The organism is Cellvibrio sp. pealriver, assembly GCF_001183545.1.
Classification (GTDB): Bacteria; Pseudomonadota; Gammaproteobacteria; order Pseudomonadales; family Cellvibrionaceae; genus Cellvibrio.
The window spans coordinates 1,381,564-1,496,906 of record NZ_KQ236688.1; the positions used below are offsets into that span (position 1 = coordinate 1,381,564).

General features: G+C 45.0%; 108 protein-coding genes, 3 tRNA genes and 1 riboswitch (1 of these 112 running past the window's edge). Of the genes, 24 read left to right on the plus strand and 87 right to left on the minus strand.

What is annotated here, in order from left to right; genetic code table 11:
• Together guaA and guaB are read right to left on the minus strand one after the other, a co-directional pair.
• Nucleotides 1-583, minus strand: partial view of a glutamine-hydrolyzing GMP synthase gene (guaA, locus tag VC28_RS05755; RefSeq protein ID WP_049629810.1) — the 5' portion only. Its footprint begins 995 nt before the window's first position; only the first 583 of its 1,578 coding nucleotides appear in the window; the start codon lies at nucleotides 581-583; the stop codon falls past the left edge of the window.
• Between the two features lie 133 nt (nucleotides 584-716).
• On the minus strand, nucleotides 717-2,192 hold the full coding sequence (guaB, locus tag VC28_RS05760) for an IMP dehydrogenase (protein WP_049629811.1): 1,476 nt from the start codon (nucleotides 2,190-2,192) through the stop codon (nucleotides 717-719).
• 171 nt (nucleotides 2,193-2,363) lie between these two features.
• On the opposite strand from guaB, the gene xseA reads away from it, so the two are divergent.
• The 4 genes from xseA to VC28_RS05780 all read left to right on the plus strand — a co-directional run bounded on the left by xseA (nucleotide 2,364) and on the right by VC28_RS05780 (nucleotide 6,091).
• Nucleotides 2,364-3,719: an exodeoxyribonuclease VII large subunit gene (xseA, locus tag VC28_RS05765; RefSeq protein WP_049632196.1), complete on the plus strand. Its 1,356-nt coding sequence runs from the start codon at nucleotides 2,364-2,366 to the stop codon at nucleotides 3,717-3,719.
• A gap of 51 nt (nucleotides 3,720-3,770) precedes the next feature.
• A riboswitch (TPP riboswitch) is annotated at nucleotides 3,771-3,906 on the plus strand.
• 41 nt (nucleotides 3,907-3,947) lie between these two features.
• The gene (locus tag VC28_RS05770; protein WP_053094160.1) at nucleotides 3,948-5,063 is read left to right on the plus strand and encodes an FAD-dependent oxidoreductase; all 1,116 of its coding nucleotides are present in this window, start codon (nucleotides 3,948-3,950) and stop codon (nucleotides 5,061-5,063) included.
• 7 nt (nucleotides 5,064-5,070) lie between these two features.
• Entirely contained in the window at nucleotides 5,071-5,274 is a 204-nt protein-coding gene (thiS, locus tag VC28_RS05775; RefSeq protein ID WP_049629813.1) for a sulfur carrier protein ThiS, read from the plus strand.
• Between the two features lie 4 nt (nucleotides 5,275-5,278).
• The gene (locus VC28_RS05780; RefSeq protein WP_049629814.1) at nucleotides 5,279-6,091 is read left to right on the plus strand and encodes a thiazole synthase; all 813 of its coding nucleotides are present in this window, start codon (nucleotides 5,279-5,281) and stop codon (nucleotides 6,089-6,091) included.
• A gap of 43 nt (nucleotides 6,092-6,134) precedes the next feature.
• Here VC28_RS05780 and VC28_RS05785 read toward each other — a convergent pair whose 3' ends face one another.
• The 23 genes from VC28_RS05785 to VC28_RS05895 form a co-directional block, all read right to left on the minus strand.
• A complete protein-coding gene (locus tag VC28_RS05785; protein ID WP_049629815.1) occupies nucleotides 6,135-7,502 on the minus strand; it encodes an HD-GYP domain-containing protein in 1,368 nt (455 codons plus the stop codon).
• 71 nt (nucleotides 7,503-7,573) lie between these two features.
• A complete protein-coding gene (locus tag VC28_RS05790; RefSeq protein ID WP_049629816.1) occupies nucleotides 7,574-8,476 on the minus strand; it encodes an AEC family transporter in 903 nt (300 codons plus the stop codon).
• A gap of 92 nt (nucleotides 8,477-8,568) precedes the next feature.
• On the minus strand, nucleotides 8,569-9,324 hold the full coding sequence (locus tag VC28_RS05795; RefSeq protein ID WP_049629817.1) for an SDR family NAD(P)-dependent oxidoreductase: 756 nt from the start codon (nucleotides 9,322-9,324) through the stop codon (nucleotides 8,569-8,571).
• A complete protein-coding gene (locus VC28_RS05800; RefSeq protein ID WP_197085485.1) occupies nucleotides 9,324-9,857 on the minus strand; it encodes a DUF3833 domain-containing protein in 534 nt (177 codons plus the stop codon). Before VC28_RS05800 ends, VC28_RS05795 begins: the two co-directional genes overlap by 1 nt.
• A complete protein-coding gene (locus VC28_RS05805) occupies nucleotides 9,805-11,148 on the minus strand; it encodes an MFS transporter (RefSeq protein WP_049629818.1) in 1,344 nt (447 codons plus the stop codon). Before VC28_RS05805 ends, VC28_RS05800 begins: the two co-directional genes overlap by 53 nt.
• Complete coding sequence (locus tag VC28_RS05810; protein WP_053094161.1) at nucleotides 11,145-11,663, minus strand: chalcone isomerase family protein; 519 nt, start codon at nucleotides 11,661-11,663, stop codon at nucleotides 11,145-11,147. Before VC28_RS05810 ends, VC28_RS05805 begins: the two co-directional genes overlap by 4 nt.
• On the minus strand, nucleotides 11,653-12,813 hold the full coding sequence (locus tag VC28_RS05815; protein ID WP_082191426.1) for an SAM-dependent methyltransferase: 1,161 nt from the start codon (nucleotides 12,811-12,813) through the stop codon (nucleotides 11,653-11,655). Before VC28_RS05815 ends, VC28_RS05810 begins: the two co-directional genes overlap by 11 nt.
• A gap of 62 nt (nucleotides 12,814-12,875) precedes the next feature.
• A complete protein-coding gene (locus tag VC28_RS05820) occupies nucleotides 12,876-13,637 on the minus strand; it encodes a DUF1365 domain-containing protein (protein ID WP_049629819.1) in 762 nt (253 codons plus the stop codon).
• On the minus strand, nucleotides 13,631-14,902 hold the full coding sequence (locus tag VC28_RS05825; RefSeq protein WP_082191427.1) for an NAD(P)/FAD-dependent oxidoreductase: 1,272 nt from the start codon (nucleotides 14,900-14,902) through the stop codon (nucleotides 13,631-13,633). Before VC28_RS05825 ends, VC28_RS05820 begins: the two co-directional genes overlap by 7 nt.
• Before the next feature lie 70 nt (nucleotides 14,903-14,972).
• Nucleotides 14,973-16,319 (minus strand): sensor histidine kinase, encoded by a 1,347-nt coding sequence (locus VC28_RS05830; RefSeq protein WP_049629821.1) that lies wholly within the window; start codon nucleotides 16,317-16,319, stop codon nucleotides 14,973-14,975.
• Nucleotides 16,306-16,986: a response regulator transcription factor gene (locus VC28_RS05835; protein WP_049629822.1), complete on the minus strand. Its 681-nt coding sequence runs from the start codon at nucleotides 16,984-16,986 to the stop codon at nucleotides 16,306-16,308. The genes VC28_RS05830 and VC28_RS05835 overlap by 14 nt, the downstream gene beginning before the upstream one ends.
• 188 nt (nucleotides 16,987-17,174) lie before the next feature.
• A tRNA-Leu gene (locus VC28_RS05840) sits at nucleotides 17,175-17,261 on the minus strand.
• Nucleotides 17,262-17,294: 33 nt separating this feature from the next.
• Nucleotides 17,295-17,368 (minus strand) — tRNA-Cys (locus VC28_RS05845).
• Between the two features lie 127 nt (nucleotides 17,369-17,495).
• Entirely contained in the window at nucleotides 17,496-18,050 is a 555-nt protein-coding gene (gene pgsA / locus VC28_RS05850; protein WP_049629823.1) for a CDP-diacylglycerol--glycerol-3-phosphate 3-phosphatidyltransferase, read from the minus strand.
• A gap of 99 nt (nucleotides 18,051-18,149) precedes the next feature.
• Nucleotides 18,150-19,985, minus strand: coding sequence for an excinuclease ABC subunit UvrC (uvrC, locus tag VC28_RS05855; RefSeq protein ID WP_049629824.1), 1,836 nt, complete (start codon nucleotides 19,983-19,985; stop codon nucleotides 18,150-18,152).
• A 38-nt stretch (nucleotides 19,986-20,023) separates the two neighbouring features.
• Nucleotides 20,024-20,677: a response regulator gene (locus tag VC28_RS05860; RefSeq protein WP_082191671.1), complete on the minus strand. Its 654-nt coding sequence runs from the start codon at nucleotides 20,675-20,677 to the stop codon at nucleotides 20,024-20,026.
• Between the two features lie 211 nt (nucleotides 20,678-20,888).
• Entirely contained in the window at nucleotides 20,889-21,911 is a 1,023-nt protein-coding gene (gene murB / locus VC28_RS05865; protein WP_049629826.1) for a UDP-N-acetylmuramate dehydrogenase, read from the minus strand.
• Between the two features lie 37 nt (nucleotides 21,912-21,948).
• Entirely contained in the window at nucleotides 21,949-22,428 is a 480-nt protein-coding gene (locus tag VC28_RS05870; protein ID WP_049629827.1) for a low molecular weight protein-tyrosine-phosphatase, read from the minus strand.
• 5 nt (nucleotides 22,429-22,433) lie between these two features.
• Nucleotides 22,434-23,201 carry a 3-deoxy-manno-octulosonate cytidylyltransferase gene (kdsB, locus tag VC28_RS05875; RefSeq protein ID WP_049629828.1) on the minus strand — a complete coding sequence of 256 codons (768 nt, stop codon included), beginning with the start codon at nucleotides 23,199-23,201 and terminating at the stop codon, nucleotides 22,434-22,436.
• Nucleotides 23,202-23,227: 26 nt separating this feature from the next.
• Nucleotides 23,228-24,292 (minus strand): tetraacyldisaccharide 4'-kinase, encoded by a 1,065-nt coding sequence (gene lpxK / locus VC28_RS05880; RefSeq protein ID WP_049629829.1) that lies wholly within the window; start codon nucleotides 24,290-24,292, stop codon nucleotides 23,228-23,230.
• 131 nt (nucleotides 24,293-24,423) lie between these two features.
• On the minus strand, nucleotides 24,424-24,849 hold the full coding sequence (locus VC28_RS05885; RefSeq protein ID WP_049629830.1) for an ExbD/TolR family protein: 426 nt from the start codon (nucleotides 24,847-24,849) through the stop codon (nucleotides 24,424-24,426).
• 17 nt (nucleotides 24,850-24,866) lie between these two features.
• Complete coding sequence (locus VC28_RS05890; RefSeq protein WP_369799055.1) at nucleotides 24,867-25,460, minus strand: MotA/TolQ/ExbB proton channel family protein; 594 nt, start codon at nucleotides 25,458-25,460, stop codon at nucleotides 24,867-24,869.
• Between the two features lie 170 nt (nucleotides 25,461-25,630).
• Nucleotides 25,631-28,021 (minus strand): DNA internalization-related competence protein ComEC/Rec2, encoded by a 2,391-nt coding sequence (locus tag VC28_RS05895; RefSeq protein WP_231591662.1) that lies wholly within the window; start codon nucleotides 28,019-28,021, stop codon nucleotides 25,631-25,633.
• A 188-nt stretch (nucleotides 28,022-28,209) separates the two neighbouring features.
• On the opposite strand from VC28_RS05895, the gene VC28_RS05900 reads away from it, so the two are divergent.
• A complete protein-coding gene (locus VC28_RS05900) occupies nucleotides 28,210-28,740 on the plus strand; it encodes a DUF2062 domain-containing protein (RefSeq protein ID WP_049629833.1) in 531 nt (176 codons plus the stop codon).
• Nucleotides 28,741-28,836: 96 nt separating this feature from the next.
• Here VC28_RS05900 and VC28_RS05905 read toward each other — a convergent pair whose 3' ends face one another.
• Genes VC28_RS05905 through VC28_RS05915 form a run of 3 tightly spaced genes read right to left on the minus strand, consistent with a single transcriptional unit; the run spans nucleotide 28,837 to nucleotide 32,046 of the window.
• Complete coding sequence (locus tag VC28_RS05905; protein WP_049629834.1) at nucleotides 28,837-30,066, minus strand: lipoprotein-releasing ABC transporter permease subunit; 1,230 nt, start codon at nucleotides 30,064-30,066, stop codon at nucleotides 28,837-28,839.
• Nucleotides 30,059-30,760, minus strand: coding sequence for a lipoprotein-releasing ABC transporter ATP-binding protein LolD (gene lolD, locus VC28_RS05910; RefSeq protein ID WP_049629835.1), 702 nt, complete (start codon nucleotides 30,758-30,760; stop codon nucleotides 30,059-30,061). Before lolD ends, VC28_RS05905 begins: the two co-directional genes overlap by 8 nt.
• A gap of 47 nt (nucleotides 30,761-30,807) precedes the next feature.
• Nucleotides 30,808-32,046, minus strand: a complete 1,239-nt coding sequence (locus VC28_RS05915; protein WP_049632200.1) for a lipoprotein-releasing ABC transporter permease subunit — start codon at nucleotides 32,044-32,046, stop codon at nucleotides 30,808-30,810.
• Nucleotides 32,047-32,198: 152 nt separating this feature from the next.
• Here VC28_RS05915 and VC28_RS05920 point away from each other — a divergent pair, with 152 nt between their 5' ends.
• Entirely contained in the window at nucleotides 32,199-32,771 is a 573-nt protein-coding gene (locus VC28_RS05920) for a PilZ domain-containing protein (protein WP_049629836.1), read from the plus strand.
• A 24-nt stretch (nucleotides 32,772-32,795) separates the two neighbouring features.
• On the plus strand, nucleotides 32,796-33,140 hold the full coding sequence (locus VC28_RS05925) for a hypothetical protein (protein WP_197085488.1): 345 nt from the start codon (nucleotides 32,796-32,798) through the stop codon (nucleotides 33,138-33,140).
• A 56-nt stretch (nucleotides 33,141-33,196) separates the two neighbouring features.
• Here the strand turns inward: VC28_RS05925 and sthA are convergent, their stop codons facing one another.
• The 8 genes from sthA to VC28_RS05965 all read right to left on the minus strand — a co-directional run bounded on the left by sthA (nucleotide 33,197) and on the right by VC28_RS05965 (nucleotide 40,862).
• Nucleotides 33,197-34,612, minus strand: coding sequence for a Si-specific NAD(P)(+) transhydrogenase (sthA, locus tag VC28_RS05930; protein WP_049629837.1), 1,416 nt, complete (start codon nucleotides 34,610-34,612; stop codon nucleotides 33,197-33,199).
• A gap of 64 nt (nucleotides 34,613-34,676) precedes the next feature.
• Entirely contained in the window at nucleotides 34,677-34,931 is a 255-nt protein-coding gene (gene nqrM, locus VC28_RS05935; RefSeq protein ID WP_049629838.1) for a (Na+)-NQR maturation NqrM, read from the minus strand.
• Nucleotides 34,932-35,018: 87 nt separating this feature from the next.
• Complete coding sequence (gene nqrF / locus VC28_RS05940) at nucleotides 35,019-36,242, minus strand: NADH:ubiquinone reductase (Na(+)-transporting) subunit F (RefSeq protein ID WP_049629839.1); 1,224 nt, start codon at nucleotides 36,240-36,242, stop codon at nucleotides 35,019-35,021.
• 22 nt (nucleotides 36,243-36,264) lie between these two features.
• Entirely contained in the window at nucleotides 36,265-36,873 is a 609-nt protein-coding gene (gene nqrE, locus VC28_RS05945) for an NADH:ubiquinone reductase (Na(+)-transporting) subunit E (RefSeq protein WP_049629840.1), read from the minus strand.
• Entirely contained in the window at nucleotides 36,873-37,541 is a 669-nt protein-coding gene (locus VC28_RS05950) for an NADH:ubiquinone reductase (Na(+)-transporting) subunit D (protein ID WP_049629841.1), read from the minus strand. Before VC28_RS05950 ends, nqrE begins: the two co-directional genes overlap by 1 nt.
• 2 nt (nucleotides 37,542-37,543) lie before the next feature.
• A complete protein-coding gene (locus tag VC28_RS05955; RefSeq protein ID WP_255356004.1) occupies nucleotides 37,544-38,320 on the minus strand; it encodes a Na(+)-translocating NADH-quinone reductase subunit C in 777 nt (258 codons plus the stop codon).
• The gene (locus VC28_RS05960) at nucleotides 38,313-39,515 is read right to left on the minus strand and encodes an NADH:ubiquinone reductase (Na(+)-transporting) subunit B (protein WP_049629842.1); all 1,203 of its coding nucleotides are present in this window, start codon (nucleotides 39,513-39,515) and stop codon (nucleotides 38,313-38,315) included. The genes VC28_RS05955 and VC28_RS05960 overlap by 8 nt, the downstream gene beginning before the upstream one ends.
• Before the next feature lie 3 nt (nucleotides 39,516-39,518).
• Entirely contained in the window at nucleotides 39,519-40,862 is a 1,344-nt protein-coding gene (locus VC28_RS05965; protein ID WP_049629843.1) for a Na(+)-translocating NADH-quinone reductase subunit A, read from the minus strand.
• 572 nt (nucleotides 40,863-41,434) lie between these two features.
• Between VC28_RS05965 and mfd the strand changes: the two genes are divergently transcribed.
• Together mfd and VC28_RS05975 are read left to right on the plus strand one after the other, a co-directional pair.
• A complete protein-coding gene (gene mfd, locus VC28_RS05970) occupies nucleotides 41,435-44,893 on the plus strand; it encodes a transcription-repair coupling factor (protein WP_049629844.1) in 3,459 nt (1,152 codons plus the stop codon).
• Nucleotides 44,894-44,926: 33 nt separating this feature from the next.
• A complete protein-coding gene (locus VC28_RS05975) occupies nucleotides 44,927-45,838 on the plus strand; it encodes a CsiV family protein (protein ID WP_049629845.1) in 912 nt (303 codons plus the stop codon).
• Between the two features lie 61 nt (nucleotides 45,839-45,899).
• On the opposite strand, the gene VC28_RS05980 is transcribed toward VC28_RS05975, so the two are convergent.
• The 19 genes from VC28_RS05980 to leuC all read right to left on the minus strand — a co-directional run bounded on the left by VC28_RS05980 (nucleotide 45,900) and on the right by leuC (nucleotide 67,283).
• Nucleotides 45,900-46,115 carry a cold-shock protein gene (locus tag VC28_RS05980; protein ID WP_049629846.1) on the minus strand — a complete coding sequence of 72 codons (216 nt, stop codon included), beginning with the start codon at nucleotides 46,113-46,115 and terminating at the stop codon, nucleotides 45,900-45,902.
• Between the two features lie 223 nt (nucleotides 46,116-46,338).
• Nucleotides 46,339-46,797 carry a methylglyoxal synthase gene (locus tag VC28_RS05985; RefSeq protein WP_049629847.1) on the minus strand — a complete coding sequence of 153 codons (459 nt, stop codon included), beginning with the start codon at nucleotides 46,795-46,797 and terminating at the stop codon, nucleotides 46,339-46,341.
• Nucleotides 46,798-46,919: 122 nt separating this feature from the next.
• Nucleotides 46,920-48,821 carry a molecular chaperone HtpG gene (htpG, locus tag VC28_RS05990; RefSeq protein ID WP_049629848.1) on the minus strand — a complete coding sequence of 634 codons (1,902 nt, stop codon included), beginning with the start codon at nucleotides 48,819-48,821 and terminating at the stop codon, nucleotides 46,920-46,922.
• Between the two features lie 178 nt (nucleotides 48,822-48,999).
• Nucleotides 49,000-49,076, minus strand: a tRNA-Val gene (locus VC28_RS05995).
• Between the two features lie 100 nt (nucleotides 49,077-49,176).
• Nucleotides 49,177-50,388 (minus strand): O-succinylhomoserine sulfhydrylase, encoded by a 1,212-nt coding sequence (locus VC28_RS06000; RefSeq protein WP_049629849.1) that lies wholly within the window; start codon nucleotides 50,386-50,388, stop codon nucleotides 49,177-49,179.
• Between the two features lie 38 nt (nucleotides 50,389-50,426).
• Nucleotides 50,427-51,956 (minus strand): amidophosphoribosyltransferase, encoded by a 1,530-nt coding sequence (gene purF / locus VC28_RS06005; protein WP_049629850.1) that lies wholly within the window; start codon nucleotides 51,954-51,956, stop codon nucleotides 50,427-50,429.
• Between the two features lie 51 nt (nucleotides 51,957-52,007).
• The gene (locus tag VC28_RS06010; RefSeq protein ID WP_049629851.1) at nucleotides 52,008-52,529 is read right to left on the minus strand and encodes a CvpA family protein; all 522 of its coding nucleotides are present in this window, start codon (nucleotides 52,527-52,529) and stop codon (nucleotides 52,008-52,010) included.
• Between the two features lie 75 nt (nucleotides 52,530-52,604).
• Complete coding sequence (locus VC28_RS06015; protein WP_049629852.1) at nucleotides 52,605-53,198, minus strand: SPOR domain-containing protein; 594 nt, start codon at nucleotides 53,196-53,198, stop codon at nucleotides 52,605-52,607.
• Between the two features lie 46 nt (nucleotides 53,199-53,244).
• Nucleotides 53,245-54,528 carry a bifunctional tetrahydrofolate synthase/dihydrofolate synthase gene (gene folC / locus VC28_RS06020; RefSeq protein WP_049629853.1) on the minus strand — a complete coding sequence of 428 codons (1,284 nt, stop codon included), beginning with the start codon at nucleotides 54,526-54,528 and terminating at the stop codon, nucleotides 53,245-53,247.
• 10 nt (nucleotides 54,529-54,538) lie between these two features.
• Nucleotides 54,539-55,399 carry an acetyl-CoA carboxylase, carboxyltransferase subunit beta gene (gene accD, locus VC28_RS06025; RefSeq protein ID WP_049629854.1) on the minus strand — a complete coding sequence of 287 codons (861 nt, stop codon included), beginning with the start codon at nucleotides 55,397-55,399 and terminating at the stop codon, nucleotides 54,539-54,541.
• 76 nt (nucleotides 55,400-55,475) lie between these two features.
• Nucleotides 55,476-56,285, minus strand: a complete 810-nt coding sequence (gene trpA, locus VC28_RS06030) for a tryptophan synthase subunit alpha (RefSeq protein WP_049629855.1) — start codon at nucleotides 56,283-56,285, stop codon at nucleotides 55,476-55,478.
• A 64-nt stretch (nucleotides 56,286-56,349) separates the two neighbouring features.
• The gene (gene trpB / locus VC28_RS06035; protein WP_049629856.1) at nucleotides 56,350-57,576 is read right to left on the minus strand and encodes a tryptophan synthase subunit beta; all 1,227 of its coding nucleotides are present in this window, start codon (nucleotides 57,574-57,576) and stop codon (nucleotides 56,350-56,352) included.
• A gap of 38 nt (nucleotides 57,577-57,614) precedes the next feature.
• Entirely contained in the window at nucleotides 57,615-58,241 is a 627-nt protein-coding gene (locus tag VC28_RS06040; RefSeq protein ID WP_049632203.1) for a phosphoribosylanthranilate isomerase, read from the minus strand.
• A gap of 133 nt (nucleotides 58,242-58,374) precedes the next feature.
• Nucleotides 58,375-59,268: a tRNA pseudouridine(38-40) synthase TruA gene (gene truA / locus VC28_RS06045; protein ID WP_082191430.1), complete on the minus strand. Its 894-nt coding sequence runs from the start codon at nucleotides 59,266-59,268 to the stop codon at nucleotides 58,375-58,377.
• A gap of 84 nt (nucleotides 59,269-59,352) precedes the next feature.
• Nucleotides 59,353-62,565, minus strand: coding sequence for a motility hub landmark protein FimV (locus VC28_RS06050; RefSeq protein ID WP_049629857.1), 3,213 nt, complete (start codon nucleotides 62,563-62,565; stop codon nucleotides 59,353-59,355).
• Nucleotides 62,566-62,938: 373 nt separating this feature from the next.
• Nucleotides 62,939-64,045 carry an aspartate-semialdehyde dehydrogenase gene (asd, locus tag VC28_RS06055; RefSeq protein ID WP_049629858.1) on the minus strand — a complete coding sequence of 369 codons (1,107 nt, stop codon included), beginning with the start codon at nucleotides 64,043-64,045 and terminating at the stop codon, nucleotides 62,939-62,941.
• Nucleotides 64,046-64,076: 31 nt separating this feature from the next.
• Nucleotides 64,077-65,153, minus strand: coding sequence for a 3-isopropylmalate dehydrogenase (leuB, locus tag VC28_RS06060; protein ID WP_049629859.1), 1,077 nt, complete (start codon nucleotides 65,151-65,153; stop codon nucleotides 64,077-64,079).
• Between the two features lie 48 nt (nucleotides 65,154-65,201).
• Nucleotides 65,202-65,849: a 3-isopropylmalate dehydratase small subunit gene (leuD, locus tag VC28_RS06065; protein ID WP_049629860.1), complete on the minus strand. Its 648-nt coding sequence runs from the start codon at nucleotides 65,847-65,849 to the stop codon at nucleotides 65,202-65,204.
• A 15-nt stretch (nucleotides 65,850-65,864) separates the two neighbouring features.
• The gene (gene leuC / locus VC28_RS06070; RefSeq protein ID WP_049629861.1) at nucleotides 65,865-67,283 is read right to left on the minus strand and encodes a 3-isopropylmalate dehydratase large subunit; all 1,419 of its coding nucleotides are present in this window, start codon (nucleotides 67,281-67,283) and stop codon (nucleotides 65,865-65,867) included.
• Nucleotides 67,284-67,437: 154 nt separating this feature from the next.
• On the opposite strand from leuC, the gene VC28_RS06075 reads away from it, so the two are divergent.
• Nucleotides 67,438-68,313, plus strand: coding sequence for a LysR family transcriptional regulator (locus VC28_RS06075; protein WP_049629862.1), 876 nt, complete (start codon nucleotides 67,438-67,440; stop codon nucleotides 68,311-68,313).
• A 112-nt stretch (nucleotides 68,314-68,425) separates the two neighbouring features.
• Entirely contained in the window at nucleotides 68,426-69,184 is a 759-nt protein-coding gene (locus VC28_RS06080; RefSeq protein WP_049629863.1) for a TIGR04219 family outer membrane beta-barrel protein, read from the plus strand.
• A gap of 87 nt (nucleotides 69,185-69,271) precedes the next feature.
• Here the strand turns inward: VC28_RS06080 and VC28_RS06085 are convergent, their stop codons facing one another.
• A complete protein-coding gene (locus VC28_RS06085; protein WP_049629864.1) occupies nucleotides 69,272-70,255 on the minus strand; it encodes a malate dehydrogenase in 984 nt (327 codons plus the stop codon).
• Nucleotides 70,256-70,529: 274 nt separating this feature from the next.
• On the opposite strand from VC28_RS06085, the gene VC28_RS19520 reads away from it, so the two are divergent.
• Nucleotides 70,530-70,919 (plus strand): YkgJ family cysteine cluster protein, encoded by a 390-nt coding sequence (locus tag VC28_RS19520; RefSeq protein ID WP_082191431.1) that lies wholly within the window; start codon nucleotides 70,530-70,532, stop codon nucleotides 70,917-70,919.
• On the opposite strand, the gene VC28_RS06090 is transcribed toward VC28_RS19520, so the two are convergent.
• The 5 genes from VC28_RS06090 to VC28_RS06110 all read right to left on the minus strand — a co-directional run bounded on the left by VC28_RS06090 (nucleotide 70,885) and on the right by VC28_RS06110 (nucleotide 75,028).
• The gene (locus tag VC28_RS06090; RefSeq protein ID WP_049629865.1) at nucleotides 70,885-71,985 is read right to left on the minus strand and encodes a hypothetical protein; all 1,101 of its coding nucleotides are present in this window, start codon (nucleotides 71,983-71,985) and stop codon (nucleotides 70,885-70,887) included. The two genes, VC28_RS19520 and VC28_RS06090, sit on opposite strands and share 35 nt — an antisense overlap.
• A 37-nt stretch (nucleotides 71,986-72,022) precedes the next feature.
• Nucleotides 72,023-72,640, minus strand: a complete 618-nt coding sequence (locus VC28_RS06095; protein WP_049629866.1) for a dUTP diphosphatase — start codon at nucleotides 72,638-72,640, stop codon at nucleotides 72,023-72,025.
• A 55-nt stretch (nucleotides 72,641-72,695) separates the two neighbouring features.
• Nucleotides 72,696-73,487, minus strand: a complete 792-nt coding sequence (locus VC28_RS06100) for a TatD family hydrolase (protein WP_049629867.1) — start codon at nucleotides 73,485-73,487, stop codon at nucleotides 72,696-72,698.
• A 93-nt stretch (nucleotides 73,488-73,580) separates the two neighbouring features.
• Entirely contained in the window at nucleotides 73,581-73,934 is a 354-nt protein-coding gene (locus VC28_RS06105) for a PilZ domain-containing protein (protein ID WP_049629868.1), read from the minus strand.
• Nucleotides 73,935-74,002: 68 nt separating this feature from the next.
• Nucleotides 74,003-75,028, minus strand: coding sequence for a DNA polymerase III subunit delta' (locus VC28_RS06110; RefSeq protein ID WP_049629869.1), 1,026 nt, complete (start codon nucleotides 75,026-75,028; stop codon nucleotides 74,003-74,005).
• A gap of 95 nt (nucleotides 75,029-75,123) precedes the next feature.
• Here VC28_RS06110 and VC28_RS06115 point away from each other — a divergent pair, with 95 nt between their 5' ends.
• Complete coding sequence (locus tag VC28_RS06115) at nucleotides 75,124-75,762, plus strand: pseudouridine synthase (protein ID WP_049629870.1); 639 nt, start codon at nucleotides 75,124-75,126, stop codon at nucleotides 75,760-75,762.
• A 10-nt stretch (nucleotides 75,763-75,772) separates the two neighbouring features.
• Here the strand turns inward: VC28_RS06115 and tmk are convergent, their stop codons facing one another.
• Nucleotides 75,773-76,396: a dTMP kinase gene (gene tmk, locus VC28_RS06120; RefSeq protein WP_049629871.1), complete on the minus strand. Its 624-nt coding sequence runs from the start codon at nucleotides 76,394-76,396 to the stop codon at nucleotides 75,773-75,775.
• 121 nt (nucleotides 76,397-76,517) lie between these two features.
• Here tmk and VC28_RS06125 point away from each other — a divergent pair, with 121 nt between their 5' ends.
• Genes VC28_RS06125 through VC28_RS06135 form a run of 3 tightly spaced genes read left to right on the plus strand, consistent with a single transcriptional unit; the run spans nucleotide 76,518 to nucleotide 79,611 of the window.
• Entirely contained in the window at nucleotides 76,518-77,009 is a 492-nt protein-coding gene (locus VC28_RS06125) for a peptidylprolyl isomerase (protein ID WP_049629872.1), read from the plus strand.
• A gap of 40 nt (nucleotides 77,010-77,049) precedes the next feature.
• On the plus strand, nucleotides 77,050-77,772 hold the full coding sequence (locus tag VC28_RS06130) for a UDP-2,3-diacylglucosamine diphosphatase (RefSeq protein WP_049629873.1): 723 nt from the start codon (nucleotides 77,050-77,052) through the stop codon (nucleotides 77,770-77,772).
• 39 nt (nucleotides 77,773-77,811) lie between these two features.
• Nucleotides 77,812-79,611, plus strand: coding sequence for a class I SAM-dependent methyltransferase (locus tag VC28_RS06135; protein ID WP_049629874.1), 1,800 nt, complete (start codon nucleotides 77,812-77,814; stop codon nucleotides 79,609-79,611).
• A 77-nt stretch (nucleotides 79,612-79,688) separates the two neighbouring features.
• On the opposite strand, the gene VC28_RS06140 is transcribed toward VC28_RS06135, so the two are convergent.
• The 9 genes from VC28_RS06140 to VC28_RS06175 form a co-directional block, all read right to left on the minus strand.
• Nucleotides 79,689-80,078 carry a LiaF transmembrane domain-containing protein gene (locus VC28_RS06140; RefSeq protein WP_049629875.1) on the minus strand — a complete coding sequence of 130 codons (390 nt, stop codon included), beginning with the start codon at nucleotides 80,076-80,078 and terminating at the stop codon, nucleotides 79,689-79,691.
• 120 nt (nucleotides 80,079-80,198) lie between these two features.
• A complete protein-coding gene (locus tag VC28_RS06145) occupies nucleotides 80,199-82,685 on the minus strand; it encodes a glycoside hydrolase family 9 protein (RefSeq protein ID WP_053094162.1) in 2,487 nt (828 codons plus the stop codon).
• Nucleotides 82,686-82,875: 190 nt separating this feature from the next.
• Entirely contained in the window at nucleotides 82,876-84,783 is a 1,908-nt protein-coding gene (locus VC28_RS06150; RefSeq protein ID WP_049629876.1) for a beta strand repeat-containing protein, read from the minus strand.
• A 202-nt stretch (nucleotides 84,784-84,985) separates the two neighbouring features.
• The gene (locus VC28_RS19825; RefSeq protein ID WP_197085489.1) at nucleotides 84,986-85,279 is read right to left on the minus strand and encodes a hypothetical protein; all 294 of its coding nucleotides are present in this window, start codon (nucleotides 85,277-85,279) and stop codon (nucleotides 84,986-84,988) included.
• Nucleotides 85,233-85,403, minus strand: a complete 171-nt coding sequence (locus VC28_RS19710) for a hypothetical protein (RefSeq protein ID WP_156184290.1) — start codon at nucleotides 85,401-85,403, stop codon at nucleotides 85,233-85,235. Before VC28_RS19710 ends, VC28_RS19825 begins: the two co-directional genes overlap by 47 nt.
• 21 nt (nucleotides 85,404-85,424) lie before the next feature.
• Entirely contained in the window at nucleotides 85,425-86,606 is a 1,182-nt protein-coding gene (locus tag VC28_RS06160; RefSeq protein ID WP_156184291.1) for a lysozyme inhibitor LprI family protein, read from the minus strand.
• Nucleotides 86,607-86,869: 263 nt separating this feature from the next.
• Complete coding sequence (locus VC28_RS06165; RefSeq protein WP_049629879.1) at nucleotides 86,870-87,478, minus strand: MiaE family protein; 609 nt, start codon at nucleotides 87,476-87,478, stop codon at nucleotides 86,870-86,872.
• Nucleotides 87,479-87,488: 10 nt separating this feature from the next.
• Complete coding sequence (locus VC28_RS06170; protein ID WP_049629880.1) at nucleotides 87,489-87,971, minus strand: DUF1289 domain-containing protein; 483 nt, start codon at nucleotides 87,969-87,971, stop codon at nucleotides 87,489-87,491.
• A gap of 57 nt (nucleotides 87,972-88,028) precedes the next feature.
• Nucleotides 88,029-89,081: an SMP-30/gluconolactonase/LRE family protein gene (locus VC28_RS06175; RefSeq protein WP_082191673.1), complete on the minus strand. Its 1,053-nt coding sequence runs from the start codon at nucleotides 89,079-89,081 to the stop codon at nucleotides 88,029-88,031.
• A 393-nt stretch (nucleotides 89,082-89,474) separates the two neighbouring features.
• Between VC28_RS06175 and acnB the strand changes: the two genes are divergently transcribed.
• Nucleotides 89,475-92,093, plus strand: coding sequence for a bifunctional aconitate hydratase 2/2-methylisocitrate dehydratase (acnB, locus tag VC28_RS06180; protein WP_049629882.1), 2,619 nt, complete (start codon nucleotides 89,475-89,477; stop codon nucleotides 92,091-92,093).
• A gap of 110 nt (nucleotides 92,094-92,203) precedes the next feature.
• Here acnB and VC28_RS06185 read toward each other — a convergent pair whose 3' ends face one another.
• From VC28_RS06185 to VC28_RS06205, 5 genes are all read right to left on the minus strand, one after another.
• Nucleotides 92,204-93,067, minus strand: a complete 864-nt coding sequence (locus tag VC28_RS06185) for a pseudouridine synthase (RefSeq protein ID WP_049632206.1) — start codon at nucleotides 93,065-93,067, stop codon at nucleotides 92,204-92,206.
• A 322-nt stretch (nucleotides 93,068-93,389) separates the two neighbouring features.
• Nucleotides 93,390-94,334, minus strand: a complete 945-nt coding sequence (scpB, locus tag VC28_RS06190; RefSeq protein ID WP_231591663.1) for an SMC-Scp complex subunit ScpB — start codon at nucleotides 94,332-94,334, stop codon at nucleotides 93,390-93,392.
• A complete protein-coding gene (locus tag VC28_RS06195; protein ID WP_049632208.1) occupies nucleotides 94,331-95,164 on the minus strand; it encodes a segregation and condensation protein A in 834 nt (277 codons plus the stop codon). The genes scpB and VC28_RS06195 overlap by 4 nt, the downstream gene beginning before the upstream one ends.
• 212 nt (nucleotides 95,165-95,376) lie before the next feature.
• Entirely contained in the window at nucleotides 95,377-96,003 is a 627-nt protein-coding gene (locus VC28_RS06200) for an L-threonylcarbamoyladenylate synthase (protein WP_049629883.1), read from the minus strand.
• A 69-nt stretch (nucleotides 96,004-96,072) separates the two neighbouring features.
• Nucleotides 96,073-96,909 carry a PHP domain-containing protein gene (locus VC28_RS06205; RefSeq protein WP_049629884.1) on the minus strand — a complete coding sequence of 279 codons (837 nt, stop codon included), beginning with the start codon at nucleotides 96,907-96,909 and terminating at the stop codon, nucleotides 96,073-96,075.
• A gap of 33 nt (nucleotides 96,910-96,942) precedes the next feature.
• Between VC28_RS06205 and VC28_RS06210 the strand changes: the two genes are divergently transcribed.
• Genes VC28_RS06210 through rlmB form a run of 6 tightly spaced genes read left to right on the plus strand, consistent with a single transcriptional unit; the run spans nucleotide 96,943 to nucleotide 101,005 of the window.
• A complete protein-coding gene (locus VC28_RS06210) occupies nucleotides 96,943-97,713 on the plus strand; it encodes a VC0807 family protein (protein WP_231591664.1) in 771 nt (256 codons plus the stop codon).
• 44 nt (nucleotides 97,714-97,757) lie between these two features.
• Nucleotides 97,758-98,057 carry a YciI family protein gene (locus VC28_RS06215; protein ID WP_049629885.1) on the plus strand — a complete coding sequence of 100 codons (300 nt, stop codon included), beginning with the start codon at nucleotides 97,758-97,760 and terminating at the stop codon, nucleotides 98,055-98,057.
• Between the two features lie 52 nt (nucleotides 98,058-98,109).
• Nucleotides 98,110-98,769, plus strand: coding sequence for a TIGR04211 family SH3 domain-containing protein (locus tag VC28_RS06220; RefSeq protein WP_231591665.1), 660 nt, complete (start codon nucleotides 98,110-98,112; stop codon nucleotides 98,767-98,769).
• Nucleotides 98,770-98,781: 12 nt separating this feature from the next.
• The gene (locus VC28_RS06225; protein WP_049632211.1) at nucleotides 98,782-99,432 is read left to right on the plus strand and encodes a peptidylprolyl isomerase; all 651 of its coding nucleotides are present in this window, start codon (nucleotides 98,782-98,784) and stop codon (nucleotides 99,430-99,432) included.
• The gene (locus tag VC28_RS06230; protein WP_049629886.1) at nucleotides 99,429-100,199 is read left to right on the plus strand and encodes a pyridoxine 5'-phosphate synthase; all 771 of its coding nucleotides are present in this window, start codon (nucleotides 99,429-99,431) and stop codon (nucleotides 100,197-100,199) included. The genes VC28_RS06225 and VC28_RS06230 overlap by 4 nt, the downstream gene beginning before the upstream one ends.
• 29 nt (nucleotides 100,200-100,228) lie before the next feature.
• On the plus strand, nucleotides 100,229-101,005 hold the full coding sequence (gene rlmB, locus VC28_RS06235) for a 23S rRNA (guanosine(2251)-2'-O)-methyltransferase RlmB (RefSeq protein ID WP_049629887.1): 777 nt from the start codon (nucleotides 100,229-100,231) through the stop codon (nucleotides 101,003-101,005).
• Nucleotides 101,006-101,074: 69 nt separating this feature from the next.
• Here the strand turns inward: rlmB and VC28_RS06240 are convergent, their stop codons facing one another.
• The gene (locus VC28_RS06240; protein ID WP_369799023.1) at nucleotides 101,075-102,388 is read right to left on the minus strand and encodes an ammonium transporter; all 1,314 of its coding nucleotides are present in this window, start codon (nucleotides 102,386-102,388) and stop codon (nucleotides 101,075-101,077) included.
• 379 nt (nucleotides 102,389-102,767) lie between these two features.
• On the opposite strand from VC28_RS06240, the gene VC28_RS06245 reads away from it, so the two are divergent.
• A complete protein-coding gene (locus tag VC28_RS06245; protein WP_049629888.1) occupies nucleotides 102,768-103,775 on the plus strand; it encodes an MraY family glycosyltransferase in 1,008 nt (335 codons plus the stop codon).
• On the opposite strand, the gene VC28_RS06250 is transcribed toward VC28_RS06245, so the two are convergent.
• The 10 genes from VC28_RS06250 to VC28_RS19270 form a co-directional block, all read right to left on the minus strand.
• Nucleotides 103,772-105,658, minus strand: coding sequence for a polysaccharide biosynthesis protein (locus VC28_RS06250; protein WP_049629889.1), 1,887 nt, complete (start codon nucleotides 105,656-105,658; stop codon nucleotides 103,772-103,774). The two genes, VC28_RS06245 and VC28_RS06250, sit on opposite strands and share 4 nt — an antisense overlap.
• A 120-nt stretch (nucleotides 105,659-105,778) precedes the next feature.
• The gene (gene ihfB / locus VC28_RS06255; protein ID WP_049629890.1) at nucleotides 105,779-106,072 is read right to left on the minus strand and encodes an integration host factor subunit beta; all 294 of its coding nucleotides are present in this window, start codon (nucleotides 106,070-106,072) and stop codon (nucleotides 105,779-105,781) included.
• Nucleotides 106,073-106,217: 145 nt separating this feature from the next.
• Entirely contained in the window at nucleotides 106,218-107,897 is a 1,680-nt protein-coding gene (gene rpsA / locus VC28_RS06260) for a 30S ribosomal protein S1 (protein WP_049632213.1), read from the minus strand.
• Between the two features lie 291 nt (nucleotides 107,898-108,188).
• Nucleotides 108,189-109,529, minus strand: coding sequence for a UDP-glucose dehydrogenase family protein (locus VC28_RS06265; protein ID WP_049629891.1), 1,341 nt, complete (start codon nucleotides 109,527-109,529; stop codon nucleotides 108,189-108,191).
• 27 nt (nucleotides 109,530-109,556) lie between these two features.
• On the minus strand, nucleotides 109,557-110,969 hold the full coding sequence (locus VC28_RS06270; RefSeq protein WP_049629892.1) for a mannose-1-phosphate guanylyltransferase/mannose-6-phosphate isomerase: 1,413 nt from the start codon (nucleotides 110,967-110,969) through the stop codon (nucleotides 109,557-109,559).
• A gap of 98 nt (nucleotides 110,970-111,067) precedes the next feature.
• Entirely contained in the window at nucleotides 111,068-111,952 is an 885-nt protein-coding gene (gene galU, locus VC28_RS06275; RefSeq protein ID WP_082191434.1) for a UTP--glucose-1-phosphate uridylyltransferase GalU, read from the minus strand.
• 24 nt (nucleotides 111,953-111,976) lie between these two features.
• Nucleotides 111,977-113,329, minus strand: coding sequence for a phosphohexomutase domain-containing protein (locus tag VC28_RS06280; protein WP_049629894.1), 1,353 nt, complete (start codon nucleotides 113,327-113,329; stop codon nucleotides 111,977-111,979).
• A 125-nt stretch (nucleotides 113,330-113,454) separates the two neighbouring features.
• Complete coding sequence (cmk, locus tag VC28_RS06285) at nucleotides 113,455-114,126, minus strand: (d)CMP kinase (protein ID WP_049629895.1); 672 nt, start codon at nucleotides 114,124-114,126, stop codon at nucleotides 113,455-113,457.
• Between the two features lie 33 nt (nucleotides 114,127-114,159).
• Nucleotides 114,160-114,861 (minus strand): orotidine-5'-phosphate decarboxylase, encoded by a 702-nt coding sequence (gene pyrF / locus VC28_RS06290; protein ID WP_049629896.1) that lies wholly within the window; start codon nucleotides 114,859-114,861, stop codon nucleotides 114,160-114,162.
• A 111-nt stretch (nucleotides 114,862-114,972) separates the two neighbouring features.
• Nucleotides 114,973-115,290: a ComEA family DNA-binding protein gene (locus VC28_RS19270; protein ID WP_053094163.1), complete on the minus strand. Its 318-nt coding sequence runs from the start codon at nucleotides 115,288-115,290 to the stop codon at nucleotides 114,973-114,975.
• Between the last annotated feature and the right edge of the window lie 53 nt (nucleotides 115,291-115,343).

Here is a 115,343-nt window from a genome sequence, read left to right on the forward strand (position 1 = left end):
CAAACATGCGTTTGCCTTGTAGTGTATGAGTTACCTCTGGATGAAACTGCACACCGTAGAATTTTTTGGCTTCGTTATACATGCCAGCAATCGCACACGACGGCGTTGATGCCATCAGGCTAAAGCCCTCTGGCATTCTTGTCACTTTATCGCCGTGACTCATCCAGACATCTAACAATGCACTGCCATCGTGATCTACATGATCTTTAATATCTTTAAAGAGTGAAGACTCACCATGTGCTTTAATTTGAGCATAACCAAATTCACGTATGTTTGAGCCTTCTACCGCGCCGCCCATTTGCTCGGCCATAGTTTGCATGCCGTAACAAATGCCCAGCACCGGGACACCAAGGGTGAAAACAACTTCTGGCGCACGAGGTGAATTCGCCTCATGAACAGACTCTGGCCCCCCCGCCAAAATAATCCCTTTAGGATTGTATGCACGAATTTCGTCGTCGCTCATATCCCAAGCACGTATTTCTGAAAATACGCCAATTTCGCGTACGCGGCGTGCAATTAATTGGGTGTACTGTGAACCGAAATCCAAAATAAGAATTCGCTGTGCATGAATATCGTGAGACATGTTGTGCCCTGCTCGAAATAAAAAATCAGAAAATAAAAAACAAAATGAATTCTACTGAAAAGAAAAACTCGGGCTTAACCCGAGTTTTTTCTCTACTACGCCTTTTGGCGCACGTCTGAGTAACAACCACTAATTAACGGCCACCAATTGGATAATTCGGCGCTTCTTTGGTGATCTGAACATCGTGCACATGACTTTCACCCATGCCCGCTGCAGTTACACGCACAAACTCAGGCTTGGTGCGCATGGATTCCAAATCGGAACAGCCGGTATAACCCATCGCCGAACGCAAACCGCCCATCATTTGATGAACGATGGCAGCCAAAGGACCTTTATAGGGAACGCGACCTTCAATACCTTCAGGAACTAACTTCTCGGCACCAGCGCTGGCATCCTGAAAGTAGCGATCACTGGAACCTTGCGATTGCGACATTGCACCCAGTGAACCCATGCCGCGATAGGCTTTGTAAGTACGGCCTTGATACAACTCCACCTCACCCGGTGCCTCTTCCGTACCGGCAAACATGGAGCCCATCATCACCGCATGAGCGCCAGCAACGACCGCTTTAGCGATGTCGCCGGAATAACGAATACCGCCATCTGCAATAGCAGGAACACCGGTACCTTTAAGGGCGGCAACAACATTTGCAATCGCAGAGATTTGCGGAACACCTACACCGCTGACGATACGGGTTGTACAAATCGAACCAGGGCCGATTCCTACTTTTACCGCGTCTGCACCCGCCTCCACCAATGCCAGTGCAGCAGCGCCAGTCGCGATATTGCCGCCAATCACTTGCACATCAGGGTATTTGGCTTTGATCGCACGCACACGATCCAATACGTTTTTACTGTGACCATGAGCGGTATCTACTACCAATACATCTACGCCAGCTTCAACCAAAGCATCCACTCGCGCATCAGTATCGCGGCTGGTGCCTACACTCGCACCCACACGTAAACGACCTTCAGGGTCTTTACATGCGCTGGGATACTTCTCTGCCTTGTTGATATCTTTAACAGTAATTAAACCACGCAATTCAAAGTTGTCATTCACCACCAAGACTTTTTCGATGCGGTGTTTATGCAACAAATTGCGGACTTCTTCGGGTGTAAAACCTTCTTTAACAGTCACTAACTGCGCTTTTGGAGTCATGATGCTGGAAACACTTGCATCCAGATTGGTCTCAAAACGCACATCGCGACCGGTTACTATGCCGACCAAATCGCCATTGTGCAGAACCGGTACACCGGAAATATTATTTTTGCGGGTCAAGGCGATCAAATCGCGAATCGTTGCGCTGGAGTCAATGGTAATAGGATCTTTCACCACACCTGCTTCGAATTTTTTCACCGCGCGCACTTCGGCAGCTTGTTGCTCGATAGTCATGTTCTTGTGAATGATGCCAATACCACCTTCTTGCGCCATAGAAATAGCAAGACGAGCCTCGGTGACTGTATCCATCGCAGCAGAAATCAGAGGAATATTTAGCTGGATCTTGCGAGTCAACTGGGTCTTCAGGGATACATCTTTCGGCGTGACATCCGAAAAACCTGGCACAAGGAGCACATCATCAAATGTGAGGGCTTCTTCAGCAATTCGCAACATAGCTACCAACCTCAAAATAGAGCGGGAAAATAAACGCGGAATTATAGCGATTCGATCCTCACTGGTAAACCAATAACCACTATATCTTGTGGCTATTACCCGCTTTCAGGCTATCCGCACACCGATGCTTGGCCTAGAATGCGTATCAAACTGCTTTTGGCTGTATCCGTTATGAATGATCTTTTCAGTAAAACCCCTGAGCGGGAAATCCTTAGTGTCAGCCAGCTTAATCGTCAGGCACGCCAACTATTGGAGACGCACTTGCCTCTGCTCTGGGTAGAAGGTGAACTGTCCAATGTGTCTATTCCCTCATCAGGCCATTGGTATTTCACCTTAAAAGATGAGCAAGCCCAAGTTCGCTGCTGCATGTTCCGCAACCGCAATATGCTGGTTCGATTCAAACCACAACAGGGCCAGCATGTCCTGATTCGCGCCCGTGTAAGCCTGTATGAAGGGCGCGGCGACTACCAAATTATTGCTGAACATATGGAAGAAGCGGGTAGCGGTGCCCTTCAGCGCGCATTCGATGAGTTAAAACATCGCCTCTCATCCGAAGGATTGTTTAACGAGGCACACAAAAAGCCGCTCCCCAAAATCCCCAAACGTATCGCTGTGATTACATCGCCAACGGGTGCCGCCATCCACGATGTGCTGAGCGTGTTGGAGCGGCGCTTCGCAGGTATTCCGGTAACCGTAATTCCAGTCGCAGTACAGGGGAAAGAATCTGCGCCTCAAATCGTCAATGCTATTGACCTTGCCAACCGTGCCAACTTGTTCGATGTCATCTTACTGACGCGCGGTGGTGGCTCCATGGAGGACCTCTGGTCATTTAATGAGGAAATCGTCGCTCGCGCGATTTTTAATAGCTCACTTCCTATTGTCAGCGCTGTGGGTCACGAGGTCGATTTTACGATTGCCGATTTTGTTGCCGACCTGCGAGCGCCCACGCCTTCCGCAGCAGCGGAAATATTAGTACCGGATAGTGAGGAATGGCTGGATAAATTTATCGGCTTTGAAGTGCTACTTGAAGAGGCCATGTTGCGCAAACTCGCGCATCTGCAAAAGCACTTACAACATTTGCGTCTGCGCTTACGGCATCCGCGCGAGCGATTGGAGCAGCAAGCGCAACGATTGGATAACCTCGAATTACGCTTAAAAAACCATATTAAACACCTGCTGGATCGTCATCAGAACCAACTCGCTCAATTGCGGCTGCGTATGCAGATGCATCATCCACATATACAGCTAACACAACTGCGTGATCGGCTACACGCAGCGCAAACACAACTATTTAAAACCCAATTTGCGTATATAGATAATCAGAAACAGCGGCTCACGACAGCGGCGCGGATGCTGAATACACTGAGCCCATTGAATACACTTGAACGCGGATTTGCATTGGCAAGCGATTCACAATCAGGCCGGATTATCACGCATCAGCAGCAAGTCCAAGCCGGTCAACGCATCCACACACGGGTTGCAGGCGGTGGTTTCCATAGCATTGTAGAGTCACTGGATTCCGAATAAAGCCTGCAAGGTTTTGATTGCGAACAACGAAAGCCATTAGTATATTGACCACACTTCTTGTCGGGGCGCCTTGGCTGAATTGCATGAATATAAATGCAAATTTAGTACGGAGGCTGAGATGGGCTCGGCCCAACCCGTAGAACCTGAACAGGCTAGAACCTGCGGAGGGAACAAGGCGCATAGCAATCGCTATTTCCCCTGTCCTCCGCCTCATTTTTTCGAGGCAATGTGAATACTAAATCCAACCTGCAACATATCGCCATTGCTGGCGCTGGCCTCTTAGGTCGATTGATTGCCTGGCGCTTGCGCTTACAGGGGCATGACATCACGCTTTTCGAAGCTGGCAAATTACAACCGGACAACACCTTGCGGGCAGCCGCTTTTACCGCAGCAGGCATGATCGCACCACTAAGCGAAGCCGTAGTATCCGATGCAAATGTTTACCGCATGGGTCAATTTGCTCTGCAGCGTTGGCCGCAATGGCTAAGCGATTTACCACAAGCCAATTTACCGCAACAGAATCCGCAATTATTTTTTGCCAAAGGCAGTTTGCTGGTTGCACACCCACAAGATGAAAGCGAGCTGCAACAATTTGAAAATGAATTGAATTTTGTCGTGCCTGAATGTCGCAACTATCAATGGTTATCCGGACATGAAATTCAAACACTGGAACCGGATTTACATTCACATTTTTTGCGCGGCTTGCTCTTACAAGAAGAAGGCCATTTGCATAACCGTGAATTTTTACAACAGCTTGGCGATGAATTAGTCCGCCTGAATGTCACGATTTATGAGAACACACCCGTAGAAGTCGATCCGCATACTATCCGTGCACTTGATAGAACTGAAAAGTTCGATTTAGTTATTGATTGCCGTGGCTTGGGGGCAAAAACACAACTTACACAATTGCGCGGTGTGCGTGGTGAGACCCTGCACGTAGAAACCAGCGAGATTCGCTTACAGCGCCCGGTGCGGTTAATGCATCCGCGCTACCAATTGTATGTTGTTCCCAAACCAAATAACCGGTTTATCATTGGTGCAACGCAAATTGAAAGTGAAGATCGTTCACCCGTTACGCTGCAATCATCACTTGAGTTAGGTAGCGCACTTTATACGTTATCACCCGCTTTTGCCGAAGCGCGAATTATCGAGACAGATACAAATTTACGCCCTGCATTTATGGATAACCTGCCCAAAATTTTTTGCAGCCCCGGGCTCATTATTGCAAATGGATTATTCCGCCACGGTTATTTGTTAGCGCCAGCCGTCACTGAACAAGTACTGGCTCAAGTTGCACAAAACCACACTATTTTATTCCCCAACTTGCTTCAGCCTTCAGGTTAAAAAGACGATGATCCAAGTCAGTGTAAACAATGAAATTAAATCAATAACCACAGCAACGCTGCTAAGTGATGCACTGCGTGATTGGGGTTATAGTGACAGCAAAATTGCAGTGGCAATCAATCAGGAGTTTGTACCGCGCTCTACTTACACAGAACGCACACTCAATGCCAACGACCAAATCGATATTGTTCGCCCGGTAGGCGGAGGTTAAGCACATGAATAATGCAACATCAACGTTACCCGCACGCGACTTCACACTGTATGAAGAAACCTTTTCCAGCCGTTTTTTATTGGGCACCGCACTTTACGCATCGCCACAATTAATGCGCGATTCAATTACCCAGTCGCGCTGCGAAATTGTCACACTTGGCTTGCGCCGCCAAAATCCAGCGAATCGCGATGGAGATGCCATTTGGCAATACATACAGGAAAGCGGCTGCCGCTTACTCCCTAATACAGCGGGCTGTAAATCAGTTAAAGAGGCAGTCACGCTTGCAGAAATGTCGCGCGAAATTTTCAATACCGATTGGATAAAACTGGAAGTGGTTGGCGACGATTACAATTTACAACCCGATCCGTTTGGTTTGCTAGAAGCATCAGAAATACTGATTAAAAAAGGGTTCAAAGTATTACCCTACTGCACCGACGATTTAATTTTATGCAAACGTTTGGTGGATGTCGGCTGCGAAGTATTAATGCCGTGGGGGGCACCTATAGGCACCGGGCAAGGTTTATTAAATCGATATAACTTGCGGAGTTTGCGCGAAAGAATCAAGGATGTTCCGATGATTATCGATGCAGGCCTCGGGGCTCCATCACAAGCTGCAGAGGCAATGGAAATGGGCTTTGATGGAATACTGTTAAACACTGCAGTAGCCAAGGCACACAATCCACCGTTAATGGCAGAAGCATTTGCCGATGCTATTGATGCAGGCCGCAAAGCATTTAAAGCAGGTCTGATGCAAAAGCGCCAAACGGCTAGCCCAAGCACACCGACCGTCGGCCAACCATTCTGGCATCAACAATAACAACAAAAATACGTTAGCAAGCAGCGATTTATTTCCATAGAAATTACGAGGTTGGCGGCAATAAAAAGCCGCCAATTTTTTTCAGGCCCACATCTAATTCTCTGGCAACTTTTAGGTTTTTACATTCACCCGAGCTTACATATGCTTGCAACATATGCGTTAAACGATGCAAGTGAAAATTCATTTCCTGCTGTCGCAAAAGTGCATCTTCTACTACTTTATTAATACTAACGCCCTGCTGATTTGCGATACTTTGTAATGATTCCCGCAAATCTTCCTGGAATAACAAGCTGCCTTTAAAAGTCGATGCGATATGCAATACAACGTTTTGCAGGCCATGTAGTTTGCGATCCCCATGGGTATAACCCACATTTGTCAGGATTTCCCTAAGCTCACTAAACCATTGTTGCAAGTTTGCATTTTGTTGCAGCATGCGCTCGGCAAACTCAGGTATCTCACTACCCTCAACAACATTATCCAGTGGAATTTCACTGCGAAAAATCATGGTACTGACAATTTCACAGCCGCGATATAAATATGCTGCGCGGTTTAACTCCAGCACAGGAATAACTTCTCGCCAGCGACGACCATAGGGTTTAAAACGATTGTAATAAATACCCACAATGCTGTCGGCCAAGGCGAGAATTTGCCCAGGCAACGAAATTTCACTTTCTACTTTACCGATTGGATAGCCAGTGCCATCGCAGCGCTCATGATGTTCGCTTACGGCAACAATTAAATCTTCCGAAAATCCGGGAACTTCACGCAGTATTTGGCAGGAAATATCAACATGCGCTTGTAACGTCAGCCATTCATCCGCAGCAAGCTCTTCTTTTGCAAGAATATAGGGTGGAATATGCATCATGCCGAAATCATGAGTAATAGCAGCCCAGAAAATTTGCTGCGTTTCTTCCAGAGGTAAACGCATTTCCTGAGCAATAAAAATCGACCATAACCCAACACTCAGCGTACGCTGAAACAAATTAATCATCTGCGCTGACATCACTGTCAGGCGTTGCTGTACTAGCGGAAAATGTTCCAGCATTTCACTTACAGGCCGCAGAGAATCCAACGGATATTTACGTTCTTCTAGCGACTGGAAAAATTCTGTATTGCGGATGGTATCGACCAGATGCTGCAGAAAATCGCTATTGCACATGGTTTGTTGAATGTGGACGCAATGGGATAGCGGTGAAGCCAACAAGACATCACCTAATAACAACAGAGTACTACGGGAGATCAAATCGCCTGAAGAAATAAGCAGCCTTCCATCAGCAGAATAAATATCCTGTGTGGCAGTGACAGAGTTTGACGCAGAAAGCTGAGCCAAATAAAAATCATATGCATCTAAACGCAAGGGATTCCAGACAGATGATGCATTTTTCAGCATTGACGGCTGATCATACGACATAAAACCATCCATGCAGAACTCAGACAAATTTGAATTATTGTTAGTTCACCCGGCTCGTTTCTCATGAGCCATTACGGATGAGTCAATAGGATTCGCCATAACCAAACACTCACTAATCCTATCAACAGACTATACCCCACCATGGACGCAGCAAAACGTGGGGCAAGGTTATGGCTCACTGCAAGTACGCCGGCAGAAATCATAGCGGGCATTGCAGCCTCCAGTACTACCACATGAGCAACCAGACCATGGATATTAAATAACCATAGCCCTAACCAGGCAAATGCGGGCGATAACACCAGAATATAAAAAATACCCAGCAAAAGCGGCAGTAAATGATTGGACTCCAGTTTAAATCGCCACTGCAATCCCACTGCAACCATTACCACAGGTACAAGTGTAGATGAGATTCGTGCAAGCGCCTCAGCAAACCAATCCGGATATGTAAAAAATCGTAACAAGAAGGCGATAACAAGGGCAAAAAAGGAGGGAAATACAACTATATTGCGCAAAATTTTTGTTGCTGATGTTGCACTGCCTGCATAGTAAGCAGCAATCGCGATACCAAAAGTATTGAGCGCGATAAATGTTCCCAATTGATCGTATAGGATCGCATAGGGAATTCCCTCGCTTCCAAGATGCGCTTCTATTAAAGGAATGCCCACAAACCCCGTATTACCCAAGGGCACCAACAACATTAGTGCGCCGGTAATTTCACGTGACCAGCGCAACCAGCGCGCCGTAAAAAAAGTAACCACTGCGCTGAAAAACATGACGACCCAGGCAACAATGACTGGAATAAGCGCCTCATGATTCAGTGTGAGCTTGGGAATTTCCGACAGAATTAATGCTGGCAAAGCAACGTAAATAACATATCCATTGAGCGATGCCGCCGCGTTCTCCGGGAGATGTTTACTGCGCTGGAACAGTAATCCAACCAGCAAACAAATTATAACCACCGCTATGTTGGACATGACGTTAACAACCAAATGACTACAGAATGACACTTACTTTAGCTGACCAACATGCAATATAAATAGAAACTACTATCTATAAAAGCTATTTTTCAGACTAATTTACGAGTCACCCGAAGCGATAATGGATATGGAAGCAAACGCAGTAGCTTTAGTAACAGCGTAAATTTTTTGGGAAAATGAATTTCAAAACTGCGCGATAACAAACCATCAGCAATGGCGTTGGCCGCATCCTCTGGCTGCATGATCATGGGCATTTCAAAACGGTTTTTATCGGTCAGCGGAGTACTGACAAATCCGGGATTAATGAGTTTGATATCAATAAGATCCCTGCATTCTGCATGCAAACTTTCTGCAAGGTTAATAAGTGCGGCTTTAGTTGCACTGTAGGGCTGGCCTTCAGGTAAGCCTATATAACCGGCGACGCTGCCGCACAACGCTAGCTGACCCTTTTGTTGTTGGGACTTGAGAATAGGCACAACGGCATGTACCACGTTGAATGCACCGGTCAGATTGGTATCAATAATCCCTTTGGTAACGGCAATATCCAGCTCCGTTGTCTTCATCGGTACATAGGCTGCAGCCAGAAAAATAATACGATCAATGCGACCAAATGATGCGCGTATTGCATGTGCAGTACGCAAGGTCATATCCGGATCGGTAATATCAAGCACAAACACTTTACTTGTGTCATCCAATTCAAGCTTTAATCTGTCCAGCTCATCCTTGCGCCGTGCTGATAAGGCTAACAAAGCTCCTCTTTTAAAAAGTTCACGCGCCAATGCAGCACCAATTCCACTGCTGGCACCAATTATCCAGACAACCTGATTTTCATATGAGGTCATCATTATTTTTGCTTCTGCATAAAGATGGTGAGTTCAGAGACTGTGAACCCGAATTTTTTAAGATATGAACGATTGATCAATACATCGTCATTCATCAACCACATCCAGTCATCAAAACGAATGTGATAGGTTGTGTCATCAACCGGAAGATCCATTACATAATTCCAGCGCACTGCACTGCCCTCAATTTTACCGGTTGCGGTATCAATAATGTCGGATGCAGTCCCTTCATATGTACCGTCCGCCATTTTTCGGATGGTCCAGATACGTTGTTGTTTTTCTCCATCGTAATAATTGAAATACTCCGTCAATGTACCAACATCGCCTTTCCACTCACCCACCATGTCTACATCAAAACGGCGTATAACACGGCCGCGCCAATCCTGAACTATTCCCCAGGCCTTGATGGGGCCATTAAAATATTCTTTGATATCGGCACGTGGTGTCGTGTCTTTGTAATGATCAAGGGAATTTCCCGCGCAACTACCCAGCATCATGAGTGCTCCCAGAATGGCTGTGATTCTGACGATTTTCATTTTTTCCTCCTGAGTGGGATTGGATAAAAAACATGTAAAGAAGCCCTGCTGCCGCCAATTTTAAAATGCAAGGAAAAACAGCATAGCTAATGGAAAGCACACTGAGCGCGAGAGCAGAATTGACGGATTGCGGTTGGAATCCTGCCATATCCAAAATAGGTAGCACTATGACCGATGCCAAAGCCAAACTGGCTTTGATGATGAAAGCGAGCAATGCGTAATGCGATCCGGCATATTTGCTGTTGTCATGTGCGTGGATGTGATCAGCCAATATCGATGGCGGTAGTGTCAAATCAGCCCCAAATGCCAAACCTGAAAAAAAACACACAGCTGCAAAAGCCCATACATCACCAGCATTTAGCAAGGCAGCGCCAATAAAACCTGCAACAGCAAGAACATTCGCCAAACACCATGCTTTATATTTCCCTAAGTGCACACTCAACGTTTTCCATAACGGCATTGCCGCTGCACCAGAAAGAAAATACAGCAATAAAAATAATCCGGTTAAATGCTCTGCTCCTAAAAAGTCGCGCACATAAAAAATCACCAAAACAGAGGGAATACTTGAAGCGAGCATGCTGATCGCATACACAATAAACAGTTGCACGCTCACTGATGGCAACGCGCGCAATGCAGAGAATGGAGACAGGCCGGGGATATTGGTATTGCGATTAGCGAATCGTGTCGCCGAGCTGTTTACATCCCGCCCTGACTGCGAAAAACACAAGATACCTACCGCCATTAAAATAAAGAGAATTATTGCGTACCACAGGTAAGCATCACCGGGATTGGCAACATAAGACAGCAGCGCAGGTGTCGATACCGCAATGACCAAACCAATTAATCCAAATGCTTCACGCGCACCTGCAATTCTAGTTTGTTCGGCTGCATCTTTTGTCCACAATGTCGCTTTAATGCCCAGCACAATAGTCAGAACACTGTAAGCGGTTACCGCAAACAGCATGCACAGGCAAAACCAGATTGCCGCCGAAAAAACCTTAACATTAAAAAGTCCATAAATCGCCACACACAAAACCACCCCAGCCACCGAAAGAAAGATAAATAGTTGGTGTTGGAAACGGTCTGTGAGCCAACCAATCAACGGGTCTTGAATTGCATCAAATAAACGGATTATCAATAACAATGTGCCAAGCAATGTCAATGAAAGACCGTAATGTGTGGCGTAATAATCCGGTGCAAGAATGTAGAGTGGAAAACCAGCAAACGCTACAGGTATAGCAATGAAGCCGTAGCGAAAAAGCGATTTAGTTGTGATTGCTTGTGCATTCATCGCAACCCCAAAAGCGCACGACGCAACGCTGGCTCAGAAGTGTTTTCACCAAGCCATATGTCAAAAAATAATTTTCCGAAATCATCGCTCTTGATAACACCCGCGATTTCATTTCCGTGGTAAAAAGTCGTGTGTTTTTCCGGGATATAGATAGCAGACAATACCGTTCCTTCTTTTACGTCCGGAAAAATAGATTTCATCTGAGTATTCCAGGCAGCTAGCGTCACCTCATCAGAAAAACCCTGTTTGCGCATCTCTTGCACTGATCTGTCCGCAATTTCTTTACCGCTAATATCGCGAAAATATTCAATCGATAAAGCGAACGGCTGGTCAGGATTCCACTCGCCTTTAGGGGCATAAAGCGTTGCTTCATAGACATCCCAAAAAGCATAAGAAAAAACACCTTGCCCAACGATGGATGCCTCAGGTACAGAATGATTGATTGGCTCAGACGCAAACACACTGGATGCGTGAATAAAAAAAACGCCAAGAGCTGACTTCAATCTAGTTTGCATGCTCAAGCTCCCATTGCACGACATCCGTTCTTCCATGCTGGAATGATGCAATACAACAGGTCAGGTAAAAGCGCCACATCCGAATAAATTTTTCATCAAACCCCATCGCTTTGACGCTGTGGATTTTTTCATCGAAATTATTGAGCCAGTGAGTTAGTGTGCGGGCATAATCTTTTCCAAACGCAAACTCGTCTGTTACACGCAGACCTGCTTTTGCACTCTCTTCACGAAAGCGCGAAGGCGATGGCAACATACCACCGGGAAATATAAACGTGCGGATCGCATCTCCACTCACCCGGTAGCGATCAAATGACGAATCATCAATAGTGATGCTTTGAACCATCGCCTTGCCTTTACCTGCAAGAAGCGATTTTAATTTTGAAAAATAGACAGGCCAAAATTTTTCACCTACGGCCTCAAACATTTCAATAGAAACGATCTGGTCGTAACGGCCAGTTTGATGACGATAATCTTCAAGTGCGATAACGGCGTTTTTACCCACGCGTTTTACTGCGAACTCATGTTGGGCTTCAGAAATGGTCAGCCCCTTGATTGCGTAATCCCCTTTCTGCAGTGCGCGCTCGGCAAAACCGCCCCAACCGCAACCAATTTCCAGAAGGCTGCCGGAAGAGCTCAGCCGATCAATCATTCGGTCATATTTGCGCATTTGAGCATGCTCAAGATTCTCATCCTCCCGTGCAAAAATTGCTGATGAATAAGTCATCGAGGGATCGAGCCAGAGGGAGTAAAAATCATTGCCAATATCGTAATGGGCATGAATATTTTTCTTACTGCCCTGCAATGTGTTGCGCGTGAAAAAGTACGCGATGCGCGAGGCGAACTTGCCGAAAGCATTACCGCAGATGTAATCATCCAGCACTGACTGGTTTTGCAATCCAAACAGAAATACCTGGGTTGGATCGGTTGAATCCCACAGGCCATCGCGGTAAGCCTCAGCAAGCGCGATATCACCATGACGCACAAGTGCGCCCACCAAACGCCAATCACGAATATCAAGCTGTGCTTCTGCGCCCGGCTTTGAACCTTTAAAAGAGTAGATTTTTCCTTCAGGTGTTGTCACCTCGATCGCCCCGTATTCGATCAGGTCAAGCGCTGCAAGAAAACGGTTAGTAAGGTGCCGATCAAACATAGTATTCATCCTCTTTTTCTCTTTTATAGCCTTGGTTGCCTGTCCTTTGAATTTCCCCTGGCTTACATTTTGTTAAGGTTTCGGCTCGCGGTAATTTTGGTGGCCAGTTGTGCAGGCTTGGCTATGTAGCCAATACCTTTCATCACCAACTTTAGCGCTTGCCAATGAATCAGCAACATTGCCTTCATTGCCACAAGGGGGTGTTGCAGAAACGCTTGTCGCGCACTTTGTCGAGTCAATGGCGTAAACGAACCCACCAGCGAAGTCACCAGCTGTTTTTGCTGGTCACTATCGTAATAATCAATCCAGATACGGAGCTTGTCGGCATTCAGATCAAAACGGAATTTATAAGTGCCAGCACGATTCAGAAAAGGCGAAACATGAAATACTTTTTCTGCTTCCAACCATTGCTCTGCATCAATTGGCGAGTGGTCTGGGTTTGCACACAAATAACTATGTTGCTCACCAAAGGTGTTATGCACTTCGCACAGTACCGCGCGCAATGCATGCTGATCATCAAGGCAAAAATAAAAACTGACAGGGTTAAATACATAACCGAGCACGCGCGGCATGGTCAGCAGAAAAATAGTTTTTGTTTTCTGATCCAGACCGTAATCAGCCAGAATTTCTTTTACCCAGGGAGTTGGATCACTACCATCACGCCGACCAACATCTTTCCGGTGAAAGCTGGCAAGCAGCCCCGGTACAGGGGCAGCAGGCAGGGGCAATGCAAAATAATAAATACCATACTCGAATGCATTTTCTTTGGGGAAAAGCCGTCTGTGCATTACCCGTGCGGTAAAAAGCTGCGGTGTTATTACCATGGAGGAGAAATACCCATAAGCCCTGCCATTTTTACTGCGCTGCCAAGGCCATCTTCGTGAAAACCGTAACGTTGGTAAGCCCCGCAAAACCACAATCGGTTGTGACCTTGAAGGCCGTCGATTTTTGACTGGTTGGTTATCGCTGCTTCATCAAACACGGGGTGTTCGAACATAACGTCGTCATAGATCAGCGTTGGATCAGGTTCGCGCCCGGGATTTAGCGTCACAATCAGCGGCTGAGCAGTCCCCAAAGGTTGCAGATTATTCATCCAATAACTAAGCGAAACACTGGGATTTTGGTCACGCTTGCCTTCTGACAAATAAACCCAACTCGCCCAGGCATTGCGTCGCTTGGGCATAAAACTGGTATCACTGTGTAACACTGCACGGTTGGGTTGATAGCTAAATGCAGAGAGTATGGATTGCTCCTGAATACTCGCGTCAGAAATAATGTTCAGCGCTTGATCGGCATGACAGGCAAAAACGACCTCATCAAAAACACGAATCTCTCCACAGAAGTCTTCAAGGATAACGCCTGCCTCTTCGCGCTTGATTTTTTTAACACCGCGATTGAGGTGAATATGCTCCTTGAATGGCTCAGACAAGCGGCGAACATATTCGCGACTACCGCCCTGCACCGTATACCACTGGGGATGGTCATTAATGGTAAGCAACCCATGATTTTCAAAAAAGCGGATAAACGTACTGGCGGGAAACTTGAGCATTTCATTGATGGGTGTACTCCAAATAGCGCCACCCATCGCCAGCAAAAAATAATCACGGAACCAGGGGCGCATCCCCAGATCATCCAGACAATCGCCCAGTGTGAACGAAGGATCTTTAAGCAAGTAAGCGTTTGCGCTTTTATTGAATTTGAGGATGTCGGCAATCATGCCCCAAAATGCAGGGCGCAATAGATTGCGTTTTTGCGCAAAAAAATCACCGGATCTACGCGTGCCGTATTCAAGCCATCCATTATCGATACTTGCGCCAAAGGACATGTCACTTTTGGCAATAGGCACCTGTAAATATTCAAACAAGCGTGTAAGCAAAGGATAATTGCGTTTGTTGAACACAATAAAACCGGTATCAACGGGTGTGATGCCGTCGCGGGTTTTAACCTCCACCGTCCTACTGTGCCCACCTAGGTATGCGCCCTTCTCATACACAGTAATGTCATGGTGAGGATACAGCAGTGATGCGGCGCCAAGACCAGAGATACCAGTACCGATGATGGCTATTTTTTTTCGGGTTGTTTGTGTCAAAGCATTTCCCTCCGAGGTCAGCTACCACTTTATGACGAATGTCTTTGGCACAAACTTACGCAATCCTAAATTATTGGTAAGGTTGGAACAGAATACGTACCCGTAAGCCGGGCGAAGCATTATCCAGACTGATCCGCGCTTTATGCTGTCCGGCAACTGCACGCACCAAGCTTAACCCCAATCCGTTTCCTGGCGTGCTACGACTGGCATCACCACGATAGAAATGTTTAAACACTTTTTCTTTTTCATCGTCGGCAATTCCGGGACCCTGATCCTGGATTAACACCACCACAAACTGCCCTTCCCGACCAACCGATAAGTTGATAACGGATTTCTCCGGTGCAAATTTAATGGCGTTATCGACAAGATTGGCAAATAGTTGAAATAACAAATCCCCGTCACCTTTAATCGTCACATTGCCGCTGGTACGGAGATCAAACCTGATCTCTCGCTCTTCGGCAAGCGGCTCATAAAGCTCAGCGACATCCTGAATAATCCTGCCCAAGTCTACTTCAACCATATGCTGGCTACGCTTTCCTTTTTCGATATTGGCGATGCGCAACAACGCATGAAATATCGCAAGAATATGATCGACATCAGACAGCAGTGTATCTATCTGCTCCTCGTGAACAGTGCGATGCTTGAGCGCTTCAATATCGCCACGAAGACCACTTAAGGGGGTGCGTAAATCATGGGCAATATTATTGCTGACTTCGCGCACACCGTTCATTAAATCTTCAATTTTTGCCAGAAAACCATTCAGCACTTCCGAGAGATTACTAAGGTCATCCCAGCGGCTATCAATAACAAGCCGCTGAGACAAATCGCCTGTTTCGACAATATTTTGTGCAGTCGCAGCAATCCGGTTAATTCGGCTCACCACAAAATGGCTGATACCAAAACTCACTAATACCACAACCAACATCAACATCATGATCAGCCAGCTTAAATGGATCAGCCGTTCATAACTTGCAATCAACTCGTGCACATTACGTGCGACCAGAATGCGGGAACCATCTTCGAATGTATGAATTTTTGCTGCAAATGCCTGCTCGCCATGAGCAGTCAGCAAATCAAAACCTAATACGCCTTCCGTAATTTTTTGTATGTGTTCAGGCATTGGGTCAACGGATCCGCCCAGTAAAACCCCCTTTTGATTTTCGTATCGGAATCGGACAACGGCGTCGTCTTTTGCCCTTCGCTGGATATATGGCAACAGCTGCTCTTCCGTATTTTCAAAACTGGAGAGCATGCTAATTTCGATATCAATAGCGGCTTCTGTTTCGCGCAAAAAATCGCGTCGCCCAAACTCGATCAGGAAATAACACAAGATAGCTGCTGACGCAGAAAGCAGAATGGTAAACAGCAAAGCCATTTTGAAACTGGAGCTATCAACATAGCGCCTAGACACTTTCATCGATAATGTATCCTGCACCGCGTACCGTTTTGATTAATGTATTGCCTGTATCGCCAAGCTTTTTGCGCAGGCGGCTGATATGCACATCAATCACACTGGTTTGTGGATCAAAGTGATAATCCCATACCCCTTCGAGAAGCATAGTGCGGGTCACCAGTTGACCTTTGAATTTGACAAGATATTCCAACAACCTGAATTCACGCGCTTGTAATTCGATGATTTTTCCGTTGCGCCGCACTTTGCGTGCAAGAAGATCCATTTCCAAATCCCCAGCCCTGAGAAGCGTTGACTGCGCTAACGGAAGAGACGATGAGCGCTTACCCAGTGCCTCAACACGAGCAAGCAATTCAACAAAAGCAAAAGGCTTGACCAGATAGTCATCACCGCCAGAGCGCAAGCCAGCCACCCTGTCATCCACATCACCCAAGGCACTTAATATCAGTACACCCGTCAAGTTTCCACTGCCGCGCAAGGTCTTGATAAGCGAAAGTCCATCGAGCTTTGGCAACATGCGATCAACAATAAGCACATCGTATTTTTCATTCATGCACAGATGAAGGCCCGATTCTCCATCTTCAGCCAAGTCAACGACATGCCCCGCTTCTTTTAATGCCTTGCCTACATAAGTACGTATCTTGGGGTCGTCTTCGATAATCAGTATTTTCATGAATTCCTGGTAGCTCATAAGTTTATTAATTGATTATAGGAGCTCTTACCAGAGCGTTACACTTATGTACGCAAAAGCCCCCATCAAAGCAAAGATTCAATAGAGCCAGATGAGCAAGGATTGGAAATATAAAAAAGCCCGCGTTTCAGCAGGCTTTTAAAGATCATTGGATATCGTAAGATTTAATATGGTGCCCGAGGCCGGACTTGAACCGGCACGACCAAAAGATCGACAGATTTTAAATCTGTTGTGTCTACCGATTTCACCACTCGGGCAGAGTGCCTTTACGTCGGTACGTAAAGAAGAAGTGGAGGCGCGACCCGGAGTCGAACCGGGCTCAACGGATTTGCAATCCGACGCATAACCGCTTTGCTATCGCGCCATTTTGAGAGGCCGCAATTCTAGCGGACTCAATTTAAAAATCCTAGTCTTTTCTGAGGGTTATAGCGAGGTTTTTTGGCAATTTTCATATTGCTGATTACTTGCTGAGCAGCCCGATCAAAAAGGCATTATTTATCTGAAGCATCAGGCAATAAATAAGGCCAGGCTGCACGCAGATAAATGATCATTGACCACAACGTCAGTACTGCTGCACCCGCCAACGCGATAAAGCCCAAAGGCAGCAATAAGGGGATATTCATTAACAGAACAATAATTGCTGTCATTTGCAGCGTGGTTTTAATTTTACCGATATTAGAAACAGCCACGCTGGCGCGCTGCCCAAGCTCCGCCATCCATTCACGTAGTGCCGATATCACAATTTCACGCCCTACAATCACTGCAGCGGCAACCACAAACCAGACTGAATCATGATGGAGCGTCACCAGTAACAACAATGCAATTGCCACCATTAGCTTATCAGCCACTGGGTCAAGAAATGCGCCAAATGGTGTGCTTTGATTGTATTTACGCGCCACATATCCATCAGCCCAATCAGTGATAGCGGCGATACTGAAAATCAAAGAAGAAACAAAATGAGACCAACCAAAAGGTAAATAAAAGACCACTACGAACAGCGGTATCAAAAATATCCGCAGCAAAGTCAGTTGGTTGGCAAGATTCATATGCAAGTTCCGGTGTTTCAAATAATCATCAATCGGGCGCGATAATACACCAGCAAAGCGCCTTTAACATCTTTTGAACATACCAAAGGGGCTCTTTGACTATTCGTTATGGAAAAAAGCGTATATGTCTTCAGCCAACTTCTGGCTGATTCCGTTAACCTTTCCTAGCTCATTGATACTCGCATTTTGCACTTCAGCTAAACCACCAAAATGCCGAAGCAGCTCGCGACGACGGCTCGCCCCAATACCAGGAATATCCTCTAAAGATGAGGTTTTACGCTTTTTATCACGTCGCTGTTTGTGGCCCGTAATAGCAAAACGATGAGACTCATCGCGGATGTGCTGTATTAAATGCAATGCTGGAGAGTCACCTGGCAGCACAATTTCAGCTCCGGTCTCCCCGTCAAATAAAGTCTCAAAACCTGCTTTACGGGTGGAGCCCTTGGCGACGCCAATTAACAGAACATCTTGTACACCCAGCTCGGCAAGAACTTCTATTGCCTTACCTAACTGCCCCTTTCCACCATCTATTAATAAGATATCGGGCAATTTGCCTTCGCCATTTTGCAAGCGCGTATAGCGCCGGGTGAGTGCTTGTTCCATGGCGGCATAGTCATCTCCAGGTGTAATCCCTTCGATGTTAAAACGACGGTAATCTGATTTAAGCGGGCCGTTAGTATCAAATACCACACAACTTGCCACAGTCAGTTCACCGCTACTGTGACTAATATCAAAACACTCCAGACGCTGTGGCGTATCTTCCAATCCAAGAGCTTCTTGCAATGCGATAAAACGATCCAGTGAGTTCTTTTTACTATTGATGTGGGCAATGATATTTTGTTTCGCCGCAGTAGCTGCCATTTGTAACCATTGCGCACGATGGCTTCGCACTTGATGATTGATAGCAACCTGCCGCCCTGCCGCTTGCTGTAAGGCAACGCTGAGCAAATCAGCATCCTCAAGTATCTCACTTACAATTAACTCACGCGGTATATCGCGCGCAGTATTTGCCAAATAAAACTGTGGAATAAACTCAGCAAGAATTTGTGCGGGTGTTTCCGCTAGTGTTGCGTGAGGATAGAAACTGCGACTTCCTAAAATTCGTCCCTGGCGGATAAATAAAATATGTACACAAATTGCAGACACACGCATTTCAGCAGCAATCACATCAATATCACCATTACCCTCTTCGATGATTTGCTGTGATTGCACAGTACGCAGGGCCGTAATTTGATCGCGATATGCCGCTGCTTTTTCAAATGCCAATTGTTGCGAGGCAGCATCCATTTTATCGGCAAGTTCACTCAGTAATTTATCAGCATTACCTGTGAGGAATAAACCAGTGTGGTAAACATCTGTTTTATAGTCGTCAGGAGAAATAAACTTTACGCAAGGTGCCGTGCAACGCTTGATTTGGTATTGCAAGCACGGGCGAGTGCGATTTCTAAAAACGCTGTCCTCACATTGACGAACACGAAATGTTTTTTGCAAAAAATGCAGGCTTTCTTTTACCGCACCAACATTAGGAAACGGCCCAAAATAATCCCCCTTTTTTTTCTTGACTCCGCGATGAAAACTAATACGCGGATAATCTTCGCCACTGGATATAAAAATGTAAGGATAGGATTTATCGTCCCGCAATAAAATATTGTACGGCGGACGATTGGATTTAATTAGATTTTGCTCAAGAATCAACGCTTCTGTTTCGCTCGCTGTCACGGTAACTTCGATACGAGCGATGCGTGCAACCAGTGCTTGCGTTTTAGGGGTTAGCCCCGTTTTACGGAAGTAACTGGATAATCGAGCTTTGAGATTTTTGGCTTTGCCAACGTAAAGAATCGCACCATCAACACCAAACATTTGGTAAATGCCTGGCTGCTGGGTGGTATTGGATAAAAACAGGGAATGATCAAAAGCAACACTATCTTGCGTCATTAAAAAATGCGCCTGTGGTATTAGAGGAGAAGCAGTCGTTATACGACCGCTTCAGGGTCAAGAAGGTTGTGTTTGACAGCCAAAAGAGTCAACTCTACATCACTATTAATCGCCAGCTTTTCAAAAATCCGGTAGCGGTAAGAGTTAACTGTTTTAGGGCTAACGCAAAAAGTATTAGCAATATCATTCACTTTTTGACCATTAGCAATCAACATCGCCGTCTGCAGCTCACGCTGGGAAAGCTTCTCGAACGGAGATTCCTGTGCAGCCCCACCAGAAAACGTCTTAAGGGCAAGTTGCTGGGCGATGCTGTTGCTCATATACAGATCGCCACGAATTACTTTATCAATCGCATCCGTAATTTCAGTGAACTCAGCACCTTTAGTCACATAACCCACAGCCCCAGCTTGCATCAACCGCGTCGGGTATAAATCATCATCGCAAGCTGTGACGGCAATAATCTTAATAACCGGATTGACCGTCAGTAATTTCTTAGTGGCTTCCAAACCACCCATGCCAGGCATTTTTACGTCCATGAGCACGACGTCAGGCTTCAAAATTCGCGCCTTGGTAACGGCCTCTTCGCCACTCTTGGCGTCCCCAACCACTTGATAGCCGTCTATATCGGCTAACATACGCACTATCCCCATGCGAACTAGATCGTGATCATCGACTACGAGAATCTTTGTCAAACTAGCCCCCAATCCGAAACCGGATACATTACATTGTTGTTATAACTGCCCACTAATAACTGGCACATTTTTAACGATTGTAGTGAGACTCCTGCCAAACTACCACTATTTAATAGCCCACTTAGGGGTTCTTAAATGCCAATAATCGGATAGCCCCCTGTTTTGATTGATTTTTAATCTACTCTAATTTTTATTGTCCACGTATACAATCTCAAGGGTAAACCCGTGGTTCTATCTCCAGCCATAGTCCAAACTGATCAAAAACCGACTGCTTAATTAATCTGGCCAATTCTAAAACTGCTTGACCGGAGGTTTTGTGTGGATTGGTTAGCACTAACGCCTGGTCTTTGTGCACAGCAGCTCCGGCGGCTTCTTTACCTTTCCATCCGGCACGGTCAATTAACCAACCTGCTGCCAGTTTGATTTGCCCTTCGCCTGCATCATAAGCAACTATACCGGGATAACGGAGCTTCAACTCTTCATGTTGTATTTTGGAAATAACCGGATTCTTAAAAAAGCTGCCAACATTAGGAGTATCGGCAGGATCTGGCAGTTTGTTAGTGCGTATTGCTATCACCGCAGCACTCACCAACTCAGGTGTTATTTCTGTTTGCGTCAGATGCGCCAAAGCGGCTCTTAATGCCGGATATTCCACACGTACTTGTGGTCGCTTATTCAGTTTGAATGTCACAGCAGTGATCACATACCGGTCTTTTAGTGCTCCCTTGAAAATGCTATCGCGATAACCAAACTGGCAACTTTGATTGGTAAAAGTGACGCTTAATCCGGAACGAATATCCAGTGCGGTGAGCTCTGTCAGTAATTCTTTTATTTCAACACCATAAGCACCAATATTTTGTATCGGTGCCGCTCCTACACTTCCGGGAATGAGGGATAAATTTTCCAATCCGTAGAGCGCATTCGCCAATGTGTATTCCACCAGTTGATGCCAGTTTTCGCCTGCAGCAACCTGAAGCCATACATGATCATCATCCTCATGCACAATTTCCTTGCCTTGGTGTTTTATGTGAACAACCAAACCGGGAAAATCATCTTGCAGAACAATATTACTGCCACCGCCCAACAAAAGAAGCGATAGATTTTCTGTACGAGCAAATAATAATGCCTCTCGTAGTTCTTCTGTGTTTTTTACGCTAACAAAATAAGCAGCAAATGCAGGCACCGCAAGTGTATTGAATTTCTGCAAATTAAAATGTGGCAAAAAAAGTGGCACGGCGCTTTACCTGTTTAAACATTCATATTAATAACGTTCATGATGAGTGAAGGTTGTGTCGGATGTGTGCCAATAAGCCTTGAGCAGCTTCTTCCACCAAATCAAGTACCAATTCAAATCCATCATTACCGCCATAATAAGGATCAGGGACTTCACGGTATTGTTTACTAGATCCAAAATCCAAAAATAAACCTAAGTACCCTGCATAGTGATCAGGCTTTAATGCTTGCAAAGCGCACAAATTAGCGGCATCCATAGCCAAAATATAATCAAACTCATCAAAGTCTTTGATGAGGACCTGACGGGCACGTAAAAAAGACAAATCATAACCACGTCGTTTCGCAGCAGCGATGGTGCGCACATCCGGTGCTTTGCCAACGTGCCAATCCCCAGTACCTGCGGAATCTATCTGCACTTGTTGATCAAGCTTTTCACGCTTCACCAATTCACGAAGAATGCCGTCGGCTGTTGGAGAGCGGCAGATATTCCCTAAACACACAAATAACACTTTAACCATTGCGCTCACTCTCCATTTTCCAACAATGCTTTGACGCGCAATAAATCAGCCTCTGTATCTACCCCTCCCGGCACTTGTGCGCATGCTTCTGCAATATGTATAGCCTCACCATTTGCCAATACACGCAACTGCTCAAGAGATTCAATTTTTTCCAATACAGCTTGAGGCCAGGTTATGAAACGATTCAGCAAAGCAACACGATACGCATAAATACCTATGTGGCGCTGCACCGGTAATCCAACAGGTAATGTATTAGTCTCTGGCTGCGCGAAATGATCCCTGGGCCACGGGATTGGTGCACGACTGAAATACAGAGCCCTACCCTGCTGGTCAGCTACCGCTTTTACTATATTGGGATTACGAAAATCATCGAGGGTATGAATAGGCTCGCTCAAGGTTGCAACACTCGCATAACGATTTTCTGCCAAGTTTTTTGCTACTTGATTAATTACTGATGAAGGAATTAAGGGTTCATCACCTTGAACATTGACAACAATGTCATCCGCACCAAGCCCTAATTGCGCTGCAACTTCTTGTAAACGATCTGTGCCTGAATTATGCGTAGCTAATGTCATGCAAACATGTGCACCAAAACGTTTAGCAACAGACTCAATACGCGCATCGTCTGTTGCAATAATTACTTTAGCTGCATCACTTTCACATGCACGTTCATATACATGCTGGATCATCGGCTTTCCAGCAATATCTTTGAGCGGCTTCGCGGGTAAACGTGTAGACGCGTAACGTGCAGGAATCACAACATAAAAGCTCATAATCTTAATCCAGAGTAATCGAACATTTACTTCAATAAAGAACGGGATTTTTTATGCCCGATAACCCGCTCCAGTTTTTGGGAAAATGCACTCCAAAAAGACTCGGGTAGCTCTGCACAAACAGATAAGTAAAACCAATTCGCCTGAGCGAAATCACGACATTTAACTGCATCTTTTTCCGTCATAATAACGGGCAATGAATTGGGAAATACCAGATCCTCGGATGCAAATGAGTGATGATCAGGAAAAGAATGCAGTGCCGGATCAAACCCCATGTCTTGCAGGGTGTTACAAAACCGCTGCGGGTTACCAATACCCGCTACCGCATTCACCCTTTTGGGCAAAGTTGATGGTGCTATTGCTTTACCGGTTTGCAATTCAATCAGCTCTACAGGGCGGATAGACATAGGTACATAAAAAAAGGAGGCACGATCCAAACTTTTTAATTCAAAATTTTCAGACGGTGAGTTCACTACCACCCAATCAACTGTTTTTAATCTTGTAGCAGGCTCTCTCAGCGGACCTACTGGTAAACGCCATCCATTACCAAGTCCGCGCAACCCATCGACGACAGCAATCTCGATATCACGCCCCAGACGATAATGCTGCAAACCATCATCACTTAATAAAATATCGCACCCTTGATCTTCCAATAATTTACCACTGGCAATACGGTCTGCCCCAACCACAACAGAAACATTGGTTTGCTGGAAAATAGCTAAAGGCTCATCACCTGCCTCACTTGCCGTGCTGTCCGGGCGCAACAAATATGGGTAGACCGGAGCCTTTCCACCATAGCCGCGGCTTATTACACCGGGGGTATAACCGTTTTGTTTCAGCCAGCGTACCAGCGCAATAATCAGCGGTGTTTTACCTGTTCCACCGACAGATATATTGCCGACAACAATCACAGGTGTCGGCAAGGTTTTTTGCTGATAGCGAAGTATCATAAAGCGCCGCAGGCCAGCCAACAGGACAAATAGCCAGTTCAACGGCAACAGCCACAATGTCCAGCGAGAACCGCCATACCAAGCATCAAGCCAGGTACGCTGAGGATTGTTTTGTTTATCGGGGGAAGATTGGGAGCGCAATTGGCAGCCTATAAAAACAAAAGGACTTTTGCAGATGTATTACACCCATAAAAGTCCGTTATTAGTTCGCAAGAATTGTAACCGAGTTGCTTTTTTTTTACAGGATCAAGCAGATCTTTTTCAGTCTTAGATTATTCTTTCTCAGGCTCAGGCTGGCGAGTAGTGATGCTCAGGTGTGCAAACCCCAACTGGCCTGCAGCATCCATGGCTTGCACAACAGCCTGATGCGGTGTTTTAGCATCAGCAGTAATCACCAGAGGGACTTTATTATTACCTTCTGAGGTTTTTTCCAAAGCAGATTTTAAGGTTGCAACCTTCGAATTCACCAAAGCTTTGCCATTTATCGAGTAACTACCTTCTGCACTGATTAAAATTTCGATTTGTTCTGGCAGCTCACTACTTTGTTCGCCAACCGCTTCCGGCAAGTCCACACTCAGGTGTGTTTCTTTGGTAAAAGTTGTGGAAACCATAAAGAAAATCAGTAGCAAAAATACCACGTCAATTAGCGGAGTCAGGTTAATCCCTTGATCTTCAACTTTCTGGCGATGAAATTTCACTGTGACGCGCTCCCGCCTTAAACAACTTTCACATCAACACGGCGATCGCTGTGCAATGCATCGACTAACTTGATGGCCTCTTCTTCCATTGTGACCACAATAGAATCAATCCGGCGCTGGAAAAACCGGTGGGCAATCATGGCTGGAATTGCCACAATCAAGCCTGCCGCAGTGGTATAGAGAGCAACTGAAATACCACCTGCCAATACACCGGTATTACCAGTACCCTGGATCATTATGGAGTTGAATACTTCGATCATGCCGAATACGGTTCCGAGCAAACCTAGCAACGGTGCAATATTGGCAATAGTGCCAAGGATGTTAACGTAACGCTCCAGCTCATGTATGACTTGATTGGCAGCCTCCTGCACGGAATCCTTCATAACCTCACGGCCGTGTTTGGAATTGCTTAAACCCGCAGCAAGAATTTGCCCAAGTGGTGAAGATTGTTTCAGCTCACGCAACTTGGTTGCATCCAGCTGGTTATTTTTAATCCAGGTCCAGACCTGGGCCAACAGGGTCTTGGGAGCGATTTTCCCGGGGTTTAGCGTCCAATAACGTTCAGCACTGATGGCAATCACAATCAACGAACAGACCAAAATTGGCCACATCAATATACCGCCAGCTAAAAAAATATCGATCACAGGCAACTTCCTCTTATTTTTTGGGCTAAACCCACAACGTACGATAGACCATGCTAAGTGCGGCGTAACATACCACAAGCAACTCCGATTGACATGGGTGACGCTCTTTTGTCTGTTATTGTGTGAAAAAGTTGCCCTTAAAACCAATAACGGCGCTGTATTTTTCGATACTCCCTGATAACGGGGCTTTGATGATTTTTATACCATTCAAATATCAGTGCTCCTGACTCTGCAGTATTGAACCCCCTGCTCTGCTGTATTTGGAAACGCTCTTGTATAGTCGGATGAGGGTGCCCATGTTGACTGCGATATCCTGCCGAATAAACAACATATTCCGGCTTGGTAAAGTTAACAAATCTAACACCGGATGACGTACGGCTGCCATGATGTGCAGCCAACAACAGGGTAAGATTTTGTGGAATTTTTTGCTCATCGAGTAACTGATTTTCTACACGTGTTTCTATGTCGCCAGGTAATAGAACATACTGATCGCCATAACGAATTAACAACACACAAGATTTATTGTTATCGCTGGTGTAACTCGATATTACTAAAGGTAAAAATTCAAATGTAACACCACCCCAAGTCCATGCAGGCTCCCCATGGCAATTAAAAACCGAAGGTGGCATATGTTTATTGGCATCAAATTTTAATATCTCACTCAGCAATATTTTTTCTGCTGAGACTTTTTCTAATAATCCGCTCATACCTCCAGCATGATCCATATCGCTATGACTAACGACTAATACGTCTACATGTGTTACACCTTGCGAATATAAATATGGGGCAAGAATAGCGCTACCCGCATCAAAACTATCGGTAAATTTAGGACCAGTATCGTATAGCAAGACCTTATCTTTCACTTGCACAATAACTGCCGTTCCTTGCCCTACGTCCATAATGCTGACTTTTAAATCGGGTCTATTGGGCTGTTCAAGCATAAACGAAAGTGTTGCGCCAATAGCTAAAGCCCCCCAACCTATGCCGCCAGGAAACAGTCCTTTCGGCATCAACAGCACAAGACAACCCAACCCGATCAATAACGATAGTGCAGGTGAAAAAGCAACGATTGGACTGGCATAATCGCCTGTGATATCGAGTATTTTTTGCAAAACAAAGCTTAACCACTCCAATGCAGTGCCGCTGCTACCCAGCAAAAAATTGCTAAGCCACAAGGCTGAATCTTTTAACGCTGCACCCACTAATAATAAAGGAACAACAAAAAATGTAATTAATGGAATCGCAATAGCATTTGCAAGAGGCGCAACAAGAGAAATACTACTGACTAACAAGCTCAAAGGAACGATTAAACCAATAAACATCACCCACTGGGAACGAATAAAGCCAGACAACACATTGCCCACAGAATAGCCATGCCATTGAGATGCATCCGGTTTGTTAACGCGACGCCCGGAAAAATAAAACAACAACAATGCAACAGCCCCAAACGATAACCAAAACCCCATATCAAATACTGCAAGAGGGTCCAGCACGACGACGATTGCTAATGCAAAACAAAAAATATCTACTACCCGTACACTCCGCCGCCATAAACAAGCACTATAAAAAAGCGCTAGCATGATAAGCGTACGAATCGTTGGGATGTTAAAACCCGCCAATGCAGAATAAAAACCTGCGCAACCAATAGCGCACAACCAGGCAATCATTAATGAAGGGCACGAGTGCCACAACAATTGAATACACTTACCTAACCACAATCCAATATAAAAGCCAAAAATAGCCAAAAATCCAACATGCAATCCTGAAATTGCAATCAGATGACTGGTACCCGTTTGCTGCATTCGCAACCATTGATCTTTTTCAACCAACGCCGAATCACCTATCAGTAGCGCGACCAAAATGCCACGCTCACTGCTATGACTACGATCCACAATCCACTGTTGTAATTCATAGCGCTGTTGGTCGATCCAGTCATCCCATAAAAATGGCGAGTCGCTATTGAGCATCCGGTGATTTTGCGTATGCTCCACTACATACCCAGTCGCTCCTATACCTTGTCGCAATAGCCATGCCTGATAATCAAATCCAGCGGGATTAACAAATCCTCGTGGACGTTTAAGACGCACACGTAATTGCCATTGGTCAGCGATCAAGATTTCCGGAATCGCAATGGATTGCTGATCGCGCCGGTATTGGTACCAACTTAGCTGTAGTTTTTGAGGAAAACTTGCGATGGGAATAGAGGTTCCCGATGCGGTTGACACTGCAGTGACACGAAAATTAAAACGCACACGCCGCTCATCCTTCTCAGGCAGCCCCTGAATACTGCCTGACACTAACAAATCCTGCCCAACCCATTCATCGGCAAGCTGCATAGCCAACAGCTTGTGGCCGCTATAAATTCCCCATCCACATCCTAATAAGAGAGCCAAACAATAACTACCATATCGCCAACGAAGCAGACATGCAGCGGGTAGAAGAATTAACAAGCACCACAGAGGTGGAAGAGCTGGCAAAACACTGCAGATGATAACTGAAAGGGAAAACAACAAAAGATGCAATGGCACGGTAAGGATCCTTTTACCTGTTTTTTAATCGATGAGAAGGCTAGCCAAAAAGCTTGTCATAAGACTGTCGCGCAGCTTATGGCATAGTGCCTAGCTGTACAAGCATTCAAAAACAAGGCTCACATAGTCTTGTGATGAAATTAAAGGCATAATACCGGCTCATTCTTGGTAGTACTCTGGTTTAAAGCATGGCGCGCAATTTACTCAAACGATTCATCCCATCCCCTGCTGCAATCAAAAGCAACCCCGCGCTCCACTTTTTAGGTGACTTACTCCACGACCCAAACCTTTTTCACCTGAATCGCCATTCAGTTTCTGTCGCTTTTTTCTGGGGGCTGTTTATTGCACTACTACCAATACCCGGACAAATGCCAGTAGCTGCAGGAGCGGCCTTGCTGTTTCGCTGCAACCTCCCCATTTCTGTCGCGCTGGTATGGATTACAAATCCATTTACCATGCCCTTTTTCTTCTTTCTTACATATCAGGTAGGACGAATTATTTTGGGATCTGAACCTCTATTAGTAGAACCACAATTAACATGGGATTGGCTTGCCAATGAGTTTGGTCATTTGTGGAAACCCCTTCTGGCAGGCTCTGTGATTACTGGTTTATTGTTGGGAGCCTTAGGGTATTTCGGCATGCAGCTCTACTGGCGCTGGCATGTCAACCACAATTGGAAAAAACGCCAAAAACGACGCGCAGAAAAAGCAAACTCGTAAAGGATTATGAAAAACATAAAAAAACCTGCTCAGCGCAGGTTTTTTTATGGGTGATAACAATGCTCGTGCATAGCGCGCTACAGTTATAACTCCATACTACTCATATCGTAGTGCGTCTGCTGGTTGAATTTTGCTGGCCCGCCATGCGGGATAGAGGCTGACAAAAAAACTAATCAATAATGCAGTAACAACAACTTTAGCTACATCCGCCGCTACAATTTCTGATGGTAAATAAGTAATTGGATAAACATCTGAATGCAAAAACTGGACACCAAATATTTGCTCAATCCATTGCACAAGCGGAGTAACAATCCAAGAGAGACCTACCCCCAGCAGTAAACCGATCGATGTACCTATAAGCCCAATTAAACCACCCTGCACCATAAAAACAGCCATGATGTCCGCAGTGGATGCGCCCATCGTTCGCAGAATAGCAATATCACCCTGCTTATCCACAACTACCATAATTAATGTCGAAACCAAATTAAACGCCGCAATTGCAATAATCAAAAACAGCAACATGCCAACCATGTTCTTGGACATCTGGATCGAGTGGTAAATGGGGCCATGGGTTCGCATCCAACTGGAGCCATAATACTCTGGCGGCAGGGTTTGCATAATGTCTCGCACAACCGCAGGTGCGGCAAATAAATCATCTACTTTTAAACGAATTCCCGTTACATGTCCTGGATAACCAGAAACTTCCGCAGCCGTTTTGATATCCATTAACGCCAATACGTTATCAATATCGGTATGGGTATCTAAAATCGCAGCAATTTCCACTACTTTAATACGTGGAGATGAATTGCCCTCCACTGGAATGATTAAACTAATACTGTCGCCTTTAGTGACTTGTAATTTTTCGGCAATACCGCACCCAATCACAATAGCAGAGTGACTGTTTGCTAAAACTTCCAAGGTACCAGCAGGTAAAAATTCGGGTAGCTTGGATGTTGTATATTCTTGTGCGCCGTCAATACCAAATATATTTACCGGCGACACTCGCTTTTGATAGCTCAATAAACCTTGTAGTTGAACAAAGGGAGATGCAGCTACAACATGCGGGTGCTGCTTTAACTCATCAATTAATGACGCAGGATCGGCAATTGATTGACGGTGATAAATAGTTGCCTGTGGCATAACGCCTAAAATGTTTTCCCGCAGTTCTTTATCGAAGCCATTCATGATCGACATCACCAAAATTAGCAAGGCGACACCAATAATCAATCCTGTAGTAGAAAGTCGCGAGATAAACGACACCAAATGACTGTGACGTCGTGAAATGCCGTAACGGGTACCAACCAGAAAAACATAGTGGCTAAACATTCAAACGCCCAGTATTAATTAATGCTCCATCGGACAGAGTTAAGGTTCGATCCATACGCGCAGCAAGCCTTGGGTCATGAGTCACTACAACAAAACTAGTACCGATTGACTGATTTAACTCCAACATTAATTCCTGGATTGAATCAGCGGCATGCGTATCCAGATTACCCGTGGGTTCATCCATCAATACACACGCCGGATTTGTGACCAATGCTCTGGCTATAGCGACACGCTGACGCTCACCGCCGGATAACTCCGATGGCTTATGCTCAACTCGTTTACCCAAACCAACTCGTTCCAGTAAAGCCCGTGCTTTTTGTTTTGCGATGGAGATTGGCTCTTTACCAATAAGCAATGGCATTGCCACATTTTCCAGGGCAGTAAACTCAGGCAATAAATGGTGAAATTGATAAACAAACCCCAAACTGCGATTACGCAAGCGACCACGCTCATCGGCAGTCAAATGCGATAAACGTTCGCCTGCCACACTGACCTCACCGTTGTCAGGAATATCCAAACCACCAAGGATATTTAACAATGTGGATTTACCTGAGCCAGAGGCACCGATAATCGCCACGCGCTCACGCGAATTAATCTGGAAATTCACATTGCGTAACACATCAACCGTAAGTGCACCCTGGCGATAACTTTTACTCACCTGCTGGCAAATTAAAACCGGAGCGGAATCATTCATAACACTGGGCCTGTATAGCGAACGCAAGGATGATCAAAGAAGATAAATTATTCATAACGCAAGGCTTCCGCAGGTTCGATTTGGGAGGCGCGATAAGCAGGATAAAGCGTGGCAATAAAACTCAGCAGCAATGCAATACAGCAAATCAATACAACATCCTGCCAGAGCAAAACTGACGGCAATTGACTAATGAAAACCACATCAGGATCAAACATCTGCATACCAGATACTGATTCAACCGCGCTAATAATCGGCGTCAATACCGAAGCGATAATGCAACCTAAAACCGTACCGATAAAGGTTCCAAAAAAACCTATCGCACTACCCTGCACAATAAAAATTGCCATAACTTGCCACGCGCTCACACCCATGGTTCGCAATACTGCAATATCCGAACGTTTGTCAGCAACCATCAGCACCAAACTGGAGACAATATTAAACGCCGCAACCGCGATAATAATCATCAGTAGAGAACCAACGACTATTTTTTCCATTTTCACTGCCTGAAATAAACTCCCCTGGGTTTGACTCCAATCTTTTACACGATATCCACTGCCTAATTCTTCGCGCAACTCACGCATCACTTGTGCTGCTGTGAACATATCATCTGTTCTGACGTGCAATCCTTGCGCTCCCGGTTGACGCAAAAATTTTTGCGCATCATGTAAATGAATCAATGCGAGTGTGCTATCAACTTGGGCTCCCACTTCAAACACGCCTACCAAGGTAAAACTGCGTGAACGGGTAAATGCTCCCATGGGGGTAATATTAATCTCGGGAGACGTAATCCGGATTTTATCTCCTGGTGCCAACATTAAACGGCTGGCCAATAAACGCCCCATCACAATCCCATATTCACCCGGTTGCAACTGAACCATATTCCCAACAATCATTCGTTGATCAACAATCGATACCTGTGCCTCTGCTTCAGGCAAGACCCCCTGAAGCTCTATCGCCTCAACACCACCGGCATACGCCACCATTGCGCTGCTGGATATATAAGGTGCAGATGCAATTACCTTGGGATGCCGATTAATTTTTTCTGATAAGGCTTGCCAATCATTGACCGCAGGTAGCTGATCGACAAATCCATGGGGAATGACGCTGAGGATTCTCTCTTTCATCTCCCGGTCAAAACCATTCATAACCGAAAGGACAATGATTAACGCCATAACCCCAAGAGCCATACCAATCAGGGAAAATGTGCTGATGAAAGAAATAAACTGGTTCCGACGCTTGGCTCGGGTATAACGCAGGCCGATGTAAAGGGGGATATTTTTAAGCATGGACGCATTAAACCCAATTACCTGCGATTGCTCAAGCAAAACCACGTGACGCTTAGGCAAATCCATTGCAGTAATTGATAAGCTGCGCCACTTATCACCAGCATGTGCTATGTTTAAAGCACCATTTTGCAACATTTTGGAAGAGCCTGGTCATGAGTGAACGCCGCAGCTACTTTCGGATTGACGAAAGTATCGCCCTCGAATTTAAAGAGGTGGAAGAAATTACCGCAAACACAGCCGCACCCGAGCTGCAATTTCCCAATACAGCCTCACTAAAACTCTTTGCCGAGCTGCGAAAGATCGATAATGACAACGCCCACCTTTTTCATCAAATCAAGGAAACCAGTCGAGCGCTAGGAGAATACCTGCATAACCTTAATCGCAAGATTGACATTATTAGCCAGCAACTCATGGCAGATACCAAACCCTTACCGCCATCCAAAACCATTAAACAGGTCAACCTAAGCGAAGGAGGAATCGCTTTTGGGAGCTCACGCCCCTTGGAAACAAACTCGACTATTGCGCTCAGACTTATTTTTTTACCCAGTAATGCAGGTCTTGTGTTATTTGCAAAAATCATCCGTTGCGAGCCAAGCAACACTGGCGAGTATCAAATCGCAGCAAAATTTCATCGTGCAACAGAAGCTCAACAACAGCTCATTGGACAACAGATCATGCGAGCACAAATGGCCGAGCGCCGCAAAAGCCAGCATTCCTTACAATAATATTGCACTCACCAAGTGACACTTATGAACAAAAAAATCATTCGTCAAATAATTCAATCATTATTGATTATTTCCTTTGCCTGCACGCCAACTTATGCAGATGAACTGCGCATTCCTGTTGGGCAACAAGCACGGGATATGGCCAGCGTAGACATGCCACCTAAAGGCATGAGCAAGGAAAAGGTCAGGGATTTATTCGGCAAACCCGATGAAGATATTCCAGCCAAAGGAACACCACCGATTTCCCGCTGGAAATATAAAGAATTTACAGTGTATTTTGATAGCAATACTGTTATACACAGCGTAAGAAATTTTCAACCAAAAGAAAAAACGTCTAACACTTCCGAATCAACTGAAAATAATTATTGATATAAAAAAGGGCGCGTTTTATCGCGCCCTTTTATCTTATTACTCACTACTCCATGTCAACGGCGACTAATACGGTTAACGCCATCCAGTGCAGCAATTCGATAAGCTTCGGCCATGGTTGGGTAATTGAAAATATTATTGAGGAAATAATAAATATTATTCCCCTCGCCCGCCTGCTTCATAATAGCCTGACCGATATGGACAATTTCAGCAGCCTCCGCGCCAAAACAATGAACTCCAAGAATCTCCAGCGTATCGACATGAAATAATATCTTTAACATGCCGACATCTTCACCACTAATCTGTCCTCTTGCCGTATTTTTAAACAGCGCGCGCCCCACTTCATAAGGCACTTTTGCTTGAGTCAATTCAGCTTCTGTTTTACCTACCGAGCTAATCTCAGGCAGAGTATAAATTCCTGTTGGAACATCATGTACCAATTGGCATTGATCGCCAAAAATACCACTTGTCACAGCACGCCCCTGCCCGTAAGAAGCACTCGCCAGACTTGGCCAACCTATAACATCACCCACAGCATAAATATTTTCTACCTGTGTGCGATATGAGTCATCCACCTTTAAATTACCGCGATGATCGGCTTTTAAGCCAACAGCATCCAAATTCAATCCATCAGTATTGCCACTACGTCCATTACACCAAAGAATAGCATCCGCTTTTAAACGCTTACCTGATTTTAAAAAGAGAGTCACGCTGCAATCGCTTGCTTCGATAGCTTCAAATTCTTCACCGTGACGTACAGTCACTCCACTATCTCGAAGGTGATAGCTCAAAGCATCCGAAATCTCATCATCTAAAAATGAAAGCAAACGCTCGCGGTTATTAATTAAGTCTACCCGCATACCTAGTCCGGAGAAAATGGAAGCGTACTCACAACCAATAACACCCGCACCATATACAATGATATGACGCGGCGTATGCTCCATTTCCAAAATGGTATCACTGTCATAAATTCGAGGGTGATTGAAATCAACATCAACTGGTCTATAGGGTCTTGAGCCAGTCGCAATTACAATTTTTTCTGCATGGATAGTTTCAATTCCACCATCCAACAATGAAAGGCTTACGGTATTTGCATCTATAAACGAAGCCTGTCCGATGTGTACATTCACCCTATTACGGACGTAGAAATTTGTGTGCATTTCCACTTGCTTGGGGATAACTTTAGCAGCTGATTGCAAAACACGAGGAAATGTCAAACGGCGACTATCACCAATTTCACGAAATAAGCTATTGCTTTTAAATTGAATAATTTGTTTGACAACATGGCGCAACGATTTGGACGGGATGGTTCCTTTATGTGCACAACTCCCTCCAACTAGTGCTCTATTTTCTATAACTGCCACACGCTTTCCAATTTTCGAAGCAGAAATAGCAGCACTTTCACCCGAAGGGCCAGAACCAATAACCAAAAGATCGTAGCTATAATCTGCTGATTTTTTGCGACCACTCAATTTATTCCCCTTACACTAGCCAACCGAATATATGTAGAGTCTAGCAACAATTATTCTTATTGAATTATTCTTTTGATGATTTACTTGCATCATATGAAAGATTGTTTCCAGCATCTTTTGCCGGCAATGGTGCTGCCTTTTGTTCTGCGCACTTGGCTTCATCACCACCACATAATTCACATACATAGTTAGGGTCGCCTAGTGCTTTACCCACTCCGCCACATGAACCAGAAACTGGCTTTCTGCCGGCCAAAACACTAATTGATAACGCAAAGGCAACGAATAACATTATTACAAGAGTCACCAGAAGGACAGCCATGTTTCACCTCAGGGATAAACCCATTAAAAATTTAATCGCCTTAAAACAAAAAACGAGGCGGGTTTCCCTGCCTCGTTTTCCTTTTCATTAACCGCCGAAGTCGTCGAGCAAAATATTGTCGTCTTCTACACCAAGACTTTTCAACATTTTAATCACGGCGGCATTCATCATTGGTGGGCCGCACATGTAAAACTCACAATCTTCTGGTGCCGGATGATCTTTCAAATAGTTCTCATAAAGAACATTGTGAATAAAACCCGTCAACCCGTTCCAGTTATCCTCTGGTTGAGGATCGGACAGCGCAACATGCCATTTAAAGTTCTCATTCTCTGCTTGCAACATATCGTAATCTTCTTTGTAGAAGAGTTCGCGCAAGGAGCGAGCACCATACCAGAATGACATTTTGCGATCGGTTTTCAAGCGGCGCAACTGATCAAAGATATGTGAGCGCATAGGTGCCATACCAGCACCACCGCCGATGAATACCATTTCAGCATTGGTCTTTTTGGCGAAGAATTCACCAAATGGGCCGTATACGGTAATTTTATCGCCCGGTTTCAAGCTGAACACATAAGATGACATCTGACCTGGCGGAATACCTTGGGATTTTGGTGGAGGTGTTGCAATACGAATATTGAACTTAACTACACCTTTCTCTTCAGGATAGTTAGCCATAGAGTAAGCACGAATAACCGGCTCATTTACTTTTGATTCAAGATTGAAGAAACCAAAGCGCTCCCAATCACCGCGGTACTCGGGCTCAATATCAAAGTCAGAAAACTTCACATGATGAGGCGGACATTCCAACTGCACATAACCACCTGCACGGAAATCAACGCTCTCACCTTCCGGCAAACGCAGAGTTAACTCCTTGATGAAAGTAGCAACGTTAGGGTTAGATTCAACAGTAGTAACCCACTGCTTTACACCAAACACTTCTTCCGGCACATGAATTTTCATGTTTTGTTTTACCGGAACCTGGCAACTTAAACGCCAGCCTTCGTTTTGCTCGCGACGGTTAAAGTGCGGTTCTTCAGTTGGCAGAATAGAACCACCACCTTCGTTTACTACACATTTACATTGCGCACAGCTACCGCCACCGCCACATGCCGATGCCAAAAACACGTTATTGGCAGCGAGGGTTTGCAGCAACTTACCGCCAGCGGGAACAGTGATTGTTTTCTCATCATTAATAAGAATTTGCACATCACCACTGTTTACCAATTTGGCCTTGGCCACCAGAATCACCACCACCAACGCGATGACGATTGCGGTGAACATGACTACACCTAATACAATCTCGATATTCATTGAATTTTATTCCTCGTCTCGCTTAGAGAGAAATGCCGCCAAAAGACATAAAGCCTAATGACATCAATCCCACGGTGATAAAGGTAATACCCAAGCCACGCAAGCCTTCGGGTACGTCGGAATATTTCATTTTTTCGAGAATACCTGCGAGCAACACAATCGCAATTGCCCATCCGGTACCTGAGCCCAAGCCATAAATTACACTTTCTGCAAAGTGGTAATCACGCTCAACCATGAATAACGAACCACCCATAATCACGCAGTTCACAGTAATCAATGGTAAAAACACACCCAATGCGTTGTATAACGCAGGCATGAATCTATCCATGACCATCTCCATGATTTGCACAATTGCCGCGATTACGCCAATGAACGAGATAAAGCTCAGAAAGGTCAAATCAACACCGGTAACTCCAGCCCAAGCCAGCGCATCTTCCTTCAACAAATAAGTCAAAATAAGATTGTTAGCAGGCACGGTTACGGTTTGCACTACAATTACTGCAATACCAAGACCAATTGCGGCATTGATTTTTTTGGACATTGCCAAGAAGGAACACATACCCAAGAAAAACGCGAGCGCCATGTTTTCAATAAAAACTGAGCGCACAAATAAACTTAATAAATGTTCCATTATGCGATCTCCTGAGTTTTCACAGAGTTAGGCGCAATTTTGAAAGATACTTTTTCCACTTGATTTTTCTTCCAAGTACGAACGCCCCAAATAATCATGCCGATAATAAAGAACGCACTCGGAGGAAGTAACAGCAACCCATTAGGAACATACCAACCACCATCGGTAACCACTGGCATGATTTGAATACCAAACCATTTGCCCGCACCAAAAATCTCACGGATAGTTGCAATTACAATCAAAAGCGCCGAATAACCTAACCCGTGACCAATACCATCAAGGAAGCTGGGAACAGGTGGATTTTTCAAAGCAAATGCTTCGGTGCGCCCCATAACAATACAGTTGGTGATAATCAGGCCTACGAATACAGAAAGCTGCTTGCTAATGTCATAAGCAACCGCTTTCAGGACTTGGTCCACCACAATTACCAGCGCAGAAATAATGATCATCTGCGCGATAATACGCACACTGCTGGGTAAATAATTACGCACAAGTGACACAAAAAAGTTAGAGAACGCCGAAACCAAGGTCAGGCCAATTGCCATAACCAGGCTAACTTTTACACTGGAAGTTACCGCCAGTGCCGAGCAAATGCCAAGAATTTGGAGAATAACTGGATTGTTTTCAACAATTGGCTTTACAAGGAGATCTTTCGTCTTGCTACTCATAATTATGCCTCTCCATTTTTCAGATTAGTGAGGAAAGGTTTGAAGCCGTTGTCGCCCATCCAGTATTTAACTAAATTGTTGACACCAACACTGGTCAAAGTGGCTCCCGCCAAACCATCAACTTTGTATTCACCTTCTGGGGTTGACTCATCAACGTGGCCTTTTATCACGCTAACTTTAACGTCTCCAGCATCAGAATAAACTTTCTTCTCCAACCAAATAGATTTCCATTTTGGATTATCAACTTCTCCACCAAGACCCGGGGTCTCAGCATGAGAATAAAACCCAAAACCGAGAATAGTATTTAAATCCTTATCCAAAGCGATAAAGCCAGCCATAGTTGACCAAAGACCTTTACCACGGACAGGAAGGATAACTCGACTCAGGTTGCCTGCATCATCATTCACCAAGAATACCTTTGCGTATTTCTCTCGATTAATGAGTTTGGCAATATCATCTTCAGGTTGAATACGATCAAACATGCCAGGTTTCTTGGCAGATGCAATTTGATCAAATTTATCGACATCAGTAACAGCATCAGTAAATTTACCAGTTTGCAAATCAACAATTTTCACTTGAATCTTGGCAAACTGATCATTTACTGAAACACCTTCCTGATACATACCTGCAACTTTCAAAACATTTTTCTGAAAGTCGAGGGCTTTATTCGCCTCTTGGTGCGGCCTCAACATAACGGCAGATCCAGCAACCAGAATAGACGCCACCAGACACATAATGAATGTGACGGTGATGGTGTATTTTGCGGTTTGATTAGACACGAGCCAGTCTCCGTTTGATGTTGGATTGAACGACGAAGTAGTCGATGGTCGGTGCAAACATGTTCGCAAACAGAATTGCCAACATCATGCCCTCAGGATAGGCAGGATTGACTACACGAATGGTAATCACCATAAACCCTATCAGCGCACCGTAGATCCACTTGCCTGCATCAGTCATTGATGCTGAAACCGGATCGGTAGCCATAAAGAACAAGCCAAACGCAAAACCACCGATAACAAAATGCCACCAGAAAGGCATTTGAAACATTGGGTTACTGCTGTCTGCACCAGCCCAGTTATACAACAGCGTTGTGAGCGTCGCACCGACCAATACACCAACAACAATACGAGTGGATGCGATCCCCATAATCAGCAGCGCAACACCGCCAATCATCAATGCCAATGCAGAGGTTTCACCAATAGAACCGTGCTCGAAACCAATAAACGCATCCAACCAGCTCACATGATTTACCACAGCATCCATACCTTGTTGGGCAGCAATAGATAATGTAGTAGCACCTGTGTAGCCATCCACAGCAGTCCATACCGCATCACCTGACATTTCAGCAGGGTAAGCGAAGAACAGGAATGCACGACCAGTCAGTGCAGGGTTCAAAAAGTTTTTGCCAGTTCCGCCAAATACTTCTTTACCGATAACCACACCAAAACTGATCCCTAAAGCAGCTTGCCACAAGGGCAAATCTGGAGGACAAGTCAAGGCAAACAGAATAGAGGTTACAAAGAAACCTTCGTTAACTTCGTGACCGCGCGTTGTGGCAAACAAGACCTCCCAGAAACCACCTACAATGAATACGGTGGCATAAATAGGCAGGAAGTAAGCAGCGCCTAGTACAAAGTTATCCCAGATACTGTCAGGATTGTGACCTGCAAACATTGCAGCGAGCGCACCATGCCAGTTATCGATGCCGGTAGCACCGGTAGCCGCAAGAATGGTATTGGCTTGCAAACCAACATTGTACATACCAAAAATCATGGCAGGCCATGCACACAACCATACCGTAATCATGATGCGCTTCAGGTCAATACCGTCGCGTACGTGAGAGGTAGACTTGGTGACATCTGCCGGTTTAAACAAACCGGTATCGATGGCCTCATAGAGTGAGTACCATTTTTCATATTTGCCGCCTTTATGGAAATGCGGCTCCATGTTGTCGAGTAATTTTCTCAGACTCATTTATTAGCCCTCATTTTCAATGCGAGTCAGGTTGTTACGCAGGATTGGGCCGTATTCATATTTGCCGGGGCACACAAAGGTACACAGCGCCAAATCTTCTTCGTCCAACTCCAGACAACCTAGTTTTTGTGCCATTTCGGTATCACCAACGATCAATGACCGGAGCAATTGCGTTGGCAGAATATCCAAAGGCATTACTTTCTCGTATGAACCTACAGGCACCATGGCACGTTCGGAACCATTGGTTGATGTAGTGAAAGCAAATTTCTTAGATCCAAACAACTTGGAAAGATAAATCCCAAGCACAGAGAACTTATTGGTACCCGCACGAAGATAATGCAGCATCTCGCGCTCGCGACCTTCTAACAGCACACTGACTTGAGTGTGGAAGCGGCCAAGGAAACTCAAATTGCCATGGGAACGACGACCACCAAATACAGAACCCGATATAACGCGATTCTCGCCCGATTTAGCTTGACCGGACGTCAGTTCATTCAAGTTGGCACCAACACGTGTGCGCACAAGACGAGGACGATCAACTTGTGGCCCCGCCAGTGCAACGATGCGCTCAACATTCAGCTTGCCTGATGTAAATAAGTTACCTATTGCAATTACATCCTGATAGCCAATAGTCCAGACGAATTTATGTGCATTGACCGGATCGAGGAAATGAATGTGCGTACCGGGATTACCTGCAGGATGAACACCGCCAAAGGTTTCAATACTGATGTTTGAACCCTGACCTTTCGGCAACTCAACACCTTCGGCCTGACACACAAATACTTTGCCTTCCGTCAAGCGTGCGAGCAAAGTCAAACCGTTTGCGAAGGCTTCCTTTTGGGTGGCAATAATGACCGCAGGATCAGCAGCAAGGGGATTGGTATCCATTGCCTGAACAAAAATGGAGCTAGGTTTTGAATCTAAAGCGGGTGCCTTGCTGTAGGGGCGAGTACGTAAGGCAGTCCACAAACCCGATTTCACTAAATTATCTTGTACCTGCTCACGACTCAAACCAGCCAATTCGCTTGCAGAATATTTAGCAAACTCAACAGCATCATCACCCTCAACATCAATTACCAGTGAGTGAAACACACGTTGATCGCCGCGGTTGATAGCAACAACAGTGCCTGCCGCTGGTGCGGTATAAATAACACCGGGGATTTTTTTATCAGAAAAGACTTCCTGACCCAGTTTGACTTTATCGCCTACCTGAACCGCCATAGTTGGCTTCATACCGTGGTAATCAAACCCGATTAAAGCTACTTGACGAATCTGTGGGCCATCTTCGATAGATTGATTGGGATTGCCTGTAATGGGCAAATCCAACCCTCGACGGATCTTTATCATACGTCTCTGCCTAGTCGTTCGAGTGGATGTAGACCTGGTTTCCCAAGCCGCGCGGTGCAAACACAGGCGTGTGCCAGCCATCATCGAGCAATTACTTCCTGGCGGGAATTGAACGTGATTTTGGGGGATGCCAATGTTGCAAGTTACGAGGAAAGTACGAAGCAATTACCTCCCAACGTGTTGGGCCAGTAACTTTCATACAATCGTTGCACAAGATCTACGGATACAATCGCAAAATATGCACAACAGATTGATTTATAGGAAGTTTTAAATAGCCCTAGTAAAACGCGGGAATTATAAACGCCACCCTGCCCCCGCACCAGACTAAAGCCTCGAATTAATGTATGTTTTACAAGGGTTTTTCGCCAAAGTGCGTATTTTTCAGGCGAACATATTCAATGATCACAAAAGATGAAATTTATTCTCATTTAGGCAAAGGATATGGGCATCACGAAGACATGCCTGACGCGCAGTTTATTTGCACTGACAACCACCTTCAGACCATCAGGATAGGTAAAATGCCGCTCCTCACCACACAAACAATATTTAATTGAAGAGCAATCACACCACTCATGCTTTATTCGCTGAATGAACCACCAATATCCACCCGTTCCGGCAACCGTCAATATTGGGGGCAGCTATACGGTGCTTCCCAAGCTGCCGCTATTGTAAATGCCGCTAAAGCCTATCAGGGGCTTAGTCTGGTTATCGCTGCCGACAGCAGCACCGCAATACGATTGGAAACTGAATTAACTTTTTTTGCAGGAACCGCAAATCACTTACCAGTACTGCAATTAGCTGATTGGGAAACCCTGCCCTACGACACCATCTCTCCTCATCAGGACATCATTTCCGAACGCTTACGTACCCTTTATCAACTACCATCGGTCAAGCAAGGCATTCTGGTTGTACCGATTACCACGCTGCTACAAAGGTTAATGCCACACAGTTATTTAATTGGTAGCAGTCTGATGGTATCCGTCGGCGAACAGATTGATACAAACCAACTGCGCCATAACCTTGAGCGCGCAGGTTATCGCTGTGTGGATACTGTTTATGAGCACGGTGAATTTGCAGTGCGCGGCGCACTGATCGATTTATTTCCAATGGGTAGCAATACCCCCTATCGTATTGACTTATTCGATGAAGAAATAGAAAGTCTGCGCACTTTTGATCCAGAAACACAACTTACGATTGATAAAGTAGAAAAAATTCAGCTGCTACCTGCAAAAGAATTTCCACTTAACAAAAACGGTATCAATTTATTTAAACAACAATGGCTTGAGCGGTTTGATGTCAACCACAAAGCATGTCCGGTTTTTCAAGACATCAGCGCTGGAATTTCACCGCCAGGTATTGAATATTATTTACCGTTATTTTTTGACACCTGCAGCACACTGTTTGATTACCTTCCGCAAAATACGCAAGTGTACGCAGTAGGTGATATCGAAAAAACAGCTGAAAGCTTTTGGGTAGAATTATTGCGTCGCTATGAAAGCAGACGTGTTGATCCATTGCGCCCTCTATTAGCTCCGCGAGATATCTACCTCTCGATCGACGAACTCTTTGGTAATCTCAAAAATTATCCCCGCACTTTTGTAAGCTCAGCAACGCTGGACGATAAAGAAGGCAATATCAATTTTTCGACTGCCCCAACACCCTCATTGCCTATTCGTGCGCAGGCTGACAATCCACTTGCAGCGATTGAGTCATTTCTGATGGAATCCAATCAGAGGATTTTATTTTGCGCAGAATCTGCCGGTCGTCGTGAAACATTACTGGAACTATTAAGCCGAATTAGGGTACGGCCTGCCGCAGTAGAAAGCTGGGAAGATTTTTTAACCAGTAATCACAAGATAGCCATTACCGTTGCACCTCTTGATCAGGGCTTATCTTTATCTGAACCGCATATTGCGGTAATTGCGGAGTCGCAACTATTCGGCGAGCGCATACAACAGCAACGTCGCCGCAAGCAAACCCAAGATAACGCAGACATGGTGGTAAAGAACCTCACTGAATTAAAAATCGGTGCGGCTGTTGTCCACATTGATCATGGTGTCGGTCGTTACCGCGGTTTGGAAACTATTACTATTGATAACCAAACCAACGAATTTTTAACGCTGGAATATGCTGACGAAGCCAAACTTTACGTTCCCGTAACAAATCTACACTTAATTAGCCGGTACAGTGGCGCTGAAGATGACTTAGCACCATTACATAAACTTGGTAGCGAGTCCTGGCAAAAGGCACGCAAAAAAGCCGCCGAACAAATTCGTGACACTGCTGCAGAATTGCTTGAAGTCTATGCACGACGCGCAGCACGCAAAGGTTTTGCTTTTCCAGACCCTAAAACAGCCTACGAGGCATTTGCGGCAAGCTTTCCGTTTGAAGAAACACCAGATCAGCAACGTGCGATTGAATCTGTTATTAGCGATATGCTGTCAAATAAACCCATGGATCGGTTGGTGTGCGGTGACGTAGGTTTTGGAAAAACCGAAGTCGCAATGCGCGCTGCATTTGTGGCCAGTCATGGTGGCAAGCAAGTAGCAATACTTGCTCCCACCACCCTTCTTGCACAACAACATTACGAATCATTAAAAGATCGTTTTGCAGAATGGCCCATCACTGTGGAAGTACTCTCACGATTTCGCACCACCAAAGAAGTCAATCAAGTATTGGAGCGAGTTGCTGATGGGAAAGTGGATATCGTGGTCGGAACACATAAATTGTTGCAACCAGATATTAAATTTAAAAATCTTGGCTTGTTAATTATCGACGAAGAGCATCGCTTCGGTGTTCGCCAGAAAGAACAGATCAAATCATTGCGCGCTGAAATAGATATTCTCACGCTGACAGCAACACCTATCCCCCGCACACTGAATATGTCTATGGCAGGTATTCGCGACCTATCGATTATCGCCACACCACCAGCTCGCCGCTTGTCGGTAAAAACCTTTGTGCGAACCTATGATGAAGCGACCATTAAAGAAGCAATATTGCGCGAAATTTTGCGTGGTGGCCAAGTGTATTATTTGCATAATGAAGTCGATACGATTGAAAAAACTGCTCGTGATTTACAGGAATTAATTCCTGAAGCACGTATTGCTGTTGGGCACGGCCAAATGCGTGAGCGTGATCTTGAACGAGTGATGAGCGATTTTTATCACAAGCGCTTCAACATTATGGTATGTACTACGATTATCGAAACCGGTATCGATATCCCCAATGCCAACACGATTATCATTGACCGCGCCGATAAATTTGGGCTGGCCCAATTACACCAATTGCGCGGCCGTGTAGGCCGATCACATCACCAAGCTTATGCATATTTATTAACACCTGATCGTCGCGCGATGACTGATGATGCAGTCAAGCGACTTGAGGCTATCAGCGCCGCTGAAGACCTGGGTGCGGGATTCACTCTTGCTACCTACGACATGGAAATTCGCGGTGCCGGTGAGCTTCTTGGCGAAGAACAGAGCGGCCAAATCCAGACTATTGGTTTCTCACTGTATATGGATATGCTTGATCGCGCAGTAAAAGCGATTCGTCAGGGTAAACAGGCTGACCTGGAAAAAGCCCTGAATGAGGCCATCGATATTAATTTACGCATCCCTGCATTAATACCCTCAGATTATCTGCCTGATGTGCATACACGTTTAGTTATGTATAAACGCTTGGCCAATGCTCAAAACGACGATGCATTGCGGGATCTGCAGGTGGAGATGATTGATCGCTTTGGTTTATTGCCAGAAGCAGTCAAAAATCTTTTCCGCGTGACACACATTAAAATCAGTGCTGAGACTATAGGCATCACCAAACTGGAAGCTAATGCACGCGGAGGTAAAATCGAATTTGCCAGCGACACCAAGGTAGACCCACTGCAAATTGTTAAGCTGGTGCAAAGCCAACCTCGCATTTATAAACTGGAGGGTGCGAATCAGTTGAAGTTTACTATGGATCTTGAGTCAATCGAAAAACGCATTCAGGCTGTTGTCGATTTATTGGGTTATTTGACACCGAAACATTAACGCATACTGCTGAAAATACTTCAGGACATTACTATGACATTTATTTCGCGTTTATCGAACAAAGTTTTGATCAGGTTGATTGGCGCAACAGTAATACTCTCAGCCCCCCCAACTTTCGCACAAATTTCCAAACCCAATCATGAAGGATGGTATCAAGTTGAATTAATTGTATTTGCTCGAAAAGATGATTCTGGACAAGAGCACTGGCCTAGCAACATCAAATTACGTTACCCGGGAGATTGGGTTGAACTTAAAGATCCGTCTGCGCCGGTTAATATAAATACTGCCTCGAATAATGGATCCGACACTAATACTAATTTATCTACAAGCCAGCCCAGTATTGATTTAACGAGAGAACCGTTCTATTTGTTACCTGCCAATGAACGTAATCTGAATACCCAAGCACAAAAGCTTCAACGAAATCCTAATTTTGAAGTGCTCTTTCATAACGCATGGCGACAAGTGATAACCAATAAAAAAGCATCAAAGGCGATTATCATTAACGGTGGGCCAACCTTTGGGGAGCATCAATTATTAGAAGGAAGTATTCGTTTGAGTGTAGCCACGTATCTAGAGTTACAAACCAATTTATGGCTCGCGTATTATGACCTTAATGTTGGGCAGGAAATTACACAGCAGTGGCCAGAAATACCCAAGCGCCCTAACTATACGAATAATAATTTGAACAACCTATCCCTAGACTCGGAACTGGAACTCGATCAGGCACTGGCAACTGAAAATGCAGCGTGGGCAAACGGTAATTTTGATCCAAATAACTCAACACCAGAAGTGGCAGATACTTACATCACACGACAGATTATTTTGTTGCAGCAAGAGCGCGATATGCGCAGTAATGAGGTGCATTATATTGATCATCCGGTGCTCGGACTTATTATCCAAGTTACACCTTACCCATCAACATCTATCGCCACTGGTTTGCAATAAACCGCATAAATGAAAACACCGGCATTTGCCGGTGTTTTTTTAACTCTGGGTGAAGTTTACATCAGCTCAGCAAAACGACATCTTCTGCTTGCAAGCCCTTATCACCTTTTTGTAGCTGAAACTCAACGCTTTGACCTTCAGCTAGCGAGCGGTAACCTTCCGCACGGATATTTCTGTAGTGTACGAAAATATCCTCGCCTCCTTCTCCCCTGGTTATAAAGCCGTATCCACGCACATTGTTAAACCATTTAACTGTGCCCATCTCACGATCTGCCATATGAAACACCTCTACAGCATTGATGCTTTATTGTTATTGCTCGGTTTGCTTCATCCGATGATCGCCAGCACAACAGCTAGCCACTATCCACAACCGGGTCTATAGAACCAAAAACCCCGCGTTAACAGATATTAACAAAGATTGGAAATAAGAGGGAATGTTTTTGGCGCTTATTTATCCCAAACTGGAGATTTAATGTGCAAAGTTATTCTTAACACGTTTATCAATAGGCTCGTTTAGCCATATAAGCCACATAATCAGGTATCAAATGGTCTGATTCGCTATTGAACAAGCTGGAAGTCACAATAAAGTCGGCTGAGCTCTGATTACAAGCAACAGGTATATTCCATACAGCCGCAATACGTAATAACGCTTTAACGTCCGGATCATGTGGCATAGGCTCAAACGGATCCCAAAAAAAGATCAACATATCCACCTTGCCTTCGGTTATCAAAGATCCTATTTGTTGATCGCCCCCCAAAGGCCCAGAAATCAGTTTCGTGACCTTCAGCCCCGTTTCTTTCTCAATTAATGCTCCCGTTGTTCCAGTGCCAAACAAACTATGACGCTCCAGATCAGCCCGGTGTTTTTTGCACCAAGCGAGCAAATCTTGCTTTTTATTATCATGCGCAACCAATGCAATCGACTTGGTGGCGGGCAGCAGGATATGTTTGTACTCCATAGCATTAACCTTTCTGTGTCTACTAAAAAAATGACCTCGTCTAATTATAGACAAGGTCATTTTTAATAACATCACTCACTAAGAACCCCGAGCCCATACTCCAGAGCACAAAAACAAAGTTTTTAGTGACTAAGCTCCAACAACAATTTATTCAGTCGCTGCACATAAGCAGCGGGATCTTGCAGCTGCGCGCCCTCTGCCAAGTTGGCCTGATCAAACAAAATATGCGCTAAATCGCCAAAGCGATGATCATTAGCTTCTGCTTCCAGTTTTTTCACTAGCGGGTGTTCAGGATTCAATTCAAAAACAGGTTTTGATTCCGGAACTTTTTGACCTGCTGCCTCAAGAATTCGACGCATCTGCGCACCCAAGTCAAACTGGCCTACAACCACACAGGCAGGAGAATCAGTCAAGCGATGAGTGATACGAACATCGGAAACATTTTCGCCAAGTGCCAACTTAACACGCTCCAGCAAAGGCTTGAGTTGTTCTGCTACTTTTTCTTGCGCTTGTTTTTCTTCTTCACTATCTAGTTTGCCTAAATCGAGTTCGCCTTTTCCTACGTCCTGGAAGTTTTTACCTTCGAACTCTTGCAAATGACTCATCAACCATTCATCTACGCGATCCGATAACAACAGTACCTCAATTCCTTTCTTGCGAAATACCTCCAAGTGAGGGCTGCTTTTTGCAGTATTAAAGTTTTCTGCTGCGATATAATAAATTTTTTCCTGGCCATCTTTCATGCGAGCCACGTAGTCTTCAAGCGATTGGTTTTGCTCTGCCGTATCGGCATGAGTGGATGCAAAACGCAATAATTTGGCAATTTTCTCGCGGTTAGAAAAATCTTCTGCTGGCCCTTCTTTAATCACCTGACCAAACTCTTTCCAGAAAGTAGCGTAATTTTCCGGCTCACTTTTCGCCATTTTACTTAACATATCCAGCACGCGCTTAGTCAGTGCGGAGCGCATTGCATCAATATTAGGATCCTTCTGTAAAATTTCGCGCGAAACGTTTAAGCTCAGATCGTTTGAATCAACCACACCTTTGATAAAGCGCAGATATAGAGGCAAAAATTGCTCTGCATCATCCATAATAAATGTACGTTGTACATAAAGCTTTAAACCACGCGATGCATCACGATTGTACAAATCAAAAGGAGCGCGAGCAGGGATATACAATAAGCTAGTGTAATCCAGATTGCCTTCAACACGATTGTGACTCCAACTAAGCGGCTCTGCATAATCATGGCTTATGTGTTTATAAAACTCTTTGTACTCTTCATCTGTTACATCAGAACGTGAACGAGTCCAAAGCGCAGTCGCTGTATTGATGACTTCATCCTCAGGTTCAACTTTCTCAGCATCACCAACAGGAGTGGGTTTTTGCATGACCACAGGAATCGCAATATGGTCAGAATATTTTTTAATGATCGAACGCAAACGCCAATGATCAGCAAATTCCAATGCATCATCTTTTAAATGCAATTCAACTGTCATACCACGTTCTGCTTTTTCTACTGATTCAACAGTGAACTCTGCTTCACCAGTACACTCCCAACGAACCGCCTGATCTGCAGGCAACCCGGCACGACGAGTAGTGACAACAACACGGTCGGCAACAATAAATGCAGAATAAAAACCTACTCCAAACTGGCCAATTAACTGCGAGTCTTTCTTTTGATCGCCAGTTAATTTTTGCATAAATTGTGCAGTACCAGATTTAGCAATAGTACCCAGGTTTTCAATAACCTCTTCACGCGACATACCAATTCCATTATCACTAATGGTGAGGGTTTTCGCTTCTTTATCAAAACCGATACGAATCTTTAAGTCTGCATCGCCTTCATACAAATCACCATTAGAAACTGCCTCAAAACGCAACTTATCTGCCGCATCAGATGCATTAGAAACTAGCTCGCGCAGGAAAATTTCCTTGTTTGAATACAATGAATGGATCATCAAATGCAGCAATTGTTTGGCTTCTGTCTGAAAACCACGGGTTTCTTTGCGGGCATCAACGGTCATTTTCTAACTCCTGATAACATGCACGAAATTACGATTAATACAGCCATTGGAGGCAAGTGCAAATGAAATGGGGAGAATGCTTATAGAATTCAAGGGGTGAAATTAATTTCGCTTGAATCGATGATAAAAAGCAAAGGACATAAAGCAAAAAAGCCACTCTGTGAGTGGCTTTTGGAATTGGTAGGACTAAGCAGACTCGAACTGCTGACCCCCACCATGTCAAGGTGGTGCTCTAACCAACTGAGCTATAGTCCTAAAGTTACCCTTTCGGGTGACAGGGCGCGCACTTTACCAAGGCATAACCCCGAGAACAAGACCCCAAAACGACTTTTTTGAGACCCGCCGCGCAGCTCGCTTAAGGATTACCCAAACCGCGAGCAAGATCAGCTTTTAAATCACCAACGTCTTCCAAGCCAACTGCGATGCGAATGAGATTCTCAGTAATACCTGCTTCTGCTTTTTGTTCTGCTGATAGACGACCGTGAGTTGTAGTCGCAGGATGAACAATAGTAGTTTTGGTATCGCCCAAATTCGCGGTCAACGACATGATACGGGTCGCATCAATTACTTTCCACGCCTCAGCACGCCCTCCTTTGACTCGAAAAGACAATACGCCCCCAAAAGCTGATTGCTGTTTAACTGCAAGCTCGTGCCCATTATGCGACGGCAAGCCGGCATAGAATACTTTCTCCACTGCGTGATGTTTATTCAACCATTGAGCAAGCTCAAGCGCATTGCGCGAGTGAGCCTCCATACGCAGGCGCAAGGTTTCCAAACCTTTTAAAAACACCCAAGCATTGAATGCACTCAAAGTAGGCCCAGCACTACGAATGAAGCCGAGCACTTCATCTGTTAAAATTTTTGCTCCAGCAACCACACCGCCAAGACAGCGTCCTTGGCCATCGATGTATTTAGTTGCAGAGTGAATAATCAAATCTGCTCCAAACCGCAATGGCTGCTGCAATGCGGGAGTACAAAAACAATTATCGACCGCCAATAAAGCACCACGCGCGTGAGTTAAATTTGCAAGGCGCTGAATATCAATTACATCACACAGAGGATTTGATGGCGTTTCCACGAACACTAGTTTGGTGTTTGAATTGAAGCCGGCTTCCCATTCATCAAAATTTACCGGATTCACGAATGTCGTTGTCACACCAAACTTCTGTAAATATTTAGTGAACAATACGGTTGTTGTCCCAAACACGCTACGCGAGCAAAGAATGTGATCCCCTGATTTTAACAATGCAATGCACGTGCAGAGAATTGCTGCCATACCTGATGAGGTACCCACAGCTGCTTCTGCGCCTTCGAGAGCCGCGATACGCTCTTCAAACATACGCACTGTGGGATTGGTGTAGCGGGAGTAAACATTCCCCGGTTGTGCACCGGAAAAACGGTCTGCTGCTTCTTGTGCATTACCAAATACATAACTGGATGTTAAGAATAATGCTTCGCTGTGTTCACCTTCATGTGAGCGGGTTTGACCAGCACGAATAGCTAGTGTATCCAAAGCTGCATTGAGCAATGGATCATCGGAAAGAAAATCGCCAGAAAAATTATCCATCAAACACCAACTCACTAAGCACTTGCTAAAATTAAGAGTTATCCGCGCGCGGCACCGTTATGCAAACCTATTGGCAGTTCCATCTGCTTAACATTTTTTTTGCCTGATTTTGCGCTATCGTTACGAGCAGCGGCAACTTTTTCGAGATATTCCTGAGTTACGTCGCCTGCACAATATTCACCGTTAAATACGGCACAATCAAATTCTTTTACTTTGCTATTACCTTCGGCTGAAGCTGCAATCAGATCTTCCAAATCCTGATAAATCAACCAATCCGCACCAATTTCCTTACACACTTCTTCTTCGCTACGACCATGTGCAATTAACTCGGCTGTAGTCGGCATATCAATGCCATAAACGTTAGGATACTTAACAGCTGGTGCCGCTGAAGCAAAATAAACTTTTTTTGCGCCTACATCACGCACCATTTGGATGATTTGTTGACACGTAGTGCCACGTACAATTGAATCATCAACAAGTAATACCACTTTATCCCTAAACTCTAATTCAATTGGATTCAATTTTTGCCGCACAGATTTTTTTCGTTGCTGCTGCCCCGGCATAATAAAAGTGCGGCCGATATAGCGGTTTTTTACCAGCCCTTCACGAAATTTTACGCCCAATTTTTGCGCCAATGCCTGACCTGCAACGCGACTGGTATCAGGAATTGGAATGACGACATCAATATCATGATCAGGACGCTCACGCAGAATTTTTTCTGCTAATTTTTCACCTTGGCGCAAACGTGCTTTATAAACCGAAATACCATCCATAATTGAATCAGGACGAGCAAAATACACATGTTCAAAAATACACGGACTGAGATGCGGATTTTCAGCACACTGACGACGATGTAACTCACCCTCCTCGGTAATATAAATCGCCTCTCCTGGAGCAACATCATCAATCAACTCAAAGCCCAGCACATCGAGCGCTACGCTTTCAGAGGCAACCATATACTCAACGCCGCCCTCTTCCGCATTGCGCTTGCCATATACCAATGGACGAATACCATGAGGATCACGAAATGCCACAAGACCGTAATTGGCAATTAAGGCAACAACTGAATAACCACCAGTAACACGTTTATGCACACCGGCAACAGCAGCAAACATATCCTCAGCCGTTGGGCTTAGCTTTCCCTGTAATTGCAATTCATGAGCAAACACATTGAGCAACACTTCTGAATCTGAATCTGTATTTACATGACGCAAATCCGTTTTAAAAATATCTTCACTGAGCTTGTCGGCATTGGTTAAATTGCCATTATGCGCCATTGCGATACCGTAAGGTGAATTCACATAAAAAGGCTGCGCTAGTGCGGGTCCCGAACTACCTGCAGTTGGGTAACGAACATGTCCAATACCCATATTTCCAAGTAAACGCTGCATATGGCGTGTTCTAAAAACATCTTGCACCAAGCCATTAGCTTTTTGCTGGCTCATGCGCCCATTATCACAAGTAACCATACCGGCGGCATCCTGACCACGGTGTTGCAAAATGGTTAACGCATCGTAAATCTGCACATTTACATCGCGCTTACTCACAATACCTACAATGCCGCACATAGATTTGCCTCAATAACTTTGAACAAAAATAATTTACAAAAAACCGTTAACTTAGATTGATTGGCCAGTTTCAGAACTACTGAAGAACGTTTGAACCCACTGGCTTAGATTGCCATACACTTCTATAACCCAGCCTTCACAAGATTGGAAATACGGAATCAATTGCGCCTGTTTCCACCATTCATCTTCATTAACAGGAATAAATCCAGGTAATAAAATTACAATCGCCATCACGATAATAGAGGCACGTGCTGCACCAAATACCATTCCAAGTAGGCGATCTGTACCGCTAAGACCAGTAGCACGCACCAATGCTCCAATCAGATAGCTGACCATAGCGCCAAGCAATAGGGTCGAAACGAATAAGGCGGCATAGGCTGTCATTAAACGAACAGAGGGGGTTTCTATATGGCCAACAAGTAAGGTTTCAAGTTGCCCACCAAATAATCTGGCAACGAGCACAGCGGAAATCCAGATAACCAATGAGAGCGCTTCGCGTACAAAACCACGAATCAAACCGATAAAACAGGACAGGCAAAATATTCCAATAATAGCCCAATCAGCCCAATTCATTCGCCCTACCGCTCCGGAAGAAAAGTGAGAGGTTTACAGTGGCGCGCATTCTACCAGACGCAAGACATTATGGCTTCATGGTTTGAAGGGTAAAATCATGGAATTCACTTTTAAGCGCTTATCTAATTGAGCCTTGATTGCAAGCGCCTCGGACTTATCTTGTTTAGGCCCAATGAAGACACGATAAGCCGCCGTATTCGGCACTGCCCGCACATACGCCTTATGACCATCAGCCTGAAGCTGGTCGCGCAATTTATTCGCCGCCTCTTGCGAGCCCAAGCTTGCAACCTGAATTACCCATGCATCTGGCAGACCTTTTGAGTTGAGAGGTAAATTGGAAACTGAGTCCGAGGGTGAGCTTGACACTGACGTTTCTACGTCCGCTACCGACTTATCAGTAACTGGCTGCTCAGGAGGTGACAGGGGTTCACTCAATTGCTGTTCTTCATCAGGCAAAAACATGGCCTCTGGTGCAAGTGCAGGCTCAATCCCCTCTGGTTGAGTCGGCTCATCAAAAGCCACTGCTGTAATATTAGGTCGTCCAGGTATATGGGTATTGGTATCCACTTGATACTGTTGGCGATCTTTGAAAAAACTCGGCAAAAATAGAACAGCAACGGCAGCTAGTACCGCCGCACCTATTAATCGATGCTTTACCGACTCTTTCACAGGAATCTCCCATAGCAAAAATCTAAATCAGGATGATATTGACTCATCAAGGAGTTGCCATATCCAAGGCCTGAATTGCTGCAGCAACCGTAAAAAATGAACCGCAAATCAATATCCGATCACCTGGAGCGGAGTTCTTTAAGGCCATCTGCAAACAATCTGCAACGCTACCTGAGAACACATCTGATCGAGCATGCTCATGTAAATCCTGACGCAACTGCAGTACGCTTGCAGCACGAGGAATGTATGACAGATCTGCGAGATACCAATGACTAACGCAGTTTTTGAGGTTGCCCAAACTTTGGGCGCGATCTTTATCCGACATCATCGCTACTATAGCGTGCACCTGCGATGACGAAGAAGCCGCCTGAGCCAAACGTTCAGCCAGATACAATGTAGCAGCTGGATTATGCGCAACATCCAAAATCACGACTCTTTGATTCCAATCTTTTGTCTGAAAACGCCCAGGCACTCGCAAATCAGCCAATACCGCAAATGCATCAATATCTTTTACATCAACACCCAACAACAAGACAGCTTGCAAAGCAGCTGCAAGGCTAGGTAGAGGTAGCTGAGGTAATGGATTGGACGAAAAACGTATATCCAAGTTCCACCAACCCCAAGATGCGTCTTCTGTGGAATAACCGAAGTCACGATTAATCAAGTACAGAGGTGCGGATAGAATTAAAGAGTGATTTATTAACGAAAGGGGCGGATCAAAATCGGCACATACGACAGGCTTTCCTGCACGAATAATACCTGCCTTTTCATAACCGATAGCCTCGCGGTTATCGCCAAGCCAATCAGTATGATCAAGCGCAACCGTGGTTATGATAGCTACATCAGCATCAATAATATTAACAGCATCCAGACGCCCGCCTAAGCCAACTTCAAGCACCATGACATCAACAGCGTGACGTGAGAATATTTCTAGTGCAGCAAGAGTGCCATACTCAAAATAGGTCAAACTAATTGGCTGAGGAGAGTTATCGGAAATTTGTTGACAAGCATTGTAAATCGCAGAAAAAGCGTCACAAATTTCTTTGTCATCAGCATAGGAACCGTTAACAACAATACGCTCATTGTAATGAATCAAATGAGGCGATGTATAAACACCAACAGAAAAACCAGCAGCAGATAACAGTGCAGCCGTTGCCGTTACGCACGACCCCTTGCCATTGGTTCCTGCTACAGTGACTACCTTCCCGGAAGGATTTAATAACCCCATCCGCGCAGCGACGCAGGAAACTCGATCTAAACCAAGATCAATTTCCTGCGTATGATTTTGTTCTAACCATTTCAGCCACGCCGATAGCGAATCAAGTTGCATAAAGGATCGACTACACCGCCGCTTTACGGGTAAATTTTGCCAATAAAGATGCAAGCTTATCGCGCATGTCGCGACGATGAATAATCATATCGATAGCCCCGTGCTCCAACAAAAATTCAGCACGCTGAAACCCTTTCGGTAATTTTTGGCGGATAGTTTGTTCGATAATGCTTGGCCCGGCAAAACCAGCGCGAGAGCCTGGCTCACAAATATTGAGGTCACCAAGCAAAGCAAGGCTCGCAGACACACCACCATAAACAGGGTCTGTCATGACAGAAATGTAAGGTGTTCCTTGCATTTTTAAACGTTCGATTACTGCACTGGTTTTTGCCATTTGCATCAAAGATATCAACGCCTCCTGCATGCGAGCACCGCCTGTTGCAGAGAAACAAACAAATGGAATATTTTCTTTCAAAGCAATAGTAGCTGCACGTGTAAAACGCTCGCCCACAACGTATCCCATAGAACCACCATGGAACGCAAACTCAAATGCAACCGCAACAATCGGCATGCCCTTTAACTCACCCCGCATAGCAACCAGCGCGTCTTTTTCGCCAGTCTCTTTTTGGGCTGCAGTTAAACGGTCTTTGTATTTTTTGACATCCTTAAATTTCAAGCGATCAATTGGCTCAACGTCAGCTGCCAATTCTTGACGATTCTGTGGATCAAGGAACATATTCAGGCGCGCGCGCGCGCCAACGCGCCTGTGATGATCGCATTTTGGACAAACATCCAATGTTTTTTCCATTTCAGGTTTATATAAAACCGCATCACACTTAACGCACTTTTCCCACAAGCCTTCAGGAACTTTGTTGCTGCGCTTGGTATCCGTACGGGAAATGCTGGGAATAATTTTATCTAACCAACTCATGGTTGCGTCTCTATACTCGTTTGAATTTAGTTGATGATGAGATCATCTGGAATGCACCCCATCTAAATTGTCAGGATCAAATAGAATCTATCGCTACCCGAATACTACCGACAATATCGCCAACTGCAGCTGCAATTTCATCTGCCGTTTTATCTGCCATTGTGCCCATTTTATCAACTAGCACGCTACCAATCACCACCCCATCAGCCAAGGCAGCAACCGCTTTTGCTGTCTGAGGGTCTTTGATACCGAAACCAACACATACAGGCAGGTTTGTTAATTGGCCAAACTCAGCTAATTTCGTTTTTACTGCATCGACATCGAGGTGCCCAGCTCCAGTAACGCCTTTTAATGAAACGTAATACAAAAAACCGCTGGCATGAGCTGCAACTTTTTTCGCTCGCTCAACCGTTGTAGTAGGGGCTAGCAGAAAAATGTTATCCAAGCCGAAACTGTCTAATTCGCTTTTCAAAACTGACACTTCTTCTGGCGGCAAATCAACAGTCAATAAACCATCAACCCCCGCTGTTGATGCTGCAAGAGCAAATTCAGCATAGCCAAAACGCTCTACAGGGTTAGCGTATCCCATCAACACAACAGGTGTTATGTCGTTGGTCTTACGGAATTCCTTTACGAGTTCCAATGTTCCTTTCAGACTAATGCCATGCTCCAAAGCACGCTCATGCCCCTTTTGAATCACAGGCCCTTCTGCCATTGGATCGGAAAATGGCACGCCCAGTTCAATAACATCGACACCCTGCTCTACCATTGCATGCAGCGTATGTAACGTAGCTTGAGGATAAGGATCGCCATTAACGACATAAGCAACCAGAATTTTTTTACCGGACGCTTTAGCTTGGCTTAAATGTTGGGAAATACGACTCATCGATAATTCCTGATATCAATCATCAGCCATTGCCATGGCCAATTAAAAATTCAATCGAGCACACTTAAACAGTGATGCCATCCAATCCCGCCACAGTGAGGATATCTTTATCGCCACGACCTGAAAGGTTGGCAATAATAATTTGATCTTTACTCATGGTAGGTGCCAATTTTTCAACATATGCCAAAGCATGGCTAGACTCCAATGCAGGCATAATACCTTCTGTCTTGGTCACTTTTCGAAACGCAGCAAGAGCTTCATCATCATTGATTGCAACGTAATTAACACGACCAATATCTTTCAACCATGAATGCTCAGGACCAACTCCTGGATAATCCAAGCCTGCAGAAACCGAATGGGTCTCGATGATCTGGCCGTTTTCATCCTCCATTAAGTAAGTGCGATTACCGTGTAAGACACCGGGAACACCTTTATTCAGCGGTGCGGCATGCTTGCCCGTTTCAATACCCAGACCACCAGCTTCAACACCGTACATTTTGACTGATTTGTCTGTCAGGAATGGATGGAATAAACCTATTGCATTGGAGCCGCCGCCAACACAAGCAACCAAGGCATCTGGCAGGCGGCCAGCTTGTTCAAGGCATTGGCGACGAGCTTCACGTCCAATAATTGATTGGAAATCACGCACCAATTGCGGATAAGGATGAGGGCCAGCAACAGTACCGATGATGTAGAAGGTATCATCTACGTTGGTTGCCCAATCGCGCATGGCTTCATTCATCGCATCTTTTAAAGTACGAGAACCAGAAGTTACAGGAAACACTTCAGCACCAAGCAGCTTCATCCGATAAACATTGAGAGCCTGACGTTTAACATCTTCCGCCCCCATATAAACACGACATTGCAGCCCCAACCTTGCCGCAACCGTTGCGGTCGCAACACCGTGTTGTCCCGCTCCGGTTTCGGCGATTACACGTGACTTACCCGTAAATTTGGCAAGCAACGCTTGGCCTATGGTGTTATTTACCTTGTGAGCACCCGTGTGATTTAGATCTTCGCGCTTAAGGAATATCTGGGCACCACCTAATTCTCGCGTCCAGCGCTCGGCAAGATAAAGAGGTGAAGGTCGGCCAACATAATGAGCCATATCTTTATCGAATTCAGCTTGAAAGCCTTCATCGTCTTTTAACTTTGAATAAATTGATTGCAACTCATCAAGCGCGTAGATCAAGGTTTCAGATACAAAACGTCCACCATAAGGACCGAAATGACCATCCACACTCGGAAAGGCACTGTAATCGATAGAAGAATACTGCTCAGTGTTACTCACCGTTTAATCACCTGTAAAAAGTGGCATGGCGGAATGGATCAACCCGCGGCAAGCCTTGCATTATTGATAAAAGACATTATTTTGCTATGGTCTTTTTTGCCTGGTGACAATTCTACACCACCACTGACATCAACCCCATAGACCGAAACAGTACGAATTGCTTCTCCGACATTATCAGGAGTAAGGCCACCCGCTAATACTATTGGCTTAAGCGATTGCTCTGGAACTCGCTTCCACTCGAACGTCTCCCCTGTTCCCCCCGGTACGCCGGGCCGGTAGGCATCTAATAAAATACCTGACGCGTCTGAATAAGCCTCTATGCTAGCAACAACATCCAGCTCTGGCCGCATACGCAAAGCTTTCATGTAAGGACGATGAAAGAGGGAGCAGTAAGCCGGAGATTCATTCCCATGAAACTGTAACAACTGTAAGGGAACATCATTTAATACGGTATTGACGAATTCCGGATCAGCATCCACAAACAAACCCGTAACAACTACAAAAGGCCCTGCGGCCAAGGCGATTTGGCGAGCTTGTGAAATTGATACTGCGCGCGGACTTGCTTCATAAAAAACCAAACCCAATGCCTCTGCACCAGCATCCACAACCGCCAAAGCATCCTCAACTGAGGTGATACCGCAAATTTTTATACGCGTTTTGGACAACTCCAAAAACCCCACTGGTTCACTGGCAGATCAAAATTTAATCGGAAAAATACTAAGAGAAACAAATAAATAAGCTGAAATATTAACAGAGTTCGCAGCGAAAAACCGCAAAGATGCTACCGCTGATATCCTGTTAACTAGAAAAACCTCCCAGAGGTTCTGTCAGAAATAAGGGGCCAGGAACACAACTTGGAAGATCAAAATGTGGAGGATACTCAACACCAACTAAATAAAGCCCAAACGGTTTGGCCGTCACACCACCTGCACTGCGATCACAGGCAGAGAGCACTTCCGCAACCCAACCAGGAGGCTTATCGCCAGCTCCGACAGACATCAACACACCCACCATGTTACGCACCATGTGATGCAAGAAGGCGTTTGCCTGTACCTCCAGAAGAATCAGCTCACCGCGCCGCACTATATGTAGGTAATTAATCTGGCGAACGGGGCTTCTAGCCTGACACTGTGTAGCACGGAAAGATGTAAAGTCGTGCTTTCCAACAAGGTAAGATGCTCCTTCTCGCATTAAATCAACATTCAACGGACGCGAAGACCACGTGATTTGGTCATGCAACAACCCGGACTGAGCCTTGGCATCAGTGATTAAATATCGATACGTCCGATTCAACGCACTAAAGCGAGCATGAAATTGTGGCACCACCATTTTTGCCCAGCGCACACAAATGGAGTCCGGCAAATAAGGACGAGTACCTCTCATCCATGCCTTTTCAGGCCTTGCGGCAAGAGTATCGAAATGCACAATCTGGCTGGTTGCATGAACTCCAGCATCTGTCCGACCAGCACAAACTAATGAAACTGTTTCATTAGCCACTCTGGAAAGCGCCACCTCCAAAGCATGCTGTACGGTTTTGACTCCACTCGGCTGAACCTGAAACCCATGATAGTCCGTCCCCTTATATTCAACACACAAGGCGATACGATTCATTCCTTCTGGCCATACGGTATCTGCAACAATTTCACCACTGCGAATATAGGGTTTTGATGCAGGAATATAGTTTTCAGTCATACACAGGAGTCAACTCAAAATTAGAAAAGCACAAAACAAAAAAGCCTTGCACTTAGGTGCAAGGCTTTTCTAAGGAGGGCAATATTAACCTATACGAGCAAGTAACTCATTCGCCTCTTTACGCTGCTCATCACTGCCCTCACCCAAAACTTCAGCGAGAATATCTTTTGCACCGTCTGCATCACCCATATCGATGTATGCGCGAGCCAAATCAAGCTTGGTTGCTGCTTCATCAGCATCTGCAAGGAAATCCAGCTCTGCATCCATCTCTTCATCAGACAAATCATCCAAAGCAGCTTCATCACTAGAGAAAGCGTTCAAATCAAGCTCATCTTCCGCTGAAAAATCTGACAAGGCTTGGGCAAATAAATCCTCATCTTGATTATCCTGAACCTCTTTAGGGGCTACAGGATCGTCAATCGCGACATCAACACCAGCAAAATCATTCGAAGTTGGTATCTCATCTTGCAACTCAAGATCAATGACTGATTGCTCTGCAGCAGATGCATCGGCGAAAGCAAAATCAGCAGAGAAATCATTTGCCTGATCAAATCCTTTTTCTTGCTCATTCTGCAGCTCTTCAATTTCAGCCATGCCAGTTTCATTATCCGAAACGACCTCAATCAAAGACTCATCTTCGGCAATCTCATTAATATCAACTTCAAATTGATCATACGAATCAATGGAGAGATCACCAATCTCTCCATCATCTTTCTCGATGAACTTGCTTTGATCAAATTTATCAAGGTCATCAGTCAAAGTAAGATTGGCTGTTGAAATCTCACCAGACAAATTATCGAATTCATTTGTGATAAAGTTTTGAGTATCATCCAAAGCAGAACTGCCTGGATCAACCAATGAATTGAGTTCAGCCGTTACATTTTTTTCCGAGCCTTCAAGCTCATCACCTGCCAAACCGGAGTCGAAGTCCATATCAAGATCAAGGCTTTCCATTTCGTGATCAAGCGCAGCCAAATCAACATCATCAACATCCATATCTAGATTAAAATCATCAGCCACTACATCAAGTGCTTCAGATTCATTGCCTTCCGTAACAACATCCTCCAACGATAACTCATTAGACTCAAATGAATCAGCCGAGCTATCTTGAGCTGTATCAGCCAAATCCAGATCAAAACTAAAATCTTCCTCAATAACTGGAGAAGTTGTTTCAATGTCATTGGGGAGTGAATCTGTGTTCAAATCATCCAAGGCTAATGAGAGCTCAGATAGATCGTCCGGCTCAGTCTCAAGCGAAAAATCATCATCCAGATCTAATTGAAATTCATTCGATGATGCAGCAGATTCATCACTATTCGAGGCAAGCGCATCATCTTGTACAGAAGCAAGATTTTCTTCATGATCATCAAAGTCCAATGAGAAATCAAAGTCGGCGTTTTGCTCATTGGTTGCTGCAGTTTGAGCCAGCTCCTCATCAAGGTTGAAATCATCCAGTGAAAAATTATCGTTACTGCCATCCTGATTGACTGGAGAAGTATCTGCCGCATCAAATTCTCCAGCACCAGCAATACCGTCGCGCAATTCCGATGCGCGAGCCAAAACAGCAGCGCCTGCTAATGGCAAAAGTGCAGCATAATGCTTATCGAAAGCGGGGGCATTTTGCTGCTGTGCATAAACCTCGAGCAACTTCATGCGAATATCTGCAGACTCTGGATCCTTCTGTAAGGCATTGATCAGCATTTCTTCAGCCTGATCCAGCTTGCCATAAGCAATATAGATATCAGCTTCACCTACAACATCGCCCGTTTCAGCAACGGCTGTCGACTCATCATCCTCTTCGAATAAAGAGGCATCGTCAGCCGCCTGATATGCTTCAGACTCAGAAACCGGGGCTTCACGTTCTGCCACAGAATCATCCATTGCAAAAATATCTTCTTGCTCTTCCTGTTGAGCCTCAGCCTGCTTACGGCGGCGATAAGCAAATACACCCGCCCCCAAGAGCCCCAAAACGCCCAATCCAATCCACGGAGCATTCTCGATGGCTTTATCTGCCAACGTTGGGGCAGGCGCTGGAGGTGCGACGACTTTAGGAGCTGCTGGCTGTGAGGATTTGGCAGCAGTACTGGATGTAGCGTTAGCTACAATAGCTGCTGGCTCAGGGGATGCTGAAGAAGTAATTTCAGCCCCTTCAATTGGTTGTTCAGTCCCTTCAGTTGGCTTCGCTGCAGAAACCTGCAACGCACGCAATTTTTCATTGCTGACCTCGACCAAGCGCTCCATTGTTTGGATTTGCTCTTCAAGGTCTTTTACACGCGCACTTAATTCAGTATTTTCAGATTTGGATTTATCCAACTCTTCCAAAGTAGCTGCAAGCTCAGATTCTAGCGCCTTCCCTGCACCATCGTTTGCACCGCTACCTTGACCAGCACTTGTTCCTGATGATGGAGCAGCAAGCTTCACTCGGCCACTGGCCTCTGTTGGTTCTGCACTAGGTACAGATGTCCGGCGTGATGCACTTAATTGCGCACCTGAGTCTGAGTCACCTGTCGCCTGGGCAAATTGGCTTACGGCCTCGGATTTACCCAAGGATTTCATTTCTTCCGCGTCAGGAATGCGCAGCACCTGACCACGACGCAGACGATTAATATTCCCATTGATAAACGCATCCGGATTGGCGCGATATAAAGCCATCATGCTTTGATGAACCGATATGCTTGAATCGGAACGTGCACGCAGAGCTATATCCCATAAAGTATCGTTTTGACGCACTTCATATTCATCGCCATTAAGACTAGCCTTAGGTGCAGATGCGCGAGGAGTTTGATAGCTCGATTCAGACTTTTTTCCTGTCGTTCCTGATACAGGAGCAGTACCGGGTTGAGACTGAGATGTAGATTGCGTAGCAGCCTGTACAGACTGCGAACTGCCGTTTTCGTCGAAAGTGGGCAGATCCATCAACAATGTGTACTCGCGCAATAAACGACCAGCAGTCCAACGCGCCTCAATTAGAAAGTTTAAGTAGGGCTCCCTCACAGGGCTGCGTGAGGTAATTATGACCTTGGGGCCACCGGCAGCATTAAGCACAACCTCAAACTGAAATTCCGTATAAAAGTACAGTCTGTCTACGCCGTTGCGTTCAAAATCAGCAGGTGATGCAAGAGCCACCAAAATCTGTTCAGCTGTTAAATCACGCGTATCAAGTAGCTTAACCTCAGCCTCAAGCGGCTGATTCAAACTTGACTTGAGCGTGACCTCACCTAAACCCAATGCACTGACATAAGGCGACAGCACAAAGGATGTGAGACCACAGGCTAAAACCAACTGACGAAGACGCATAGCGCTATCCTTTTATTATTCCACGGCTAAATTGAGCTTGGTTAGCCAGACATTTTAGTTGATTAACACAGCGCCATAAGGATATGAAGCGCTATGCCTGAGAGGCACAAAACCTCGAATGAATCTTCAGTATCGTTCGTAAGTATTCATTATAAATAGGTTTTTATCAATACTTGGGGTCTTGACAAAGGCTTAACATAGGCGCTTTTTTGTGGATTTTTTCATGTGTTTTCGCAAAAATGTGAAAAACGACTGACATTTAAATCCTTATTTATCACCAAAATGGTTATATAAAGCAAAAACCCCGGGATTTTAATCCCGGGGTTTTCCGTCCTTTCTTGTTTAGAAAGAGCAACTGTTTTGGAAAAACCAATTATTTAGATTCTTTCAAAATACGCAACATGCGACGCAAAGGCTCTGCTGCACCCCACAATAGCTGATCGCCAATCACGAAAGCAGACACATACTCAGGCCCCATATTGAGCTTGCGTACGCGGCCAACGCCAATTTTGAGACCGCCAGTGATAGACGCGGGTGTCAGTTCTTGCTCGGTAATACTGCGGTCATTAGGCACAAATTTCACCCAGTCATTACCCGATTTGATGATGGACTCAATTTCATCCAACGGCAGGTCTTTTTTCAGTTTGATGGTCAATGCCAAACTGTGGCAACGCATAGCGCCGATACGCACACATAAACCGTCAACAGGAATAGTGCTTTCGGTACCCAGAATTTTGTTAACTTCAGCTTGCCCCTTCCACTCTTCTTTGGATTGACCGTTATCCAATTGTTTGTCGATCCAGGGAATCAGGCCACCTGCCAAAGGCGCAGGGAAAAATTCGCGTGGCACATCGTTGCGGATGGTGCTAGCCACTTTTCTATCGATATCCAAAATGGCAGAAGCCGGAGTTGCCAGCTCATCAGCCACAGCGTTATGGATCACACCCATGCCCTTTAATAGTTCGCGCATGTGGTTAGCACCACCGCCCGAAGCTGCTTGATAGGTCATGGAACTAACCCAATCCACCAGACCTGCATGGAACAAACCACCCACACCCATCAACATAATGGAGTTAGTGCAATTGCCACCAATAAAGTTTTTAACGCCCTTCTGTAAAGCAGCATCGATCACATTGCGATTAACCGGATCAAGAATAATGACCGCATCGTCTTCCATACGCAGACTGGACGCCGCGTCGATCCAATAACCATTCCAGCCGGAAGCACGTAGCTTTGGGAAAATCTCGCTGGTGTAATCGCCGCCCTGACAGGTGATAATCACATCAAGCTGCTTCAGATCATCGACCGAATATGCATCTTTCAATGCCGGCAAATCAGCCGCTACCGCTGGCGCAGCGCCGCCTACATTGGAGGTAGTGAAAAATACCGGTTGGATATCTGCAAAGTCATTTTCAGACTGCATACGCTCCATCAATACGGAACCCACCATACCGCGCCAACCTACAAAACCTACTTTCATCTCATTCTCTCTTTAAATATTCAAGCGAAAATCAATTCAAAGCCGCAACGACGGCATCACCCATTTGCGAGGTAGATACTTTGGTCTTACCTTCCGTATAAATGTCGGCGGTGCGATAACCTTGATCCAACACCTTACCCACTGCCACTTCAATCGCATCCGCCACCTGCGGATAACCGAGCGAATAACGCAACATCATGGATACCGACAAAATAGTCGCCAACGGGTTAGCAATACCCTGCCCGGCGATATCCGGTGCAGAACCGTGACATGGTTCATACATACCGCGACCATCTTTATCCAATGAAGCCGATGGCAGCATACCGATAGAGCCAGTTAACATAGCAGCCGCATCGGACAAAATATCACCAAACATGTTACCCGTCACCAGCACATCGAATTGTTTGGGCGCGCGCACCAGTTGCATAGCGGCGTTATCGACATACATGTGCGACAACTCTACATCTGGATACTCTTTATGCAAAGTATCCATTACTTCGCGCCACAACATAGTCGCCTCAAGCACATTCGCTTTATCGACCGAGCAGACTTTACGGTTGCGTTTGCGCGCCATTTCAAATGCAGTGCGGCCGATGCGGATAATCTCGCTCTCGGAATATTTATAGGTGTTGTAACCTTCACGCTCGCCGTTTTCCAATACGCGAATACCACGCGGCTCGCCGAAGTAAATACCGCCCGCCAGTTCGCGCACAATCAAAATATCCAAACCGGAAACCACTTCCGGTTTTAGCGATGACGCATCTACCAATTGTGGATATAACAGTGCCGGGCGCAAATTTGCATACAAGCCTAATTGTGAACGAATCTTTAGCAGACCTTTTTCCGGGCGAATGGCGCGATCCAATTTATCCCACTTGGGACCACCTACTGCACCCAACAAAATTGCATCGGCTTTGCGTGCCTTTTCCAGCGTTGAATCCGCCAAAGGAACGCCATGCACATCAATTGCACAACCGCCCATCAATTCATTTTCAAAAGTTAACCCCAAATCAAATTTGGCATTAACCACATCCAGCACCTTACGCGCTTCTTTAACAATTTCTGGACCAATACCGTCGCCTTCCAGAATTAAAATATGCTTACCCACAAATATTCTCCAAATTTAAAAAATTCTTTTTCGCTACTGCTGGCTCGATTACTTCACCACATCAAACAACCAGGGCGCTTCTGCACGACGCTTGGTTTCGTAAGCGCGAATTTTATCAGCCTGCTCAAGAGTCAAACCAATATCATCCAAGCCATTTAATAAACAATGTTTGCGGAATGCATCGATTTCAAACCCAAAGCTTTCACCTGACGGCGTAGTGACAGTTTGCGCCGCAAGATCAACGGTTAATTGATAACCCTCAGTTGCGTACATTTCCTTAAATAATTTATCGACAATTTCTTCACTCAAAATAATTGGCAACAAACCATTTTTGAAACAGTTATTGAAGAAGATGTCTGCAAAACTCGGAGCAATTACACTGCGAAAGCCATAATCATCCAATGCCCAAGGCGCATGTTCACGACTGGAACCACAACCAAAGTTTTCGCGCGCGAGTAAAATGCTGGCGTTTTTATAACGCGGAAAGTTCAGCGGAAACTCAGGGTTAATCGGGCGACCTTCACAGCTTTGATCCGGCTTTCCTTCATCCAGATAACGTAACTCATCAAATAAATTTTTACCAAAACCAGTGCGTTTGATGGACTTCAAAAACTGCTTGGGGATAATCATGTCGGTATCGACATTAGCACGATCCATAGGAGCAGCAATGCCTTGCATGACAGTAAAACTTTTCATAGTGCTCTCCTGCTCTTAGTTAAATGTACGCACATCAACAAAATGACCAGCAATCGCCGCTGCTGCCGCCATTGCAGGGCTTACCAAATGCGTACGGCCACCGTAGCCCTGACGACCTTCAAAGTTGCGGTTTGATGTAGATGCACAGTGCTCACCGGCACCAAGTTTGTCTGCATTCATCGCCAAACACATAGAGCAGCCTGGCTCACGCCATTCGATTCCCGCTTCGATGAAAATTTTATCCAAACCCTCTGCTTCCGCTTGCGCTTTCACTGCGCCGGAGCCGGGAACAACAATCGCTTCTTTTACTGAATCGGCTTTTTGGCGGCCTTTCACTACCGCTGCCGCCGCACGAATATCTTCAATGCGCGAGTTGGTGCAGGAACCAATGAATACACGATCCACATGAATGGAGGTGATCGGTTGGTTGGCCTGCAGCCCCATGTATTGCAACGCGCGAATCATATCGTTGCGCTTAACCGGATCCGTTTCGTTCGCAGGATCAGGTACTTTATCTTCAACAGATACCACCATCTCTGGCGATGTACCCCAGCTAACTTGCGGCTTGATATCCTCGCCATTGATTTCAACAACCACATCAAAATGTGCACCCTCATCGCTGACATAATTTTTCCAGTCGGCGACAGCCTTCTCCCATAAATCACCTTTGGGGGCATAGGTACGGCCTTTGACGTAATCGATAGTGGTTTGGTCTACCGCCACCATGCCGGCGCGCGCGCCGGCCTCAATCGCCATATTGCACACTGTCATACGCCCTTCCATGCTCATATCGCGAAATACTTGGCCGCCAAATTCCATCGCATAACCAGTTCCGCCAGCGGTACCAATTTTAGCGATGATGGCGAGCACAACGTCTTTCGGGGTTACACCAAGGCCGAGTTTGCCATCTACCTTGATCAACATATTTTTCATCTTTTTGGCAACCAAACATTGAGTCGCCATCACATGCTCTACCTCACTGGTGCCAATACCGTGCGCCAATGCCCCCAGCGCACCATTGGTGGCGGTATGGGAATCGCCACAGACCACCGTCATGCCGGGCAAGCAAGCGCCGGTTTCCGGGCCTACCACATGCACAATCCCCTGACGCGCATCATTAATCTTGAATTCGAGGATGCCAAATTCATCGCAGTTATCGTCGAGGGTTTTCACCTGAATCAATGACACAGGATCCTGAATGCCACTTACACCATGGGCGCGCTCTTTCTGAGTAGTCGGGACGTTGTGATCTGGCGTCGCGAGGATTGAATCTACGCGCCAAGGCTTGCGCCCTGCCATTCGCAATCCATCAAACGCTTGCGGTGAAGTCACCTCATGCACGATGTGGCGGTCGATATAAATGAGTGCAGACCCATCATCGCTTTGATGGACGAGGTGCGCATCCCACAATTTGTCATAGAGGGTTTTAGCCATGGTGATCTCCGATAAAGCCCTTAAGGGCTCAGTTCACAGGTTGCAGCGAAACATATAGTAAGAATAAAGCCATCCTACTCGCGCAAAACCCATAAAACAAATTTATCTTTTTTATATATTGCATTCCAAATTGGAATAGTTTAAAAATAAACCAATGGATACCCAACACTTACAGGCTTTCGTTGCAATTGCTGAAAATGGCTCCTTCTCTGCGGCTGCAGAACGGCTCCATTTGACGCAACCCGCTATCAGCAAGCGGATTGCCTTACTCGAAGAACAGCTGAAGGCGTCATTATTTGATCGAATTGGAAGGCAAGTTGCACTAACCCAGGCTGGTCAGGTGCTGTTAAGTAAAGCAAAGCTAATATTAGGAGAAGTAATTGCTGCGCAACGGGCGATTGCAGATTTACAAGGTGATGTTCAAGGCAAATTGAGTATTGCTACAAGTCACCATGTTGGGCTGCACTATTTACCCCCTTTTTTGCGCGAGCTATCAACGCGATACCCACAGGTAAAACTGGACTTACATTTTTTAGATTCAGAGCAGGCATATCATGAAATACTCCAAGGCAGATTCGACATCGCCATTATTACGCTCGCGCTTCAACAAGATTCGCGAATCCAAAGCCAAACCCTCTGGCACGACCAGCTCGAATTTGTCGCTGCGCCAACACATGCGCTTGCAACGCAATCGCATCTTCAGCTGGCCGATTTAAGCGCTCACCAAGCGATAATGCCGGATACAAGCACCTATACAACACAGCTCATCAAAACATTATTTGACGACAAAAAACTGCCGCTTGATATCACGATGGTTTCCAACCATCTCGACACCATTAAAATGCTATTAAGTATTGGAATGGGATGGGGTGTATTGCCACGCAAAATCATCGATGAGCAATTGGAAATTCTGGATGTCGATCACCCACCGATTATGCGCCCGCTAGGCTATATCCATCACAGCCAACGCACATTAAATAATGCCGCACGTGTTTTTTTAGACCTATTACAGAACAATACGCCGCGTTAATTAATGTTCATTTTTTCACTGGCGACCCTTTTAGTATTTTTCAACTCAGTCCACACAACTGTCATTAACTTATCGTTAAACTGTCTTTTTATTTAACAGCTCTGGATCAATTATGAAATTATGTAAATACAGCCCTATTTTTAGCTTATCCACTAGTGCACTTCTACTCGCGATGAGTAGCAATAGCTTGGCAGATACCGTATTTGGTGTTTACGCAGGCGCAGGTGTTTGGCAGGCCGATTATAGCGGCGAGCTGGGAAACCCTTCCGTTAACGTCAATGAATTAGGATTAAAAGATAACAACAATAATTTTTATTACATTGCACTTGAGCATCCAGTTCCATTCTTTCCTAATATTAAATTACAACAAAACGATATTAGTAGTCGCCAAACAGGAACCATTAATAACAGCTTCAGCGTGGGGAATATTAATTTTCCAGCAGGCAGCAAGGTCACAACGGATATTGATTTAAGCTACACAGACGCAGCGCTTTATTATGAATTACTTGATAACTGGCTGAATCTCGATTTGGGTGTGACACTTCGCAAATACAGCGGGCACCTACAAGCTGAAAGCATTCAAATAACCGATAAAATGGACATTGATATTGCAGTTCCGCTGGCGTATGCGCGCTTTCAGTTTGATCTTCCTTTAACTGGATTTTCCGCAGGGTTTGAGGGGAATTACATCAGTTATGACGGCAATGATCTGGCAGACTACAACGCAAAAGTCAGCTACCTTTTTGATTCAGCGCTGGATCTGGGAATTGAAGTTGGTTACCGCGCCCTCACAGCCAATATTGATGATGATGGCGTCAATACCAATCTTGACTTGAAAGGTCCTTACGCAGCAGCCATTTTTCACTTCTAAATTAACTGTCAGACCACAAATAAAAAAGCCGCTGATTAAACAATCAGCGGCTTTTTTATTTTGCAGATGCAGTGATGTTTACAACGATTACGCTGGCAACAATTCTTTTACTGCATCGCGCTCTTCTTGCAATTCTTTTTCAGTTGCAGTCATGCGAGCACGAGAGAATTCATTGATCTCAACACCTTGAACAATTTCCCAATCGCCGTTTTTGCATACACATGGGAAAGAGTAGATCAAACCTTTCTCAATACCGTAAGAACCATCGCTGTATACACCCATGCTCACCCAATCGTTCGCCGGAGTACCCAGAGCCCAATCGCGAATGTGGTTGATAGCAGCGTTAGCAGCAGAAGCAGCAGAAGAAGCACCGCGTGCAGCGATAATTGCAGCACCACGTTGTTGTACGGTTGGGATGTAATCTGCTTCGTACCAAGCTTGATCAACCAAGCTCAATGCTGGCTTACCATCAACCAGTGTGTTGTGCAGGTCTGGATATTGGGTAGATGAATGGTTACCCCAGATCAATGCCTTGGTGATGTTGTTGATGCTGGTACCGGTTTTGGTCGCCAATTGCGACAAGGCACGGTTGTGATCCAAACGGGTCATTGCAGTGAATTGACGCGGGTTGATGTTTGGTGCGTTACGTTGAGCGATCAACGCATTGGTATTTGCAGGGTTACCTACAACCAATACTTTGATGTTGCGTGACGCATGGTCATCAATCGCTTTACCTTGTACCGAGAAAATAGCCGCGTTTGCTGCCAGCAAATCTTTACGCTCCATACCCGGACCACGTGGACGAGCGCCAACCAGCAAAGCGTAATCGGAATCTTTGAACGCAACGGCAGGGTCATCAGTCGTCACGATGCCAGCTAACAGCGGGAATGCACAATCATCCAATTCCATAGCAACACCCTGCAGGGCTTTCAGCGCTGGAGTGATTTCCAGCAATTGCAGGATTACTGGCTGGTCTTTACCCAGCATGTCGCCAGCGGCGATGCGGAACAATAATGAGTAGCTGATTTGACCAGCGGCGCCAGTGACGGTAACTCTTACAGGTGCTTTCACGATGAGACTCCATTTATTCGGGTGATATTGGAAGGAAACGAAAGTTCGGCATTTTGTGCCAGGGTTTACTGCTAAGACGGGGGGGCATTATAGGCATTTGGGTAAAAAATTCACCCCATGATTAAGACTAAATGAGAGAGGTTCGCAAATTTGACTGGATATTTACAGTTTCTACATCCCAACAATCTTGAAAAATAACGATTTTTCCACAAAATCAGATTCCAAAAAACTTTGCCACGTTCATATCCACCCCTGAGAAAGTTTTAGAGGTTACATGAGCAGTCACTTCGAATCTCCTTGCCTAACTTGCGGTGCTTGCTGTGCTTCTTTCCGGGTTTCCTTTTACTGGGGCGAATGCCAGAGTGCTGGCGGCACGGTTCCCGACGAACTTATCATGAAGGTAACCCCCCATCACGTATGCATGAAAGGCACAGAAAAATCACCCGTTCATTGTGCCGCATTGGTTGGCATGCCCGGCGAGCGGGTAAGCTGTAGCATTTACGAAAACCGCTCAAGCACTTGCCGGGAGTTTGATATTTGGAATGAGGATGGAACCGTGAATGAGGCTTGCACGAGAGCGAGAGAAATTTATGGGTTAATACCGATAGGCTCTGTTCATTTGAATCAAGTTACTGACGAAACCAATAGACGTTTACCGCACTGATCCATTTATAACCGAGATAACCATTACGTTGGGCAATCATAACCGGGTTTGATACCGATGCAGAATTATAGGTCGCTGCCGATACAGCTATAGAATAGCTACCACAATCACAATCCCAATTTCTTACAACAATGGAATAGGACGTGCTCCTTCGGCTTTTCGACACATGCTTACTAATAATTTTAGTCTCGAAATAATCCGGCTTGGTTTTATCAAGCTCAATATTGACGTCGCGCATCTCAAACGCAATCGAAGCAAATAGCCCAAAAGCCCCAATCGTTACCAATTCGATTAACACCAAGTGTGTTCTAGCGCCGCGTCCTAGCCAATGCACTGCAACCAACACCAAAACAGGTAATGTAACAAACGAATAGATTAGCGCATCTATCGCAAGCTCCTTTGGATACAAGAGAAACGGCAGGTCACTCATTGTCGTGCGGTAGAACTGTATGGCTGCATTGATTGCAAAACCAGAACTTATTGCCAAAACCAGTATCGCTTTGTAAACAAAGGGATCTCGCCAACCCACGCCAGCCTTTGTAAGATCCGCTATTGCATTAGCAATTAATGACAATAGGGGCCCCAGTTTCCTTTCAATCGGTTCGACGCCCTCATCTGCACTCCACCATTCACCGTCAAATCGAATCCAGATACGTCCTTGGCGACAATAAATTGCCGTTGCTGCAAATGCGCCGTTGCTATAGCTTAAGATTTGTTTAATCGCATCCCGAACCCTAGGCTGACTAACCAATAGTTGATGCAAATCAGCACAATCCGTTGCCAAATAGCACGCATCATCAAACGATGAATCTCCAGTTTCAAATTCCCTGGAAACTCCGATTCGCTTAAAAAATGCGTCAATAAAAGCTTGCTGCTTAAATACAAAATTCGCATCAGATTCACACTTAGTGCCAAAAAGTAAACCTGTCGTTCTATTCTTACTTTTCAAAAATTTATAATCGTACCCCTGGCATTTCCCATCGGGGCTCCACATCAATTCGTGCCTGCGCCAAAATTCAAAGCTAACCGCGACAATCAAGGTTACAAATCCAAACAAAAACCACATAGCTATTCCTTAGTCTTTATTATTAAGCAATTACTCATTAGTGTTGGTAGCGTTTAACTAGCGCTTGATACAATTCATCTTTAAATTCCGGCTTACTTGTATCTAGCGATTGCACAGCTTCTACCAAATGCTCGTTATCTTCGCGGCCATCATGCCAATGTTTGCGATAGCTTCCATCTTTGTAACCGTGATCCTGACGGAAGAAATTTAATACATTTTTACCCACATAACCGCGATAGAGCTGCTCAAAACTCATATCGATACCCGCCATCAAGCGTGCAAATAAACCGAGATGGAATTGGCGGTCACCCAAAGTGGCAGCAGCGAACTTTTCCAAATCCAAACGGAAGTCTTTTTCGTCGGTAGCAATTACCAATTCTTTTTCGATCTTCGCAATAATGTCATCAAGTGAAGCGCCTGACTGCAATTGGATGCTTAAACCAAAATGCCAGATGTCAATTAACTCAAGTGCAACCTGTTCGGTATCGGGTGATTGTTTTTTCCACCATTTCCAACCGTAGTGATCCAACAGCTCGGCGCATTCAACCCAGATGGCGCGATACCATTCATAACCTTGTTGTTTCCAATTAGCGTTGACTTTGGTGTTCATCGCATCTTGCAATTCGAGCATGATTTTAATTTGTTGGGCGTTCATGTTTTTTCTCTTTTAAATGCTTGATCCAAGCCAAGCGAGGATGACGACGGAGTTTTTAAGCTGGCAAATATTGTTTTGCTTTATTGAATAAGCGGTAAAAATTTTCGGTAGTTTTTTCCGCAAGCTGTTCCAGAGGAATTCCGCGCACATCCGCCACAAATTGCGCAACTTCGCGCACGTATTTTGGCTCGTTGGGTTTACCGCGATAAGGGATTGGCGCGAGGTACGGCGAATCGGTTTCAACCAATAAACGATCGAGCGGCATGTTGCGCACCACATCGCGGATTTGATCCGCCGTTTTGAAAGTGACGATGCCGGAAATTGAAATGTAATAATTCAAATCCAGCGCGGCTTTCGCCATCGCCCAATCTTCAGTGAAACAATGCAGTACACCACTGTGCTCAAGACTACCGTGCTCTTTGATTAGCGCAAGCGTATCGGCTTTGGCCTCACGGGTGTGCACCACGACAGGCAAGCCAATTTGTTTACCCACACGTAAATGCAAGGCAAAGCTTTCATGTTGAATATCCTTGCTTTCGGTTTCGTAGTGATAATCCAACCCCGTTTCGCCCAGAGCAACCACTTTGGGTTGTGCAGCCCAGTTGATTAATTGCGCTTCAGTCGCAGCACCCTCTTTCACATCGCAGGGATGGACACCAACGGAAGCGACTACACGCGGGTGCGCCTGCGCAATATCGATAACTGTCTGGATATTCTCCAAACTAATACCGATACACAACATCTGCTGGATACCGCGCTCATGCGCTGCTGCGATAGCTGCACTTAAATCGCCGTTGTAGGGATCAAGCTTGATGCGATCCAGATGGCAATGGGAGTCAATCAACATAAATACGTACCAATTCTTTCAAACTCTGATCGATAAAAATGACAAAGCCAGGTTTTACCTGGCTTCGAAGGGGAAACTGGGCGGGTCTGGATTTTACATGGTATGGGTAGGTTTGTCCGAGTTGAGCATGCCTGCAAGGTAGTTTTCAATTTTGGTAATCGCGGTATTGTCCTGATCGCTAAATTGCACACCAATCCCCGCTGCGCGATTGCCCTGTGCGCCCTTGGGGGTAACCCAAACCACTTTTCCTGCAACCGGAATTTTCTCTGGCTCATCCATCAAGCTCAGCAACATAAATACTTCGTCACCTAACTTGTAACTCTTATTGGTTGGAATAAACATGCCGCCATTTTTCACAAAGGGCATGTAGGCTGCGTAAAGCACAGCCTTGTCTTTGATCGTAAGGGAAAGTATGCCGTTACGGGCACCACCGCCAATCGGTTGCATAACAGATCCTGCTTGTAAGTTTTTAGCCGGCAGCGATACCGGAGTTGGAACACTAATAGATTAGCTCACTAGTGTCCAGACGCCATCGCGCGATTCGCACTGGCGCGTAATAATGCTCCCCAATCAAGCAATAATTCCTCTAATAACAATTGCTTATTGGGATTTGCCCCACTGGATAACTGCTTTTTAGAGAGCAAAATTTTTTCAATGTAGCGATGCAGCAGCGATACATCCAGATTAGCCAAACGTTCGCGCCACTCAACCGGTGCTTGCTGCATTTGGAGATCCTCGGCACCCACTCGCCAACGGGCGATGCTATGCAGCAACCCCAAAAACCATTCGACAAACGCCGGCACGTCGCCTGTATGCCATTGCGCAGCCAGTTCAATCGCGGATACCTGCCCCAAGCTCAAGCGCACTAATTGTTGCAACTGCTGCTCACGCTGCTCCAGTGCATCGCCTTGCAATAGCGATAACGCCACTAAAGGCGCACCCCGCGCTGCTGCGAGCAATGATTCAGCTTCAATATTGCTACCAACCACCAGTGGCGATAGCCAGCGCAAGACCTGCTCGGTGCGCGGCATTGGGAATTTACGCATCTGGCAACGGCTGCGAATTGTCGGCAAAACCGATCCCGGGCTGTGCGTCACCAGCACCAGCAGTGTATTTGCTGCAGGCTCTTCCAATGATTTGAGCAAGGCATTGGCCGAGTTACCATTCATCGCTTCCGCTGGCTCGATGATCACCACTTTATAACCGCCCTGTTGCGCCGTCTTACCGAGCGACTCAGTCAGTTCGCGCACCTGATCCACCTTGATCGCCTTACCCTCCTCCTCTGGCTCAAGCCACAAGAGGTCGGGATGTGTTTGCGCCTTGTTCAACTCGCAACCACGACAGCGCCCACAGGCTTTGCCTTCTATCGGGCTTTGGCAAAGCAGCAACTGCGCCAACGCATCGGCCAAGTGACGCTTACCGATTCCGCGCGGCCCCGCAATCATCAATGCGTGAGGCAATTTCTGCGTGTCGATTTGCTGCACCAGTTGCTGCCAATCATTTAATTGCCACGGGTACGGATGGATAGGAAAATCACTCATGGAACCACTCAATCAAGCATCACTGAATAAAAGATTGGGCAAGCTTAGCAAATTTGCGATAATCCGCGCCCGCTTAATCTGCTTCAGGCCTGCCAATGACTGACTCCCAGCTCGATATTTTGTACCTCGACGAGGATCTGCTCATCGCCAATAAACCGGCCGGCTTGCTCTGTGTGCCAGGCAAAGGACCGGAAAAACAGGATTGCCTGTTCAACCGAGCACTTGAATTCAATCCCAATGCACGCGTTGCCCATCGCCTCGACCAAGGCACATCCGGCATTGTGATGTTTCCGCTCAATTACCTGACGCTAAAAAACTTAACGCACAAATTCGAAGCGCGTGAAATCCATAAACGTTATGTCGCCGTAGTAGAAGGTTTGATTGAAGAAGATGAAGGCGAGATAAAACTGCCGCTGATTTGCGATTGGCCGAACCGCCCGTTACAGAAGGTGTGTTTTGAGCACGGCAAATCTGCCCACACCCGCTATCACGTATTGGAGAGAAACGCAGACAACCACACTACCCGCGTTTTGCTGGAGCCCGTAAGCGGCCGCACGCATCAGCTGCGGGTTCATATGCTTAGCCTCGGCCACCCCATGCTGGGTGATGGACTGTATGCACCGGAAGCTGTTCTGGCCAAAGCCCCGCGTTTACTGCTGCATGCGCAGGAACTTTGGCTGGATCACCCGATTACCGGCGTTGAAGTTCGGGTGAAAGCTCCCGCTGAGTTTTGATGAGAAAGTCTTAACCCAAAAGGCGGGTTAAGACATAGTCGATTTCCTTTTGTACTTCTACCAGCGTTTTACCAGCATCGACGACAGCGTAACGCTCAGGCGCTGTATTGGCTCTCTGGCGATACGCCGCCCTCACCCGCTCGAAGAATCCGATTGTCTCGCTTTCAAAGCGATCCAACTCGCCCCGTTGGCGCGCACGGTTCAAACCGAGCTCGACATCGATATCGAGAATAAGGGTTAAATCGGGGCGCAAATTCCCTTGAACCAACTGCTCAAGCTGCTCAATGGTCGATTTACTCAAGCCGCGGCCGCCGCCTTGATACGCATAGGTTGCATCGGTAAAGCGGTCGCTGAGCACCCAGGCACCACGCGCCAACGCAGGCTGGATAACACGCGCTAAATGTTGCGCGCGCGCTGCAAACACCAGCAATAATTCAGCCGTTTCATCGACTGATTCATCGCGCTTACTCAACAGCAGCGCCCGCACCTCCTCTGCCAGAGGCGTACCACCCGGCTCGCGGGTGACAATCACCTCAATTCCACGAGCAACCAACCACTCGCGTACAAACGCCAGATTAGTGCTTTTTCCGACACCTTCGGTGCCTTCAATAGTCAGAAATTTACCGCGCTGCATAGCTCTCTCTAGTACTTTCTACTGTTAAATTTAACCCTCTACGCATTCCTTCCCCTTGGGGGAGCGCGTATCATACCGGCTTTTTCCCGCACCACCCTCTAAATCTCAAGGGAGATTCACCATGATTACATTACACACTAACTACGGCGACATCGTTATTGAACTGGATTTTGATAAAGCGCCAAAGACCGCTGCAAATTTCAAACAATATGTTGAGGAAGGCTTTTATAACGGCACTATTTTTCACCGTGTCATCGATGGCTTTATGATTCAAGGCGGCGGATTCACCGAAGACTTCCAACAAAAAGAAACCCGCGCAACAATTGAGAACGAAGCTGACAACGGTCTGCAAAACCTGACCGGCACACTGGCTATGGCACGCACCAGCGATCCTCACAGCGCTACGGCACAATTCTTCATCAACGTAAAAGACAATAGCTTCCTTAATCACACGGGCAAAAATTCATCGGGTTGGGGCTACTGCGTATTTGGCAAAGTTGTTGAAGGTATGGATGTTGTCAACAAAATCAAAGGTGTAAAAACCGGTAGCAAAGGTTTCCACCAGGACGTACCTAAAGAAGCTGTCATCATTCAATCAGCGACTATCGCGTAAGCGTTTCATCAAGAACTACGTAATTAGAAATACGCAACGTATGTCCACACTTTTTATTTCAGATTTACATCTCCATGAATCACGCCCGCAGATTACGCGGGCGTTTTTTCATTTCTTGCAGACTCGCGCCATTCATGCGGATGCACTGTATATTCTCGGTGACTTCTTTGATGCCTGGATTGGCGATGATGACGATTCTGCACTCGCACAAGATGTCGCCAACGAATTAAACCAGTTACACAGACACGACGTTGCGATTTATTTTATCCACGGCAATCGCGATTTTTTATTAGGCAACGATTACGCTGATAAAGCCGGCATGACACTGCTACCAGAGCAAATCGTTATAGACCTATACGGTACACCCACTTTACTTATGCACGGCGATGAACTCTGCACAGGTGATTCCGAATACCAAAAGTTCCGCGCAATGGTGCGCAGTGCCCAATGGCAACAACAAATTCTTTCCCAATCTCTGGTTGCACGCCGTGCACTGGCTGCGCAATTGCGCGAAAAAAGCCAAAGCATGAATAGCTTGAAAGCAGAAGACATTATGGATGTCACGCTGGCCGAAGTGATCGCACGAATGAGCACAGCAGGCGTAACCCAACTGATCCACGGCCACACACATCGTCCTGCCCGCCACGCAATGGAACTAAACAGCAAACCCGCCGAACGCATAGTGCTAGGCGACTGGCATGAATATGGTTGGTGTATCAATGCCACGCCTGATGGCTTAACACTGGAACACTGGGCAATTTAAAATAATAAAAACGCAGTCAATCGCATGGCGAGTAATCAAATGGAAAATAATAAGCAACCTACAGCCACTGATTTATGCGCTCTTGCAGCACAACAGATCTCTCGCAAAGAGTATTCACAAGCACTGCACAGCTATCAGCAAGTAACGCAACAACATCCCACTCATGTTCCCGCTTACACTGGAATCGCGCGATTGTTACAGATGCATGGCAATTACAACCATGCGTTACAAGCATTGAGTTATGCACTGCGCATTGAACCCAATAATTCAACAGTGCGCCAACAAATGATCCCGCTACTCGCAACTATTTCGCCATCCGGTTTTAGCAGCGAATTGGAACGCGATCTGTTACTTTGTTTTGATGAGCCTGATATTGATTATCAGCAACTCGCTCGTGTTGCCGCATCGCTTTTGTGGGCGAAATACCATTCAACGACTGTCACTACCGGATTACTGGACATACTGAATCGCGATGCTTTATTGCTTTGCTATTTATCACGCTGTATCAACACCCATGCGCCACTAGAGCAATGGCTGACGCAGGTTCGTAAAACGTTGCTACTCACAGCAGAGCTGCAACCTGAAGCAATATTACATAGCGATCTCGCCTGCGCACTCTCACTTACCTGTTTTGCAAACGAATATATTTTTGAAGTATCAGCAGAAGAATCACAAGCCTTACATCGCGTAGAGCGTCAACTGGAAGACTATCAAAGAGAAAAGCATCAACAAGTAAATGCATCTAACACAAACAACTTGCTCATTCTTCTCAGTCTGTATAAACCTTTATTTAGGTTGAGCTTGCAGCACATTACACTCGCAACAGCACAAGAGATTGAACGTGACAACAAATCTTTGTGGAGCCTGTTAATTAAACGCAGCCTTCTGGATTTTCAGGAAGAAAACGCGTTAAAAGAGACGATTACAATCATTAAGAGTGACCGATCAAATAACGCTGCACAGAATGTATCAACGCAGGTACAATCGCAATACGAGGAAAACCCCTATCCGCGCTGGCAAATTCCACCTGCGCCAACACCCATCGCCATTATCGACGTATTGAAGCGCCTGGCTGCTGTAAACCGGGCAATTTTACCCACGGACCCTGTTGATATTTTAGTGGCAGGATGTGGCACAGGCTTCGAACCTATCGACCTTGCACGAACAGATATTAATGCACACATTACCGCACTCGATTTAAGCAGTAGCAGCCTTGCCTACGCCAAGCGCATGGCAAATACATTAGCAATCAACAGCATCCATTTTGTGCAAGGCAATATTTTGGATGCGCACAAATTAGATAAAACGTTTGATTTGATCAACAGCACAGGCGTGCTACATCACATGGAAAATCCGTTAGCAGGATGGCAGGTATTGCGCGATATAGTGAAACCTGGTGGGATTATGCGCATAAGCCTTTATAGCGAACTCGCACGTAAACGAGTGGTGCTTGCGCATCAACGTATAAAAGAATTAGGGCTAGGCAGCACAGCTGAAGACATCAAAAAATTCCGCAACGATATTTTTCAGCAACCACAGCAATCACAATTAGGGGAGCTCACACTGAGCGATGACTTTTATAGTATCAGTGGTTGCCGTGACCTGTTGTTTCATGTGCAAGAACACAGGTTTACCCTTCCACAACTTAAAACCATCATTAACGATTTACAATTAACGCTAGTAGGGTTTGATGTGCCTCCACAAGCGCAACACACCTTTCAACAACGCTACCCTGCTCTCACCGACCAACTTGATCTGGATAAATGGCACGAATTTGAAAGTGCATTCCCCGACACCTTTGTTGGCATGTATCAGCTCTGGTTACAAAAGGAAAAGTAGCGATAATACGACAACAACAAAAACGAAAAAGCCCTTGTGAAAGTCACAAGGGCTTTTTGTGTAGATAACCGCACAATTTATTGTCGGCCAGTCATCATATACAGACCACCAATAATGATAAACGCAGGCCACCAGGTTCCGAATGACAATCCCAACAAAAAAATCATCGCAATGAAAATAATCGTGCCTGCTGTCACTAACGCATTGAACATGGCCATACCGATGCCTTCTCGTTTATAACTGCGATACGCCAAATGCAAAGGCCCGACAGCAGCAAATAATATAAAAAATGCCCACCAGTTATGAAAATCCAGAAAGAATAAATCTACACCCAGATTTTTCGCCAACAGCAAACCACCTATCGCAACCACCACCAAACCCATCATCCAACCCGATGATGCAGTCTTGCTGGGAGTCACTGGCGGAGCCGGATTTTCCAATTTGGTTTTTTCATCAACGGACGACATAGTATGCTCCTTGGCACTGAAAACAGTCATAACCTCTATGAGACACTATAAAACCAATTTTGGATTCATTCCACCAGCGACGTTTGTCACTCCAGGTGATTGACATCTGTCAGGGGCGACTTAATGGCTCAGCACATCTTCCGCTGCATTCACCAAAAAGATATAGCTTGCCGCCAAATTAACCACATATTCATTTTCACCCCAGAAAAATGGCCAATCTTCATGATTCTCTGGATAGTCCGGCTTTAATACCAAAATTCCTGGAACAATACCGCCAGAGATAAACGAAAAATCCGCGCGGTTCATGCCATAGGCCACTTCTTTGGAGCGAGTTCCAACGTTGGATACCAGCGACAAATTATGCGCAGGGTGAGTGCCGTAAAGGAAATTCAAACCTTGCAGTACGGCTTCACGGTTAACCAATTCCGGAAACGCTTTGTGAATGTAATAGTTATTGATCGCATGACGGATAACCCAGCCACTGCCCGCCCAACCACCTTCAGTGATAGGCACACCAAATGGATTTTTTGCCTGGGCTGCTGCGAGCTCGGTTTGATAAAGTTGCGCCTTGCTTTTTAGTTGCTGTTTAAAATCAGCATCCATGTAAGGAATGGCGCGAATAAACCAGGAGGCATTGATTCCAAAGTCCACTTCTGCTGCCAGTTTTTTAACAGCTTGTGCATACTTTGCTTCACCTGTGGTGATCAACAACTCAGTCGCCGCTTTAAGTTGCTCATGTTCAAGTTTTCCACCGGTAGTATTACCGTGTTTAAACAAATCAGGTTTCACTTTTGCGGCTTCTTCTGCCCACACTTTTTTCGCAGTTGCCAAACATTCTTTGGCAAGTTCATCATTAAATCCGGTCAATGCTCTACTAGCAGCAGCAAGTGCAGCGGCAGAACCGTAATTTAATGAAGATGATTTACTGGTAAACGCCCAACGATCATCAAACTTTCCGCTTTTGAAACCATCAGTCTCCAGCTCACCCATTTTTGGATCGTAAATTAAATTATCTGTTTTGGTGATGCCGTCACCCAGGTGATGATATTGATCGATATGCGCCTCTACGATTCCTGGAATCGCATGGCCGATTGCCCGGTGTTGCGCGATCAACGCCAATGTACCGTGTTCAATCTGCTGTAACACATCGGGTTTACCATCAGCAGTGTGTAAATCCACAAACTTTCTTGCGTAATCAACACTGGTGGTATCGCGCTTTAGGTTAAAGGTTTCCCACGCAGTAACGAGCGTATTCACAACATCGTATTGCGTTTGTGTACGAATATCGTAATCACCAGCATCGTACCAACCACCAATATTCAAGCCGGGAATATGCTCGCCGGGTTTAAATTTTGTATCTGTGGTTGGGCCTTGTGCATATAAATCAAAATGCTCGTGATTCACTGGCGCTTGCAGCGCATCATCCAAATGCGATGCACCATGCCATATACGGTAGGATTCATTGACAGTGACGTGATCCATTTGCACAGGCAAATACATATCTAACGTGGGGTGCCATGCAGCTTGATAAACCGCTTTATCGATGCGGAAGCTGTGGGTTTGCTGATCACCATAAGTGATTGCATACAACCCCGGCGTTTGGATTTTGCTGAAATCGAATTGGCGATATTCGTAACGCAGATATTTACCCCAGGATTTCGGTTTTTCACTCAACACAATTTTGCGGGTACCATCAGCATTGATTTTGACTAAGCTCGCCTTGTGGATTTTTTTATCGCGCGCATCCAACTCAATCACCGCAACTTTTTTCTGGGCTGGGTGATAACCGACTTGCGAATGCGCAATCATTGGTTTGCGAAGCCAATTTTTTACTGTCGCCGCATCAATTTGCCACTCGACTACGGTACCGGTTTTATTGGCCGGAATTTTACTACGCACAACAAACCAGCCATTTTGTGCCTTCCCACGGCCATCATAAAGTTCCAGTGGCGCACCCGCAGATTGAATACTGACACGGAGCTCAGCATCTTCCGGCGCAAACACCAAATGCTGCCCTTGCGCGAGCGCATCAGGGTCAGCTTTACCATTAATTTCCTTTAAACCAGTTGGATAAACCGGAAAACCACCTGCTTTATCGTCCATCAAAAATGATTTGTGGAAATAAGCAGCCGGTAAAAACTCCAGATTAAAACCCGCTTTTCCTTCAAGGGATTTTGGCAGTGGTTTTGGCAAGTTAACTGTTAACAACACACCTGCTGCGTTTTTAATGACCTTGATGGAAAAATCAAATTGTTGGTCGGGATAATGTAAAAACGCCTCAATCGACTGTTCAGCGCGATTGACTTTTCGCTCCTTAAACATGGGCGTTAAATCCCACTGCTCCGGCGTCGCATTCAAACGCACATCACCATTGGTCACTGTACGTTCACCGTGGTGGATCAGCTCAACACCACTGGTTTTTGAATCGCTAAATAGCCCGTCATACCAATTGCTAAACACCAGCACATTCAAGCCGGGCTTTTCAAAATAATCCTTATCATTAAGAACTAAATCGTCTTTTGCCTGAACGGGTAATGCGAAGAAAACAGAGAAGAAAATAGAAAAAACAGCGAGAAAATCCCGCCATTGACCGAGTTGATATGCCATGTGTATCTCCAGATTTATTATGTTAATGCCAACCACACAGACTTATAGTCTATTTGCACATAACAAACTGGTATACCAGATTTACACTTAATAACGGAAGCGATTTAAGGGAATGAAAACAACATGGCTATAACAACAGTCCAGGCTGCACCCCAACCGGAGAGTGCAACCTGGAGGAGAATCTATTGAATTAGCGCACCGAATTGCGTTTGCGTACTCCTGCCAACAACATAAGTGCCGCAAATACCAAACCCAAGGAGCCCGGCTCAGAAACGGTTGCTGCTGTGCGATACAAAGTTACATTGACTGTGCCATTGAGTTGATCGAATTCCCAATCCCAATCATTACCCAATCCATTCAATAAAAATTTTGAATAATCGAGACCAACAATATTGGTTGCACGCAACACTTGAAACTCTTGCCCATCAACAAAGTGACTGCCGGAAAAATTCAATTGAAAAATGCTGGTATCCAGCAGTGATAACAAACCAAACACATTCAATGAATCCTGCGCGCCGGTATCAAAAAAATCCAGATACGTTGTACCCGCCAGATTGACATCGGAAAACAGATTCAATTCAGCAGCGGGATTTGCAGTAAGCCCCAGTGATAAATTAGAACCTGCCAACAAATCAATTGAGTCTGCATGCAAACTGCCTGCGCCACTTAAATTTTCCAATGATTGCGCACCACCCATTGTCCAATCACCACCGTTCAATTGCAGTGATTGAAACTCTTTGGTCAAACCAAGGCTTCCTGCACCAGTACCGTCCAGCACAAGCTGATTTTTACCGGCACCGCCATAAACAGCGCCTTCAATCACAGAACCGGTTGCAACCACTAAAGTGTCATCACCGCCGCCCATATCAATAGCGGTATCGCCTGTGCGGCTGCGAATAGTTCCGGTGTTTTGCACGTAATCATCCCAATTACCTTGCAGTATTACACCGGTGGTTTGTGCATCAATGATCCCGTGGTTTATTAACGTCGTTTTACCAAATGCAGCTCCACCTGAACTGTCGTCCACTAAAATTCCGCGATCAGAGCTATAGATGGTCGCACCAGCAAAGTTGTTAATGGTTCCACCGCCCATTGCAATGCCATCTGCACGATTAAAATCCGTTGGGCCATCTTTCACACCGCCAGCGCCATTTGCTTCTATACGGCCGTAATTGTCGATGCTGCCAATGCCATCAATATCCACACCGTCGCCATCACCATTAATCAAGGTCGCATCAAAATTACCGGAAATAGTGCCGTGATTGATAACACTGCCGGTGTTATCCAAATTAATGCCAGAGCCGTTATGACCGCGAATAGTTCCACCAGCGGCATTGGTTACATTCACTACGCCATCACCGGTAATACCGTGGCGAGCACCTTCAATTAATCCTCCAGTTTGGTTGTGTACGGTTCCACCAAAACTTTGGAAATCAATCGCTTCACTCGATAAATTTGTTGCACCGGGAACAAGCCCTGCACCACCGCCAATAATTTTTCCATAATTAATTACAACACCGTTGCTGCCCGGGCGAATGCCATCGGCATCTTTAGTCGCAATGATTCCAGTCACTTGGTTAATAATTTCTACACTACCAGCAGTAATCGCGTTGAAATCCAAGGCTTGGCCAGTTGCAGAATAAATATAACCAGCATTGTCCACACTGACCGAACCCACAGCGCCAGACGAAAAATTAATGCGCACAGCATCGTTTCCACCCAGGATTTGCCCGGTTTCAGAATTGCGTAAAATTAATGAGCGATTGGCACCGCCACTGCTGCTGGTATCAATCGCGCGGCCCCCACTGGCGGTAGCCTGCACGGTACCGCGGTTGTCGATAACGACCGTCCCGGCGGTTGCGCCGGACCATGTGATAGTTTTATCGGTTGCACTCAAAGTCGCCCCTTGATTAACCACACCCGTTTCATTTCCGGTAATCGTTTTAACACCGTTCGCATTGGTATTAGCAGCAATATCAAACGGCACAGCCCAACTGGCAGATGCACAACCTGCCATGACTAGCGCAAGCACATTTTTAGGAAGTGTTTTTGAAAGCCCAGCGAATTTAATACTGGTTTTGGATGATGTAATTTTCATTGTGGATTCCCCGGCGATATTCCCAAGTGGTAAAAGACGCCAAAGAATCGACAATAATTATGACAAAGCGATGAATATTTAGAAGGTTGTCAAAATGTTATAAGTGAATCTCCCTTATTTCGCTAGACACCTAAAAGCCTCATAGCTTAGGCGTGGTCACTAGAGTCTGGGAAGTCCATAAGAAACCGTAGAAAATAAAATACTATTTGGCAAGATAAACAGTTCCTATGTATGGCATGTTAGTCTGAATATCACAATTCAAATAAACTTCGTACTGTAAGCTTGTATTTGTATCGAAATATTGAACAACCTTGCTCTTGGAATTTGGATAGAACGGATTTACCGCACCCGCCTCTTTATTTAACGCTCTGGTAGCTTCAGCAAGCTTTGACAAAAAATCTGAAGAAAGATTTTCGTTCTCCCCAAGAATACCGGCATCTCGCAGATCTTTAGTAATATTTCCAACGACCATCTTCACCTTTAATTGCCAGTGCATATCCATAACCAATTGTTGGTATACCTAATGGGTCTGAATAAACACGAAAATACTCTCCTTCTGATACCTTGATATGACTCGTAAGAATATTCAAATTTTCAATTACATCAATCGCACTAGACATAACTACTCCTTGATAATTAGTTCAATTAACTTTTAATGCTTCTTGCATCAATTGGTTTGCCGGCATTCGCTCTTTATACATAATTTCATTTTCGCTAGCATAATCGCCAAAACAACTTACCTTGCCGTTTTTGATCATGCACATATGGCTTGCACCTATTGATAAAGAGTCAAAATCCAAATTTTTTTCATTAATTTCTTTTGAAAAGCCCTGCCCACCAACACATGCGGCATGCATGTTTTCATTGACACCGCAAACCGAATACGGACCCGCAAATACATTAGCAAACTTTTTGCGCGTAAAAAAATTGAACTCCTCTCTTTCTTTGCCAGAAACACAAGTCAAATCATTCTCACTACTAATAACACAAACTATGTATGTTGAAGCGACTACTTGTCGCACGTCAGTCAGACGTTCTGCTCTATCAAGTAATTTATTATCCCTTCGCCCCCAACATTTAATCCTTCCAGCATCAAGAAGAGCGCAGGAATAGCCCCAATTTACAACCACTTTTTTCACATTAACTAAATTTTTAGGCGGTATGGACTGACCATATGTATTATCACCAAAACAGTTAACTTCACCGTCAATAATCGAACAAGCGTGACCATTTCCAATTACTAAATTGTCCGATCTCTGTATGTGCTTAGTAAAACTGCAAAACTGATTCTCACAATAACCCCAGCAGTGCCACCCAGCATCATCTTTTGCGCAACTCGTTAAGTCTCCAGAAACTAACTGCTCAATGTTTTTGAGCTTTACCGGTGGATTTAATAATCCATATTTATCCCGCCCCCAACACTTAATTTGATCAATGTTAGCGATGCATGTATGTTCAGATCCAGATGCTATATATTTCCATTTTTGTGATTCACCGCTTGTTTCCATCTCAGAAATCTGTTGTTCCAGTTCTGATATCCGCCTTTTATAATGCGATTTCAAACAGGCAACTTCTGTACAGTTTTTAATGTTTCCTTTAATCCACTCTATTTGCTGGCGCTTTAGCGTCTCCTTATCTGTTGAATTCTCTCTCGCTAATTTATAAGTCTGTGCCAGTTTTTCATCCAAACTGGACAACTCAGCATCTGCACAAATCAATTTTTCGGTTTTGCTGCTCGCCTTGGCGCAATCAAAGCTAGCTGCACTTGCATTGACTATCCAGACACATAGAAAAATTAGAATCAGTTTGCTTATCGTTTGCATTGCATACCTCAAAAAACATAAATAGCATTTAAATTTAATGTGCTGGCTTCGGATCAGGATCAAGGGGGCAGACTCCTTGATCTTTATGTTTTGATTTTCGATCACCACCTCGACCTAGCGACTCACTCCGTCGATTAGCAGCAGCTTCTATTTGTGCTTTGAATCTTGGACTACCTAATACCCAGGATTTACTTGTGCATTCTCATATTTGGACAAGAATATCCACAGGGATATAACATAGGAGAATAATTAACGGTATTGAGTTAGTCTCTAACAACACCCGAATGAAACCGGAATTCTTCGTCGGTGCTTTCAATCAGTGTTTTTTCCAATGCAAGAAATTCCTGTACACGCGCAGAAATATCGACACCTTCGGCGGCGCGTTTGGCGAGGGTTAGATAATCTTCGTAATGGCGGGATTCAGATTTGAGTAGGGATAGATAAAACTTTTGCAGTTCTTCATCTAAAAATGGGGCAACTTTAGCGAAGCGTTCGCAGGAGCGCGCTTCGATGATGGCACCAACGATGAGGGTATCGATGTAGCGACCGGGCTCTGAAGTGCGCACGAGTTTGCGCAGTTCACCGGCGTAGCGGCCGGGGGTGATTTGCTCGTAAGCAACTCCCCTCGCCTCCATAATCGCCATCACTTGTTCATAGTGTCGCAACTCTTCACGGGCGAGACGCGACATTTTGTTCATCATGTCAAAGTCACCCACGTAGCGAAACATTAAGTTGATCGCGGTAGATGCCGCTTTCTTTTCGCAATTGGCGTGATCCAGCAGCAAGAGCGCTTGATTATCCAAAGCATTTTTTACCCAAGCATCGGGGGTTTCGCAATGAAGGAATTGTTGAATTTTGGTGAGAGCATTCATAACGTAAAAACTATTTATGTTGATCGAGTGTTTCGGCAGTAACGAAACAGGGGGATATATAACGTTCGTGGTGAGCACAGGAGAGTGCGTAAAAATCTTTATCAATATTATCGCGAATAACAGTTAATGGCGTATTCACCCACTGAGGCTGTAACGCCAACCCGTAAAGCGATAAATCCTGAATTTGGCTCGCGCCTGCGCGCAATAAATCGAATACCCAACAATAGGGATTTTGTTCTGGTTTGAATTGAATTTGTTGATGTTTGATTTGCGTGAGCAATAATTTTTCGTCAGTTACCGCAATCATATTCTGCACAATTTGCGCAAGAAAGGTTTCCAATCGCTGAGCGATCAATAATTTTTGCTCGTTGGTATAGGCATTCCAATCAATCACTTCATGGGCAAAGCGTTTGCAGCCACGGCAAACACTATCGCCAATACCAGTAGAGCAAATACCCACGCAAGGTGTTTTAACGCGTTTTAATACAAGCATAAAATCAAATGATATAGCGAACCATTTATTTAAATAGTTCGCTATTTTTTATTAAGGTTAATAGGCAGAACCGCTGATGTTTAATTCAATTTTCCACAGAGAACCAGCACCCGTCAGATACAATGTTTTACCCTCTGCGCCACCGAAAGCAGCATTGGTGAGATTTGCATCAAAAACCGCTTGAGCAATTTGCTCACCTGTTGGTGTAAATACTCTCAATTGACGAGCAAGGTGTTCGGTCAAATAAATATTTCCCGAGCAGTCTATTGCCATACCATCAGGAATCGAAATACCGGTTACTAAATCCTTACCCGCCTGAGGAACTCCATTCACGATTGGATATGCACGAAGCACGCCTTGCTCACCACCACCGTTTACATAAAGCACATCTTCAGCGGGTGATAATGCAATACCGTTTGGATTGCTAATAGTGTCATCAACCAATGTAACAGTGCCATCGGTTGCGACGCGATATACACCTGTTTTTTCCTGCCCACCGGGCGCAGCATCACGTTGGAACGCAGGATCGGTAAAATAAATTGTGCCGTCAGCGGCTATCGCAATGTCATTTGGCGAATTGAATACATTGCCATTAAATTGTTCTGCAACCGATGCACGCTCACCTGTGACCGGATTGTAACGAGAAATACTTTTATATTTGTGTGTACCAGCAACCAACTGGCCGTTGTTATCTACCGCCAATCCATTACTACCTGAGTCATCAATAGCTGTGGTCACTGTGCCATCCGCATTTAATTTTTGGATGCGCGATGAAAAACCATTGGTAAATACGAAATCAGAGAAATAGAGCGAATCATTAATCCAGACAGGCCCCTCAAACAATCCCGGTTCGGTTCGAGTAGTATTCGCTGCTTCGATGCGAACAGGCACAAGATCGCCTTGAGGAGCAGTGCCATCACAGGCAGAGGGAGCTACCGCTGTTTCAGATGCTACCGAAGATGAGATTGCAGCACTTGATGTACTAACAGAGATTTCTGTCGTTTTTTGCCCGCACCCACTGAGCACAATAAAACAACCAACCACCATGCCGCTAATCAATCGAGAGCGACGAACTCTTACCGTTTGTATGCCATTAAATTTGAGAGTCATTGCCATTTTTCCCCTTTTGCTTTCCTGGTTATTAAATCGCTATTTTTAATTGTTACTGTAGTCGTGGAGAGATTATCTCTGTAGCCATGGAGAGTAGCGTCAGGTAGTAAATTCCACGCATGGAATATCAGTGTTATACCCATTCAACAGAGGCCGACACCTTATCACAATCACCCACCAAATACCGATGCGACAAACCGACAGAGTTGCGTTACACACATTAACAGGCGAGATTGCATCGGGTATACTTTGCGCCCGATTTACCGCTCTTCATGAGCAACGCAAGAGTGTTTTTTCTCCGAACACCCTTTAGCATCCATGATGGCCATGGATAGTCTCCTGAGACAGAGATCCTGTTGAAGGAGTAACCCCCACACTAATGAGGATAAAACCGTGCTTGAAGCCTATCGTAAACAGGTCGCAGAACGCGCCGCAGAAGGTATCCCACCAAAACCATTAAACGCAGAACAAGTTGCGGGATTGGTTGAGTTGCTGAAGAATCCCCCCGCTGGTGAAGCTGAAGTTTTACTGGATTTGATCACCAACCGCGTTCCGCCCGGCGTTGATGAAGCCGCCTATGTAAAAGCCGCTTTCCTGAGCGCAATTCTCAAAGACGAAACCTCCTCTCCCCTGATCGATAAGCCTCTCGCAATTAAACTGCTCGGTATGATGCTCGGCGGTTACAACATCGAACCACTGGTAAACCTGCTCGACGATGCAACCCTGGCACCCTTGGCAGCCGAACAACTCAAGCACACCCTGTTGATGTTTGATGCCTTCCACGACGTGGAAGAAAAAGTAAAAGCAGGTAACGTTCACGCCAAGGCACTGATGCAATCCTGGGCAGATGCCGAGTGGTTCACCAGCAAGCCAAAAGTTGCTGAAAGCACCAAACTTACTGTTTTCAAAGTCACCGGCGAAACCAATACCGATGACTTGTCACCAGCACCTGATGCCTGGTCACGCCCCGACATCCCTCTGCATGCATTGGCCATGTTCAAAATGGCTCGCGATGGTATTACTCCGGATCAACCCGGCTCTGTAGGCCCAATCCAACAAATCGAAGCACTGAAAACCAAGGGTTATCCACTGGCATTTGTAGGTGATGTTGTTGGTACCGGTTCTTCACGTAAGTCTGCTACCAACTCTGTACTTTGGTTTATCGGCGACGATATTCCGGGCGTACCCAACAAGCGCACCGGTGGTGTATGTATTGGCGGCAAAGTAGCCCCCATTTTCTACAACACCATGGAAGACGCCGGCGCTTTAGTATTTGAAGCTCCCGTTGATCAACTGAATATGGGCGATGTCATTGAGATTCGTCCATACGAAGGCAAAATCCTCAACGCTACTACTGGCGCCGTGATTTCTGAATTTGAATTGAAATCCGACGTTTTACTGGATGAAGTTCAAGCAGGCGGCCGTATCCCATTGATTATCGGTCGCGGTTTGACCAGCAAAGCACGTGAATCGCTGGGCTTACCACCAAGTACCCTGTTCCGTTTGCCACAAGCACCTGCTGATACCGGCAAAGGCTATACCCTCGCGCAAAAAATGGTAGGCAAGGCCTGCGGCGTACAAGGTATTCGCCCCGGCACCTACTGCGAACCAAAGATGACTACCGTAGGTTCACAGGACACCACCGGCCCAATGACCCGCGATGAGCTGAAAGATTTGGCGTGTTTGGGTTTCTCTGCCGACTTGACCATGCAGTCTTTCTGCCACACAGCCGCTTATCCAAAGCCTGTTGATATCGAAACCCAACACACCCTGCCCGACTTCATCATGACGCGCGGCGGTGTTTCGTTGCGTCCGGGCGACGGCATCATCCACTCATGGTTGAACCGTATGTTGCTGCCTGACACAGTGGGTACCGGCGGCGATTCGCACACTCGTTTCCCGATTGGCATCTCCTTCCCAGCGGGTTCTGGTTTGGTTGCGTTTGCGGCGGCTACTGGCGTTATGCCACTGGATATGCCTGAGTCAGTTCTGGTTCGCTTCAAAGGCGAATTACAACCAGGCATCACCCTGCGCGATCTGGTTAACGCCATTCCGCTCTACGCCATCAAGCAAGGCTTGTTGACTGTAGAAAAGAAAGGCAAGAAGAACATCTTCTCTGGCCGCATTCTTGAAGTAGAAGGCTTGCCTAACCTGAAAGTAGAACAAGCGTTCGAAATCTCTGACGCTTCTGCCGAGCGTTCTGCTGCTGGCTGTACCATCAAGCTGGATAAAGAGCCAATCATCGAGTACCTGAAATCCAACATCACCATGCTGCGCTGGATGATCGAACAGGGTTACGGCGATGTACGTACCATTGAGCGTCGTGCACGCAAGATGGAAGAGTGGCTGGCAAACCCAGTGCTGATGGAAGCGGATGCTGACGCTGAATATGCGGCAATCATTGACATCGACCTGGCCGACATCAAAGAACCAATCCTTGCTTGCCCGAATGACCCGGACGATGTGAAAGTGTTGTCTGAAGTACAGGGCGCGAAGATCGATGAAGTGTTCATCGGTTCTTGTATGACCAACATCGGCCACTTCCGCGCTGCAGGTAAACTATTGGCAGCTACCAAAGATGCATTGACCACTCGCCTGTGGATTGCGCCACCCACCAAAATGGATGCGCATCAACTGATGGAAGAAGGCTACTACAGCATCTATGGCGTAAAAGGTGCCCGCACCGAAATGCCAGGCTGCTCATTGTGTATGGGTAACCAAGCGCGTGTAGCGAAGAACTCGACTGTGGTATCCACCTCTACCCGTAACTTCCCCAACCGTTTGGGTGAAGGTGCTGATGTGTACCTGGCGTCTGCCGAACTGGCTGCAATCGCTGCAGTATTGGGCAAACTGCCAACACCAGAGGAATACCTGAACTACGCGCAGAAGATTGACAGCATGTCGGCTGATATTTACCGCTACCTCAACTTCAACGAAATTGAGAGCTACCAAAATGCAGCCAATGAAGGCAAGCGCATTGCAGCGGTAGAGATCCAGACAGTTGCACTGTAATAAATAAAAAGCTGAGCATAAAAAATCCCGCCTAGTGCGGGATTTTTTATATTTCTTTTTAACTAAACAATTTTACCAAACCGCCAATATCAACTTGCGAGTCAAATTTTCTATTCAACAATCGGCGGGCGCTTTCGCGCCGGGGCTTTCACACGCTTGGGAGCTGCAGATGCAGCGCGCAACTTACGGTCGTGGCGCTCTCGCTGGGATTGCTCTTCGCGATTAGGCTCCATGATTCGGGTGTAGGTTGAGCTGTCAAATCCGGCAGTCATACACAAATCCTGGATTTCCCGCTCAGTAAGATCCGTCCACTGCCCCACACGAACATGCGAAGGAATAAAAATATTCGCATAACGCACACGCTTCAAACGGCTAACCTTAACGCCTTGCGACTCCCACAAACGGCGAACCTCACGGTTACGACCTTCCATAACAACGCAATAAAACCAACGGTTTTTACCTTCACCAGCACCATCAACAATGTCGGTAAAACGCGCAACACCATCATCTAGCTCAACGCCCTTAAGCAAGCTTGCACGCATCTCATCCGTAACTTCGCCTTGAATACGCACTAAATATTCACGATCAATTACAGATGACGGATGCATGAGCTTGTTTGCCAGCTCACCATCATTAGTAAATAGCAATAAACCGCTCGTATTAAAATCCAGACGCCCTACTGAAATCCAACGCTCACCCTTCAGCGGTGGCAGATGGTCATACACAGTTGGACGTCCTTCCGGATCAGAACGCGAACAAATTTCACCTTCTGGCTTGTTATACAAAATCACGCGACGACGCGTTAACTCTGTACGCAATACAACGCGCTGGCCATTTACAAAGACTTTGTCTTGCAACGTGACCCGATCACCTAACTTGGCGATACGGTCATTTACTTTCACCTGGCCCGCTTCAATTGCCCGCTCCATTTCACGCCTGGAACCAATGCCCGCACGAGCGAGCACCTTTTGCAACTTTTCATCATTGCCGGCCGTAGGCTTGGCAGCCTCTTTATCGACAGCCTGTTGGGATGCTTTCGATTTTGTATGCGCTGTTTGCTTTTTATCAGCACCGGTTGTGCTGAATTTAGTAGCAACTGTTTTTGTATTCTGATCGCGCTTTGCGGCAGAGCTTTGCTTTGCTGGCTTACCTGAAATTGCTTTTTTATCAGCACCCCGTTTATCTGCAGACTTTTGTTTATCAGCAGATTGGGGCTTTCCAGCAACTACTGGCTTCACAGCCTTGGTAGGTTTTTCATTATCCCGGTTGATTTTCTTCACCATAGGTTATTGGTAGCTAGTTGCTACGGGGTTCTTCTTCACTATCACTACTTTCAATATTATTTATTGGTGCTGATGAGTCAGTATCGGCAACATCATCAACATCAACAAACGCGTCTTCACCATCAACAAAACCACCTTCATATAACACGGTTTCTGTATCGGCAACTTCAGCAGCTGCATCAGTACCGGCTTCATTTATTGATGGATTTTCATCAGGAATAGGTGGGTCAGTATCCTTTTCTCCTAAACCCGACTCTCCAAGATCCAATACTGGATTCAACTCATCCAAATCACGAATTTCACTTAGCGATGGCAATTCGTCCAAATTTTTTAAATTGAAATAATCTAAAAATTGACGTGTCGTAGCAAACAAAGATGGACGGCCAGGCACATCGCGATGCCCTACAACCTTAACCCAATCGCGCTCCAACAATGTTTTCATAATGTGGGAGCTAACCGCTACGCCGCGAATCTCTTCGATATCACCGCGCGTAATGGGCTGACGATAAGCAATCAGTGCAAGCGTCTCCAAAAGTGCGCGTGAATATTTTTGTGGTTTTTCTTCCCACAAACGATTCACCCAAGGCGCAAGGTTATCGCGAACCTGAAAACGCCAACCAGATGCGACTTCTTTCAATTCGAAACCACGACCTTCACAGCTCGCCTGTATATCAGCCAAAGCCGCCGCAATGTCATCTTTGCCTGGCGCAACCTCTTCATCAAACAATTCAAGCAGACGCGCAATCGTCATTGGCTGACCCGCAGCTAAAATCGCGCCCTCAATAATCTGACGCAAGAGCCCGGCATCAACCGGCATTTGTGTGACAGGAATAGTAGCTGACTCTTCGATATCAGCCTCTTCATACAAATCGCGAGTGCTTTCTCCTACGCTTGAGGCGCTATCAATATCGCCATCAACAGGCGGATGTTCATCGTTAATATCAATTACGTTCGTCATTGTGTTCTTGCTTTAACATGAATAGGTGCAAACGATTCGCTTTGGACAATCTCCACCAGCGATTCCTTAATCAATTCCATCACCGCCAAAAAGGTGACGACAACCCCAAGACGCCCCTCTTCCACTTTAAACAAGCTAACGAAAGGCACGAAATGTTGGTGTGCAAGCGCATCAAGTACCTGCGCCATACGCTCGCGGGTGGAAAGCTTTTCTTTGGAAACATGATGGCTTTCAAACATGTCAGCACGACGCAACACTTCTGAAAGCGCCAGCAGTAATTCCTGCAATTCAACATCAGGATCCAGCCGCGTCAGGCTACGGTCAGGACCAGCGGCAGAAACCGGGAACACATCACGGGAAACACGGGGAATATGATCCAAATCAACTGCGGCTTGCTTGAAACGCTCATATTCTTGCAAGCGGCGGATCAAAGAAGCACGCGGATCTTCATCCTCTTCTTGCTCTTCCGTCGATCGTGGCAGCAACATCCGCGATTTGATTTCAGCCAACATTGCAGCCATAACAAGGTATTCAGCCGCCAGCTCAAATTGATGCGACTCCATCAACTCCACATAAGCCATGTACTGGGAGGTAATTTCAGACACGTTAATATCCAAAATATCCAGATTCTGACGACGAATGAGATACAGCAATAAATCCAGCGGACCTTCAAATGCTTCAAGAAATATTTCAAGGGCATCGGGAGGAATATACAGATCCTGAGGCAACTGGGTGTATGCCTTACCTTGAACTATCGCAAAAGGCATCTCGCTTTGCTGAGGTTTTGCGGTATGAGCTGAATCCTGATCACCCTGTACTTCTTTTGGCACATCTGTCTGCGGTTCTTGCCCGGAATCGGCAATAACTGTGACAAGAAGATCCTCAGTTGCTGTAGTTTCAGGGGTTTGGCTCACTCGCATAACTCATGATTAATAAATGATGCACACCAATAGCGGTGTGATAAAAATAAGGGCGCATTATAGCTGTTTAAGATGGCTGCGCACAGCGCAGGCCTCATGCAGAAAAATTAATTAAAAATCAATTAGTTATAGTCAAAAGGCGAGAAATCACCTTTACCTTGGCGCAACAGCACTGGCGCATCTCCCGTTAAATCAATCACAGTGGTTGGCTCCAAGCCGCAATATCCACCATCGATCACTAATTCCACAAAATGCTCAAGTGTGTCACGAATATCATAGGGATCAGTCATAGGCAGCTCCTCCCCCGGCAATAACAAGCTGCTAGTCATCAGAGGCTCGCCCAATTCTTCCAACAATGCTAATGCAACAAGATTATCAGGAACACGCAGTCCAATTGTTTTACGCTTAGGGTGCATCAAACGGCGAGGCACATCAGCAGTCGCCTCCAGAATAAAGGTATATGCACCTGGGGTATGATTTTTCAACAAACGGAAAACCTGATTATCAACACGGGCGTAGGTAGCCAATTCCGAGAGATCTCGACACATCAATGTGAAATTATGATCCTTATCAAGTTTGCGTAAGCCACGAATACGCTCCAAAGCGTCTTTATCACCTATGTGACATCCCAAGGCATAAGCAGAATCGGTTGGATAAACCACCAAGCCACCTTTGCGAATAATATCTGCAGCTTGCACGATCAAACGCTTCTGTGGATTTTCGGGATGAATCTGAAAGAATTGAGCCATAGCGACTACTCCTGATGCCAGCCTGTTAATCAGCAAGCCTTCATGAATCTATGAAATAACTGGTAACTATCAGGAAGTGTAACCCAATAATTCCCACACAGGTTTTGCACCTGAAGGCAAACTACCAAAACAACCCAACTCCTGCCATTGTTGCCCGGGGAAATGAAAATCAGACCCACAAGAAGCGTAGAGTGACCGACTGTTAGCAATTCTCACTAAATCTTCTGTCATTCCGGCTTGCTGTAAACCACTAATGACTTCGATGGCATCACCACCAACCGTCACGAAAGAATCAATCATGGCGCACATTTTTGTTCTGGTTAATTCATATTTAGCAGGATGAGCCAAAACAGCAACACCGCCAGCCGCATGAATCCAATCAATTACCTGTCCCATCAATGGCCACTGATATTTCACATCCGCCAACTTTCCTGTACCCAGATATTTTTTAAATGCTGCACTCATATTTTTTACCGCACCAACATTCACAAGGTACTGTGCAAAATGCGGGCGCCCCAATACTGCCTTACCTGCAATTTCTTTTGCTCCCTCCAATGCACCGGAAAAACCGGCTTTAGATAAACGCTCAGCAATAGTTAATGCACGTGTCACGCGAGCCTGCGCCTGAAACTCCACAGCTTCTGCAAGTGCCGTCGATTCCAAATCAACTCCCAAACCAACAATGTGCACACCGCCCTTGCCCCACTGGCTTGAAAACTCGATGCCAGTAATTAAACGAATACCCTTATCCAATGCGGCTTTTTGTGCAATCCCAATACCAGCTATGGTATCGTGATCCGTAATTGCCAACACCGAAACACCATGCTCTGCAGCACGAGTAATCACCTCTTCCGGGCTGAGTGCGCCATCGGAAAAATGGGTATGACAATGCAGATCAAAAATCACACAATCTCCTAAAAGACATCACCAGGATTGGTTATGACGGACAACAACATCGAAAAGAACACGAACATGTTAGCTGATAAACCGCAGGCGGAACCCACAAATTCACAACCAAAGCCGAAAAAAGAGAGTTTTTTGGCCAACCTGTTAATGAACATCGTTATTCCAACACTTATTTTGACCAAGCTTAGTGACGATGAATATCTTGGCGCAGTATGGGGGCTGATTATTGCACTGGCTTTTCCTATCTGTTATGGCCTGCGAGATTTTATTGTCACTAAGAAAGTGAACGTCTTTTCAGCATTAGGCGTCGTTAGCGTACTTTTGACAGGTGGGTTGACTTTATTGCATCTCCCACCTAAATACTTTGCGATAAAAGAGGCGGCAATTCCGGGAATTTTATGTCTTGTTACATTAATATCGATAAAAACACGACATCCATTGGTAAAAATTTTTATCTATAACGATAAAGTTTTAAAAATTAATAAAGTCGATGAAGCACTACAACAATTCGGAACAAAAAAGAATTTTGAACGCACACTAAATAATGCATCACTTATGATCGCAGCTTCCTTTTTCCTTTCGTCAATATTGAATTATGTTCTAGCGAAAATGATTCTTGTCAGTCAGCCGGGTACAGCTGAGTTCAATGCTGAACTGGGAAAAATGACTGCGCTTAGTTACCCGGTAATCGCACTTCCCATGCTGATAATTATGATGGGCACTCTGTTTTATGTATTTCGAAGCATACGATTATTAACACATTTAACACTTGAAGATATTATCAATGATGGTAGTGATGCCTGATTCTTATCCATTCACTCATTCGATTTTCAAATTCAGGAACACATATGCTTTACGCAATTATTAGTGAAGACATTCCAAATAGCTTGGAAAAACGCAAAATCGCAAGACCCGCACATCTTGCGCGTTTACAACAATTGAACGACGAAGGGAAACTATTATTAGCAGGCCCGCACCCCAGCATCGACAACTCAGATCCAGGTGATGCGGGTTTTAGCGGCAGCCTTGTTGTCGCAGAGTTCGCATCATTAAAAGAAGCCCAAAGCTGGGCAGATACTGACCCTTATGTTGCAGCAGGAATTTATGCAAAAGTCATAGTAAAGCCATTCAAAAAAGTTTTACCTTGATTCATTAAAATTTACCTAAAATATATTTTCTTTAATAAGGACTACAACAACTGTGAAAAAAATATTTCTTTACGGTAGTACTTTATCGTTATTTATCGCACCTATATTTAGCATGCATGCTATAGCTACTGACAAATACGTTTCCGATGTCATTTATATTCCCGTCAGGAGTGACAAAACACCTCAAGCTAGCATTTTGCAACAAGGCTTGGCCAGCGGAACGAAATTAAATTTCATTCGCGAAGAAACAGGCAGCGATAATAATTTGTGGTCGCTAGTTGTCACTCCTGATGGCACTGAGGGTTGGGTTCGCAGTCAAAATATTACCGATAAACCGACAGCCGCGATGCAATTGGCTGCGCTTTCAAACGCATCTCGTAACACCTTGGAGCTGCAATCAGAAAATACACAGCTAAAAGAGCAGCTTGAAAAAATTCAACAAGAACATCAGCAATTGCTAACCGACACAGAAGATATGCGTCAAGCCGCAACCACAGCGTTAAATTTGGAAGAAGAGCATCAACGCATACTCAAAGAAAACCAACTATTGCAGACCCATGCTGACATACTAAAAGCTGAAAATGAAAAACTAAAAAATACAGATCGATTCAACCACTGGGTATATGGTGGCGGATTAGTATTTGGAGGGGTTTTTCTATCTTTTGTGTTGCAAGCGTTAGGTCGCCGTAAACGCAAGTCGGAATGGCGCTAAATGAAGGTCGTAATGATGACTATGAAACAAACCATGAAATTGATTACGGCTCTTTGCTTATCTGTCATATCGAGCTTCGCTGTAGCACAGAATGTACTGGTTGCAATTAAAACCGATTTGGGCGTTTTCGTTATTGAACTACAACCAAAAGCAGCGCCTGTGACTGTTAAAAATTTTTTAGATTATGTTGATTCCAAGTTTTACGACGGAACCATATTTCATCGTGTCGTGCCCGGATTTGTTGTACAGGGTGGAGGCATGACTTTTGATTTCGCCGAAAAGGAAACTCGCGCCCCAATCGTAAATGAATCCGTAAATGGATTGAAAAACGACTACAAAAGCGTGGCCATGGCAAGACAACAGGATCCAAATAGCGCAACCGCACAGTTTTATGTAAATTTGAACAATAACCCCGGATTAAATGCCACCGATACCAAACCTGGCTATACCGTATTCGGTAAAGTTGTGTGGGGAATGGATGTGATAGAAAAAATCGCACAGGAGCCTCGTGGAATGTTCAAAGCATTCCCGGAAGCACCTAATTATGCTGTTCGAATTTTGAGTGCTTCACGGATTGACAGCAGTGATTTCAAAACTTTAATTGAAACCCAGCAATCCCCTAAACCATCCAGTTTTAAAGATGCAGTGGTACCTGTTCAATGAGCTTCAGCAATAAAACAGCACTCAGTGTAAATTTAAATAAAATTGCATTGATCAGAAACTCGCGCCCAGGCAATTATCCTGATGTGGTTGCACATGGCGAGACGTGTATTCGGGCTGGCGCGGATGGACTTACAGTTCATCCACGGCCAGATCAGCGCCATATTCGTCCACGTGATGTATATGAGCTAAGCGAGCTAGTTAAATCTTTTCCTGGAATCGAGTTTAATATTGAAGGGAATCCTTATGCAGAAGCCATGGGCGATTTCCCCGGATTCCTCAAGTTGGTTCATGATGTTCGTCCTCATCAATGTACATTAGTGCCAGATTCGAATGATCAACTAACATCTGACCACGGTTTTAATCTTCATCTTGCAGGAAAAAAACTGCAGCCTCTTATTCGTGAGCTACACGATATTGGAGTTCGTGTCAGTTTATTTATGGATCCAGACACGGAACAAATCAGTCTTGCCAAAGAGTTGGGGGCAGATCGTATAGAGCTTTACACTGGCCCTTATGCAGAAGCTTATAAAAATAATGATGATAATTTTAACACTTTGTTTCAAGCTTATATGTCAGCCGCCATTCAGGCTCAAAAAATTGGTATAGGTCTGAACGCAGGCCATGATCTAAATTTAGAAAATCTGGCTCATTTTCGTAAGGTTCCCGGGTTGCTAGAAGTTTCAATTGGACATGCACTTACTGTAGATGCTATTGCAATGGGTCTACCTAAAGCAGTACACACTTACAAAACTATCTGCAGCTCCTAAACCTCTCTTTATTTTCTCCTGTACTCATCATGAATAAAATCCGCGAAGACAGTCCAGAGTATCTGGAAAAAAAACGATTTTTCGATTCCCTAATGACTGTTTATGGACGAAAAACCGTTCTTGAAGCACTGCAAGATAGTTCCACATTTATATATCGACTACATTTAGCCAAGAGCAATAAAACAGCATCCATCCTTGATGAAATAATAGAGCTTGCAAAAAGCAAGGGCGCAGAGATTGTTTTTCATGATCGTCAGGCGTTGTCACGCATTTCGAAAAATGCCAACCAAGATCAAGGGGTTGCAGCAGATTTACAATTACGTGGATATGCACTTTATGATGAGTTTTTAAGCAAAAGTCATTCACAAAAAAACTACACCCTGCTCGCGCTTGATGGGGTACAAAATCCCCAAAATTTGGGAATGATTATACGCTCAGCTTGTGCAGGAAACATTGATGGAATTTTGCTGCCACAAAAAGGTAATGCTCAAATTGACCCGCTTGTTATCAAAGCAAGTGCTGGCACCGTATTCCGCGCACCACTCTTACGCTGTAAAGATTTGGCGCACGCATTAATAGACTTTAAAAAAAATGGCGCGCTTGTTTGTGCGTTATCGTCTCACGCCACAAAAGAGCTAAAGAAGTTCTCTCCCGATGCCCCCTGCATCTATGTACTTGGAAATGAATCTGAAGGTATTTCTACGGAAATATTTAACCTATGCAATGAAAAAATTTGTATCCCCATGAATAATGGCGTTGAGTCTTTAAACGTTGCCGTCACTGCGGCGCTCATTGCATTCAAATAATATTTTTACCACCCAGGCCCCCATAAAAAAAGAGGAGTTAAACTCCTCTTTTTTTATGGGGTAGCTCAATTACAACTTATAACCATCCTCTTCATGCAAGCTTAAATCAAGACCTATGGTTTCTTCTTCTTTAGTAACACGTAATCCAGATGTGAAGACCCCCGTCAATTTCAGCAAAACATAAGTCACTATGGCGGTGTAAACAAATGTAACGATTACCCCCAGAAGCTGCACCCCAAGCTGCTCACTCATTGAGTTTATGCCAGCCGCAAAACCTTGTCCGCTAAATGCACCAAGCTCAGTCGAAGCAAATACACCAGCCAAGATAGTACCTAAAACACCACCTATTCCGTGCACAGGAAACACATCCAATGAATCATCAATTTTCCAGACACGCTTAACCAACTGGGTCATCACAAAACAAATAATACCGGCGGCCAAACCAATTATTAATGCACCACCAGGGCCAACATAGCCAGACGCGGGGGTAATTGTCCCCAGGCCTGCAACCATTCCGGTAACAATGCCCAAAACGCTTGGTTTTCTAAAGCGCATCCATTCAATAGCCATCCACGCCAAAGCTCCTGCAGCAGCAGAAATGTGTGTTACAAGCATCGCCATGGCAGCATTACCATTAGCAGCCAAGGCGCTACCTGCATTGAATCCGAACCAACCCACCCAGAGCATCCCTGCGCCAGTGACAGTCATTGTCATGTTGTGTGGAGGCATTGCCGTTGTCGGAAACCCATTACGCTTACCAAGCACAATTGCCGCCACCAATGCAGCAACGCCTGCCGTAATATGCACTACAGTACCACCAGCAAAGTCCAATAAACCTTTTTCAAATAACCATCCGGATCCAGCCCAAACCCAATGGCACACAGGAATATAAACAGCAAATAACCATAACGCCGAAAAAATTAACATGGACGAGAATTTCATACGCTCAGCAAAAGCGCCCACAATTAATGCAGGAGTAATGATGGCAAACGTCATTTGATACATCGCGTGTAGACTTAAAGGAATGTCACCTGCAAGAGCATCTTCAGAGATACTCGCCATAAAAACCATACTAAAATCGCCGATCCATGCATTACCGGTACCGAAGGCCAAACTATACCCAGCAATAAGCCAAAGTAACGAAACCAAACAAGCAATTGCGAAGCACTGCATCAACACCGACAGAATATTTTTAACGCGAACCAAGCCGCCATAGAAAAGAGCCAAACCTGGCAGAGTCATGAATAATACAAGAGCAGTAGAGGTCAATATCCAAGCTGTATTGGCAGCATTAAGTGAGGCCTCTTGGGCAAAAACACTCTGAGCTGGAATCGCCAGTATTGCGCCCAATAACATTTGAATGGGAAAATTCATCGTTTTCATAAGTACCCCGTGATGATTTTTAGATTAAATAGTGGTTGGCTCTGCTTAGCTTATTGCCTCATTTTGAATCAGAATTTGTTAATTAGCTGACAAAATTTGAAAAAGTTAAACTATCGCAGCGCTAAAATAGATCACTTTTGGGGCAAAAAAAGACAAGCAGCAACAAAAAACACAAAAGGCGCGCTAAGAAAGCAAATACCAAGCCATAAAACTTTTCTCTATATTTTTCATGCAGATATGAAAAAATGAAAACCCCCAATAAAACAATATTGCACCATTAAAAGGCGCAATCAAAATTAAATGCACCGCATAAGATCATCGCCAGACTCCAAGCGTTATTACTAATGACCTTATGCCCAATTCCTGATGGAGCCATCCTTTGACCAAATGGTTGATTCTTTTTCTCTTACCCCTGTGCTTATCTTTAGCGCTATCACGCATTGTTATTCTTTATTTGGGGGGGCGTTTATTAGATACGCCCAATATGCGCAGCTCACATGAAGAGCCAACACCCAGAGGTGGTGGAATAGCAATACTAATTAGCACACTCATAACAACTATCATTGCAGTCATTTTGGGATATTTAGAGGAACGCATTGTTTTTTGGCTAATCATTCCAATCAGCCTGATATCACTCCTTGGGATTTGTGATGATTTTTTTAATCTAAGCGTTAAATTACGTTTGCTTACGCAAATATCTATTGCCACATTCGCAGTGCTTTTTCTTATCATCACAGAACAATCTTGGAAATACCCTTCTGCACAAGACTATATAATGATTTTAGCAATGATTTTGTTCTCCACCTGGATGACAAATTTGTATAACTTTATGGATGGTATTAACGGATTAGCTGCACTAGAAGCGATAAGTGTATGTATGGGAATGATTTTTATTTATACATTCCAAGATATGCATCAAGACAGTACATATATAATGTTTATAGTAATGGCTTGTGCGTTTGGGTTTTTATTTTGGAATTTTCCAAACGCCAAATTGTTTATGGGGGACTCAGGAAGTTTATTGTTAGGTTTAAGTTTTGGCCTTCTTGTGATTGAGCACTCCCGCGAAAACTATAGCCTGACTGCTGCATGGATGATAATGCTTGCTGTATTTATTGTAGATGCAAGCTATACGCTATTTCATAGGATTATTAGTAGGCAAGCTTTTTCACAAGGCCATAGATCACATGCATATCAAAAATGCGCACGCATTTATAAATCACACACATCCATCACGTTGACAATAGTCGCCATCAATAGTCTGTGGCTGTTCCCATTAGCTGTTGCAACCAGCGCAAACATTCTTAATCCTTTAATAGGACTTTTGATCGCCTATGGGCCATTAATTTTTATTGCCAGAAAATATAATGCAGGGCATCCAGACTAATCTTCAAGCAAAGATTTAGTAAAACCATTATCCGACAGATCACCCAAATAACCTGTAGGTACTTTGAACAATAAAGACTTTACTTGGGCGGCATCCCCAACATCACAAGCAAGCGACAGCTCACGCAAAAACAGCTCCATCTCTCGCCATGAAACATATTGCTCCATTGCGCGAAAAATCCTACTGTGCTCCGTAGGTGAAACGTTATCACCAATAAGCAACTCTTCGAATAATTTTTCTCCGGGTCTTAACCCAGTGTAACTAATATCAATATCGCCATTACGGTCATCCTCATCGCGCACACTTAAACCGGAAAGATTGATCATGCGTCGAGCAAGATCGACAATTTTTACAGGCTCTCCCATATCCAATACAAAAACATCACCACCATGTCCCATTGTTCCAGCTTGAATAACCAATTGCGCGGCTTCACGGATAGTCATGAAGTAACGAATAATATCTGGATGAGTGACTGTTACAGGCCCTCCCTCTTTTATTTGCTGGCGAAAAACAGGAACCACAGAGCCAGAAGAGCCAAGCACATTGCCAAATCTAACCATAACAAAGCGGGTAGCCGTTTGTTTTTCAGCCAAGCTTTGTAAAATCAACTCAGCTAAACGCTTTGAAGCCCCCATAAGATTCGTAGGGCGAACAGCCTTATCAGTTGAAATAAGAACCAATAACTCCACGCCTGTTTTTATAGCGGCTTCCGCACAATATAGTGTTCCGAATACATTATTCTTCATTCCCTCTACACAATTATTTTCAACCAAAGGGACATGTTTATACGCAGCCGCGTGGTATACCGTTTGAACAGCATGATTACCCATAAGCGATTCAAGCAACACACTGTTTTGCACTGAACCCAGAACAGCCAGCAGCTCTACCTGATCAATGTTTTTACCTATGAGTTCACGCTCAATACTGTAAAGACTAAATTCGTTATGATCTAAAAGTATGAGTTTTTTTGGCTTAAGCTCAATAAGCTGGCGACAAAGTTCACCACCAATAGAACCGCCAGCACCCGTCACTAACACCACTTTATTAAAAACAGATCCCTCCATCAAATGAGGCATTGGTTGCACACTATCCCGCCCCAGTAAATCATCGATATCTACGTCGCGAACATTTTCAATGCGGGCTTTTCCAGAAACAATATCGGAAAATTCTGGAATTGTTTGGACATTAATATGATAGCGCTCAAGTTTTTTTATGATATCAAGCCTTACGCTATGTGAAGCTCGCCCCAGAGCTAGCAGCAACTTATTGGCACCAGTAGCTGAAATTAATTTCGGAATAGATTTTGGCGAGTAAATTTTAATGTTGGCAAGCAAAGTGCCATGTAAAAATTTATTGTCGTCAACAAATGCTACAACACGATATCCCGTATCTTGTAATGCCTGAAGCAATTGATGACCAGTGCGTCCAGCACCGTAAACAATAACAGGAATAGCTTCTTTTGCAGGTAGTGCACCAAGCATTAAAATAATCTGTCTGACCAGCAATCTTGGCCCACCAATCAAAAAAATCATCAGTGCAATATAGATAAAAGGAACAGAGCGAGGGATTTTTGAGTAAGTCATGAAACCCGAGACTGCTAATGCAGCACCAGATAAAAACACACACAAAACAATAGTAACAATTGCAGGTTGGGTCATATATCTAAGGATTGCCCGATACATTCCCAATCGAATAAAAACAAACAAACTTGTAAATATCGTAATAGCTACTGCAGCAAGCTCTTTGCCGGTAATAACAATATCAAATGTCCCTAAGCGCAGACAAATCGATAGATATACACCAATAGTTATCGCCAAAGCATCGTACGCAAGAGAGATGAATCGTTTTGTGGGACGAGAGGCTTCAAATAATCTTCTGAACATAAGCAGCAACTCAAGCGAGGCACACAAAACGAAAAAACTATATTAGGAGGGGATTTACAGTATGAAAGGAAATAACTTTATTCGATCTTCTGTGTATATATATGGACAAAAAACTTCCAATCACGGTTTCGTAATACTCTCATTAACGCGATCACGCATTTCCTTACCAGGCTTAAAGTGAGGAACATATTTTCCCTCAAGCACGACAGCATCTCCGGTTTTTGGATTTCTACCCGTTCTTGGAGCACGATAATGCAATGAAAAACTTCCGAAGCCACGGATTTCTATTCGCTCACCAGCAGCAAGGATATCAGACATATAATCAAGCAATAACTTGACCGACATTTCGACATCTTTGATAGTCAACTGATTTTGTTTTTCGGTAATGTATTCAATCAATTCTGACTTTGTCATAACCTGCTCTCTGTTATTTAAAAACGTTCAAGCAAAACAACCAAATAACTACTACAAAAACTTATGCAAAGAAGAAAACACAACATTATAGAATTAGTGAGTCTGTGGCCGGATTTTTTCCGACCACAGACGATACAAAGTAAAATTATTCTTTACTTTGCATTTGAGCCTTAATCAGATCGCCCAAAGTTGTTGGTGATGCTTGATCAGACTGTTTTGCTGAAAGCTCTTTAATTGCAGCCTTTTCATCTTCCACATCTTTAGATTTAACTGACAAACTAATGCTACGATTCTTGCGATCTACTGCAATAATTTTAGCTTCAACTTCATCACCCACTTTAAGCAAGTTACGAGCATCTTCAACTTTCTCACGACTCAGCTCAGATGCTTTAAGTACAGCTTCAACATCATCAGCCAAAGTGATCACTGCAGCCTTAGCTTCAACTTCCTTAACAATACCTTTAACAACTGCACCTTTGTCATTTACAGAAACATATTCTGAGAATGGATCAGTTTCAAGTTGCTTGATACCGAGAGAAATACGCTCGCGCTCTGGATCGATTGCCAATACAACAGTTTCCAGCTCATCGCCTTTCTTATACTTGCGAACAGCTTCTTCGCCAGCTTCGTGCCAAGAGATGTCTGACAAATGAACCAGACCATCAATGCCACCGTCCAAACCGATGAAAATACCGAAGTCAGTGATTGACTTGATTTTACCGCTGATCTTGTCGCCTTTCGCGCAAGTGCGAGCAAATGCATCCCATGGATTCTCTTGACATTGTTTCAAGCCGAGAGAGATACGACGGCGCTCTTCGTCAATATCCAGAACCATAACTTCGATTTCATCGCCCAACTGAACCACTTTGGATGGGTGAATGTTCTTGTTAGTCCAATCCATTTCAGAAACGTGGATCAAACCTTCAACACCCTCTTCCAGCTCAGCGAAGCAACCGTAATCGGTAAGGTTGGTTACTTTAGCTTTAACTCGAGCACCCTCTGGATAACGCTTGGTGATAGCCAACCATGGGTCTTCACCCAATTGCTTCAGACCAAGGGATACACGGTTACGCTCACGGTCAAACTTCAATACTTTAACGTCGATTTCATCACCAACATTTACAATCTCGCCTGGATGCTTGATACGCTTCCACGCCATATCGGTAATGTGCAGCAGACCATCTACGCCGCCCAGGTCAACGAAAGCACCGTAATCGGTAAGGTTCTTAACAATACCTTTAACCGCCTGACCTTCTTGCAGGGTAGCCAACAGCTCATCACGCTCAACAGAGTTAGCTTGTTCCAATACCGCACGGCGAGAGACAACAACGTTGTTACGCTTTTGGTCCAATTTGATTACTTTGAACTCCAGCTCTTTACCTTCAAGGTGAGTTGTTTCGCGCACAGGGCGAACATCTACCAAAGAGCCAGGAAGGAAGGCACGGATACCAGCAACATCAACGGTGAAACCACCCTTGACCTTACCATTGATAACACCTTTGATGACTTCTTCAGCAACGTGAGCTGCTTCGAGGATTTTCCAAGCTTCAGCGCGCTTGGCTTTCTCGCGGGACAGTTTGGTCTCACCGAAACCATCTTCCACACTTTCCAATGCTACCTGGACTTCGTCGCCGATCTGGAGATTCAACTCACCCAGTTCGTTACGGAATTGTTCTGCGGGAATAACACCTTCAGATTTCAAGCCAGCGTGGACAGTAACCCAATCCTTATCAATGTCGATAACTACGCCAGTAACGATAGTACCCGGAACCATATCAACGGTTTTCAGGCTTTCTTCAAATAACTCAGCAAAACTTTCAGTCATACTCATGGTGATACCTATAAAAGAGCTCAATCATAAAAATGATTGGCCTGTGCCGCATGGCCAGTCATACGGGTCAGTTAATGTAAGACGAGGTTCCCTCAGGCTGGGTGTTGTAACCATCGCCACTGCTGAATATGCACAAATGGTAAGATATTAGCAGGTGCGCAAGGGTATCCGAATGCCCTTTATTTTTCAAGGGCTTAGCAATATATGCTACACCATGCAAATGATGAAAATTGTCAGAAATATAGTAGAGAATGAGGGCATTAACGCTCAAATGCCCTCATTAAATCAATTACTTACAACACTCAAACCACGCCCTACTGCATAATACTGGAAGCCCAAGTTATGCATTCGGTCAGGTTCATAGAGGTTACGACCATCAAAGACAACCGGGTTTTTGAGTGCAGCCTTGAGCAAATCGAAATTAGGCGCTCTAAAATTTTTCCATTCTGTGCAAATAATTAGGCCGTCAGCCCTCTCCAACGCAGCCTCTTTTGTACCAACGAGTTTAAGATCATCTCTCATACCATATATGTGCTGTGTTTCTTCCATTGCCACCGGATCAAACGCTTGCACTTTAGCGCCAGCAGCCCATAGTGATTCCATTAAAGTTCTACTGGGAGCTTCTCGCATATCATCAGTGTTGGGCTTGAACGCCAACCCCCACAAAGCAAACACCTTTCCTCCCAAATCACCGCCAAAATGCCGCTCGATGTAACTAAACAATTTATGCTTCTGTGCTTGGTTGACTCGATCTACCGCTTCCATCAGACCTGCGTTGTAATCGACGTTTTGTGCAATATTAATCAGCGCTTTGACATCTTTTGGAAAACAAGAGCCTCCGTAACCACACCCGGGATAAATGAAATGATACCCAATACGCGGATCAGCACCGATACCATTCCGAACCCTCTCAATATCAGCGCCTAACAGCTCGGCTAAATTAGCCATTTCATTGATAAAACTGATTTTAGTTGCAAGCATTGCGTTAGCTGCATATTTGGTTAGTTCTGCAGAGCGGACATCCATAAAAATCATACGGTCATGGCTTCGATTGAAAGGAGCATAAAGCTCTCGCAGCAACTGCTCCGCCCTTTCACTATCGGTACCAACGACTATACGATCCGGCTTCATAAAATCATTAACAGCGGCACCCTCCTTTAAAAACTCCGGATTAGAAACCACATCAAATGCGATATTCACATCCCTCGCCTTGAGCTCTTTAGAAAGGGCATCCCGCACAATTTCAGCAGTACCGATCGGTACGGTTGATTTATTAACAATAACTCGATAATCAGTTATTCGTTGGCCGATAGTTTTTGCAACTGCAACCACATACTGAAGATCAGCCGAACCATCTTCACCCGATGGGGTTCCGACAGCAATAAATTGCAGCTCACCATGCTGAACCGCTTTATCCATATTAGTCGTAAAATTTAGAAGTCCATTCTGCACAGCCTGCTTAACAATCGATTCCAATCCCGGTTCATATATTGGAATTATACCTACATTAAGGTTATCCACTTTTCTCTGGTCAATGTCTACGCACAACACATCATGCCCTACATCAGCCAAACAAGCGCCGGTTACCAAACCAACATAGCCAGTCCCAAATACAGTAACTTTCATTAGAAACTCCCTAGCCTTTTAAAATATTTAAGAGCGCCCATAACTGTCTTCATAGCGAACAACATCGTCTTCCAGTAGATACGGCCCTGACTGAACCTCAATTATTTCTAAGGGTATTTTCCCCGGATTACTTAATCTATGTTTTGTGCCAACAGGGATATAAGTGGACTCATTTTCTGAGAGCAAAATAGTTTCATCGCCTTTTTGAACCAAAGCAGTTCCTTTTACCACAATCCAGTGCTCTGCCCTATGGTGATGAATTTGTAATGACAAGCTCCCACCAGGTTTTACCCTTATCCGATTGACCTGATATCGATCACCAGAATCGATCGCATCATAACAACCCCAAGGTCGATAAATTTCTCGGTGCTGCAAATGCTCGGAACGATTTTGTTTTTCTATTTGAGTGATAATAGACTTTACCTGCTGAGCCTGAGATTTATCAGCGACTAACACTGCATCAGGCGTGTTAATAATCATTAAATTATTAACACCCAAAGTGGCCACCAATTTATCTTGAGAAAAGACCAAGGTATTAGTTGAGTTGATATCAATACTATCCCCAATTAAACTATTTCCTGCATCATCTTTATCCGAAAGATCCCAGAATGACTTCCAATCACCTACATCACTCCAACCAGCAGCCAGAGGAACACAAACGACATTTTTACTTTTTTCCATCAAAGCATAATCAATGGAAATATTCGGCGCATGAGCAAAAGACTCTTTATCAACTCGGATAAAATCCAAATCCTGAACAGCCCAAACCTTAGCTTGCTCTGCAGCAACTACAACGTCGGGACTTTGAGCTTGCAGCTCTTGTAAAAACACATTTGTTTGAAATACAAACATGCCGCTATTCCAATAATAACAACCCTCTGAGAGATATTTTTCTGCAGTTGTTAAGTCCGGCTTCTCCACAAACTGAGCCACCGGAAAGAAGTCACCGGAACTAGAAACGTTATCTGTTTTAATATACCCATAGCCTGTCTCTGGCCTGGTGGGCATCACACCAAAAGTTGCGAGGCACCCAAGATTTGCAGCTTCTATTGCCTTCGATAAAGCAATTTGGAAAACGTCAACATCTTTAATCATGTGATCAGCAGATAACACCAGCAGAATGGGATTATCTCCTACTGCGCGCGCATGAATTGCCGCAAGAGCAAGAGCCGGAGCCGTATTACGAGCTATCGGTTCCAAAATAATAGATGACTTTTTTTGCCCAATTTCATGCAATTGTTCGGCAACCATGAATCTATGCTCTTCATTGCAAACAACAATTGGAGGAGCCAGATTGGGGACACCATGAAGACGCAATAGAGTCTGCTGCAACATCGTTTTATCGCCAAACAGCTTTAATAGCTGTTTAGGATAATGCTTGCGAGACAAAGGCCAAAGGCGAGTCCCCGAACCACCAGCCAATATTACTGGAATAATCAATTACTACTCCTTATGAAAGTGTGAATTCCGAAACTACCGAAACAGACGAGCATATAAGACTTTATTGCATCCAATCCAGAAGATTGGAATCTATTGGATTAGCGCGCATCCATAAATGCCTTGAAAGCTTTACCTATCTCTGGATGCCGCTCGCCATAAATAACATTTGCCATTAAATATCCAATTTTCGTTCCACAATCGTGACTACGACCAACTAATTGATATGCTTCAACTACTTCTTGAGCAAGCAATGCATCAAGCGCATCCGTTAGTTGTATCTCACCACCAGCACCAGGCATAGTTTTAGCTAACAAATCCCATACCGTCTTTGACAAAACATAACGTCCAACGATAGCCATATTCGAAGGAGCCTCATCTACAGGAGGTTTTTCTACCATTGCATTAATTTTGGCTGTTTTCCCAACTGGAATTTCCACGCCTGCACAATCCACAACACCGTATTTATCGACTTGCTCTTGTGGAACCTGTTCAACCAAAATTTGACTATTTCCGGTTTCTTCAAATCGTTTTGTCATTCCTGCAAGATTCTCTTGTCGCAGATTGCACTCAGCATTATCAACAATCACATCGGGGAGCAATACTGCAAATGGCTCATCACCCACAACAGATTTTGCACAAAGAATGGCATGCCCCAAACCTTTTGCTTCAGCTTGGCGCACAGAAATCACAGTTAGACCAGAAGGTGTTATAGATCGCACCTCCGCAAGTAATGAGCGCTTTAACCGGGATTCAAGTTGAGCCTCCAGCTCAAAACTGGTATCGAAATGATTTTCAATTGCGTTTTTACTGGCATGCGTCACCAAAACAATTTCTTTAATGCCAGCGGCTGCAGCTTCTTCAATTACATATTGAATTAGAGGCTTATCGACAACAGGGAGCATTTCTTTGGGAATCGCTTTAGTTGCAGGGAGCATACGAGTTCCAAGACCCGCAACCGGAATAACTGCTTTTTTAACTTGCATAATTACACCTTTAAAGTTTTTATTTTAGCTATTGAGTAACGTCAAAATTTCTTTTGTTTTTTGGCTCAACAAATCCGGACTATTGCGACTCTCTAAATTTAAACGAACTACCGGCTCGGTATTGGACATTCGTAAATTAAACCGCCACTCGTCGAACTCAAGACTGATTCCGTCAGTTTTATCAATTGCTTTTGCAAAATTTACATACCGATCAAAAACCTTATCAATCGCTGTTTTTGGGTCGGCTACATGACTATTAATTTCACCCGGAGACGGAAATTTAGCGATTCGGTCTTCAAGCAAACGAGACAATTTTTCTTGCTTTCTGGAAAGCAACTCACAAACTAATAGCCAAGGAATCATTCCGCTATCACAGTAAAAAAAATCTCTGAAGTAATGATGCGCACTCATCTCACCGCCATAGACAGCATCCTCTTCACGCATACGCTCCTTAATAAAAGCGTGCCCAGTTTTTGACTGTATCGCATAACCACCATTTTTTTGCGCGATATCTAAAGTATTCCACGTCAAACGCGGGTCATGAATAATTTTAGCCCCGGGATTTTTTAACAAAAACGCTTCAGCCAAAAGCCCTACGATATAATACCCTTCCGTGAAAGCTCCAGTTTCATCAAACAAGAAGCAACGATCAAAATCTCCATCCCATGCAATACCCATATCTGCCTTATGAGCAATAACTGCCTCTGTCGTAGAGGCACGATTTTCAACTAGCAACGGATTGGGAATACCATTTGGAAACGAGCCATCCGGCTCGTGGTTGATTTTAATAAATTCAAATGGAAGATGCTTTTCTATTGCATCGATAACATGACCAGCGGCACCATTGCCGGCATTCACAACCAACTTCAGAGGTTTTAATTGAGAAACATCAACATAAGAAACCAAGTGTTGCACATACGCTTCAAGAATATTCACTTCACGAATACTACCGCGAGAAGAAAAATTCACAGGAGAAAAATTATTTTCTTCTGCCAAACGCTTAATATCGTTTAACCCAGTGTCTCCGCTGATAGGTTTGGAGTTTGCTCGCACCAGCTTCATTCCGTTGTAATCAATAGGGTTATGACTTGCTGTTATCTCTATCCCTCCATCTGTTTTTAGATGGCTGGTAGCAAAATAAATCTCCTCCGTTCCTGTCATACCAATATCAATAACATCAACCCCTTCGTCTCGCAAACCATTACTTAAAGCAACTTTCAACGCTTTGCTTGTCAGGCGTACATCTCCACCCACGACTACACTCTTAGGTTGTAAAAATTGCGCATAAGCCCGGCCAATTCTATAAGCAACATCTTCATTGAGTTCGTCTCCCAATTTTCCGCGAATATCATAGGCTTTAAAGCAAGTTAGAGTCATACTGTAATCCCATCTTGTGTTGATAATAACGTTTAGCCCGATGTTCTCGTGTTTAATTATGTTGTTATCTATAACGCTAATGAACCTAGCGGATTTTCCTTACCATTTTTTGACAAACTCTTTGTTTAGTTGATAGCGGCCAACATACGGGAAAACACCTCTTCAATGCTCATGGTGGTACTATCAATTATTATCGCTGAATCGGCAGGCTTTAAAGGAGAAACCACTCTCGTCGAATCACGTTGATCTCGCTCACGAATATCTTTAATTAGCTCAGCAATATCAACCGATATTCCCTTGGCCAATAATTGCTTGCAGCGGCGCTCAGCGCGCGCTTCCGCACTTGCGGTCAAGAACAATTTCGTCTGCGCCTCAGGAAAAACAGTGGTTCCCATATCACGCCCATCCGCAACAAGGCCTGGCGCGATAGCAAATGCGCGCTGGCGCTCCAACAATGCAGCTCTTACCTCAGGATAAGCAGCTATTTGGGATGCTCCCATACTGACTGACTCAGCACGTATTGCATCTGTAACTTCTACTCCCTCTAGCAAAATTCGCGCCGACTCGCTCTCATCGAGGCTAAATTTTACATCCAGACCCATTGCAACCTGAGTTACCGCTAATTCATTCGATAAGTCTATATTTTTTTTTATCGCCGCCAGTGCAACAAGGCGGTAAAGCGCACCACTATCCAGCAAATGGTACCCAAGATGCCGAGCAAGCATCTGACTAAGAGTGCCTTTACCTGAGCCACTTGGACCATCGATTGTGATAACGACTGGTACAGGTTTTTTCATAACAATAACCTTACTTATTAATAGCTCATGGCATCAAACAAGGGATTGAAGAATGGATTGGCATGTAGCGACAGGATCCAGAGATTGGGTAATAGGACGCCCAATTACCAGGTAACTACTCCCTGCAGCGATAGCAGCAGCAGGCGTTAATGTGCGGCGCTGATCGTCAGCAACAGAAGACTCTAATCGAATCCCGGGCGTCACCAAACAAAAGTCATTACCGAACTCTGCCCGCATCAACCTTGCCTCCTGCGCAGAGCAGACAATTCCATCAAGACCACATGAATAGGTCAATTTTGCCAAACGCATCACCTGCTCATCAGGATTCTGATTAATGCCTACAGCAGATAAATCGATTGCTTCCATACTGGTTAACACTGTAACTGCGATCAATAAAGGACGGTTACCTGTTGATTGCTCTAAAGCATTACGGGCAGCAAGCATCATGCGCTCGCCGCCTGACGCATGTACGTTAACCATCCAAACCCCCAATTCAGCTGCCGCTTTTATTGCTTTACTTGTTGTATTAGGGATATCGTGAAACTTCAGATCAAGAAAAATTTCAAATCCTAGCCCCATTAATTGCTCAACAATTTTTGGGCCGCACGCGGTGAAAAGCTCCTTACCTACCTTTAAACGACAATACCGAGGAGATAAGCGTTTTGCCATCAGAAGACATTGCTCAGCGTTATCAAAGTCCATAGCAACAACAATACGGGGATCCAAGGTGGACATTTATTGACCTCACAAAAAAGAAAGCCCGGGTCATTAAACCCAGGCTCTCATTAAAACAAAAATCCTCATAAAATTCATTCGTTGGCACCATCCTAAGGCACCAACACTTGCTTAAATACGGATATTTTCACGATTTGCAGCTAAAGTCGCCTCGCCAATCCCTTTAACCTCCAACAATTGCTCTACCGACTTGAAGTCACCATTTGCCTTGCGCCATGCCACAATTGCTTCCGCCTTCTTCTCTCCAACCCCTTTAAGCTTGGTCAGCTCTTGAACGTCAGCAGTATTAATATTCACCGCTGATTGAGGGATTACTACTGCTTCTTTAGCAGTTGACTCTTTTACTACAGAAGGCTCTGCAGCGAACGCGAGCGAGAACGAACCAAAAGACAACATAACAATAGAAAATAATGCGAGAACGTACTTCATTTATAACTCCTTAAAAATGTTAGATAAGCACACACAAGTCCAGTGCATGCCCA

Bases quoted from the DNA above. Each gene is read 5' to 3' on its own strand.
- guaB (WP_049629811.1), bottom strand. From the start codon at position 2,192: ATGTTGCGAATTGCTGAAGAAGCCCTCACATTTGATGATGTGCTCCTT.
- xseA (WP_049632196.1), top strand. From the start codon at position 2,364: ATGAATGATCTTTTCAGTAAAACCCCTGAGCGGGAAATCCTTAGTGTC.
- thiS (WP_049629813.1), top strand. From the start codon at position 5,071: ATGATCCAAGTCAGTGTAAACAATGAAATTAAATCAATAACCACAGCA.
- VC28_RS05780 (WP_049629814.1), top strand. From the start codon at position 5,279: ATGAATAATGCAACATCAACGTTACCCGCACGCGACTTCACACTGTAT.
- VC28_RS05785 (WP_049629815.1), bottom strand. From the start codon at position 7,502: ATGTCGTATGATCAGCCGTCAATGCTGAAAAATGCATCATCTGTCTGG.
- VC28_RS05790 (WP_049629816.1), bottom strand. From the start codon at position 8,476: ATGTCCAACATAGCGGTGGTTATAATTTGTTTGCTGGTTGGATTACTG.
- VC28_RS05795 (WP_049629817.1), bottom strand. From the start codon at position 9,324: ATGATGACCTCATATGAAAATCAGGTTGTCTGGATAATTGGTGCCAGC.
- VC28_RS05800 (WP_197085485.1), bottom strand. From the start codon at position 9,857: ATGAAAATCGTCAGAATCACAGCCATTCTGGGAGCACTCATGATGCTG.
- VC28_RS05805 (WP_049629818.1), bottom strand. From the start codon at position 11,148: ATGAATGCACAAGCAATCACAACTAAATCGCTTTTTCGCTACGGCTTC.
- VC28_RS05810 (WP_053094161.1), bottom strand. From the start codon at position 11,663: ATGCAAACTAGATTGAAGTCAGCTCTTGGCGTTTTTTTTATTCACGCA.
- VC28_RS05815 (WP_082191426.1), bottom strand. From the start codon at position 12,813: ATGTTTGATCGGCACCTTACTAACCGTTTTCTTGCAGCGCTTGACCTG.
- VC28_RS05820 (WP_049629819.1), bottom strand. From the start codon at position 13,637: ATGGTAATAACACCGCAGCTTTTTACCGCACGGGTAATGCACAGACGG.
- VC28_RS05830 (WP_049629821.1), bottom strand. From the start codon at position 16,319: ATGAAAGTGTCTAGGCGCTATGTTGATAGCTCCAGTTTCAAAATGGCT.
- VC28_RS05835 (WP_049629822.1), bottom strand. From the start codon at position 16,986: ATGAAAATACTGATTATCGAAGACGACCCCAAGATACGTACTTATGTA.
- pgsA (WP_049629823.1), bottom strand. From the start codon at position 18,050: ATGAATCTTGCCAACCAACTGACTTTGCTGCGGATATTTTTGATACCG.
- uvrC (WP_049629824.1), bottom strand. From the start codon at position 19,985: ATGACGCAAGATAGTGTTGCTTTTGATCATTCCCTGTTTTTATCCAAT.
- VC28_RS05870 (WP_049629827.1), bottom strand. From the start codon at position 22,428: ATGGTTAAAGTGTTATTTGTGTGTTTAGGGAATATCTGCCGCTCTCCA.
- kdsB (WP_049629828.1), bottom strand. From the start codon at position 23,201: ATGAGCTTTTATGTTGTGATTCCTGCACGTTACGCGTCTACACGTTTA.
- VC28_RS05890 (WP_369799055.1), bottom strand. From the start codon at position 25,460: ATGTGGCCAATTTTGGTCTGTTCGTTGATTGTGATTGCCATCAGTGCT.
- VC28_RS05900 (WP_049629833.1), top strand. From the start codon at position 28,210: ATGGCGCGCAATTTACTCAAACGATTCATCCCATCCCCTGCTGCAATC.
- VC28_RS05905 (WP_049629834.1), bottom strand. From the start codon at position 30,066: ATGTTTAGCCACTATGTTTTTCTGGTTGGTACCCGTTACGGCATTTCA.
- lolD (WP_049629835.1), bottom strand. From the start codon at position 30,760: ATGAATGATTCCGCTCCGGTTTTAATTTGCCAGCAGGTGAGTAAAAGT.
- VC28_RS05915 (WP_049632200.1), bottom strand. From the start codon at position 32,046: ATGCTTAAAAATATCCCCCTTTACATCGGCCTGCGTTATACCCGAGCC.
- VC28_RS05920 (WP_049629836.1), top strand. From the start codon at position 32,199: ATGAGTGAACGCCGCAGCTACTTTCGGATTGACGAAAGTATCGCCCTC.
- VC28_RS05925 (WP_197085488.1), top strand. From the start codon at position 32,796: ATGAACAAAAAAATCATTCGTCAAATAATTCAATCATTATTGATTATT.
- nqrM (WP_049629838.1), bottom strand. From the start codon at position 34,931: ATGGCTGTCCTTCTGGTGACTCTTGTAATAATGTTATTCGTTGCCTTT.
- nqrF (WP_049629839.1), bottom strand. From the start codon at position 36,242: ATGAATATCGAGATTGTATTAGGTGTAGTCATGTTCACCGCAATCGTC.
- nqrE (WP_049629840.1), bottom strand. From the start codon at position 36,873: ATGGAACATTTATTAAGTTTATTTGTGCGCTCAGTTTTTATTGAAAAC.
- VC28_RS05950 (WP_049629841.1), bottom strand. From the start codon at position 37,541: ATGAGTAGCAAGACGAAAGATCTCCTTGTAAAGCCAATTGTTGAAAAC.
- VC28_RS05960 (WP_049629842.1), bottom strand. From the start codon at position 39,515: ATGAGTCTGAGAAAATTACTCGACAACATGGAGCCGCATTTCCATAAA.
- VC28_RS05965 (WP_049629843.1), bottom strand. From the start codon at position 40,862: ATGATAAAGATCCGTCGAGGGTTGGATTTGCCCATTACAGGCAATCCC.
- mfd (WP_049629844.1), top strand. From the start codon at position 41,435: ATGCTTTATTCGCTGAATGAACCACCAATATCCACCCGTTCCGGCAAC.
- VC28_RS05975 (WP_049629845.1), top strand. From the start codon at position 44,927: ATGACATTTATTTCGCGTTTATCGAACAAAGTTTTGATCAGGTTGATT.
- VC28_RS05980 (WP_049629846.1), bottom strand. From the start codon at position 46,115: ATGGCAGATCGTGAGATGGGCACAGTTAAATGGTTTAACAATGTGCGT.
- VC28_RS05985 (WP_049629847.1), bottom strand. From the start codon at position 46,797: ATGGAGTACAAACATATCCTGCTGCCCGCCACCAAGTCGATTGCATTG.
- htpG (WP_049629848.1), bottom strand. From the start codon at position 48,821: ATGACCGTTGATGCCCGCAAAGAAACCCGTGGTTTTCAGACAGAAGCC.
- VC28_RS06000 (WP_049629849.1), bottom strand. From the start codon at position 50,388: ATGGATAATTTTTCTGGCGATTTTCTTTCCGATGATCCATTGCTCAAT.
- purF (WP_049629850.1), bottom strand. From the start codon at position 51,956: ATGTGCGGCATTGTAGGTATTGTGAGTAAGCGCGATGTAAATGTGCAG.
- VC28_RS06010 (WP_049629851.1), bottom strand. From the start codon at position 52,529: ATGAATTGGGCTGATTGGGCTATTATTGGAATATTTTGCCTGTCCTGT.
- folC (WP_049629853.1), bottom strand. From the start codon at position 54,528: ATGCAACTTGATTCGCTATCGGCGTGGCTGAAATGGTTAGAACAAAAT.
- accD (WP_049629854.1), bottom strand. From the start codon at position 55,399: ATGAGTTGGTTAGATAAAATTATTCCCAGCATTTCCCGTACGGATACC.
- trpA (WP_049629855.1), bottom strand. From the start codon at position 56,285: ATGAGTCGTATTTCCCAACATTTAAGCCAAGCTAAAGCGTCCGGTAAA.
- truA (WP_082191430.1), bottom strand. From the start codon at position 59,268: ATGACTGAAAACTATATTCCTGCATCAAAACCCTATATTCGCAGTGGT.
- VC28_RS06050 (WP_049629857.1), bottom strand. From the start codon at position 62,565: ATGCGTCTTCGTCAGTTGGTTTTAGCCTGTGGTCTCACATCCTTTGTG.
- asd (WP_049629858.1), bottom strand. From the start codon at position 64,045: ATGAAAGTAGGTTTTGTAGGTTGGCGCGGTATGGTGGGTTCCGTATTG.
- leuD (WP_049629860.1), bottom strand. From the start codon at position 65,849: ATGAAAAGTTTTACTGTCATGCAAGGCATTGCTGCTCCTATGGATCGT.
- leuC (WP_049629861.1), bottom strand. From the start codon at position 67,283: ATGGCTAAAACCCTCTATGACAAATTGTGGGATGCGCACCTCGTCCAT.
- VC28_RS06075 (WP_049629862.1), top strand. From the start codon at position 67,438: ATGGATACCCAACACTTACAGGCTTTCGTTGCAATTGCTGAAAATGGC.
- VC28_RS06080 (WP_049629863.1), top strand. From the start codon at position 68,426: ATGAAATTATGTAAATACAGCCCTATTTTTAGCTTATCCACTAGTGCA.
- VC28_RS19520 (WP_082191431.1), top strand. From the start codon at position 70,530: ATGAGCAGTCACTTCGAATCTCCTTGCCTAACTTGCGGTGCTTGCTGT.
- VC28_RS06090 (WP_049629865.1), bottom strand. From the start codon at position 71,985: ATGTGGTTTTTGTTTGGATTTGTAACCTTGATTGTCGCGGTTAGCTTT.
- VC28_RS06095 (WP_049629866.1), bottom strand. From the start codon at position 72,640: ATGAACGCCCAACAAATTAAAATCATGCTCGAATTGCAAGATGCGATG.
- VC28_RS06100 (WP_049629867.1), bottom strand. From the start codon at position 73,487: ATGTTGATTGACTCCCATTGCCATCTGGATCGCATCAAGCTTGATCCC.
- VC28_RS06105 (WP_049629868.1), bottom strand. From the start codon at position 73,934: ATGCAACCGATTGGCGGTGGTGCCCGTAACGGCATACTTTCCCTTACG.
- VC28_RS06110 (WP_049629869.1), bottom strand. From the start codon at position 75,028: ATGAGTGATTTTCCTATCCATCCGTACCCGTGGCAATTAAATGATTGG.
- VC28_RS06115 (WP_049629870.1), top strand. From the start codon at position 75,124: ATGACTGACTCCCAGCTCGATATTTTGTACCTCGACGAGGATCTGCTC.
- tmk (WP_049629871.1), bottom strand. From the start codon at position 76,396: ATGCAGCGCGGTAAATTTCTGACTATTGAAGGCACCGAAGGTGTCGGA.
- VC28_RS06125 (WP_049629872.1), top strand. From the start codon at position 76,518: ATGATTACATTACACACTAACTACGGCGACATCGTTATTGAACTGGAT.
- VC28_RS06130 (WP_049629873.1), top strand. From the start codon at position 77,050: ATGTCCACACTTTTTATTTCAGATTTACATCTCCATGAATCACGCCCG.
- VC28_RS06135 (WP_049629874.1), top strand. From the start codon at position 77,812: ATGGAAAATAATAAGCAACCTACAGCCACTGATTTATGCGCTCTTGCA.
- VC28_RS06140 (WP_049629875.1), bottom strand. From the start codon at position 80,078: ATGTCGTCCGTTGATGAAAAAACCAAATTGGAAAATCCGGCTCCGCCA.
- VC28_RS06145 (WP_053094162.1), bottom strand. From the start codon at position 82,685: ATGGCATATCAACTCGGTCAATGGCGGGATTTTCTCGCTGTTTTTTCT.
- VC28_RS06150 (WP_049629876.1), bottom strand. From the start codon at position 84,783: ATGAAAATTACATCATCCAAAACCAGTATTAAATTCGCTGGGCTTTCA.
- VC28_RS19825 (WP_197085489.1), bottom strand. From the start codon at position 85,279: ATGCACTGGCAATTAAAGGTGAAGATGGTCGTTGGAAATATTACTAAA.
- VC28_RS19710 (WP_156184290.1), bottom strand. From the start codon at position 85,403: ATGTCTAGTGCGATTGATGTAATTGAAAATTTGAATATTCTTACGAGT.
- VC28_RS06160 (WP_156184291.1), bottom strand. From the start codon at position 86,606: ATGCAAACGATAAGCAAACTGATTCTAATTTTTCTATGTGTCTGGATA.
- VC28_RS06165 (WP_049629879.1), bottom strand. From the start codon at position 87,478: ATGAATGCTCTCACCAAAATTCAACAATTCCTTCATTGCGAAACCCCC.
- VC28_RS06170 (WP_049629880.1), bottom strand. From the start codon at position 87,971: ATGCTTGTATTAAAACGCGTTAAAACACCTTGCGTGGGTATTTGCTCT.
- VC28_RS06175 (WP_082191673.1), bottom strand. From the start codon at position 89,081: ATGACTCTCAAATTTAATGGCATACAAACGGTAAGAGTTCGTCGCTCT.
- scpB (WP_231591663.1), bottom strand. From the start codon at position 94,334: ATGACGAACGTAATTGATATTAACGATGAACATCCGCCTGTTGATGGC.
- VC28_RS06200 (WP_049629883.1), bottom strand. From the start codon at position 96,003: ATGGCTCAATTCTTTCAGATTCATCCCGAAAATCCACAGAAGCGTTTG.
- VC28_RS06210 (WP_231591664.1), top strand. From the start codon at position 96,943: ATGACGGACAACAACATCGAAAAGAACACGAACATGTTAGCTGATAAA.
- VC28_RS06215 (WP_049629885.1), top strand. From the start codon at position 97,758: ATGCTTTACGCAATTATTAGTGAAGACATTCCAAATAGCTTGGAAAAA.
- VC28_RS06225 (WP_049632211.1), top strand. From the start codon at position 98,782: ATGATGACTATGAAACAAACCATGAAATTGATTACGGCTCTTTGCTTA.
- VC28_RS06230 (WP_049629886.1), top strand. From the start codon at position 99,429: ATGAGCTTCAGCAATAAAACAGCACTCAGTGTAAATTTAAATAAAATT.
- rlmB (WP_049629887.1), top strand. From the start codon at position 100,229: ATGAATAAAATCCGCGAAGACAGTCCAGAGTATCTGGAAAAAAAACGA.
- VC28_RS06240 (WP_369799023.1), bottom strand. From the start codon at position 102,388: ATGAAAACGATGAATTTTCCCATTCAAATGTTATTGGGCGCAATACTG.
- VC28_RS06250 (WP_049629889.1), bottom strand. From the start codon at position 105,658: ATGTTCAGAAGATTATTTGAAGCCTCTCGTCCCACAAAACGATTCATC.
- ihfB (WP_049629890.1), bottom strand. From the start codon at position 106,072: ATGACAAAGTCAGAATTGATTGAATACATTACCGAAAAACAAAATCAG.
- rpsA (WP_049632213.1), bottom strand. From the start codon at position 107,897: ATGACTGAAAGTTTTGCTGAGTTATTTGAAGAAAGCCTGAAAACCGTT.
- VC28_RS06265 (WP_049629891.1), bottom strand. From the start codon at position 109,529: ATGAAAGTTACTGTATTTGGGACTGGCTATGTTGGTTTGGTAACCGGC.
- galU (WP_082191434.1), bottom strand. From the start codon at position 111,952: ATGCAAGTTAAAAAAGCAGTTATTCCGGTTGCGGGTCTTGGAACTCGT.
- VC28_RS06280 (WP_049629894.1), bottom strand. From the start codon at position 113,329: ATGACTCTAACTTGCTTTAAAGCCTATGATATTCGCGGAAAATTGGGA.
- cmk (WP_049629895.1), bottom strand. From the start codon at position 114,126: ATGAAAAAACCTGTACCAGTCGTTATCACAATCGATGGTCCAAGTGGC.
- pyrF (WP_049629896.1), bottom strand. From the start codon at position 114,861: ATGTCCACCTTGGATCCCCGTATTGTTGTTGCTATGGACTTTGATAAC.
- VC28_RS19270 (WP_053094163.1), bottom strand. From the start codon at position 115,290: ATGAAGTACGTTCTCGCATTATTTTCTATTGTTATGTTGTCTTTTGGT.